117 protein-coding genes, 1 tRNA gene, 2 other RNA genes and 2 pseudogenes (1 of these 122 only partly in view) are annotated in these 115,343 nt (G+C 38.8%); 51 read left to right on the forward strand and 71 right to left on the reverse strand.

What is annotated here, in order from left to right; translation table 11 throughout:
* Positions 1-289, reverse strand: a pseudogene (locus HMPREF3020_RS02305) (helix-hairpin-helix domain-containing protein); the annotation flags it as partial.
* Positions 290-413: 124 nt separating this feature from the next.
* Complete coding sequence (locus tag HMPREF3020_RS02310) at positions 414-1,076, reverse strand: Bax inhibitor-1/YccA family protein (RefSeq protein ID WP_005699490.1); 663 nt, start codon at positions 1,074-1,076, stop codon at positions 414-416.
* A gap of 170 nt (positions 1,077-1,246) precedes the next feature.
* Between HMPREF3020_RS02310 and HMPREF3020_RS02315 the strand changes: the two are divergent.
* A pseudogene (locus HMPREF3020_RS02315) lies at positions 1,247-1,501 on the forward strand (transposase); the annotation flags it as partial.
* Between the two features lie 26 nt (positions 1,502-1,527).
* On the opposite strand, the gene HMPREF3020_RS02320 reads toward HMPREF3020_RS02315, so the two are convergent.
* From HMPREF3020_RS02320 to msrAB, 3 genes are read right to left on the reverse strand one after another with little or no spacing between them, the layout of a single operon-like run.
* Positions 1,528-1,998, reverse strand: coding sequence for a redoxin family protein (locus tag HMPREF3020_RS02320; RefSeq protein WP_054419358.1), 471 nt, complete (start codon positions 1,996-1,998; stop codon positions 1,528-1,530).
* 42 nt (positions 1,999-2,040) lie between these two features.
* Positions 2,041-2,682 carry a cytochrome c biogenesis protein CcdA gene (locus tag HMPREF3020_RS02325; protein WP_005628783.1) on the reverse strand — a complete coding sequence of 214 codons (642 nt, stop codon included), beginning with the start codon at positions 2,680-2,682 and terminating at the stop codon, positions 2,041-2,043.
* A gap of 11 nt (positions 2,683-2,693) precedes the next feature.
* Positions 2,694-3,755: a bifunctional peptide-methionine (S)-S-oxide reductase MsrA/peptide-methionine (R)-S-oxide reductase MsrB gene (gene msrAB / locus HMPREF3020_RS02330; RefSeq protein WP_005636030.1), complete on the reverse strand. Its 1,062-nt coding sequence runs from the start codon at positions 3,753-3,755 to the stop codon at positions 2,694-2,696.
* Positions 3,756-4,074: 319 nt separating this feature from the next.
* Here msrAB and HMPREF3020_RS09560 point away from each other — a divergent pair, with 319 nt between their 5' ends.
* The 6 genes from HMPREF3020_RS09560 (at position 4,075) to HMPREF3020_RS02355 (ending at position 10,168) form a co-directional block, all read left to right on the forward strand.
* Positions 4,075-4,191, forward strand: coding sequence for an IS3 family transposase (locus HMPREF3020_RS09560; protein WP_373897080.1), 117 nt, complete (start codon positions 4,075-4,077; stop codon positions 4,189-4,191).
* A gap of 99 nt (positions 4,192-4,290) precedes the next feature.
* The gene (gene sfsA, locus HMPREF3020_RS02335; protein WP_070775410.1) at positions 4,291-5,007 is read left to right on the forward strand and encodes a DNA/RNA nuclease SfsA; all 717 of its coding nucleotides are present in this window, start codon (positions 4,291-4,293) and stop codon (positions 5,005-5,007) included.
* A 208-nt stretch (positions 5,008-5,215) separates the two neighbouring features.
* Positions 5,216-6,403, forward strand: a complete 1,188-nt coding sequence (tyrS, locus tag HMPREF3020_RS02340) for a tyrosine--tRNA ligase (protein ID WP_070775411.1) — start codon at positions 5,216-5,218, stop codon at positions 6,401-6,403.
* Positions 6,404-6,478: 75 nt separating this feature from the next.
* Positions 6,479-7,405, forward strand: coding sequence for an aminoimidazole riboside kinase (locus HMPREF3020_RS02345; RefSeq protein WP_070775412.1), 927 nt, complete (start codon positions 6,479-6,481; stop codon positions 7,403-7,405).
* Positions 7,406-7,468: 63 nt separating this feature from the next.
* On the forward strand, positions 7,469-8,926 hold the full coding sequence (locus HMPREF3020_RS02350) for a glycoside hydrolase family 32 protein (RefSeq protein WP_070775413.1): 1,458 nt from the start codon (positions 7,469-7,471) through the stop codon (positions 8,924-8,926).
* Positions 8,927-8,995: 69 nt separating this feature from the next.
* Positions 8,996-10,168: an MFS transporter gene (locus HMPREF3020_RS02355; RefSeq protein ID WP_070775414.1), complete on the forward strand. Its 1,173-nt coding sequence runs from the start codon at positions 8,996-8,998 to the stop codon at positions 10,166-10,168.
* A gap of 52 nt (positions 10,169-10,220) precedes the next feature.
* Here the strand turns inward: HMPREF3020_RS02355 and pgi are convergent, their stop codons facing one another.
* The 4 genes from pgi to pyk all read right to left on the reverse strand — a co-directional run bounded on the left by pgi (position 10,221) and on the right by pyk (position 16,024).
* A complete protein-coding gene (gene pgi / locus HMPREF3020_RS02360) occupies positions 10,221-11,870 on the reverse strand; it encodes a glucose-6-phosphate isomerase (RefSeq protein WP_070775415.1) in 1,650 nt (549 codons plus the stop codon).
* Positions 11,871-11,926: 56 nt separating this feature from the next.
* Complete coding sequence (alr, locus tag HMPREF3020_RS02365) at positions 11,927-13,009, reverse strand: alanine racemase (protein WP_070775416.1); 1,083 nt, start codon at positions 13,007-13,009, stop codon at positions 11,927-11,929.
* Between the two features lie 23 nt (positions 13,010-13,032).
* A complete protein-coding gene (locus HMPREF3020_RS02370) occupies positions 13,033-14,439 on the reverse strand; it encodes a replicative DNA helicase (protein ID WP_070775417.1) in 1,407 nt (468 codons plus the stop codon).
* Positions 14,440-14,587: 148 nt separating this feature from the next.
* A complete protein-coding gene (gene pyk, locus HMPREF3020_RS02375; protein WP_070775418.1) occupies positions 14,588-16,024 on the reverse strand; it encodes a pyruvate kinase in 1,437 nt (478 codons plus the stop codon).
* Positions 16,025-16,251: 227 nt separating this feature from the next.
* Between pyk and HMPREF3020_RS02380 the strand changes: the two genes are divergently transcribed.
* Together HMPREF3020_RS02380 and HMPREF3020_RS02385 are read left to right on the forward strand one after the other, a co-directional pair.
* A tRNA-Val gene (locus tag HMPREF3020_RS02380) sits at positions 16,252-16,328 on the forward strand.
* Between the two features lie 191 nt (positions 16,329-16,519).
* Positions 16,520-17,737, forward strand: a complete 1,218-nt coding sequence (locus tag HMPREF3020_RS02385; RefSeq protein ID WP_070775419.1) for a tyrosine-type recombinase/integrase — start codon at positions 16,520-16,522, stop codon at positions 17,735-17,737.
* 160 nt (positions 17,738-17,897) lie between these two features.
* Here HMPREF3020_RS02385 and HMPREF3020_RS02390 read toward each other — a convergent pair whose 3' ends face one another.
* The 19 genes from HMPREF3020_RS02390 to HMPREF3020_RS02475 all read right to left on the reverse strand — a co-directional run bounded on the left by HMPREF3020_RS02390 (position 17,898) and on the right by HMPREF3020_RS02475 (position 30,711).
* Positions 17,898-19,679, reverse strand: coding sequence for a DNA primase family protein (locus HMPREF3020_RS02390; protein WP_070775420.1), 1,782 nt, complete (start codon positions 19,677-19,679; stop codon positions 17,898-17,900).
* Positions 19,663-20,088 (reverse strand): hypothetical protein, encoded by a 426-nt coding sequence (locus HMPREF3020_RS02395; protein ID WP_070775421.1) that lies wholly within the window; start codon positions 20,086-20,088, stop codon positions 19,663-19,665. The genes HMPREF3020_RS02390 and HMPREF3020_RS02395 overlap by 17 nt, the downstream gene beginning before the upstream one ends.
* Before the next feature lie 23 nt (positions 20,089-20,111).
* Positions 20,112-20,684, reverse strand: a complete 573-nt coding sequence (locus tag HMPREF3020_RS02400; protein ID WP_070775422.1) for a hypothetical protein — start codon at positions 20,682-20,684, stop codon at positions 20,112-20,114.
* Positions 20,671-20,874, reverse strand: a complete 204-nt coding sequence (locus HMPREF3020_RS02405) for a hypothetical protein (protein WP_070775423.1) — start codon at positions 20,872-20,874, stop codon at positions 20,671-20,673. Before HMPREF3020_RS02405 ends, HMPREF3020_RS02400 begins: the two co-directional genes overlap by 14 nt.
* A gap of 10 nt (positions 20,875-20,884) precedes the next feature.
* Positions 20,885-21,115: a hypothetical protein gene (locus HMPREF3020_RS02410; protein WP_070775424.1), complete on the reverse strand. Its 231-nt coding sequence runs from the start codon at positions 21,113-21,115 to the stop codon at positions 20,885-20,887.
* On the reverse strand, positions 21,108-21,719 hold the full coding sequence (locus HMPREF3020_RS02415) for a host cell division inhibitor Icd-like protein (protein WP_070775598.1): 612 nt from the start codon (positions 21,717-21,719) through the stop codon (positions 21,108-21,110). The genes HMPREF3020_RS02410 and HMPREF3020_RS02415 overlap by 8 nt, the downstream gene beginning before the upstream one ends.
* Positions 21,720-21,829: 110 nt before the next feature.
* A complete protein-coding gene (locus tag HMPREF3020_RS02420) occupies positions 21,830-22,174 on the reverse strand; it encodes a hypothetical protein (RefSeq protein WP_257281705.1) in 345 nt (114 codons plus the stop codon).
* A gap of 10 nt (positions 22,175-22,184) precedes the next feature.
* Positions 22,185-22,388: a helix-turn-helix transcriptional regulator gene (locus tag HMPREF3020_RS02425; protein ID WP_070775425.1), complete on the reverse strand. Its 204-nt coding sequence runs from the start codon at positions 22,386-22,388 to the stop codon at positions 22,185-22,187.
* 196 nt (positions 22,389-22,584) lie between these two features.
* A complete protein-coding gene (locus tag HMPREF3020_RS02430; RefSeq protein WP_070775426.1) occupies positions 22,585-23,559 on the reverse strand; it encodes a hypothetical protein in 975 nt (324 codons plus the stop codon).
* A gap of 94 nt (positions 23,560-23,653) precedes the next feature.
* Positions 23,654-24,022, reverse strand: a complete 369-nt coding sequence (locus tag HMPREF3020_RS02435; RefSeq protein ID WP_070775427.1) for a hypothetical protein — start codon at positions 24,020-24,022, stop codon at positions 23,654-23,656.
* Positions 24,023-24,115: 93 nt separating this feature from the next.
* The gene (locus HMPREF3020_RS02440; RefSeq protein WP_070775428.1) at positions 24,116-24,400 is read right to left on the reverse strand and encodes a hypothetical protein; all 285 of its coding nucleotides are present in this window, start codon (positions 24,398-24,400) and stop codon (positions 24,116-24,118) included.
* Positions 24,397-26,064 carry a terminase large subunit gene (locus tag HMPREF3020_RS02445; protein WP_070775429.1) on the reverse strand — a complete coding sequence of 556 codons (1,668 nt, stop codon included), beginning with the start codon at positions 26,062-26,064 and terminating at the stop codon, positions 24,397-24,399. The genes HMPREF3020_RS02440 and HMPREF3020_RS02445 overlap by 4 nt, the downstream gene beginning before the upstream one ends.
* A 7-nt stretch (positions 26,065-26,071) precedes the next feature.
* A complete protein-coding gene (locus HMPREF3020_RS02450; protein WP_070775430.1) occupies positions 26,072-26,440 on the reverse strand; it encodes a phage terminase small subunit P27 family in 369 nt (122 codons plus the stop codon).
* 234 nt (positions 26,441-26,674) lie between these two features.
* Positions 26,675-27,031 (reverse strand): HNH endonuclease signature motif containing protein, encoded by a 357-nt coding sequence (locus HMPREF3020_RS09325; RefSeq protein WP_083315420.1) that lies wholly within the window; start codon positions 27,029-27,031, stop codon positions 26,675-26,677.
* A gap of 14 nt (positions 27,032-27,045) precedes the next feature.
* The gene (locus tag HMPREF3020_RS02455) at positions 27,046-27,360 is read right to left on the reverse strand and encodes a head-tail connector protein (RefSeq protein WP_070775431.1); all 315 of its coding nucleotides are present in this window, start codon (positions 27,358-27,360) and stop codon (positions 27,046-27,048) included.
* The gene (locus HMPREF3020_RS02460) at positions 27,347-27,691 is read right to left on the reverse strand and encodes a phage head closure protein (protein ID WP_070775432.1); all 345 of its coding nucleotides are present in this window, start codon (positions 27,689-27,691) and stop codon (positions 27,347-27,349) included. Before HMPREF3020_RS02460 ends, HMPREF3020_RS02455 begins: the two co-directional genes overlap by 14 nt.
* The gene (locus tag HMPREF3020_RS02465; RefSeq protein ID WP_070775433.1) at positions 27,675-28,907 is read right to left on the reverse strand and encodes a phage portal protein; all 1,233 of its coding nucleotides are present in this window, start codon (positions 28,905-28,907) and stop codon (positions 27,675-27,677) included. The genes HMPREF3020_RS02460 and HMPREF3020_RS02465 overlap by 17 nt, the downstream gene beginning before the upstream one ends.
* Position 28,908: 1 nt before the next feature.
* Complete coding sequence (locus HMPREF3020_RS02470) at positions 28,909-29,475, reverse strand: HK97 family phage prohead protease (RefSeq protein ID WP_070775434.1); 567 nt, start codon at positions 29,473-29,475, stop codon at positions 28,909-28,911.
* A gap of 45 nt (positions 29,476-29,520) precedes the next feature.
* A complete protein-coding gene (locus HMPREF3020_RS02475; protein ID WP_070775435.1) occupies positions 29,521-30,711 on the reverse strand; it encodes a phage major capsid protein in 1,191 nt (396 codons plus the stop codon).
* 674 nt (positions 30,712-31,385) lie between these two features.
* On the opposite strand from HMPREF3020_RS02475, the gene HMPREF3020_RS02480 reads away from it, so the two are divergent.
* The 6 genes from HMPREF3020_RS02480 (at position 31,386) to HMPREF3020_RS02505 (ending at position 39,460) form a co-directional block, all read left to right on the forward strand.
* Positions 31,386-33,569 carry a TonB-dependent siderophore receptor gene (locus HMPREF3020_RS02480; protein WP_070775436.1) on the forward strand — a complete coding sequence of 728 codons (2,184 nt, stop codon included), beginning with the start codon at positions 31,386-31,388 and terminating at the stop codon, positions 33,567-33,569.
* Positions 33,570-33,634: 65 nt separating this feature from the next.
* A complete protein-coding gene (locus tag HMPREF3020_RS02485) occupies positions 33,635-35,395 on the forward strand; it encodes an ABC transporter ATP-binding protein/permease (protein WP_070775437.1) in 1,761 nt (586 codons plus the stop codon).
* A 134-nt stretch (positions 35,396-35,529) separates the two neighbouring features.
* Positions 35,530-37,053: a lipopolysaccharide biosynthesis protein gene (locus tag HMPREF3020_RS02490; protein ID WP_070775438.1), complete on the forward strand. Its 1,524-nt coding sequence runs from the start codon at positions 35,530-35,532 to the stop codon at positions 37,051-37,053.
* The gene (locus HMPREF3020_RS02495) at positions 37,050-38,006 is read left to right on the forward strand and encodes a polysaccharide pyruvyl transferase family protein (protein ID WP_049365879.1); all 957 of its coding nucleotides are present in this window, start codon (positions 37,050-37,052) and stop codon (positions 38,004-38,006) included. The genes HMPREF3020_RS02490 and HMPREF3020_RS02495 overlap by 4 nt, the downstream gene beginning before the upstream one ends.
* The gene (locus tag HMPREF3020_RS02500) at positions 38,006-38,749 is read left to right on the forward strand and encodes a YdcF family protein (RefSeq protein ID WP_070775439.1); all 744 of its coding nucleotides are present in this window, start codon (positions 38,006-38,008) and stop codon (positions 38,747-38,749) included. The genes HMPREF3020_RS02495 and HMPREF3020_RS02500 overlap by 1 nt, the downstream gene beginning before the upstream one ends.
* Before the next feature lie 48 nt (positions 38,750-38,797).
* Entirely contained in the window at positions 38,798-39,460 is a 663-nt protein-coding gene (locus HMPREF3020_RS02505) for an NAD(P)H-dependent oxidoreductase (RefSeq protein ID WP_070775440.1), read from the forward strand.
* A gap of 41 nt (positions 39,461-39,501) precedes the next feature.
* On the opposite strand, the gene zevB is transcribed toward HMPREF3020_RS02505, so the two are convergent.
* Positions 39,502-40,479, reverse strand: coding sequence for a zinc transporter permease subunit ZevB (gene zevB / locus HMPREF3020_RS02510; RefSeq protein ID WP_070775600.1), 978 nt, complete (start codon positions 40,477-40,479; stop codon positions 39,502-39,504).
* A gap of 4 nt (positions 40,480-40,483) precedes the next feature.
* On the reverse strand, positions 40,484-41,116 hold the full coding sequence (gene zevA, locus HMPREF3020_RS02515; protein WP_049384921.1) for a zinc transporter binding subunit ZevA: 633 nt from the start codon (positions 41,114-41,116) through the stop codon (positions 40,484-40,486).
* Between the two features lie 347 nt (positions 41,117-41,463).
* Between zevA and ettA the strand changes: the two genes are divergently transcribed.
* Entirely contained in the window at positions 41,464-43,134 is a 1,671-nt protein-coding gene (gene ettA, locus HMPREF3020_RS02520) for an energy-dependent translational throttle protein EttA (protein WP_049369030.1), read from the forward strand.
* Between the two features lie 55 nt (positions 43,135-43,189).
* Positions 43,190-43,546, forward strand: coding sequence for a SirB2 family protein (locus tag HMPREF3020_RS02525; protein ID WP_070775441.1), 357 nt, complete (start codon positions 43,190-43,192; stop codon positions 43,544-43,546).
* 47 nt (positions 43,547-43,593) lie between these two features.
* Here the strand turns inward: HMPREF3020_RS02525 and yciH are convergent, their stop codons facing one another.
* From yciH to dsbC, 11 genes are all read right to left on the reverse strand, one after another.
* Positions 43,594-43,914: a stress response translation initiation inhibitor YciH gene (yciH, locus tag HMPREF3020_RS02530; protein ID WP_070775442.1), complete on the reverse strand. Its 321-nt coding sequence runs from the start codon at positions 43,912-43,914 to the stop codon at positions 43,594-43,596.
* Position 43,915: 1 nt separating this feature from the next.
* Positions 43,916-44,608, reverse strand: coding sequence for an orotidine-5'-phosphate decarboxylase (gene pyrF, locus HMPREF3020_RS02535; protein ID WP_070775443.1), 693 nt, complete (start codon positions 44,606-44,608; stop codon positions 43,916-43,918).
* A gap of 21 nt (positions 44,609-44,629) precedes the next feature.
* Complete coding sequence (lapB, locus tag HMPREF3020_RS02540) at positions 44,630-45,808, reverse strand: lipopolysaccharide assembly protein LapB (RefSeq protein WP_070775444.1); 1,179 nt, start codon at positions 45,806-45,808, stop codon at positions 44,630-44,632.
* Entirely contained in the window at positions 45,808-46,101 is a 294-nt protein-coding gene (locus HMPREF3020_RS02545; RefSeq protein ID WP_049369025.1) for a LapA family protein, read from the reverse strand. Before HMPREF3020_RS02545 ends, lapB begins: the two co-directional genes overlap by 1 nt.
* Positions 46,102-46,193: 92 nt before the next feature.
* Positions 46,194-46,478 carry an integration host factor subunit beta gene (locus HMPREF3020_RS02550; protein WP_005695916.1) on the reverse strand — a complete coding sequence of 95 codons (285 nt, stop codon included), beginning with the start codon at positions 46,476-46,478 and terminating at the stop codon, positions 46,194-46,196.
* A gap of 151 nt (positions 46,479-46,629) precedes the next feature.
* Positions 46,630-48,279, reverse strand: a complete 1,650-nt coding sequence (gene rpsA, locus HMPREF3020_RS02555) for a 30S ribosomal protein S1 (RefSeq protein WP_049384926.1) — start codon at positions 48,277-48,279, stop codon at positions 46,630-46,632.
* 96 nt (positions 48,280-48,375) lie between these two features.
* Positions 48,376-49,053 (reverse strand): (d)CMP kinase, encoded by a 678-nt coding sequence (gene cmk, locus HMPREF3020_RS02560; protein ID WP_070775445.1) that lies wholly within the window; start codon positions 49,051-49,053, stop codon positions 48,376-48,378.
* Positions 49,054-49,063: 10 nt separating this feature from the next.
* A complete protein-coding gene (locus HMPREF3020_RS02565; protein ID WP_070775446.1) occupies positions 49,064-49,753 on the reverse strand; it encodes a 5'-methylthioadenosine/adenosylhomocysteine nucleosidase in 690 nt (229 codons plus the stop codon).
* Complete coding sequence (locus HMPREF3020_RS02570) at positions 49,753-50,424, reverse strand: thiol:disulfide interchange protein DsbA/DsbL (protein WP_144049848.1); 672 nt, start codon at positions 50,422-50,424, stop codon at positions 49,753-49,755. The genes HMPREF3020_RS02565 and HMPREF3020_RS02570 overlap by 1 nt, the downstream gene beginning before the upstream one ends.
* A gap of 38 nt (positions 50,425-50,462) precedes the next feature.
* Positions 50,463-52,190, reverse strand: coding sequence for a single-stranded-DNA-specific exonuclease RecJ (gene recJ, locus HMPREF3020_RS02575; RefSeq protein WP_005698483.1), 1,728 nt, complete (start codon positions 52,188-52,190; stop codon positions 50,463-50,465).
* A gap of 102 nt (positions 52,191-52,292) precedes the next feature.
* Positions 52,293-52,979 carry a bifunctional protein-disulfide isomerase/oxidoreductase DsbC gene (gene dsbC, locus HMPREF3020_RS02580; protein ID WP_005698484.1) on the reverse strand — a complete coding sequence of 229 codons (687 nt, stop codon included), beginning with the start codon at positions 52,977-52,979 and terminating at the stop codon, positions 52,293-52,295.
* 196 nt (positions 52,980-53,175) lie between these two features.
* On the opposite strand from dsbC, the gene HMPREF3020_RS02585 reads away from it, so the two are divergent.
* Both HMPREF3020_RS02585 and prfB read left to right on the forward strand, forming a co-directional pair.
* The gene (locus HMPREF3020_RS02585; RefSeq protein WP_005698570.1) at positions 53,176-53,646 is read left to right on the forward strand and encodes a hypothetical protein; all 471 of its coding nucleotides are present in this window, start codon (positions 53,176-53,178) and stop codon (positions 53,644-53,646) included.
* A 141-nt stretch (positions 53,647-53,787) separates the two neighbouring features.
* A protein-coding gene (gene prfB / locus HMPREF3020_RS09335; RefSeq protein WP_100207855.1) for a peptide chain release factor 2 occupies positions 53,788-54,886 on the forward strand; the annotation gives its coding sequence in 2 pieces (ribosomal slippage) (positions 53,788-53,862 and positions 53,864-54,886; 1,098 coding nt in all).
* Positions 54,887-54,935: 49 nt separating this feature from the next.
* Here the strand turns inward: prfB and HMPREF3020_RS02590 are convergent.
* Positions 54,936-56,003 carry a TIGR01620 family protein gene (locus HMPREF3020_RS02590; protein ID WP_005698523.1) on the reverse strand — a complete coding sequence of 356 codons (1,068 nt, stop codon included), beginning with the start codon at positions 56,001-56,003 and terminating at the stop codon, positions 54,936-54,938.
* 177 nt (positions 56,004-56,180) lie between these two features.
* On the opposite strand from HMPREF3020_RS02590, the gene HMPREF3020_RS02595 reads away from it, so the two are divergent.
* The 3 genes from HMPREF3020_RS02595 to HMPREF3020_RS02605 are packed head-to-tail and all read left to right on the forward strand — an operon-like array spanning position 56,181 to position 57,912.
* Positions 56,181-57,287 (forward strand): transglutaminase-like domain-containing protein, encoded by a 1,107-nt coding sequence (locus HMPREF3020_RS02595; RefSeq protein ID WP_005698549.1) that lies wholly within the window; start codon positions 56,181-56,183, stop codon positions 57,285-57,287.
* Entirely contained in the window at positions 57,262-57,624 is a 363-nt protein-coding gene (locus HMPREF3020_RS02600) for a mercuric transporter MerT family protein (protein ID WP_005698515.1), read from the forward strand. Before HMPREF3020_RS02595 ends, HMPREF3020_RS02600 begins: the two co-directional genes overlap by 26 nt.
* A gap of 9 nt (positions 57,625-57,633) precedes the next feature.
* Positions 57,634-57,912 (forward strand): heavy-metal-associated domain-containing protein, encoded by a 279-nt coding sequence (locus HMPREF3020_RS02605; RefSeq protein WP_005698512.1) that lies wholly within the window; start codon positions 57,634-57,636, stop codon positions 57,910-57,912.
* Positions 57,913-57,974: 62 nt separating this feature from the next.
* On the opposite strand, the gene sodC is transcribed toward HMPREF3020_RS02605, so the two are convergent.
* Both sodC and HMPREF3020_RS02615 read right to left on the reverse strand, forming a co-directional pair.
* Positions 57,975-58,535, reverse strand: a complete 561-nt coding sequence (gene sodC / locus HMPREF3020_RS02610; RefSeq protein ID WP_005695896.1) for a superoxide dismutase family protein — start codon at positions 58,533-58,535, stop codon at positions 57,975-57,977.
* A gap of 109 nt (positions 58,536-58,644) precedes the next feature.
* A complete protein-coding gene (locus HMPREF3020_RS02615; RefSeq protein WP_005698524.1) occupies positions 58,645-60,054 on the reverse strand; it encodes a YcjX family GTP-binding protein in 1,410 nt (469 codons plus the stop codon).
* An 87-nt stretch (positions 60,055-60,141) separates the two neighbouring features.
* On the opposite strand from HMPREF3020_RS02615, the gene HMPREF3020_RS02620 reads away from it, so the two are divergent.
* The 6 genes from HMPREF3020_RS02620 (at position 60,142) to HMPREF3020_RS02645 (ending at position 66,574) form a co-directional block, all read left to right on the forward strand.
* Complete coding sequence (locus HMPREF3020_RS02620; protein ID WP_070775448.1) at positions 60,142-61,842, forward strand: ABC transporter substrate-binding protein; 1,701 nt, start codon at positions 60,142-60,144, stop codon at positions 61,840-61,842.
* The gene (locus HMPREF3020_RS02625; protein ID WP_070775449.1) at positions 61,842-62,807 is read left to right on the forward strand and encodes an ABC transporter permease; all 966 of its coding nucleotides are present in this window, start codon (positions 61,842-61,844) and stop codon (positions 62,805-62,807) included. The genes HMPREF3020_RS02620 and HMPREF3020_RS02625 overlap by 1 nt, the downstream gene beginning before the upstream one ends.
* The gene (locus HMPREF3020_RS02630) at positions 62,797-63,684 is read left to right on the forward strand and encodes an ABC transporter permease subunit (RefSeq protein ID WP_049369009.1); all 888 of its coding nucleotides are present in this window, start codon (positions 62,797-62,799) and stop codon (positions 63,682-63,684) included. Before HMPREF3020_RS02625 ends, HMPREF3020_RS02630 begins: the two co-directional genes overlap by 11 nt.
* Positions 63,685-63,687: 3 nt before the next feature.
* Positions 63,688-64,743, forward strand: a complete 1,056-nt coding sequence (locus HMPREF3020_RS02635; protein WP_049365904.1) for a peptide ABC transporter ATP-binding protein — start codon at positions 63,688-63,690, stop codon at positions 64,741-64,743.
* The gene (locus HMPREF3020_RS02640) at positions 64,743-65,546 is read left to right on the forward strand and encodes a peptide ABC transporter ATP-binding protein (RefSeq protein WP_070775450.1); all 804 of its coding nucleotides are present in this window, start codon (positions 64,743-64,745) and stop codon (positions 65,544-65,546) included. Before HMPREF3020_RS02635 ends, HMPREF3020_RS02640 begins: the two co-directional genes overlap by 1 nt.
* Before the next feature lie 95 nt (positions 65,547-65,641).
* Positions 65,642-66,574 (forward strand): bile acid:sodium symporter family protein, encoded by a 933-nt coding sequence (locus HMPREF3020_RS02645; RefSeq protein ID WP_049365906.1) that lies wholly within the window; start codon positions 65,642-65,644, stop codon positions 66,572-66,574.
* Positions 66,575-66,634: 60 nt separating this feature from the next.
* On the opposite strand, the gene sppA is transcribed toward HMPREF3020_RS02645, so the two are convergent.
* The gene (gene sppA / locus HMPREF3020_RS02650) at positions 66,635-68,497 is read right to left on the reverse strand and encodes a signal peptide peptidase SppA (RefSeq protein ID WP_070775451.1); all 1,863 of its coding nucleotides are present in this window, start codon (positions 68,495-68,497) and stop codon (positions 66,635-66,637) included.
* A gap of 110 nt (positions 68,498-68,607) precedes the next feature.
* On the opposite strand from sppA, the gene HMPREF3020_RS02655 reads away from it, so the two are divergent.
* Entirely contained in the window at positions 68,608-69,162 is a 555-nt protein-coding gene (locus tag HMPREF3020_RS02655; RefSeq protein WP_070775452.1) for a nitroreductase family protein, read from the forward strand.
* A gap of 40 nt (positions 69,163-69,202) precedes the next feature.
* On the opposite strand, the gene HMPREF3020_RS02660 is transcribed toward HMPREF3020_RS02655, so the two are convergent.
* The gene (locus HMPREF3020_RS02660) at positions 69,203-70,288 is read right to left on the reverse strand and encodes a homoserine O-acetyltransferase MetX (RefSeq protein WP_049365909.1); all 1,086 of its coding nucleotides are present in this window, start codon (positions 70,286-70,288) and stop codon (positions 69,203-69,205) included.
* A gap of 157 nt (positions 70,289-70,445) precedes the next feature.
* Between HMPREF3020_RS02660 and HMPREF3020_RS02665 the strand changes: the two genes are divergently transcribed.
* The 9 genes from HMPREF3020_RS02665 (at position 70,446) to yedE (ending at position 81,123) form a co-directional block, all read left to right on the forward strand.
* Complete coding sequence (locus HMPREF3020_RS02665; RefSeq protein ID WP_049365910.1) at positions 70,446-71,144, forward strand: SanA/YdcF family protein; 699 nt, start codon at positions 70,446-70,448, stop codon at positions 71,142-71,144.
* 166 nt (positions 71,145-71,310) lie between these two features.
* On the forward strand, positions 71,311-72,663 hold the full coding sequence (gene lysC, locus HMPREF3020_RS02670) for a lysine-sensitive aspartokinase 3 (protein ID WP_070775453.1): 1,353 nt from the start codon (positions 71,311-71,313) through the stop codon (positions 72,661-72,663).
* 130 nt (positions 72,664-72,793) lie between these two features.
* On the forward strand, positions 72,794-74,092 hold the full coding sequence (gene purA / locus HMPREF3020_RS02675) for an adenylosuccinate synthase (RefSeq protein ID WP_070775454.1): 1,299 nt from the start codon (positions 72,794-72,796) through the stop codon (positions 74,090-74,092).
* A 64-nt stretch (positions 74,093-74,156) separates the two neighbouring features.
* Positions 74,157-74,822, forward strand: a complete 666-nt coding sequence (locus HMPREF3020_RS02680) for a DUF484 family protein (RefSeq protein WP_070775455.1) — start codon at positions 74,157-74,159, stop codon at positions 74,820-74,822.
* 163 nt (positions 74,823-74,985) lie between these two features.
* Positions 74,986-75,981, forward strand: a complete 996-nt coding sequence (locus HMPREF3020_RS02685; protein WP_014065222.1) for an ABC transporter substrate-binding protein — start codon at positions 74,986-74,988, stop codon at positions 75,979-75,981.
* 19 nt (positions 75,982-76,000) lie between these two features.
* The gene (locus HMPREF3020_RS02690) at positions 76,001-77,071 is read left to right on the forward strand and encodes an ABC transporter ATP-binding protein (protein ID WP_070775456.1); all 1,071 of its coding nucleotides are present in this window, start codon (positions 76,001-76,003) and stop codon (positions 77,069-77,071) included.
* Between the two features lie 11 nt (positions 77,072-77,082).
* Entirely contained in the window at positions 77,083-78,777 is a 1,695-nt protein-coding gene (locus HMPREF3020_RS02695; protein WP_014065220.1) for an ABC transporter permease, read from the forward strand.
* Positions 78,778-78,794: 17 nt separating this feature from the next.
* Positions 78,795-79,853, forward strand: coding sequence for an ABC transporter ATP-binding protein (locus HMPREF3020_RS02700; protein ID WP_070775457.1), 1,059 nt, complete (start codon positions 78,795-78,797; stop codon positions 79,851-79,853).
* 208 nt (positions 79,854-80,061) lie between these two features.
* Positions 80,062-81,123: a YedE family putative selenium transporter gene (gene yedE / locus HMPREF3020_RS02705; protein ID WP_049367502.1), complete on the forward strand. Its 1,062-nt coding sequence runs from the start codon at positions 80,062-80,064 to the stop codon at positions 81,121-81,123.
* 93 nt (positions 81,124-81,216) lie between these two features.
* Here yedE and ilvN read toward each other — a convergent pair whose 3' ends face one another.
* From ilvN to fabB, 3 genes are all read right to left on the reverse strand, one after another.
* The gene (gene ilvN, locus HMPREF3020_RS02710; RefSeq protein WP_005695880.1) at positions 81,217-81,708 is read right to left on the reverse strand and encodes an acetolactate synthase small subunit; all 492 of its coding nucleotides are present in this window, start codon (positions 81,706-81,708) and stop codon (positions 81,217-81,219) included.
* Entirely contained in the window at positions 81,708-83,432 is a 1,725-nt protein-coding gene (locus HMPREF3020_RS02715) for an acetolactate synthase 3 large subunit (protein ID WP_049367501.1), read from the reverse strand. The genes ilvN and HMPREF3020_RS02715 overlap by 1 nt, the downstream gene beginning before the upstream one ends.
* 370 nt (positions 83,433-83,802) lie before the next feature.
* Positions 83,803-85,023: a beta-ketoacyl-ACP synthase I gene (fabB, locus tag HMPREF3020_RS02720; RefSeq protein WP_014065214.1), complete on the reverse strand. Its 1,221-nt coding sequence runs from the start codon at positions 85,021-85,023 to the stop codon at positions 83,803-83,805.
* A gap of 182 nt (positions 85,024-85,205) precedes the next feature.
* Here fabB and mnmC point away from each other — a divergent pair, with 182 nt between their 5' ends.
* On the forward strand, positions 85,206-87,215 hold the full coding sequence (mnmC, locus tag HMPREF3020_RS02725; protein WP_070775458.1) for a bifunctional tRNA (5-methylaminomethyl-2-thiouridine)(34)-methyltransferase MnmC2/FAD-dependent 5-carboxymethylaminomethyl-2-thiouridine(34) oxidoreductase MnmC1: 2,010 nt from the start codon (positions 85,206-85,208) through the stop codon (positions 87,213-87,215).
* A gap of 34 nt (positions 87,216-87,249) precedes the next feature.
* On the opposite strand, the gene HMPREF3020_RS02730 is transcribed toward mnmC, so the two are convergent.
* Both HMPREF3020_RS02730 and HMPREF3020_RS02735 read right to left on the reverse strand, forming a co-directional pair.
* Positions 87,250-87,924, reverse strand: coding sequence for a tetratricopeptide repeat protein (locus HMPREF3020_RS02730; RefSeq protein WP_070775459.1), 675 nt, complete (start codon positions 87,922-87,924; stop codon positions 87,250-87,252).
* Between the two features lies 1 nt (position 87,925).
* Complete coding sequence (locus HMPREF3020_RS02735; protein ID WP_070775460.1) at positions 87,926-88,642, reverse strand: YwiC-like family protein; 717 nt, start codon at positions 88,640-88,642, stop codon at positions 87,926-87,928.
* Positions 88,643-88,753: 111 nt separating this feature from the next.
* On the opposite strand from HMPREF3020_RS02735, the gene HMPREF3020_RS02740 reads away from it, so the two are divergent.
* The gene (locus tag HMPREF3020_RS02740) at positions 88,754-89,104 is read left to right on the forward strand and encodes a RidA family protein (protein WP_005698531.1); all 351 of its coding nucleotides are present in this window, start codon (positions 88,754-88,756) and stop codon (positions 89,102-89,104) included.
* A gap of 89 nt (positions 89,105-89,193) precedes the next feature.
* A complete protein-coding gene (locus tag HMPREF3020_RS02745) occupies positions 89,194-89,604 on the forward strand; it encodes a Z-ring associated ZapG family protein (protein WP_070775461.1) in 411 nt (136 codons plus the stop codon).
* Positions 89,605-89,663: 59 nt separating this feature from the next.
* Here the strand turns inward: HMPREF3020_RS02745 and lolE are convergent, their stop codons facing one another.
* The 12 genes from lolE to HMPREF3020_RS02805 form a co-directional block, all read right to left on the reverse strand.
* Positions 89,664-90,914, reverse strand: coding sequence for a lipoprotein-releasing ABC transporter permease subunit LolE (gene lolE / locus HMPREF3020_RS02750; RefSeq protein WP_070775462.1), 1,251 nt, complete (start codon positions 90,912-90,914; stop codon positions 89,664-89,666).
* Positions 90,914-91,597 carry a lipoprotein-releasing ABC transporter ATP-binding protein LolD gene (lolD, locus tag HMPREF3020_RS02755; protein ID WP_070775463.1) on the reverse strand — a complete coding sequence of 228 codons (684 nt, stop codon included), beginning with the start codon at positions 91,595-91,597 and terminating at the stop codon, positions 90,914-90,916. Before lolD ends, lolE begins: the two co-directional genes overlap by 1 nt.
* Before the next feature lie 3 nt (positions 91,598-91,600).
* Positions 91,601-92,782, reverse strand: a complete 1,182-nt coding sequence (locus tag HMPREF3020_RS02760) for a lipoprotein-releasing ABC transporter permease subunit (RefSeq protein ID WP_070775464.1) — start codon at positions 92,780-92,782, stop codon at positions 91,601-91,603.
* Complete coding sequence (locus HMPREF3020_RS02765) at positions 92,782-93,729, reverse strand: 2-hydroxyacid dehydrogenase (RefSeq protein ID WP_070775465.1); 948 nt, start codon at positions 93,727-93,729, stop codon at positions 92,782-92,784. Before HMPREF3020_RS02765 ends, HMPREF3020_RS02760 begins: the two co-directional genes overlap by 1 nt.
* A gap of 66 nt (positions 93,730-93,795) precedes the next feature.
* Positions 93,796-94,650 (reverse strand): 3-deoxy-8-phosphooctulonate synthase, encoded by an 855-nt coding sequence (gene kdsA / locus HMPREF3020_RS02770; protein ID WP_070775466.1) that lies wholly within the window; start codon positions 94,648-94,650, stop codon positions 93,796-93,798.
* Between the two features lie 12 nt (positions 94,651-94,662).
* Positions 94,663-95,466 (reverse strand): SirB1 family protein, encoded by an 804-nt coding sequence (locus HMPREF3020_RS02775; protein ID WP_070775467.1) that lies wholly within the window; start codon positions 95,464-95,466, stop codon positions 94,663-94,665.
* Entirely contained in the window at positions 95,466-96,344 is an 879-nt protein-coding gene (gene prmC, locus HMPREF3020_RS02780; protein ID WP_070775468.1) for a peptide chain release factor N(5)-glutamine methyltransferase, read from the reverse strand. The genes HMPREF3020_RS02775 and prmC overlap by 1 nt, the downstream gene beginning before the upstream one ends.
* A complete protein-coding gene (gene prfA / locus HMPREF3020_RS02785) occupies positions 96,344-97,426 on the reverse strand; it encodes a peptide chain release factor 1 (RefSeq protein ID WP_054419993.1) in 1,083 nt (360 codons plus the stop codon). Before prfA ends, prmC begins: the two co-directional genes overlap by 1 nt.
* A 97-nt stretch (positions 97,427-97,523) precedes the next feature.
* A complete protein-coding gene (locus tag HMPREF3020_RS02790) occupies positions 97,524-98,060 on the reverse strand; it encodes an elongation factor P hydroxylase (RefSeq protein ID WP_070775469.1) in 537 nt (178 codons plus the stop codon).
* A 191-nt stretch (positions 98,061-98,251) separates the two neighbouring features.
* Positions 98,252-98,476 carry an excalibur calcium-binding domain-containing protein gene (locus HMPREF3020_RS02795; RefSeq protein WP_070775470.1) on the reverse strand — a complete coding sequence of 75 codons (225 nt, stop codon included), beginning with the start codon at positions 98,474-98,476 and terminating at the stop codon, positions 98,252-98,254.
* Between the two features lie 3 nt (positions 98,477-98,479).
* Positions 98,480-98,875 (reverse strand): hypothetical protein, encoded by a 396-nt coding sequence (locus HMPREF3020_RS02800; RefSeq protein ID WP_070775471.1) that lies wholly within the window; start codon positions 98,873-98,875, stop codon positions 98,480-98,482.
* Positions 98,876-99,118: 243 nt separating this feature from the next.
* Positions 99,119-100,027, reverse strand: a complete 909-nt coding sequence (locus HMPREF3020_RS02805) for an AraC family transcriptional regulator (protein ID WP_257281732.1) — start codon at positions 100,025-100,027, stop codon at positions 99,119-99,121.
* An 85-nt stretch (positions 100,028-100,112) separates the two neighbouring features.
* Between HMPREF3020_RS02805 and HMPREF3020_RS09410 the strand changes: the two genes are divergently transcribed.
* Positions 100,113-100,331, forward strand: a complete 219-nt coding sequence (locus HMPREF3020_RS09410; protein WP_070775472.1) for an OsmC family protein — start codon at positions 100,113-100,115, stop codon at positions 100,329-100,331.
* Positions 100,332-100,439: 108 nt separating this feature from the next.
* On the opposite strand, the gene HMPREF3020_RS02815 is transcribed toward HMPREF3020_RS09410, so the two are convergent.
* Entirely contained in the window at positions 100,440-101,054 is a 615-nt protein-coding gene (locus tag HMPREF3020_RS02815) for a CadD family cadmium resistance transporter (protein ID WP_003766668.1), read from the reverse strand.
* 207 nt (positions 101,055-101,261) lie between these two features.
* Positions 101,262-101,405, reverse strand: coding sequence for a hypothetical protein (locus HMPREF3020_RS09415; RefSeq protein WP_257281737.1), 144 nt, complete (start codon positions 101,403-101,405; stop codon positions 101,262-101,264).
* An 85-nt stretch (positions 101,406-101,490) separates the two neighbouring features.
* Here HMPREF3020_RS09415 and HMPREF3020_RS02820 point away from each other — a divergent pair, with 85 nt between their 5' ends.
* Together HMPREF3020_RS02820 and HMPREF3020_RS02825 are read left to right on the forward strand one after the other, a co-directional pair.
* Positions 101,491-101,922, forward strand: a complete 432-nt coding sequence (locus HMPREF3020_RS02820) for an organic hydroperoxide resistance protein (RefSeq protein WP_070775473.1) — start codon at positions 101,491-101,493, stop codon at positions 101,920-101,922.
* Positions 101,923-101,973: 51 nt separating this feature from the next.
* Positions 101,974-102,264 carry a DUF1330 domain-containing protein gene (locus HMPREF3020_RS02825; protein WP_049371215.1) on the forward strand — a complete coding sequence of 97 codons (291 nt, stop codon included), beginning with the start codon at positions 101,974-101,976 and terminating at the stop codon, positions 102,262-102,264.
* Positions 102,265-102,378: 114 nt separating this feature from the next.
* On the opposite strand, the gene HMPREF3020_RS02830 is transcribed toward HMPREF3020_RS02825, so the two are convergent.
* Positions 102,379-103,251 (reverse strand): MBL fold metallo-hydrolase, encoded by an 873-nt coding sequence (locus HMPREF3020_RS02830; RefSeq protein ID WP_049367486.1) that lies wholly within the window; start codon positions 103,249-103,251, stop codon positions 102,379-102,381.
* A gap of 142 nt (positions 103,252-103,393) precedes the next feature.
* Between HMPREF3020_RS02830 and HMPREF3020_RS02835 the strand changes: the two genes are divergently transcribed.
* Entirely contained in the window at positions 103,394-104,347 is a 954-nt protein-coding gene (locus HMPREF3020_RS02835) for a GlxA family transcriptional regulator (protein WP_049371217.1), read from the forward strand.
* Between the two features lie 189 nt (positions 104,348-104,536).
* Here the strand turns inward: HMPREF3020_RS02835 and HMPREF3020_RS02840 are convergent, their stop codons facing one another.
* Positions 104,537-105,115 (reverse strand): NAD(P)H-dependent oxidoreductase, encoded by a 579-nt coding sequence (locus tag HMPREF3020_RS02840; RefSeq protein WP_070775474.1) that lies wholly within the window; start codon positions 105,113-105,115, stop codon positions 104,537-104,539.
* A 200-nt stretch (positions 105,116-105,315) separates the two neighbouring features.
* Positions 105,316-105,681: a transfer-messenger RNA gene (gene ssrA, locus HMPREF3020_RS02845) on the reverse strand.
* 107 nt (positions 105,682-105,788) lie between these two features.
* Between ssrA and HMPREF3020_RS02850 the strand changes: the two genes are divergently transcribed.
* Together HMPREF3020_RS02850 and dinB are read left to right on the forward strand one after the other, a co-directional pair.
* Positions 105,789-106,286 carry a hypothetical protein gene (locus tag HMPREF3020_RS02850; RefSeq protein ID WP_070775475.1) on the forward strand — a complete coding sequence of 166 codons (498 nt, stop codon included), beginning with the start codon at positions 105,789-105,791 and terminating at the stop codon, positions 106,284-106,286.
* Between the two features lie 109 nt (positions 106,287-106,395).
* Positions 106,396-107,463, forward strand: a complete 1,068-nt coding sequence (dinB, locus tag HMPREF3020_RS02855; RefSeq protein WP_070775476.1) for a DNA polymerase IV — start codon at positions 106,396-106,398, stop codon at positions 107,461-107,463.
* A gap of 86 nt (positions 107,464-107,549) precedes the next feature.
* Here the strand turns inward: dinB and rnpB are convergent.
* An RNA gene (gene rnpB, locus HMPREF3020_RS02860) (RNase P RNA component class A) lies at positions 107,550-107,926 on the reverse strand.
* 124 nt (positions 107,927-108,050) lie between these two features.
* Between rnpB and HMPREF3020_RS02865 the strand changes: the two genes are divergently transcribed.
* Positions 108,051-108,986: a KpsF/GutQ family sugar isomerase gene (locus HMPREF3020_RS02865; RefSeq protein ID WP_070775477.1), complete on the forward strand. Its 936-nt coding sequence runs from the start codon at positions 108,051-108,053 to the stop codon at positions 108,984-108,986.
* The gene (locus tag HMPREF3020_RS02870) at positions 108,986-109,531 is read left to right on the forward strand and encodes a KdsC family phosphatase (protein WP_070775478.1); all 546 of its coding nucleotides are present in this window, start codon (positions 108,986-108,988) and stop codon (positions 109,529-109,531) included. Before HMPREF3020_RS02865 ends, HMPREF3020_RS02870 begins: the two co-directional genes overlap by 1 nt.
* A gap of 80 nt (positions 109,532-109,611) precedes the next feature.
* On the opposite strand, the gene HMPREF3020_RS02875 is transcribed toward HMPREF3020_RS02870, so the two are convergent.
* Together HMPREF3020_RS02875 and HMPREF3020_RS02880 are read right to left on the reverse strand one after the other, a co-directional pair.
* Positions 109,612-112,269: a PqiB family protein gene (locus HMPREF3020_RS02875; RefSeq protein ID WP_070775479.1), complete on the reverse strand. Its 2,658-nt coding sequence runs from the start codon at positions 112,267-112,269 to the stop codon at positions 109,612-109,614.
* Complete coding sequence (locus HMPREF3020_RS02880) at positions 112,253-113,506, reverse strand: PqiA/YebS family transporter subunit (protein WP_070775480.1); 1,254 nt, start codon at positions 113,504-113,506, stop codon at positions 112,253-112,255. The genes HMPREF3020_RS02875 and HMPREF3020_RS02880 overlap by 17 nt, the downstream gene beginning before the upstream one ends.
* Positions 113,507-113,676: 170 nt before the next feature.
* Between HMPREF3020_RS02880 and proQ the strand changes: the two genes are divergently transcribed.
* Positions 113,677-114,324: an RNA chaperone ProQ gene (proQ, locus tag HMPREF3020_RS02885; protein ID WP_049368979.1), complete on the forward strand. Its 648-nt coding sequence runs from the start codon at positions 113,677-113,679 to the stop codon at positions 114,322-114,324.
* 28 nt (positions 114,325-114,352) lie between these two features.
* Positions 114,353-115,343, forward strand: the 5' portion of a protein-coding gene (gene prc / locus HMPREF3020_RS02890) for a carboxy terminal-processing peptidase (protein ID WP_070775481.1). 1,079 nt of this gene lie beyond the right edge of the window; the window shows 991 of its 2,070 coding nt (coding positions 1-991); its start codon is at positions 114,353-114,355; its stop codon lies off the right edge, out of view.

Genomic DNA, 115,343 nt, shown 5'->3' on the forward strand with positions numbered 1-115,343 from the left:
CAGAAGTCGCTTTATCTTTCATTGCATCTTTCGCAGACGTTGCTTTTTCTTTAGCTTCAGTTACTTTATCTAATGCATTTGATTTCGTTGAACTCGCACTATCAGTCATTGATTTAAGCTTATCATTTGCCGCATTTTTCACGTCAGCTTTTGTACTTTCAACCATTGATTTTGAATTAGTTACGACTGATTCTTTTGTTGGTAATACAGATGTATTCGTTGCCAATGCAGAACCAGATACGGCTAATGCAAGTGATGTTAATGTTAAAAGTGATTTTAAAGATTTCATAAAAACTCCTGTTTTGTTATTAATAGGCTCGACAAGCGAACCTGTATGCTAAGACTTATCTTAAAAAAATTAGTTCAAAACAAAAAACGCCCCTAATCAGGAGCGTCTTTAAATTTAATACTGACTAGTCATCGCTTGAGAAGATAGAAAGTAATCTCAATAAGCTAATGAATAAGTTGTAAATTGATACATAAATACTCACCGTTGCACGAATATAGTTTGTTTCGCCACCGTGAATAATATTGCTGGTTTCATAAAGGATTGTCATTGTTGAGAACACAACAAACAATGCACTGATCCCTACCGCTAGTGCTGGAATTTGGAAGAAGAAACTTGCCACAATTCCTAACAATAACACGATAAATAATGAGAAAATCGCGGTAGAAAGGAAAGACATATCTTTCTTCGTTGTTAGTACATAAGCTGAGCAAGCAAAGAAGACGATAGCGGTACCTGCGAAAGCAAGCATAATCAAATCTTCCATTCCTCTCGCCACATACATATTTAAAATTGGCCCAATGGTATAACCCATAAACCCTGTAAACGCGAATGCAGCCAAAATCCCCCACGCACTATTTGCTAAACGGTTTGTCACAAAAAGTAAACCGTAAAAGCCTACGAGCAATACGATAAGGTTTGGATAAGGCAAGTTCAAGCTCATAGAAATATAAGCAACAACTGCCGAAAATGCCATCGTTAATCCCAATAAGAAATAGGTATTACGTAGTACTTTATGTGTGCTAAGTAGTGATTCTTCCTGTGAATTAACCACAATGCGAGATTGCATAAAAGCTCCTTATTTTACAAAGAATAAATTTGATGAAACATCACTTCGTAAAGTAAGGGCTACAGGTAAAAAAGTCAATGGTAAATCAAGAATTTGTTTTAATTTTTAAATTTAAGAAGGTAAAAGTGATCTACCCCCAAAACCTGGACATCTAATTTGAGATGCAGATTATGTCCTACTCTTATCAATTTCGTTTGAAAATTATCAAACTCGTCACCGAACAGGATTATGGTATCCGTGAGGTGGCTAAACTTCATCAAATTTCCCATGCTCTCGTCATTTATTGGCTAAAAGCATTTCGGGAAAGAGGGCTTGATGGCATAAAATCGCCTTATACAAACCTTCAAACACCGAAAGTAGTGAAGCCAAAGATGAAAAAGAAAGGCATTGAAATTCCAGAAACCACAGACTTTTCACCTAAAGCGGCTTAAAAATAAGCCGCTTGTCATCGTTATTTTTCAGCAAACACTCGAATTTGCTCTGCGCCTAAATGCCCTGGCACAGTTTTCTTCACATTTAAATCAGAATCTAAAAATAGATTAAACGGATAACCTCGAACATGAACACGATCAATAATATCACCATTTTCATCTAGCAAGACTTTAATATTTTTATATTCTAGCCCTTTGTACCATTCAATAAAATCAGCAGGTGATTTTTCACCTTTATGACCTGGCGAAACAATGGTTATGACTTCAAATCCACGATTTTTTTCCGCACTTAAATCATCAATTTCAGCTAAGCCAGCCAAGCAAATTGGACACCAAGATGCCCACATTTTTACATACACAGGTTTGCCTTTATATTGGCTTAAAGTAACTGGCTGATTGTTTAAGTCTTTGAGTTGAACATCCGCCAAATTAGTTTGTGCAAAAGTGTTTAGGCTGAATGCCATTAAAAATATTGATAGTAGTTTTTTCATTGTTTTTTTCCTTTTATAGATTTCTTTTGTTGAGGTTATGTCTTACGAAAAATTATTCGTAATCAATAAAATGCCCATCACGATAATTAAAATTCCGCCACCGATTTTAAATTTGTCTAAGTGTTTATTTAACCCTTTGGCACGTTTTAGCAAGCTATCAGAGAAAAACGAAAACAGCACAAAAGGCGTTGCTAAACCAAGTACATAAACAAACATCATTGATGCACCGTAAAGTGCAGAGCCTTCATCGCCTGATAAAGCTAACACGGAAGCCAAAATCGGGCCAATACAAGGTGTCCAACCAAGACTAAACGTTAAACCAAGCACAAATGCCTCAAGTGCGGTCGATTTTCCTGATGTTTTGATTTCCACTAATTTCGTGCGTTCCAACAAACCAATTTTGAAAATGCCAAGTTGATGAATACCCAAAATAATCACGATAACGCCAGCGATAATGCGGGTAGTGTTACTAAATAAAATATTCCCTAAAAAACCAAAACTAAAGCCTAGACTTACAAATGTAAGGGAAAGCCCTAAAATAAATAAAAAAGTATTTAGGACTTTTTTACCGCCTTTACTCAAAATACCAAAATAAATTGGAATAATCGGGAAAATACAAGGCGAAAGAAAAGAAGCAAGCCCAGCTAAAAATACAGTTCCAATAAGGAGTTGTTGATCTAACATCCTGCATCTCCTTATTTTTTAATTGATTGAATCAAATATCCGTATCCTGCTTTTTCCATTTCAGCTAACGGAATAAATTTAATTGATGCGCTGTTAATGCAATAGCGCAAACCGCCTTTATCTTTCGGGCCGTCATCAAATACGTGACCTAAATGAGCATTGCCCGCACGGCTTAGCACTTCGGTACGTTGCATATTAAAACTATTATCTGTTTGATAATGCACTACCTCTTTTGCTATTGGTTTCGTAAAACTCGGCCAGCCACAACCCGATTCAAATTTATCATTTGAAGAGAAAACAGGCTCGCCCGTGGTGACATCAACATAAATACCCGGTTGGAAGTTATCCCAATATTCGTTACTAAAAGAGCGTTCAGTATGTTTATTTTGAGTAACGGAATATTGCAACGGTGTCAATTTCGCTTTAAGTTCTGCATCACTCGGTTTCGGATAATCTTTCTCGTCAATCATAGGTTCATCTGCTTTGGTAATATCAATATGGCAATAACCATTTGGATTTTTCTTTAAATAATCTTGATGATATTCTTCTGCTACGATGTAATTTTTAAGCGGCTGCACCTCAATTTGCACTGGTTTTTTATATTTGGTTTGAAGCTGGGCGAGTGCTTGTTCGATCACCGCTTTATCTGCCCCATCTTGATAATAAATCCCTGTGCGATATTGTCTGCCACGATCGTTACCTTGTTTGTTTACACTCGTTGGATCAATCACTTTAAAATAATATTGCAATAATTTATCGAGCGAAATTTGATTTGCATCGTAAGTGACTTTTACTGTTTCTGCGTGATCGGTTACGCCAATCATCTGATAACTGGTTTTTTCCGTATTACCATTGGCATAGCCAGAAATCGCATCTTTCACCCCGTGAATGCGCTCCATATATGCTTCCATACCCCAGAAACAGCCACCAGCAAGATAAATTTCTCGAATGTTTTGTGTATTTTCCATTGCCATTTTTTGTTCTCCAGATGATGATGTTGAATTTTGTATTGCTAAAGTTGGTGTAGCACAACAAAGTGCGGTAATAAATAGAAATGTTTTTGATAGTTTCATTGTTTTTCCTTATGATGTGAAAATTAACGTTACATAAGGTTAGACGGCGGATAATCCGATTTCTTACAGATTTTTGTAAAATTTTTAAAGAAATTGACTGAAATCCATTGTTATAACCAATAATAAAGAGCTAAAAAACACTGTTTCGCCCTCTTTTCTAAGGTAAAAAAATCTATATGCAATCATATTCCACTCCTTCGCTTTATCACAAAGCGGTGCAAAGTATGAGCCGCCGAGGAAATTGCTATGATAATGCGGTGATTGAAAGTTTTTTGCGATACTAAAATCAGAGTGTTTTTACTCTCGGACTTATCATTCAATTGCTGGATTACAGGCTAAAATTGAAGAATATTTAGTGTATTACAACCCAAAACGCATTAAACTTGCTTTCAAAGGATTGAGCCCAGTGCAATACCGATCTCAATATTTAAGTTAACTAACCTGTCCAACTTTTGGGGGGCAGATCAAAGAGCGATTAATTTCATCATTAAATTTGACCTCACTTTCTTTTAACAAGGACAATCAAGGAACAATCATGCAACTCCCTACCCTACAATCCGCAAAATTAATTCGCCGCTATAAGCGTTTTTTGACTGATATTGAATTACCAAATGGTGAAGTGATCACGATTCATTGTGCAAATACTGGTGCAATGACTGGCTGTGGTGAAAAAGGTGATACCGTTTGGTACTCTCATTCTGATAGCCAAACTCGCAAATATCCACATAGTTGGGAATTAACGCAATTAGCAAATGGCCAACTTGTTTGCATTAATACTCACAGATCCAATCAGTTAGTCTTTGAAGCCTTGCAAAATAAGCAAATCAAAGAACTCGCTATGTATGATGAAATTTATCCTGAAGTGAAATATGGTGAAGAAAATAGCCGTATCGACTTCTTACTTAAAGGTGAGGGCTTGCCAGATTGTTATGTTGAAGTGAAATCAATCACTTTTGTAAAAGGCACATTAGGGATGTTTCCCGATGCGGTGACTACTCGTGGACAAAAACATGTTCGCGAGCTTTTAGCTATGAAAAAACAAGGATATCGCGCTGTTGTTCTCTTTGCCGGATTACATGATGGCTTCGATCGTTTTAAAATCGCTGAGTTTGTAGATCCTGAATATGATCGTCTTTTAAAGGACGCCAAATCTCAGGGCGTTGAAGCTTATGCTTATACGGGAAAATTTGACATTTCAGATGGCATTCCGACCGCACTTTCTCTCACAGAAAGTGTACCTTACATCGATTAAAAAAATAATTGAGAATTATTTGCATTTTGTTATTGACAAGGTATTTGATAATAGTTATCATCTATCCATTCCAAAAACAAACAGATAATCACTCCAACTTCACGCCTATTTCCCCACAAATAGGCGTTTTTTTTCATCTCAATCTTTTCATTTTAGCCATATTCTCTATAATGTAGCCTTTAATATTAAAATAACATTAGGAAATAGAATGACTGATATTAATACCGTTCTCGCAGAACTAAAACGCGGTACTGATGAGATTCTTTCTGAAGCAGATTTAATCGAAAAACTAAAAGAAAATCGCCCACTTAAAATTAAACTTGGTGCAGATCCTACTGCTCCGGATATTCACTTAGGGCATACCGTGGTATTAAACAAACTCCGTCAATTCCAACAATTAGGCCACGAAGTCTATTTCTTAATCGGTGATTTCACTGGTATGGTCGGTGACCCATCTGGTAAAAACACCACTCGCCCACCGCTTAGCCGTGAAGATGTGCTTCGCAATGCGGAAACCTATAAAGAACAGATTTACAAAATTCTAGACCCACAAAAAACAAAAATCGTATTCAACTCTGAATGGTTGGGTAAATTGGGTACTGAAGGAATGATCCGTTTAGCAAGTAACTACACCGTAGCGCGTATGCTAGAACGTGATGACTTCAAAAAACGTTTTGGTAATAACCAACCTATCGCAATTCACGAATTTATTTATCCTTTACTACAAGGTCATGACTCTGTTGCTTTAGAAGCTGACGTGGAACTTGGTGGTACCGACCAAAAATTCAACTTACTTGTTGGTCGTGAATTACAAAAATCAGCTGGTCAAAAACCACAGGTAGCGATAACACTTCCATTACTTGTTGGTTTAGACGGTGAGAAAAAAATGTCTAAATCATTAGGTAACTACATCGGCGTGACTGATGCACCAAGTGATATGTTCGGTAAAATCATGTCGATCTCGGATGAATTAATGTGGGATTGGTACAACTTACTTTCTTTCCGTCCACTCACTGAAATTGCTGAATTAAAAGCAGAAGTAGCAAATGGCAAAAACCCACGTGATGTGAAAATTTTATTAGCCAAAGAAATCATCGCTCGCTTCCATGATGAAGCAGCTGCAGAGGCGGCTGAACAAGAATTTATTAACCGTTTCCAAAAAGGTGCAATGCCGGATGAAATGCCTGAATTCACCTTTGAAGGCGAAATTGGTTTAGCAACCTTATTAAAAGAAGCAGGACTGGTTCCTTCTACTTCTGAAGCAATTCGCTCAGCGAAACAAGGTGGTGTGAAAATCAATGGCGAAAAAGTCGAAGACATGAAAGACAATGCGCCAAAAGGCACGAATGTTTACCAAGTCGGTAAACGTAAGTTTGCACGCGTAACCATCGCATAAAACACCTATGAAAATGACCGCTCTTTTTAAGTGCGGTTATTTTTTAACTGATATCCACAATAGAAGGAAAATAATATGAGCCAAAAAATCTGGGTAACCGGCGATGCGGTTGTCGATCTTATTCCTGACGGTGAAAATCATTATTTACGTTGTGCCGGTGGGGCCCCTGCAAATGTGGCTGTTGGCGTGGCACGATTAGGCAGCCCGAGTGCCTTTATTGGTCGCGTAGGTAACGATCCGCTTGGTCAATTTATGCAAGACACCTTAAATGCGGAAAATGTGAATACACAACATATGATTTTAGATCCGCAACATCGTACCTCTACGGTTGTGGTCGGCTTAGATAATGGTGAACGCAGCTTTACCTTTATGGTAAACCCAAGTGCGGATCAGTTCTTACAAGCCAGCGATTTACCGCCTTTCCAACAAGGTGAATGGCTACATTGCTGCTCTATCGCGCTAATCAATAATCCATCTCGCGAAGCGACTTTTGAAGCGATTCGTCGTATTAAAGCTGCTGGCGGTTTCTTCTCTTTTGACCCTAATTTACGTGAATCACTTTGGCCTAGCTTAGAAGAAATGAAAACCGTGGTCATGGAAGCGGTTGCGTTGGCTGACGTATTAAAATTCTCTGAAGAAGAATTAACGCTTTTGACTAATACTGACAGCCTTGAAAAAGCTTTTGAAAAAGTGACCGCACTTTATCCTGAAAAATTAATTATTGTGACTTTGGGTAAAGATGGCGCACTCTATCACTTAGAAGGTAAGAAAGATGTAATTTCAGGCAAAGCCTTACAGCCGGTTGATACAACGGGTGCAGGCGATGCCTTCGTTGGTGGTCTGCTTGCTGGACTTTCACAGCATCCAAACTGGAAAGAAAACGATGTGCTAGTGCAAATCATTCGTCAGGCTAATGCCTGCGGCGCCCTTGCTACGACAGCGAAAGGCGCGATGTCAGCCTTACCAAATCAAACACAATTAGCAGCGTTCCTAGCCAATTAAGAATCAAAGGTGCAAATTATTGCACCTTTTACTTACCAATCACATTAACGAGGCACGATCACGATGATTATTTTCAATAATGGCAAATATAAAAGTATTCTAGCCGCAGAAAAAGGCGAGCTCGCAGAAATTGCTGAAACCGTGCAAAAAGACAAAGATTTTCGACCGCACTTTCATATTGCCCCACCAACTGGCTTAATGAACGATCCTAATGGTTTAATCTTTGATGGAGAGAAATACCATCTGTTCTATCAATGGTTTCCATTCGATGCGATCCACGGAATGAAACATTGGAAGCATTTAATCACAAAAGATTTCCAACATTATCAATCAGCAGATGATCTGATTCCTTGCGAGCTTTTTGAATCCCACGGATGCTATTCTGGTGGTGCTTTAAAAGTTGGTGATAAATTAGCCATGTTCTATACTGGCAATACCCGTCGTCCAAGCGATAATCAACGCGTGCCTTATCAAAATTTAGCGATTTTCGATCTTAATGGGAAATTACTCAGCAAACGTCCGTTAATTGAAAATGCGCCTGAAGGCTATACAGAGCATGTTCGCGATCCTAAACCGTATTTTACTGAAGAAGGTAAAATCCGTTTTATCTGCGGCGCACAGCGAGAAAATCTCACGGGAACTGCCATTATTTTTGAAATGGACAATCTTGAAGATACACCTCGTTTATTAGGCGAGCTTTCTTTGCCTGATTTTGACAATAAAAACGTATTTATGTGGGAATGCCCTGACCTATTAAAGCTCGGCGATAAAGATGTTTTTATTTGGTCGCCACAAGGTAAAGATCGAGAAGCACATCAATTCCAAAATAATTATCATGCGACTTATGCTGTGGGTAAATTAACGGATTTAACCTTTGAAGCAGAATATATTAGTGAGTTGGATCAAGGCTTTGATTTCTATGCACCACAAACGTTTGGTGGCTTATCTACTAAAACTCATGCGGTACTTTTCGGTTGGATTGGTTTGCCTGATTTAACTTACCCAACAGACAAATTTAAATGGCATTCGGCTTTAACCTTGCCAAGAGAATTGCGTTTAGAAGGCTCGAAGATTTATCAACGCCCGATTGCTAAAATATACGAAAATCTGACCGCACTTTCATCACTTCAACTTGATGAGAAAGCGGATATTGTCAATTTAGATCGTGCCTATGTCAAATTTGAGGTAAATAACCAAGCCTTTGACTTAACCTTTTTCCAAAATGAAAAAGGACAATCATTACGACTTTCTTATGAAAATGGCTTGGTTTGCTTAGATCGCAGTCAAAGCGAACAAACGGAATTAATGAAGAAATTCGATACCAAACGCTTCTGCGAAGTTGAAAATCTACAAACTGTCGAAATTTTCTTCGATCGTTCAATTATTGAAATTTTCTTTAATCAGGGTGAAAAAGCGATGACATCAAGATTTTTCATTGAGAACAGAGAAAATACAGTAGCCAGCAATCATCCGTTAGATTTAATGATCGGTTATTTACCAGCTATTCAATATGACAAATAATCAACTCAAGTGCGGTTAAAATTAACCGCACTTTTATTTTCAATCATGTTCTTTTATTAAGTAATGACTATGTTTGTTCAACAACAAAACTCAACACCATCTAATCTTGTAGCATTCAATTTTCTATTGATCGCCTTTTTAACGGGAATTGCATCTGCGTTTCAAACGCCGACCTTGAGTTTGTATCTCTCTCAAGAGATTCAAGTTTCACCTTTTTTTGTGGGCTTGTTCTATTCCGTCAATGCCATTATTGGCATTATCTTGAGCCAAATTCTGGCGAAATATTCTGATAAGCAAGATGATCGTCGTAAAGTAATGATTGTATGCTGTTTGATTGCTGTGCTTGGCTGTCTCATTTTTGCTTATAGCCGAAATTATTATGTGTTGATTATTATCGGTACAACGTTATTAGGCTTGGGTTCATCTGCCAATCCACAATCTTTTGCTCTAGCACGAGAATATGCTGAAAGTAGCCATCGTGAAGCAGTGATGTTCACCACAATTATGCGAACTCAAATATCTCTTGCTTGGATTGTAGGGCCACCGCTTTCCTTTTTCATTGCGCTAAACTGGGGATTTGATTATATGTATTTGGTGGCGGGTTCTGCCTTTTTACTGTGTGCAGGTGTCAGCAAATTATTGCCGAAAATTCCTCGTCAAAGTGCGGTCAAAAATCAAGAGATTTTAGACAACACGCCACCAAGAAAAAGTGTGATTTACTTGTTCATCGCTAACCTATTACTTTGGACCTGTAACAGCATGTATCTCATTAATATGCCATTATTTGTAATTAATGAATTACATTTAAACAAAGAACTGGCGGGAACATTAATGGGGACAGCTGCGGGATTGGAAATTCCTGTGATGATTTTTGCGGGCTATCTCACCAAATATTTCAGTAAAAAACGCTTGATGATGATTGCTTTAGTTTCAGGTCTCGCCTTCTATTCAAGTTTATTATTCGCTGAGCAAACTTGGCAGCTTATCGGATTACAGCTGCTTAATGCAATTTTTATCGGTATTACTGCTACGATTGGCATGGTGTATTTCCAAGACTTAATGCCGACTAAAATGGGCACAGCCACTACGCTATTTAGTAATGCAGCAAAAAGTAGCTGGATTATTGGTGGGCCTATTGCCGGTATTATTGCGGAAATTTGGCATTACAACTCTGTTTTTTATGTAGCTGTGGCATTAATTTTTATCAGCGTAGCCTGTATGTGGAAAGTCAAATCAGTTTGATTAAAATAAAAAAGAGCGGTCAATTTTGACCGCTCTTTTGTTTTCCATTATCTTAGCGCCATGCTTTGAATTGGTTAATCAATCCATTGGTTGAGCTATCATGGCTTGAAACTTTCTCTTTGTCTGCCAATTCAGGAAGAATTCGGTTCGCTAATTGTTTACCTAATTCCACGCCCCATTGGTCGAAACTAAAGATATTGAAAATCACACCTTGTGTAAAAATTTTGTGTTCATACATGGCAATTAATGCACCAAGAACAAATGGTGTAATTTTTTGCACTAAAATAGAGTTGGTCGGTTTGTTACCTGTAAAGACTTTGAATGGCACAATGTCTTTTACCTCATCTAAAGATTTACCCGCTTTCACAAACTCTGCTTCGACTTCTTCTTTAGTTTTACCAAATGCAAGCGCTTCAGTTTGCGCAAAAAAGTTGGATAACAATTTGCTGTGGTGATCACCTAATGGATTATGACTTTGTGCCGGCGCGATAAAGTCACAAGGGATTAACATCGTACCTTGGTGAATCAATTGATAGAATGCATGCTGGCCGTTTGTACCCGGTTCTCCCCAAATAATTGGGCCGGTTTGATAATCACGGATAACATTGCCATTACGATCGACATATTTACCGTTTGATTCCATATTACCTTGTTGGAAATAAGCGGCAAAACGGTGTAAATATTGGTCATAAGGTAAAATCGCCTCAGTTTGTGCACCAAGGAAGTTAGTATTCCATAAACCGACTAACGCTAATGTCGCTGGAATATTTTTTTCTAATGGCGCGGTACGGAAATGTTTATCCATTTCATGCGCACCACTTAATAACGCTTCAAAATTATCAAAGCCGATTGAAAGTGCGATAGAAAGACCGATTGCAGACCATAAAGAATAACGGCCACCAACCCAATCCCAGAACTCAAACATATTATTGGTATCAATACCAAATTCTGCTACCGCTTTACCATTGGTCGAAAGCGCTGCGAAGTGTTTTGCCACCGCGCTATTATCTTTCGCTGCCGCTAATAACCAATCACGTGCAGAATTCGCATTGGTCATGGTTTCTTGTGTGGTAAAGGTTTTAGACGCCACTAAGAAAAGTGTCGTTTCAGGATTTACTTTTTTCAACGTTTCAGCGATATGTGTACCATCTACGTTTGAAACAAAGTGCATGTTTAAGTGGTTTTTATAAGGACGAAGCGCTTCGGTCACCATATAAGGGCCTAAGTCCGAACCACCGATACCAATATTCACCACATCAGTAATCGCTTTTCCCGTATAACCTTTCCATTCACCTGAAATCACTCGATTACAAAATGCACTCATTTTCGCTAATACGGCATTCACTTCTGGCATCACATCTTTGCCATCAACATAGACAGGTGTATTTGAACGGTTACGAAGTGCGGTATGTAATACAGCTCGATTTTCTGTACGATTAATTTTTTCGCCTGCAAACATGGCATTAATCGCTTCATCTAATGCAGACTCTTTGGCTAATTGACGAAGTAATTTGAGGGTTTCTTGATTAATTTTATTTTTTGAAAAATCCACTAAGATTTGATTTTCAAAATTTAAAGAATAATCGTTAAAACGATTTTGTTCTTGTTTGAACAAATCAGCAATCGTGGTATTAGCCAGCTGAGATTGATGAGCTTCAAGTGCTTTCCAAGCTTGTGTATTGGTTGGGTTGATGTTTTTCATGAATATTTCCTTTTAAAAATTGAATTCTTTACATTTTTGCTTTCTTGCAAAAACAATTAATCGACATATTCTGTTATAACACGAGGGGTCAATTTTGTAATCAATTCATAGCTTAAAATACCACTGTATTTAGCTACCGTTTCAATTGGTAATTCCTTACCCCATAAGATCACTTCATCACCGACTTTATCTTGGCTATCTGCACCTAAATCCACCGTCAGCATATCCATTGAGACGCGACCGACAATAGGAACAATTCGACCATTTAGATAAACTGGCGTACCTTCTGGCACATCACGCGGATAGCCATCACCGTATCCAATAGCGACAACACCAATTTTGGTATCTTTAGGACTGGTCCAAATGCCACCATAGCCAACAGGTTCACCTTTTTTCTGTTCACGAACAGCAAGCAAAGATGACGTTAAATTCATCACAGGAGTTAAACCAAATTCAGCCCCAACAGTATCCGTTGGTGAAATACCATACATGATAATCCCTGGGCGAATACAATCTAAATGCGCTTCTGGCCAGAATAGAATCCCACCGGATGCAGCAATGGTTCGTTCTCCTGCTTTATCTTTTGTCGCTTGAAGGAAACGATCGAGCTGAACTTGAGTGTAATCAGAATCTAATTCATCTGCTCGACTAAAATGACTCACAAAACCTAAGTGCGGTTGAATTTGAGGAAGTTTTTTTAACTCTTGATAAAAATAATCCACTTCATCAAGTGATACACCTAAACGGTGCATACCGGTATCAATTTTTAACCAGACTTTAATTGGACTTGGTACTACGGCCCGTTTTAATGCTTCAAGCTGTTCGCGGTTATGTACCACCGTTTCAATGTTATTTACCGCAATAATAGGCAGATCTTTTTCATCAAAAAAGCCTTCTAGCAATAAGATCGGTTTAATAATACCATTGGAGCGTAAAGATAATGCTTCTTCTAAACGTGCCACAGCAAAGCAATCCACCATACTTTCTAAAGCGGATGAGACGAATACTACACCGTGACCATATGCGTTTGCTTTTACCACGGCAATAATTTTACTGTGGGGCGCTTTTTCTTTAATAACTTGTAAATTATGTTTTAAGGCAAGCGAACTGATTTTCGCTGTTGCCGGTTTTACGTTCATTTTTCTAATCCGTTATCTCTTGCCTAATAATCATCTCTGTATTCACGCTGTTCGGCAAGGTTATCAAAGCGTGAGAATTGACCGTTAAATGCTAAACGTACACGACCAATCGGACCGTTACGTTGTTTACCAATAATGATTTCAGCCACCCCTTTATCTTCGGAATTATCGTTATACACTTCGTCACGATAAATGAACATAATCAAGTCAGCATCCTGCTCAATAGAGCCTGATTCACGTAAGTCTGAGTTTACCGGACGTTTATCCGCACGTTGTTCCAAAGTACGGTTGAGCTGAGAAAGTGCAATGACCGGGACTTCTAATTCTTTTGCTAATGCTTTTAAAGAACGGGAAATCTCTGCGATTTCTAAAGTACGGTTATCTGAAAATGCAGGTGCACGCATTAACTGAAGGTAGTCCACCATAATCATGCTCAAGCCACCATTTTCGCGATAAACACGACGTGCTCGAGAACGTAACTCCGTTGGGGTTAAGCCAGAAGAATCATCAATATAAAGGTTGTTTTTTTGCTTAAACATCCCAAACACGCTGGCAATCTTGCTCCATTCCGTTTCATCCAAGTTTTGGCCAGTACGAATTTTGGTTTGATCCACGCGAGCAAGAGAGGCAATCATACGCATCATGATTTGTTCCGCAGGCATCTCTAAACTGAATACCAACACAGGCTTATCACTTGCCATGGCGGCATTTTCACAAAGGTTCATCGCAAACGTGGTTTTACCCATAGAAGGACGAGCTGCGACAATGATGAGATCGGAAGGCTGTAAACCTGCAGTTTTCTTATCTAAGTCGACAAAGCCCGTTGTGACCCCTGTCACACCGCTATGATTTTCAAGCTTGCTTAAGGTATCAATTCGAGCAATAGTACTTTCCAACACGCTGATCACATTTTGTGGCCCTTCAGTTGAAGAACTGCGTTTTTCAGCAATAGCAAACACTTCTCTTTCAGCCTCATCCAACACCATTTTGATGTCTTTGCCTTTCGGAGAATAGCTGTTTTCTGCGATACGATTTCCCACAGCAATAAGCTCACGCAAAATCGCTTTTTCACGTACGATTTCAGCATAAGCCAAAATATTAATGGCATTTGGCGTGTTATTAGAAAGATCCGCTAAATAAGCAAAACCGCCTACAGAATCGCTAATACCTTTCGCTTTAAGGGCTTGATCAAGGGTGATTAAATCAATCGGGCTTTGATTACGCATTAATTCTTCCATGGTTTGGAAGATTGCTTTATGCGCAAAAGTATAAAAATCCTCAGCAATCACTCTTTCTGCAACACCATCCCAATGTTGATTACTCAACATAATGCCGCCAAGTACGGCTTGTTCAGCTTCAGTGGAATGAGGCGGGATGCTAACTTGTTCAGTTTTCTGATCTGGAGATTGGATTTGTCTTTGTGAGGCCATAAGGATTTCAATTTAAACTAAAAACTGTGCTTATGATACCGCAAATACGAGGTGGTTTTAAGAAAAAAGTGCGGTCAATATTTTCAATATTTTAGATATAAAAAAACGGTGGAAAAATCCACCGCTCTTTTTTATTCATGAATGTTGATTATTCAACAGTTAAAGTACGACAAACGTTAGTTGTACCTTCTGACTCATCACCTTGTGTTAATAAAACAACATCACCAGAAACTAAATAACCTTTTTCTTTTAATAGGTTAATCGCTGCTTTTGCACCCGCAGAGCTACGAGATTCACCATCAAAATGAACTGGTGTCACACCGCGGTATAATGCGCAACGGTTTAATGTTTCTTGAACACGAGAAAGTGCAAAGATTGGTAAACCTGAGCTGATACGTGACATTAATAATGGTGTACGACCAGAGTGGCTTAAGGTAATGATTGCTGCAATACCGCTTAAGTGGTTTGCAGCGTACATTGCAGACATCGCTACAGATTCTTCAATATCTCTGAACTCACGATCTAAACGGTGTTTAGAAATATTGATGCTTGGCATTTTTTCTGCACCTAAACATACTCGAGCCATTGTCGCCACAGTCTCAGCTGGATATTGCCCTGCAGCAGTTTCTGCTGAAAGCATTACCGCGTCAGTACCATCCAATACCGCATTTGCCACATCCATCACTTCTGCACGAGTAGGCATTGGGTTGCTGATCATTGACTCCATCATTTGAGTTGCAGTAATAACCGCACGGTTTAATTGACGTGAACGACGAATTAATTTTTTCTGTACACCAACTAATTCTGGGTCACCAATCTCAACACCTAAGTCGCCACGTGCAACCATGATGACATCAGAAGCTAAGATGATATCATCCATTGCTGCTTCATCAACAACAGTTTCAGCACGTTCAACTTTAGCAACGATTTTCACGTCTAAACCTGCTTGTTTTGCTAATTCACGCGCATAGTTTAAATCTGCGCTTGAACGAGGGAACGATACAGCTAAGTAATCTACACCGATACGTGCAGCTGTGATGATATCTGCTTTATCTTTTTCAGTTAATGCATCTGCAGATAAACCACCACCTAATTTGTTGATCCCTTTATTGTTTGACAATGGACCACCAACTGTCACTTCAGTAAATACTTTTGCACCGTCAGTAGAAAGGACTTTTAATTGAACACGGCCATCATCTAATAAAAGAATATCGCCAGGAACAACGTCTTGTGGAAGAGTTTTATAGTCTAAACCAACAGCTTCTTGATTACCCTCACCTTTTGGTAATTCCGCATCAAGAATAAATTTATCGCCAACATTTAAGAAAATTTTGCCGTCTTTAAAAGTAGAAACACGAATTTTAGGGCCTTGTAAGTCACCTAAAATTGCCACGGTTTTACCTAATTTTTTCGCGATCGCACGAACACGCTCAGCACGCTCAATATGATCATCTGGTGTACCGTGAGAAAAGTTCATACGTACAACATTAGCGCCTGCTGCGATAATTTTTTCAAGATTGTTATCGCGGTCTGTTGCTGGACCCATTGTACATACAATCTTCGTTCTTCTTAATTTTCTAGACATTATCTAAACTCCACAAATAGTTACAATTCACTAAAGCTTTTTTAAATTTCGGCTCATCCGAGATAAAAAACGCTGGGCATTATACGCTTAAACCTGCATAAAATCAAAATAACTACTGAGACTTTTTAAATCAATTTTTGGTTATTTTTTTAGCAGCTAAATTTAACTTAAAACAAATTCTCTTGTTTTCATCCTCAAAACTGTTTATCATCTGCCACATCTTTTACGCGACTATAGCTCAGTTGGTTAGAGCACCACCTTGACATGGTGGGGGTCACTGGTTCGAGTCCAGCTAGTCGCACCATTTATCCTAAACAAAACCCCGCGAAACTACTCGCGGGGTTTTGTTTTTCCCAGTGTTTTCAAGGCTTTTCAGCCCTTTTACTTATCGCCACTAATCAGATTTAATTGTCTTTAACCGCATTTTTTAGTAACAAGTTTAGTAACAAGGTGATAAACTTCGAAAAATCTTGTTACTAAAACTAAGGAAAAATGATGCCTCGTGTTACTAAGCCGCTCACAAATACCGAAGTAGATAAAGCGAAAACAAAGGATAAAGAATACAATCTAAGTGATGGTAACGGTCTTTTTTTACGCATTAAGCCTACCGGTGCTAAGGCTTGGATTTTTAATTATTATCACCCAGTAACAAATAAACGCACATCTTTTACTATTGGAACTTATCCAGCTATAACACTTGCGCAAGCTCGCCAAAAACGCGAAGAATATCGCGCCCTACTCGCTCAAAGTATCGATCCGCAAGAATACATCAAAGAACAAGAACTAATTAAAAACGGTCAGAACGAAAATACTTTCTATAAAGTCGCTTTACTTTGGAAAGAAAAAAGAAGTAAAGAAATTGAGCCTATGACAATGGAAAAGAATTGGGCAAGATTAGAAAATTATCTATTCCCTACCCTTGGGAATTACCCTATCGATCAGATTACTTCCCCTTTATTGATTAAAACTGTTCGGACATTAAATGAAAAAGGTTTCAATGATACGCTGCACCGTTTATTAAACCTCGCTAATCAGATTTTAAATTATGCGGTAACAATAGGATTAATTTCGTTTAATTCTTGCTTGAAAGCATCAGATGCTTACCATAAAGAGCCTCAAAAACATCACCCAGCAATCAAACCGGAAGAACTACCGAAACTATTACAAGACTTCAAAAATTCAAACAGGGATTATCTGACAAAGGTTTTATTTCGCTGGCAATTACTTTCTATGGTTCGTCCAGCTGAGGCTGTTTCTGTTGAATGGTCTGAAATTGATTTCGATAAGAAAATATGGACAATCCCAGCAGAAAAAATGAAAAAAACAAGACAAGGGGCATTTCCGCATATTGTTCCGCTCTCGTCTTTAATGCTTAAGATTTTAGAAGAATTGAAACCTATAACAGGCGATGACAAATTCGTATTTTCTCACTATCACAAACCTAACCAATCAGCTAGTAAAGAGCTAATAGCTAACGCATTGAGAAAAATAGGTTACAAAGGGATTCAAGATGCTCACGGATTGAGATCGATAGCTAGAACGTTTTTAGAAGATCAGCAAATTGATTTCCGTATTGCTGAAAGTTGTCTTGCTCATAGCATTGGGAATAAAACAAGTCAGGCGTATAACCGTTACGATTATGTAGAACTCCGCCGCCCTGTGATGCAATTATGGAGTAATTTTGTGGAGCAATGCGAAAAAGAAAATGCGTAGAGAGAAAGATTAAAAGTTTTCTAAAGGGTGTTCACTCTGTTCACTTCTTCATTTTTATTTTAAAATCAATTATTTAACCAGTGAACAGAATTTCCAAACCGTTCACTTTTTTAGTGAACATATAAAAAGGGGCTTTCGCCCCTTAACTCATTTTATTACATTATTTATCACAGCCGAATTCTCTCTTAAATTCTTCCGCATTTTTGAAAATAACGTTTGTAATATATCCGCTATTAGTCTTTTTTCTGCGGTATTCGTTGACATTGTTATGCTGCGCTAATCCTTGCTTAACAGAATCCCGAAAAGAACTTAAGGATAATGGGTATTTAATTTTGCTAGCCTCTACAAAATCTAGATAAGCTTTATATAAATGCGTTCTCCAACTTCCAGTCATTGCATTACCAACATATAAGCCGCGGCATTCTTCTATTGTTTTGAAGTATCCGCAAAATTCAGTAATAGGATCTGACTTAGATTTAATCGCGATAGATTCTTCACTTTTCATTTGTCGAATCAGTGCTTTTTTTGCTAAATCAGGATTTTCAAACTTATGAATTAGCTTATATATAATCCCGCTAACTTCTGCTTTTAGCTTACTAAAGAATAATGGGTCTCGCTCATTTTGCGGCACAACTCTGTTGAAAGCAAAACTAACTCGACGTCTTTCTATGCCTCCAGCTCGATCTGTGAAACTTGTCGGGTCATTATTAACTATCAAGACAATAGCTTTAATTACTGCCGTGTAAGCATTGCTATATAAAGTTCTAACGCTTACTTTATCACCGCCGCTAATACTCTTTAATCCGCTACCATCGCCACCGTAACGAGATTGCTCTGGGCATATAATCAACGTTTTAAATACAAAACGACCGCGCCCCAGCTCATCATCTAACTTAGCTAGCTCCCCTGTTTCGGTGTTACCTTCACCCGCTAAAAGTTCAGCAAGTTTAGCAAATACCGATTTTCCACTTCCTCCTTCGCCGGTGATTTCAAAAAACATTTGCCAGTCATGACGATTGGTTAAAATCGCATAAAGAGCGGCTAAAATGCTATCGGCTTTATCTTTATCCCCATTACAGACAAAATCCAGCCAGTTATCAAAGCAAGGTGTGCTTTCCTGTTGATTTCTATAATCATGCGGAATAAGCGTAGTTAGCCAGTTTTCCTTAACGTGTGGCGTAAATTCCAAAGTAGTGCGATTTAATACTCCATTTTGAAAAGCCAGTAACTCATTTTTTTGCTCACCAAATCTTTGCGTTTGAGCCTTCATAGTTTCAATTAAAGAATTAAGAGAATTAGCACTATAAGAAATGTTGAACTCGTCAAACAACTTAGTCGCACTCTCAAATAAATCATCATCATCTAACGGCTCCCATACTGCACCATTATAATGACGGAATTTTTTGTCTTGTCGTCCAACCGTAAGATCTAAATTCAACCATTTGGCAAAGGCTCTAGCTTTCTTATTCGTTGCATCGCCATTTGATATTAAAGGCTCTGTTTTATCAATAAGTTCCCCATGATAGCTTTCACCTTGTCTAATGCGTTTAATATAGCGACTTACATCACTTATCAATCGACCGCTTTCATCGCAATAAATAACACTCTCCGCTACGGTATTTTGCGCAATATTTACGTAAACTTTCTCTAACAGTTCATAATTAATATCCTGTGCGTTATTGGCGCGAATTAAGCGAATGTATCTACTGTTCTTCGGAGCAATAAGAAAATTTTCTACCTTGCTTAAGTCTTCTACTACAACGCAAGGATATTTCCCATCCGCTTGAATAATTGAGTTTAAGATTTGCTCATCTCCGCTTAGCGTGCTTTCTTCGATATGTTTTGCTATATCCCACGCTTGAACACCTAAGCAGATGATTACTTCACTTTCCCCAGATTGATCTTGTTTTTTAAAATTTGGGGCTTTAATTAAGTTTGTCATCCTTTCCCCCTACATCTACATACTTATAACCATTCGGCATTGATTCAGCTAACCGGGCGTCTGCCGCATTTTGTAAAGTTAAGAGAATTTCAAACAGTCCGTCCATAGCAGCCAAAGATAATCCTTTACTTACAGCATCTTCATCACTCATAGCACTTACTGGCGGCTGATATACCGATGCTTTAGATATCATTTCATCAAGATAAATACGAAGGAATAAGAGTTCATTTCTTACCCGCATCAATGCCGCACACTGTTCTGGGGTGAAAGTTCTGAAAATATCAGCTAATTCAGCAACGCAAGCCATAGTGTAAGGAATAGTGCTTACTTCTTCCCCTTGTCGTTGTCTTACTCTAGAGGTAATTGCGGTGAATTCTGTTTCGTTTAAGCGATTAATATCGATTTTCATGTTATTTGCTCCCTTTTTGTAATTCAATTTTTTTCAATCTGTAACTGCTCAATCTGCTCTATCACTTCAACAAACTTATGGATTAAGTAGTTATTTGCTTGATTAAATCCCTTTAGCGCTCCGTACTTATCTTTAATTTCCACGCCTTGCGACTTAGCCATTTCATTAAGTAACTTTGAGCCAGCTTTTAACTTCCCTACTAAATCAGCTAGTTCATTACGGAATTTCACTTTGTGATGAAACTCGTCTGGATAAACTTCAAGGCATTTCCGGTTGCTGTCATGAATTAGCTTAAATTGGCGAGAAATCTGAGTATATTCAAACACTAACGGATTGAATGATAGTTTGCCTTGGTATTTGGCTTTAGGTGCGCTGTGCTCGTTTCCTTGCGTATTTTCTACAGAATGTAAATTTGCATTCTGGTTTTTCTCAAATTTGAGTTTAACCGCACTTTTAACCGGCTCAATATTGAGCTTGTTACCTTTAACCAATCCAATTTTGGATTGGTTCATTTCATTCACAAACTGATTTATTTTTGCTTGCTCATTGTTTTTCTTCCATTGTTCAAGCTGTGCCATTGGGTTAGTTGGTTTCATTTCTTGCCACCTTTCTAATTGTTGCTGCTTTCTTAATTTGTTCGATTGATGCTGCTAGTCCTTTATAGTGTCCTGTGTGTAGATAATCTTCAGCGAAAGCTAAGAATTGTTTAATACGTTTACAGGCTTTCTCTAGTTGCTCCGGTGTGTAAGGTGTTTTAAATGCCTTGACCGTTTTTGTTTTTCTCATTTCCTACCCCTTATTTTTTCTCAATAAACTCAATGCGTTCTTCCATATCAATCTTGATATAACTCAATAGGTTTTTGATGCCTTTGATTGTGTTTGCGATATCAAAAGAATCCATCTCATTGAATAAATCAGGGTTAATTGATAATGCTAAGAGCGTGCTTTCTACTTGTCCTAGTCCATCAATATGGAGCTTTAACATTTCAAGCTGACATTGTTCTACTTGGATAATGCGGTTAGTCATGAGCCACCTCCGCGAAAGAGATTGAAGGGAAAGTATTTGCTGATAAAGTGCAGTCTGATTGAAGATTGATTCTTCCAGCAAGCACTAAGACGAACTCACGGGCAAGCTTAGCGCGTGCGTTGCGTTCGCTATCAGCGGTGATACGGATTTTTTGAAGGTGATTTGATAAATCAGTACGGCGAATAGCCGCGAAGATGAATTGATACATTTGCGTAAGTTCCAATGTTATATTTTCAGGAACTACCGCTAGACTTTCCACGGCCGGGCGGTAGAACGTAACAAGGTGGAAAACTGCCAACATTGGAAGACAGCCCGTCATAGACGGCTTATTACGCTCTACCATTGAGAGAATGATTGGATTTATATGTAAAACAAAATCCGCATATTCTTTTGGTGTGCGAATGTCACGAACAAAAAAAGCACGGTTCTGTGGCGTGCTGTCGTTCGCCAATGTTGAATAGTTCAGCTTTCCACGGCTGGCAATCACTTTTTCTGATTGCGTGTTCATGATGCCAAAATTAACTGTGGTTTGTAAAGCTATTTCAATCAAAAACAACTTGAAAAATATTTCATATTGTTTACAATATATATGATTTAAATTCATGGTGATTATTTCCATATTTAGATCCTTGTTAATGGTTTTTAAACTTACCTTTTGAGAGATTCTTAAGGTTGAATACGCCGCTTGGGAGAGCCTTGCGGCGTTTGTCTTTTCTATTGCTTAAAATGCGCATCAATAACTTGATCTATTTGCGCTGGTGAAATGGGATATTCATCAAGAAGTTTCCCTTTAGCTTGTTTTGCTGCTAGTTTTTGGTTGTATAAACTGGCAACTCTTTCCACCTGTTCCGCATTGGCAAGACTATAACGGGTAAACAGTTTCCCAGTCTGGCTAACCTCTCGTTCTCGGTTCAATTCAATCCCTAAAATTCGCTCAATCTCATTGACCTCATTACGAGCATTGAGAAAATGAACGTTGAAATAACTTTCTTTCTCACTAATACCTGTTTTCGGTTTTAAAATAAGTTCTTTAGCGATTGTCATTAATCTTGTCGCCATATTTCCCCCATTAAGCGCGCGCGGCTTTTTGTTCTTCAATCCATTGATTCACTTCTTCTAAATCCCAGCGGACAAAGTTTTGTGAAAAGCGGATCGGTTGTGGGAAATTGCCTTCTTTCACTAGTTTGTTAAGTTTGGTGCGTTGAAAGCCTACGATACGGCAAACACTTTTGCCTGGAATGAGTTTTTGATTTACTTTTTGAGTTTGGTTCATGAGGAATCACCCTTGTTATGTTTAGACTTATGCAGTTTTAAGTAACCGCGTTGAGTTGCGACGTCACGGGGTGAATTATGTTTGTATGGCTTGTACTTTGGGGAAAAATGAACAAATGAACTAGTTCAATGAACAAATGAACTATTTTTTATGTGTTTTGATCATTTCAAGCAACAAAAAAGCCGGTAAATACCGGCTATTGATTAAGATATTTTTTTATGGTGTTTTTAGCGGGAATACTTCTTTTCCCTCGGTATGTGTGATCCAATTTTGAATATAGCTTGCTATAAGTTGGCAATTTACCATTTTCAAGTAATGTAGGATTTATGATAAGTTCTATAAATTCAGCTAGCTTATCCGCATTAGTTTTTTCAGGTAAATCACCTTCATACTCTAAATGCTGTTTTAGCCTTTCCTCTTTCAAAGGTTCTGACTCATTATCCTTGAAGAATCCAAAACATTTAGCTAAATCATCATGTAAGATAAAAATATCATCTAAAGAAATTTTTAAATCGGGGTAACCATACCTATAAATCATTTTCTCTTTCTTTGGCTCTAACTTAAAGGATAGCTTAGTTCCATTTTCCACTATACTTTCAAATAGTGACATAAAATCTTTAATTATAAATCCATCATCAATTATTTTTTCTCTATCCCCATAATATAAGCTATTTTCAATTTTAAAATATCCAAGAAAGCTAAACCCTTCAACATTATCCAATAATTCTCGTTCCGAATAGCTTTTAATTAGTGTTATCTTCTCATAAGGATACCGAGACATTGTTCGGTTAGACTTTACTATTTGCTGAAAATATACATTAAGAAGCTGACTATTGCCTACCTCGCACTCTTTCACTTCTTTATGATGAAGTGGGTTTTTAACCTCACTTATTTCTATTTCGTCATAAATCACTTCAACACTTTCGTTTTTTATGTAATAAACACTATCAAGCTGCTTGTTATTGAGTGTGAATAATTTAGCTCTACAGTTATTTTCACTCGTTTCAAAATCTCTACCACCTGTCAAAAATATAACAGTTCTCAATTTTCCTTCATAAGCAAAATCTAATAAATCTTTAATGGTCAATCCATGATTGCCACCTATTCTAGATAGATATTCTAAAGACTCTTTTAATGAATACACATTTTTGGATGGTATCTTGATTTCCATAAACGCCCCTTTCGCATTTACCCTCATGATAGGAACGCACCAACAAGATAAGGTTTCTTGCTTTCGGGGATCAGCCTAGGTGCGCTTTATTCGGTTACTTGTTTTTTATATCAATACTAATATCTATTAAAGTGGTTTCTTTGCCGGTGCTGCCGTCTATCCAGTTTATCGTGCCGGTAATAAGTGGCTTATTTTCTTTCTGCTTCTGTAAAGTCTTTTGAATAATCGGACGATTAATTTCATGTTCTACCCAACTATTCTTTCTTTTTTCTCGCTCGTCCACCAACCGTTTATTTTCTTTCCGGCGCTTATATTCATCGTAAATAAGCCAACCGATAGTAAATGAAAGCCCGCCGGCTAAACCAAAGGCCACAATAAACCACCAGTCTTGAAAGGTAACTATTGCTAATACGACAAAAAAAGCAGCAACCATACACTTTATTGCAACTAGTATCAGACCCATAGTTCCCCCTTATTTTTACTGGTTATTATAGCAAATAACATAGTAACAAAGGGGGGAAAATTCAATAGTATAAGGAAAATATTTTATTATTCATCACTTACCGGCATTGATTCTTTTTTGCTGTTTTAGCATGGCATCAAGTTGTTTCTTGGCAATAAAGTAAATCGTTTCTAACGCGTCCATATTCGGGCTATTTGGTCGGCTGTCTATTTCTCGCTTGGCCGCATTACATTTACATTTTAATGCGTGAATAACTTCACTTATTGGATAGGGTTCTTCATCATCGTAAAGGCTGACAAAGGTAAAAAGTGCGGTCGATTTTTTATAGTGATTCACCGCTGAAAGAAGTAAGTTTTGTTTTGCCTGTTTACATCTCATAAATCAATCCCATTAAATTGTTCCAATGCCTGTTTGTGTTCTTCTGATAACTCAAAAATCAGATCGCCATATTCAAGTTGATAGGTGCCGAATGACATCAAGAAAGCTACTGCCGGATCGATTTTGTTTGCGGCCTTCTTCTTGTTTGGCTTTATGTTGGCGTTGGCATCGGTTTCCATCACCACATTGGATAACGCCCAGGTAAGCACCGGATCGCCGTTGTGTTCTATCATCTGTCTGTTTATTAAAACTTCCGCACTTTTTGCCACTGGGCTAAATCGTTGGTATGTTTGCGGGAATGGCTCTACTTCAAGCCCCGCCGCTTGTAATTGTGTTCGTAAATGGGTTGCGTTCCATACATCAAAGCCTGTCATTTTGATATTGAAACGTTCAGCATCTTTCAGAATATCGTCTCTGATTTTGTCGTAGTCGATGCAATCCCCTTCCGTTGCTATTAGCCAACCACTGCGCACCCAGTTTCGATACATTGCGCGGTTTTTATTTGCCACGTTGTTAAGTTGGAATTCGGGAATGTAGTGCCGTGTAAGCAAGCGCACTTTGTTTCCGTGTGGGAATGTATAACAAAGGCTTGTTAAGTCGTTGGTACTTGATAAATCTAGCCCTAAATAGCAATCTTGATGAAGTAAATCGCTTTCAGTGTACTTCCGTTCACATTGCGCCCAGTTTCCATCACCTAGCCACGGCGTAGAGCCTTGACACCATACATTAAAGCGCTTAGTTAGCATTTCTACCCATTCGGACGGAATACCCCTAGCCTTCTTGATAGTGTTCTCAAAATCAAGGTAAGGAATGGATTTACCTATATTCGGATTTGCTTTTATCCAGTTCTCTTGATTGTCGATTTCGTTTTCTTCGTCTAACTCAAAAATCAACACAAATAGGCTTTCATTCTGATCATTTCCTTCAAGGATTTGAGCGCAATAATCATAATGCTGTTTACAGGCTGAAATAACGTTACTTCCGGCTGTTGTAATAGCAAAGAGTAAACCTTCAGGGCGTGCGCCTTGCCCTAGCTCTAACGCGCTATATACGCTGTTGTCTGCGTGTAGGTGATATTCATCTACAATAGCTAAACTAGGGTTAGTTCCCTCAATCGTTGAGGATTTAGCGGCAAGCGGTCGCATAATGCTATTGTTCTTCGGATTGATTAGCTTGTGTTGTTGAATGTTAAGGCGTTTTTTCAATGGAGCTGAAAGTAAGCACATTTGACGAGCATCATCAAAAACAATCCTTGCTTGATCTCGACTAACGGCTGCGGTGTATATATCCTGCTGTCCGCCTTCCATCACTAGAAACCAGTTAGCTAAAACGGCTGCTATCGTTGATTTAGCGTTCTTTCTTGCTACTTGAACGTAAGCGGAGCGATATTTTCTTAATCCTGTGTCTTTACGCTTAAAGCCTAGAATATTGGCAAAGAGAAAGACTTGCCAATCTGAAAGGATAATAGGCTGTCCGCGTAAGTGTCCTTTAACGTGTGGGCATAGTTTCGAGAAAGCTAAAAACTTATTAACTGCTCCATCATCAAAGAAATAATCGGGATTGTTTAAATCGTTAAAATAACGCTCTACGGCTTGTTTTATCTTCTTACAAGCCACTAACTCACCCGATTTGATTTTCTCTGCGTATGCTTGCCATATTTCCATATTTCGCCTACATAGTTAGGATTTCATCTATCGCATCTTCTTCATCTACTTCAATAGGATTTTTTCTGCGGCTGACAGGGTCGAAACCTAGCAAAGATGACATCTTAATCATCACTTTTTCGGCATCTGCTTTCGCTGATAAGGCTGGATTTCTTGATTGAGTGCCTTGACTATTCACAATAATGAAGCCATTTTTGGCTAAATCTGCTACGGAATGACGCCAAATTGCGTAGTTTTCGCAATAAATTTCAAGGTTCGTTAAATCTTCTGCTTTAATATCGCCACGCTCTGAAAGTTGTTTAATTCGGCTTTTCCATTTGGTTTTAGCGATACCATCTAAAAAATCAGGGGTTTTATAGTTTCTTCTCTTACTCATACATTTCCTTATTTTCAAAAAAATTGCCTTGCGTAAAAATTGAGTTGGGAGGGCGGTTCCGTAGGATTGAGCCTTTCTTTTTGAAATTGCCCCCACCCAGTCAAATTCTGTTTAACCATTTGATTCTAAAACAAAACGCAAAATTGCTTTCTGTATAAGGTTAAACGTAACGCATTGATTCTGTTAAATAGACGGATTTCCGTCTTTCCCTCGCATTGTCATCATGACAACACCTCATTTCTTCGCACCAAATCCGCGTTGGTCTATCACTCGTGTTTTATAGCTGTGACAATCACGGCATAAAGGCTGATGATTGCTTGCTACCCAAAACAACGGATCGGCTTGTCCGTTCTCTACCGGCTTGATATGGTCTATCACTGTTGCCGGAGTATATTTGCCTTGCTCTAAGCACATCACACAAAGGGGATGATGCTTTAAGTATTGTTCGCGGTATTTGCTCCACTTGTGGTCGTAACCGCGTGCGCTACTGTTTGGGCGGTTGTCCTTAGGTTTATGCTCCTCACATCTACCGGACTTTACTTTGTTTCTACATCCGGGATAGCTACAACGTCTTAACGGTTGGTATGGCATCGGTTACTAAATCCTTAGTAAGCGCACGGTTCTCTATACACTTCCCACAATGCGGAAATCGTCATAGGTGCCGGTTTAAGGTTGGCTAAGTCTGTGACGGCTTCTCGGTTCGTGTAGAGATAGGCGATATACATTAAGCAACCAATCTTAATAGCCGGGGTAAAAAGTATGGTCTTTTCCGTTTCTTCTTCCCCAAAGGTTTTGCCAATATGTTTTTGGCATACTTCTAATGTGGCCACCTTATAGGCTTCCAGTAACTCATCATCTAAATCGTGATCAAGATTTAAGTGCGCTTTGATTTCATCAATCGTTAAATTAATTTCCACCATTGCCGGTCAACTCCTTACAGATAAGCTGCAGTTCTTTGTGCGCTTCTTTACTATCAATAATGTTCATTATCTCTAGCGAACGGCTCCCATATTTCACGCGCATAGTGTTATCAACATTAGTTCCGTAACGTATGCGAATGCGCACCGTATTTTCATTTAATGGCACCGCACCGGAGAAGAACTCTCTACCTTGTAATGGTTCAACCGCCGCCCGGATATTGGCAACGGTTTTCCATTTACTCACAATACCGCCGTAGTCGTTCTGTTCGTTCACTTGCTTTTGTAGGCTAATCACCTTGTTATACTTTCCGGCCTTAATCATGATTGCCATCGCTTACCCCTGATTCTTGCTCATCACCGCGTTTTACTTCTACGGTTTGTTTCCATGCTTGGCTGAATTCATCACCTCCAGCATAAGGCGGTAAGCCTTCACGTCTGCGTACTTCGTTAGGTGACATTACGCCCGCTTTAATCGCTACATCATAGCTATTGAAACGTTCGTTTTGACTGGTGCGGAGTAAGTCGCTTGTGTCAAATTCGATTAAGTGCCGTTTCTTGCTACTGCTCGTTAAGTCAATCATTAAGGCATCTTTAAGCTGTTGTTCAAAGTTAGTTAGCCATGGGCGCAAGGTTTGTGATAAGAACGCTCTACTAGCCTCACTGAAGTTCGCATAACTACTATTGGAATAATCTTGTAGGAAAATCGGGCTTATGTTGTAGATTCGGGCTATATCGGAAATTGTGAAGGTTCGACTTTGTAACCATTCGGCATCTTGGTTTGTCATGCCTAATTGTTTGTATTCCATTGAGCCTTCAAGGATTGGTGTTTTCCCCGCGTTCTTCGCGCCTTTGTAACGCTCTAAGGCTTTCACTGCCTTCTGTGCTTTCGCATCGTCTAACCATTCAGCCGTTGAGATTAGTCCGCTTGCCATCAATCCGTTTTTCATGATTGCTGCGCCGTGTCGTTGTTGTGCTAAACCTAGTCCAATCGTTTCACGGCAAACTGTCACAGGTGAACGCCCCATAAATCCATCAAAGGAACTATGGCGTAGGTGTAACATTTCATCTTGAAGGTAGTTTCTAGTTACTCCGTTTAAGTCCGTTACTTGGTAAATATGCTCGCCTGTTACTTTACGGAAGATATTTACTTCGCTCGGCTGATAAGGTGTAAGGCTTACAGGTTCGCCCTTGTTATTCCACTCAATCACTGCGTAAGCATTACCAGTTAGCAAGCAATGGCGCATCATCGTATATTTGAACTGGTAAGGCGTTTGATTTCGGTTAGGCATTTCATTTAAAAGATATTCAACCGGATGACGGTAGATTCTTTCTCGCCCATCTTCTTTCAGTGCGTAAAGATAACAAGGCATAGATGCTACCGCCTCGGCAATCACTGTGACGGCGTTCATAACCGCTGGTAGAGCCTCTGCCGTTTGTGGGCTGACATATTCGCCCGCGCCTGTATTATTTACGCCCATGTAAGAGATGAATTCATCAATAGTGATTGGTTCGCTGCGTTGCTCTTTTCGTCTAAAAGGATTCCACATATTACGCCCCCATTACATCAACCCACTTGCTTAAAAGTGCGGTAGATTTATCTTGCGTTTTTTCTTTAACGGCCACCATCGAACGCTTAGCGATTTCAACACTGCTTTCCGGATAAGCTGGAATACTTGTTACGGTAACTTCAAATAGATCCGCTTTAATCACAGTTCTTTGATAAGGCTCTACATCAAAATTCCATTCTTCTTCCATCGCTCTGAATCCGAAAGACATCCCTGTAATATCACCGCGAGAAACACTAACTAATAAATCTTTTCCGATTGTTGTATCGGGCGGAGTTAGTTCAAAGCGTAAGCCGGTTGAATCTTCTTCTAGCTTTAATGTTCCCGCACTTGTTCGACCTAGTAACTTGGTGTAGTCATGTTCAAAGAGTGCGCGCACATCTTCGCCACTCGCTAGGCTGTCACTGAAAGCTTTAGGCGCAAAGGATTCCACAAAATCACAGTAAAGCACTTGTGAAGGGCTATTCCATTTCACCGCATAACCGACTAGCTTTTGATTTTCTTCATCGGCTGAAAGTGTTGCGGAGCGGATTTCAAATTCTTTATTCATATTTCACCTATTAAGCAAAAAAAGGGGCTTTCGCCCCTCTATGATTTATGCTGTTGTCTCAATCACTTTGATAGCGTTTGAATCTACTACGCCACCACCTAAATATTTATCGGTGTGTACTTTATAGAATCCCGGTTCGGTTAAGTTGTCCGGACGGGTTCGCACGCCTGTTTCGTGATCTACGATGAAATATCCGCGTTTGAAGTCACCGAAGGCAATTACTGCTTTGTTTGCTCCGCCTGTCGGCATTGTTTCTAAGAAGTGGACTGGACGACCTAATAATGTTGCTGGGGCATCGGCTGTTAAACCATCGCGCCAGATATAATCGCCGTTTTTGTTTTTAAGTTTTTGTAATGCTGCTGCAATCGTTGATGACATCACCCAAACCGCATTTTTACGGTATTTGCTATGAAGTGTATAGAACGCATCGATTAAAGTATCTGCATCAATCTTCGCTACACCTGCTACTTCAATTTTTTGAAGTTTGCCGAATTGTCGAGTTTTGTCATCTTCGGTTGTGCGTTGGTAGGTTAAGAAGCCTTTTGATTTCTTGTTACCATCACCGGAAGTTAAATCAGTTTCTTCTGTTTCTGTGAAGGTTTCAGAAATTTCATCAGTTAGCCAACCTAAAACATCAATGCTTGAGAAGTCTAAGATTTCTTGTGTAGTCTTAGGATAAGCATAGATTGAATTTAAAGCGATTGTTACTTCATGAAGTTTCGGGCTTGCTGTGCCGTTTCGTGCTGTGCCTTCTGTTCCGTGTTCTACTGCTGCGCCGCCAGCCGATACTAATTTTTTGTATTCTTTCGCTCCAACCGGTAAGCGTACTACGTTACAAAGTTGGCGCATTACGCTATCGTCTGTTAAGCGTTTCATTACATCTTTGTCTAACTGTGGGATAACTGAATATCCGCCATCTTCACCGTTAGCCGTAGTTAAATTGCGAAGTTCACCAGTTTTCACATAATGGCGTAACTCATCATTTGAAAGTTGTTTCATGTTGCGTTGTTCTACCTGTTTAGTTTGAGCATCTAGGCTACGTTCTTCATCTACTACGGTTTCATACTTGCTGATTTCATCAGTCATCTGTTTGACTAAATCTTTCAGCTTTTCAAAATCTACTGATTCAGTTTCATTCAATGAACGATTCTCTTTTTCTGCTTTTTCAAGCATTGAGCGCATTTCTGCGACTTTTTCCGCCTTTTGTTGGCGTAACTCAATTAGTTTTTTAAACATATTCATTTATTCCTTATGAAATTTCTTAGTCTAAATTTAGACGACTTTTATTAAGTCAAAATATAATATATAGCGTTTAGATTATTAATTAAACACATTATTTTTCAATAGTTTAGTTACGTTTAGATACGGTAAGTTAGAATTGTTTGATTGCTTAAATTTTGAACAGCTATAGACTAAATATTCTGTATTGAGATATCTTTTTTTTGATTGGTGAACAAAGGTGAACAATGGTGAACAGTTGGTGAACAATAGAAAAGAATATAACTATATAATAAATAAAGAGTTTTAAGGATTGGTGAACAAGGTGAACAGTTTTTCTATAAAATTTTTAACGCACGGCTTATTAGTGGTATTATGGCATCAGAAACTATCATAAATTTCTAGTAAATTTGATTTTTAGTAACAAGCTTAGTAACAAGATTTTTGCCTTTGAAAAATAAACATTTAAAATCAATACAATACAAGCTAATTCGGGTTCAGCTAGTGCACCATGTTGCAATCCCAAGCTTTTTAGCTTGGGATTTTTTCTTTTTATCCCCCTCTTAATTTGAAGAAAAGCTTTCTAAACAACTATTACTCAAATGAAAATAATTTTCATTGATCGACGAAAACGTTTTCGCTATACTTGCGCCTCTTTTATTATCTATCGGGTTATATATCGGAACACAATTATGAAATTTAAATTAAGTCTTATTTCAACTGCACTTTTGGCGAGTTTCTCCGCGTCTACTTTTGCGGAAACTGAACAAGCCGCAAATACAAACACCGAAGTACTTGAGCAAATCAATGTTCAAGATACGGGTATCAAACAAAATGGTTATCAAACAACCGGGACATCCGTTGTATCAAAAGCTGAAGTGCCTGTATTCGACACACCAAACACAGTAAATATTCTTTCAACTAAACTATTGGAAGATCGCAAGCCTGAATCACTCATTGATGCACTTTATAACGTTAGTGGTGTGAGCCAAGCCAACACCTTAGGTGGTATGTTTGACTCTATTCAGAAACGTGGTTTTGGTGGAAACCGTGACAACTCAATTATGCGTAACGGTTTACAAGCTGGCCCAGCTAAAAACTTTAGCGCGACAACTGAAACCGTTGAAGTTTTAAAAGGGCCTGCATCTGTGCTTTATGGTATTCAAGATCCAGGTGGCGTGGTTAATATCATTACTAAAAAACCACAACAAACACCACGCTATGTTATCGGTGGAACTTTAGGTAATCATAGCCTATGGGGAACCCAATTAGATTTCACTGGTGGTTTAGGAAATGGTTTTGCTTACCGCTTTATCTATGACAAACAAGAAAAAGACTACTGGCGTAATTTTGGCAAAGTGAAAAATACGACTTACGCGCCATCACTTTCTTGGGAAAATGATAAAACTAAAGTACTTCTTTCTTATGAACACAAAGATATTCTTGAGCCATTTGATCGTGGCACAAACCTTTTAACGGCGACGAATGCCTTACCGGACATTCCTGTATCGCGTCGTTTAGATGAACCAAATAATGAAACAACCGCAAAAACCGATAACATTGATTTCAAAATCGAACACAAATTGAGTGACGGTTGGAAATTAAATGCTGGTTATAGCTATGCTCGTTACAAATATTTCTACAATCAAGCTCGTATTACAAATATTAACGTGAAAACTCGTACAGCCCGCCGTGCGATTGAACAGCAACAAGGCGATCAACGTGTTCATAGCGGTACATTAAACATCGTTGGTGAATTTGGTATTGGTGATATTGCTAACCGTTTTGTAGCTGGTGTAGATGTCATGCGTAATATCCGCGATATTGGACCTATTTATAACCAAGGCATCATGAATTCTGATATCAATATTGATAATCCAAACTATACCAGCCCTGTTGCAGCACATAAAAATGGTAATGGCAACGCCTACCAATATAACTATCTCAAAACCGTTGGTGTTTATATTCAAGACACCGCCTACTTTACAGATAACTTTATCATGACGGGTGGTTTACGTTATGAGTACTTTGATCAATTTGCAGGACGTCACTGCTTAAATGCAGCAAACTGTAAAAAAGGTCAAAATCTAACCAAAACCGGAAATACCGATCAACACGATGGTAAATTATTGTATCAATTAGGCGCTGTATATAAATTTACGCCACATATTGCGACATTTGCTAACTACGCTGAGTCTTTCCGTCCACAAATGAGTGTGGCAACACCTGTTAGCGGCGATTTAAAACCAGAACAAGGTAAATCTTTTGAAATTGGTGCAAAATACGAAAACTCTGGCTTCAACGCGACACTTGCATTATTCAATATCACCAAACGTAATGTGGCAGAAGCAGTTGGTTCGGGTTCAAATGCACAATTAAATATCGTCGGCAAACAACGTTCTCGCGGTGTGGAATTCGATCTTAATGGTCAAATTACGGATAGTCTAAGCGTAGCGGCTAACTATACCTACACCAAAGTAAAATCACTTGAAAATGAGCTTTATCCTGATGCGGTAAATCAACAACTTTCAGGTGTACCAAAACATCAAGCTTCTCTATTCTTAGCTTATAACGTAGGTGAATTTGATTTTGGTAACATCCGTGTTGGTGGGGGTGCTCGTTATTTAGGCTCTTGGCATGCTTATAACAGTGATTACACAAAAGCATACAAATTACCTCATGCCGTGGTATATGATGCCTTTATTGCTTACGATACCAAAATCTCTGGCAAGAAAGTGTCTTTCCAAATTAACGGTAAAAACTTAACAGATAAAACTTACTATCCATCTACCTCTGGTAACGCAACAAACACGTTAATCCCTGTTGCATTAGGTTATGGACGTGAATTTATCTTCAACACGAAAGTTGAGTTTTAATTGAGCGCACAAGACGAGGGCGAATCATTTCGCCCTTTTTTCGTTTTTTACTTTATGGATAATCAATGAATTGGCAAACTGAACTTAACTCAAGTTTAAGCTGGATTTTGACCGCACTTTTCTGGGTAGTTTTATGCTTTAGCATGGTGATGATAGCACTAAAACAAACCACATTTGGTCAAAAGTTTTGGCATATTGCATCCCCTTCGATTAATCGCCGTAACAGCATCAAAATCATCGTTATGCTACTGGTGTTGTTTACCATGATTTTATTAGAAGTGCGCTTCAGCGTACTCAACTCTTTTTTCTATAATGGGCTTTATAGCTCAATGCAGGAATTAGATGCGAATAAGTTTTGGTTCTTTGCAAAACTGAATGCCCTCTTAGTATTGGTACAAGTTATCCACTCCATCGCCGATTATTTCTTGCAACAAGTATTTGAAATCCGTTGGTTGGAAAGCTTAAATAAAGTCCTTGTTAAACGATGGTTAGAAAATAAAAAATACTATCGTCTTAAATACGAAAAAGAGCTACCCGATAATATTGATCAACGTATTGAGCAAGATGCACGTGAATTTATCAGCAGCACTGTTACTATTGTACGTGGCATGATTAATTCTGTTCTGACCACCATTGAATTTACTATCATCCTTTGGTCTCTCTCAGGCGTATTAAGTCTTTTTGGCTTGAATATCGAAAAAGGCGTCGTTTTCTTTATTTATGCTTTTATTATCCTCGCAACACTGATGTCTGTTTGGATTGGTCATCCGTTGATCAAACTGAACTTCAATAAAGAAAAACTCAATGGTGACTACCGTTATTCTTTAATTCGAGTGCGAGATAATGCGGAAAGTATCGCGTTCTATCAAGGTGAACAGCAAGAACAGCATTTACTGAAAAACAAATTCGCCGAAATCATTCATAACCGTTGGGCAATTGTGTTGAGAATGTTGGGATTAGATGGCTTTAATGGAAGTGTCACGCGTGTTGCAAAACTTTTACCGTTAATGCTGCAAGCGCCTCGTTTTTTCACTGGACAAATCAAACTGGGTGATATGCACCAAACTGTGCAAGCATTTAACCGATTAATGACCGCACTTTCTTTCTTCCGTTTGTTCTATGAAGAATTTACGCTCTACCAAGCGCGCTTAAATCGTCTTTATGGTTTTATGACTAAATTGGATGAATTAGATCATTTAGAGGTTCATCAACCCATGAAATGTTCTAACCGTGTAGCGTTATCAAATTTTGGTATTAAAGATGACCAAGGCAGATTGTTGCTTAATAACTTAAATATTGAGTTAAAAAATGGTGATGCTTTATTAATTCAAGGTCCATCTGGCACAGGGAAAACATCGCTATTAAAAGCGATGGCGGGGATTTATCCTTTTGAGACTGTTGGTCTGGTGGAACATCCTTGTGTGACCAGTTTATTCTTACCGCAGCGGCCTTATATGCCACAAGGTACGCTACGTGAAGCGATTTGCTATCCGGATATCGACCCTTATCATCCTGAATTGGAAAAAACACTGGCAGATTGTTGTTTGGATAAATATCTTCATAGCTTAGATGTAGATAACGATTGGCAAGCGATTTTGTCACCGGGTGAATTACAGCGTGTGGCATTTATTCGGATTTTACTGACGAAGCCTGAAGTGGTCTTTTTAGATGAAACCACATCAGCACTTGATGAGCCAACAGAGTATCTCCTTTATAAAACGATTAAAGAGCGCTTACCAAATATGATCATTCTAAGTGTCGGCCATCGTGGTACATTACATCAATTCCATAACAAGCAATTAGATCTGGCAGTCTGCATCGTATAAATAACAAAAGGCTAAATTATATTTAGCCTTTTCTCTTTATAAGGCCTATACGGCTACCTAGAACTTGCACAATGCTTGCTACACACACCAATCCCCCCTATAATTCCCCCAATTTTTCTAATTTCATTTTCACAATGTCAAATAAAACCATTGCAAAAAATACGCTATTTCTTTACATCCGCATGCTCTTCAACATGGGAGCCATGCTGTATATCTCTCGTGTGGTATTACAGGTATTGGGTGTAGAAGATTTTGGTATCTACAACATTGTGATGGGGGTTGTGGTCTTATTTTCCTTTTTTAATGGCACAATGACCGCCACCACTCAGCGTTTTATTAACGTAGAAAAAGCCTCGAATGATATTCAACGCGTCAATAAAGTCTTTAATATTAGCATCTTAAATCACCTACTCATTATTTTTATCGTATTCGTGTTAGCCGAAACCGTCGGTTTATGGTTTTTAAATCACAAATTGGTGATCCCCGCTGAACGCTTGCAAGCCGCAAATATCGTTTACCAATTAGCATTAATTATTGCCCTTGTTGAAATCATCAAGGTGCCATTCAATGCCATGATTGTTGCACACGAGAAAATGGGATTCTATGCTTGGTTGGGATTAGGTGAAACTATCTTAAAACTGACTTCTGTCTTTATCTTAAGCCACATCACACATTACGATAAGTTGATTACTTATGGCTGCTTATTGCTTTCAGTCAGCTTAATTGTGCTCTCTCTTTATGTGTTATTCACTAAATATTATTTCAAAGAAGCTGCACGTTTCCGTTTATATAAAGATTTAAGCAAAACCAAAGAAATGGTGAGTTTTTCAGGTTGGATGCTTATGGGGCAAGTTGCCTATGTAGGTTCGACCCAAGGCTTAAATATGGTGTCTAACTTATTCTTTGGTGTAGCAGTCAACGCAGCTGTTGCCATTGCAACACAAGTAGAAGGTGCTGTTTATAGCTTTGTGAATAATTTCCAAATGGCGGCTAATCCGCAGTTGGTTCAGTCTTATGCAGCAAAAGATTACGATCGCAATCGCCAATTAATTCTTGGTATTTCAAAATATTCACTTTATTTAATGGCGATTCTCTCTGCCCCTGTATTGTATTTCACCCATACCTTACTGACATTTTGGCTAGGCGATCATCTTCCACAATATACTGAGCAACTCGTACAAGCTATTATTGCTTGCTTATTAATCAGTGCAATGGCTGGGGCATTTTGGATGAGTGCATTAGCCATTGGCACATCCACCGTAAAACAATACAATATCATCGTCGCGTTAATCGATCTTTGTACGGTGCCTTTGGCTTATTATTTGTTCACACTAGGTTATAATCCAGTATTTGCCTTTGTGGGTAAATTTAGTACGATGGTCATCTCACAAATCTATCGATTATATTTTATTAATAAAAAAATTAAATTTAACCAAAAAGAATTTGTCTCATATTTAATGAATGTTGGCGTGGTGTTTGGTCTGCTATTAGGTATCATCTATATATCCGATACTACCCGCAGTTATTCTTTATTGGAATTTGTTGGACAATCCATCATTTTAGAAATGGTATTAATCTGTGTCATTTTAATCTTCGGATTAAACACAGCTGAAAAAAATTTCTTGTTTAGCTATTTAAAGAAAAGAGTAAAAAAATGAATCAACTCCTTATTGATTTAAAAAACAAACTGAATCCTATTGTCGAACTGATCAAAGATAAAAACGACGTATTTTATTTCGACTACCCGCTTCATTTGAACGTGGGCGATTTGCTGATTTATCACGGAACCGAGCAATTTTTTAAAGATCACCATATTAATGTGACCTTAAAACGTTGCGAATATGATTTAGATCTTGAAGAAGTTAAAGCGAAAATTACACCAAACACCACCATCCTTTTACATGGTGGCGGTAATTTTGGCGATCTTTATCCGCAGCATCAAAAAATCCGTGAAGAAATGGTGACGCATTTCCCGAATAATCGCATTATTGTGCTGCCACAAACTGCTTATTTTAAACACGAAGAAAATCTGCAAAAATCAGCCGCACTTTTCCGTAGCCACAGTGATTGTCATTTACTGGCTCGTGACGAAAGAACCGCGAATCTATTTGCTCAATTTTCTGATCATGTTTATTTATCACCGGACATGGCTCATCAGCTTTATGGCACCATGGAAACGAAACAAGGCAAAACTGGTGAGCAACTTTACTTCCTACGTAAAGATATTGAAGCAAGTGATATCGAGAAAAATATCCTTGCTCAACTGCCTGCTAACAGCAATGTAAAAGACTGGGAAGATATTCTTTCAACAGAAGACGATGTTGTTTTAGCAGTAAGCTGGCGAATGAGTAAAATAGCCAATAAATTTGGTCTGGGTTGGCTGAAAGATCTTTGCCATCAGTTTTGGTATGCCTATACTCAACGCATTGTAAAACGTGTTGCACAAGTATTCTTAGCGAATGATAAAGTCACCACAACTCGCTTACATGGTCATATTTTCTCTTGCTTGTTAGAAATTCCAAATCGTGTTTGCGATAACTCTTATGGCAAAAATAGTAGCTATGCCAAATTATGGACCAAAGAATTAGATTTTGTTGAATTGGATAAATAATGTTTGAATTGAAAAAACTGATTACAACCATGATTCTTCCCCCATTTAATATTTTAATTTTATGGGGACTTTCACTTATTCTAGCTAAATTCAATTTCAAAAAATTAAGCCGAATTTCGACCGCACTTGGTTTCTCTCTACTCTATCTTTTAAGCATTCCTTACACTGCACAAGTACTTAAAGACAGTCTCATTACTGAAGATCATTTAACTCTGCAAGATTATCAACAAGCGCAAGCGATCGTTTTACTTGGCGGTGGTTTACGTGATAACAAAGAGCTTTATGCACCATTAGCTTCAACAGGTATTCAACTTGAACGCTTACGCTATGCCGCATTCTTGCAAAAAGAAACGCACTTGCCATTATTAATTACAGGGGCGAGTCCAACTGGCGCCATTGAAGCAAAAATCGCTGCGGAAGAACTCAAAAACTTCTTTAATGTGCCCACTAAATGGATTGAACCTAAAGCTCTTACTACCAAAGAAAATGCCCTTTTCACCAAACAAATGTTGGAAAAAGAAGGTATTCACAAAATTATTTTAGTCACCAATGAATGGCATATGCAACGTGCAAAATTATTGTTCCAACAACAAGGTTTTGATGTGTTACCTGCAAGTGTAGGTGAAGGCATTACGCCTGACAGTTATGGACTCAATATGATGCATTTTATTCCACAAGGTGGCGCGATTACGAAAAATATGCAATTACTCAAAGAGTGGATTGGATATTGGAAAGAGCGCTAAAGTGCGGTCGAAAGATCACAAATTAGATAATGTTAAGAGGAAGAAAACATGAGTCAAATTACACGCGAACAAATGCTTCAGGTATTCGAAAATCGCTGCTCCACACGTTATTACGATCCGAATAAAAAAATTAGCCAAGAAGATTTCGCGGCAATTTTAGAATTTGCTCGTTTATCACCAAGCTCTGTCGGCTCTGAGCCATGGAAGTTCTTAGTGATTCAAAATAAAGCATTACGCGATAAACTCAAACCTTTTAGCTGGGGTATGCAATATCAATTAGATGATTGTAGCCATTTAGTGATCATTCTTGCGAAGAAAAATGCACGCTATGACACGCCTTTCTTCCGTGATGTAGCGGTGCGTAGAGGTTTACAAGGTGAGCAGTTAGAAAAAGCCTTGGCAAAATATAAAGGCTTACAAGAAGTTGAAATGAAAACCGCAGAAAGCGAGCGTGCATTATTTGACTGGACAAGCAAACAAACCTACATTGCATTAGCCAATATGCTCACTGGTGCCGCCGCTATCGGTGTAGATTCTTGCCCTATTGAAGGCTTTAACTACGATAAAATGAATGAAACTTTAACCGCTGAAGGTCTCTTTGATCCAAATGAATGGGGCGTATCTGTGGCAGCAACATTTGGTTATCGTGCGAGAGACATTACTAAAAAATCACGTAGACCAATTGAAGAAATCGTTACTTGGGTTGAATAATCTATTTTCAAATAAATGGGCAGCAAACGCTGCCCTTTTCTTTACCCACCAAACAAGGCAGCGCCACCTGTTACAGCCTCCATCGTGCCATATAACAAGCTTAGTGCAAAAAAGATCATAATTGCGCCCGCAATACATTTGATCATTGCCTCGCCTTTTTGATTAGAACCAGTTAAACCGTACCAATGGCCTAATCGCGTTGCGACATTTCTCGCATAGCGCACTAACGCAGCAAAAAGTGAAAGCATTAATCCTGTGCCCAGAGACATGGCAAACGTAGCTACAATTCCCCACCAATAAAGATCCAGCATATAAGCGAGAAAGAGCACAAAAATAGCGCCACTACACGGTCGCATACCAATAGTCAAAATCACTAAGAGCTGAGATTTTAAATCACCTGATTGCTTAAGCTGTTGATTATTCGGTAGATGTTGATGCCCACAGCTACACTGTGTTTGGCTTACTTTTCCTTGCTCATATCGAAAAGGCGAAGCTGTTCCAATCTGTTTTGGTAATGATTGAATAGATGTGATACGAAAAGATTGTTTTTTCTTCAAGCTTTTTAAACCTTGAGCAATCCAATAAAGCCCTAACAACAATAATAAAATGAGTGCGCTACGTTCCAGCCACAACTGACTAAGTTTAAAATATTTTGAGGAAAGATTAAGTATCACCACCACAATGGAGGTTGCTGCAACTGCGACAAGACCTTGCATGAGAGAGGAAAGTAAACTTAAGCGTATGCTGGTTTTAAGTTGGCTTTCATGAGTAGAAAGATAACCAGCGATAATAAATTTCCCATGCCCAGGCCCTAATGCATGTAATACACCATAAGAAAAGGCGGCGAAAATCAACCATAATCCTGCTGTAGATGAATGTGCTTGAATCTGATGTAGATTTTCAGAAATCAGCTGATTAAAGGCTTTTTGCCAATCGGCTACTTGCACAAAAAGCCAAGGTAGCAAGGCGAAAATAATCGCTAATAAGCCGATAAAGAGTGCGGTCAATTTTAACTTCATTTTTTTATTCACATTTAATTTTTACTTTCTGCGCAAACAATACACCAAGAGAATCATCTTCATTTTTTTGCGATTTATCCAATGATGAAGCGTAGGATTTAATTTTTTCATCCACATTAGGTTCGAGCACTTCCCCTTTGCAGTTTGCAGGAAGTGCTGAAAAATCAACCGCTCTTTTACCTATTTCAGCATAACGCATTGCCACATAATAGGTGCTGTCATAAGTCATTAGCGTAAATTCATTATTTTGCAAAGTCTGTGGCTGAGCTAAAAGAAAATCAAAATAATACTCCACCTCATTTCCTTTAACACGCATGCCATAATTTTCAGGCTGTTTTTTATATTTAATTTTGTGATTTTCTTTATCAAAGACATAACTAAAGTAATGTTCATTCACAACGTTTGCCATTACTTCATCAACTAATTTCTGTTGGGCGGTCTTATCTCCTTTTGCCTGCTTCACATCATACAAGACAGCTGAAGAACTGGCTTCATCCAGTAACCACTGCGTCGAGAAACCAATTAATTGATTATCTTTTACTAATGGTTTGGTTTGCATATCAATAAAGGCATGAGGATGTGCGAGAACCGAAAAAGGAGAAATTAGCGATAATCCTAGGAGTAATTTTTTAAACATAAATAAGAATAAAGTGGGCTAAATAATTGAATAGACAGATTTTATCACAAGCAGTTCCTAATCAAAATCGAATAAAAATCGATCTAAACGTAAAAAATCCTGTGATTTTCTTGATTTGTATCAACAAATTATTCATTCACATTTCCCTTGTAACTGAAATTTATGTACTATTTGTCTCGTCAAGTGATTGCTTGATATTCATAAAGTTCCTAAATAAAATAATCATAAATATAGCTAAACTACTTTCCTACCACCCTATATGGGTGGTTTTTTTTGCCTTTCAAATAGCTTATTCCCTAAACATCAAGTAAAATAACCGCACTTTTATTCATAACATCGAGAAAATTATGTCAACGCAATTTGTATATACGATGCACCGTGTCGGCAAAGTGGTGCCACCGAAGCGTCATATTTTGAAAGATATTTCTTTAAGCTTCTTCCCTGGCGCAAAAATCGGGGTGCTCGGCTTAAATGGTGCGGGTAAATCAACCCTCTTACGCATTATGGCGGGCGTGGATAAAGAGTTCGAAGGTGAAGCTCGTCCACAACCAGGTATTAAGATTGGTTATCTTCCACAAGAACCAAAACTGGATCCGCAACAAACTGTACGTGAAGCGGTAGAAGAAGCGGTTTCTGAAGTAAAAAATGCACTGACTCGTTTAGATGAAGTCTATGCGCTTTATGCTGATCCTGATGCGGATTTCGATAAACTCGCGGCTGAACAAGCAAACCTTGAAGCCATTATTCAAGCACATGATGGGCATAATTTAGATAACCAATTAGAACGTGCAGCAGATGCATTACGTTTACCGGATTGGGATGCAAAAATCGAACATTTATCTGGTGGTGAACGTCGTCGTGTCGCACTTTGTCGCTTATTACTCGAAAAACCAGACATGCTCTTATTAGACGAGCCAACCAACCACTTAGATGCAGAATCGGTAGCATGGTTAGAGCGTTTCTTACATGACTACGAAGGTACCGTTGTGGCGATTACCCACGACCGTTACTTCTTAGATAATGTAGCAGGTTGGATCTTAGAGCTTGACCGTGGTGAAGGTATTCCTTGGGAAGGCAACTACTCTTCTTGGTTAGAGCAAAAAGAGAAACGTTTAGAACAAGAACAAGCAACTGAAAATGCGCGTCAAAAATCAATTGCGAAAGAGTTAGAATGGGTTCGTCAAAATCCGAAAGGCCGCCAAGCGAAAAGCAAAGCACGTATGGCTCGCTTTGATGAATTGAACTCTGGCGAATATCAAAAACGTAACGAGACTAACGAACTCTTTATTCCACCTGGTCCACGTTTAGGTGATAAAGTGATTGAGGTAGAACACCTCACTAAATCTTACGGCGATCGCACTTTAATTGATGATTTATCATTCAGCATTCCAAAAGGTGCTATCGTGGGTATTATCGGAGCGAATGGTGCGGGTAAATCTACCCTATTCCGTATGCTTTCAGGTCAAGAACAACCGGATAGCGGCTCAATTACGATGGGTGAAACTGTGGTTCTTGCCTCTGTCGATCAGTTCCGTGATTCAATGGATGATAAGAAAACCGTATGGGAAGAAGTGTCTAACGGACAAGATATTCTCACTATTGGTAACTTTGAAATTCCAAGCCGTGCCTATGTGGGACGCTTTAACTTCAAAGGCGTAGATCAACAAAAACGTGTGGGCGAATTATCTGGTGGTGAGCGTGGTCGTTTACACTTAGCTAAACTTTTACAACGTGGTGGTAACGTACTGTTATTGGATGAACCGACCAATGACTTAGACGTTGAAACCTTACGTGCGTTAGAAAATGCGATCTTAGAATTCCCTGGTTGTGCAATGGTGATTTCCCATGACCGTTGGTTCTTAGACCGTATTGCAACTCATATTTTAGATTACGGTGATGAAGGTAAAGTGACGTTCTACGAAGGTAACTTCTCAGACTACGAAGAGTGGAAAAAGAAAACCTTAGGTGAAGCCGCAACACAACCACATCGTATTAAATATAAGCGTATTGCAAAATAAGAAATTAAAGTGCGGTCACTTTTGACCGCACTTTCCTTTTACATCTGGAGTGATTATGTTAGTTTATTTGCACATTGTTTGTGCATTTTTAAGTTTAGGATTATTAATTATCCGTGGGGGAATGCAATTAAGTGGGAAAGATTGGCGAGCAATTAAACTGCTAAAAATTTTACCGCACTTAGTTGACACACTTTTAATTGCGAGTGGCTTAACGATTTTCTTCTTGGTCGGTTATCAGTTACAAAGCTGGCTCATCATGAAAATCATCATGCTTGTGCTTTATATTTTCTTCTCGGCTAAATATTTTAGTCGCAAAGCTACAAATCCAAATAATGTATTTCTGGTATTTGCTGTATTAAGTTTCTTGGGGGCCATTTTCTTTGCTTACCAACCAGACTTCATGGAAAGTTAATCATAAAAAAATCCATCTTCAATTGAAGATGGATTTTTTGTTTTATCTTAGCCACCGGCTAATTTTACTTTAAACCCTTTTTGTTCTAAAAGCTGTTTCAGTAAATCGCGTTTTTCGCCTTGAATCTCAATATTGCCATCTTTAACTGAACCACCACAACCACACCGCTTTTTAAGTTCAGCCGCTAACTTTTTCAATTCATCATCGGCTAAATCTAGCCCAGTAATCACTGAAACGCCTGCGCCTTTTCGACCACTGGTTTGTTTTTGGATGCGAACCACACCATCACCTTTAGGGCGTTGTACTGGCTGCTTTTGCTCTTTAATTCTACCTACTTCGGTAGAATAAACTAAAGTACTCTCTGTCATATTACAAAAGTGATGAATTAATTGAACGAAGCACTTCTGCTGGATTTTCAGCTTGAGTAATTGGGCGACCAATCACCAAATAATCAGAACCAGAACTAATAGCCGCAGCGGGAGTCATGACGCGACGTTGATCACCAAAATCACTTCCAATTGGACGAATCCCCGGTGTGACTAATTTAAAATCAGGGCCACAAGTACTACGTAAAATCTCCACTTCTTGTGGTGAACAAACGACTCCATCTAATCCCGCACGCAGGGTTAAATGCGCAAGACGTAATACATGTTCAAGTGGTGAAGAATTAATACCGATTTGTAATAAATCCAAATCTTCCATACTTGTCAATACGGTTACTGCAATTAATAAAGGCGCATCTTTTCCATAAGGCTCGAGAATTTTCTTCGCCTCTTCCATCATTTTCAGACCACCGCTAGCATGGACATCAACCATCCATACCCCTAAATCAGCCGCAGAACGCACTGCTCTTGCCACAGTATTAGGAATATCATGAAATTTAAGATCGAGGAAAACATCAAATTGACGCTCGTGTAATTGCTTAACGAAATTTGTTCCTAGTGTGGTAAACATTTCTTTACCCACTTTTAAACGGCATAAGCTTGGATCAATTTGATCCACGAGGGATAGCGCTTGTGCTTCCGTTTCGTAATCCAATGCAACGATTACTTTGCTATTCATAATTTTACCTCACTGTGTCAATTAATTATGTTCTGGTTTGATGGATTCCCACTGTTTACAAGAAGGACAATTCCACATTAATTTATGGGTTTGATAACCGCAATTTGAGCAACGATAACCAAAGCCTTGCTTAATTCTCTCACCGACCATTTTATGTAGCAAAATTAAGCTTTCTTTACCTCGCCCCTCCTCTGCATCATCAATTTGAAATTGAATAAAACGGTGGAAAATAGACGTACTCGGATGTTTTGTTAACTGCTGATAAAGTTTCGATTGTGCGGCACTCTTACCATCTTTCTCTTCAATCACGCTTGCTAACATTAAATCGACTTTCGTATTGTTAACCTGCTGGCTAGCTCGAATCAAGAATAACTCAAAGTTATCTCTCTCTCCTAATTCATCATAACAATATTTGAGCGTTTTCAGCACTTCACCAATATAAATTGGGTTTTGATCAAGAATATTCTCTAAAAAGTGAATGGCTTGACGATAGTTTTTATTAGCCATTTCTAAATCAGCAAGCAGCATTGATGCTCTCACACTGGTTGGAGATACATTCAGCGCTTTTTGTAAAATACTGCGTTTTTCGACCGCACTTTCAAGTTCACCGCTTAAGGCATATTCACAATAACATTGTGCTAATTCCACATTATTTTCTTTAGATGAGATCTTGGCAAGCTTCTCTGCGATATTAACGGCTTTTTTCCATTCTTTTGTTTTTTGATAAATCACCAAAAGCTGTTGCAGTGCATTTTCTGCAAATTCTGGTTCATCCACCATAATGATGTAAAGCGCTTCAGCACGGTCATAAAAACCGACTGCCATGAAATCTTTGGCAAGTTGCTGTTTAGCTAATAATTTTTGTTCGAAAGAATAATTGGGACTGCGATCAAGTGCTTGATGGATCCGCAAAGCACGGTCCACTTCGCCTCGAGAACGGAAAAGATTACCGAGCGTTAGCTCAGCTTCAAATTGTGAGTTGCTTTCAATTTCATTTTCTGTTTCTTGTTTTTGCAACATATCAAGAAACAAATCAACGGCTTTATCCGTTTGATTGGAAAGCAAAAAATTGACCCCCGTGACATAATCACGAGAGAGTTTATTACTAATATCTTCCTGATCTTTCTTAGCACTCCGATGCCCCATATACCAACCGTAAGCGGCGGCTATTGGCAGAAGCAGAAAGAGTAATTCAAGCATTATACTGCCTTATCACGAGTAGTCGTTAATTCGTTAATTTGTAATGTTTGACGTTTAACTTGACGCGCTAACGACATATTTTTGAATTTTAATTTTAAGTAGAAGAATCCAGTAATTAACCAACCTAAAATTAATCCAAAACCAAATAAAATCGCGACTAGCGTTGAAAGTTGGAATTGGCTTTCAGCAACAATGTAGTTAAAGGTGATTACTTGATCATTATTCGCCCCTATAGTTACCGCAACGATTACGATAGCTAGCACAATAATGAGTCCGAGAATATATTTAATCATCACAATCTCCTTGTTAAGAATAGATTCATTATGCCAAAATTTGTAATAAAAAACGACACCTAAGTGTCGTTTTATTGATATCGATTGAATGTTTAAGCAAAAACATTTACACGATCTTTTAATTCTTTACCCGCTTTAAAGTGAGGTACAGATTTAGCATCTAATTTTACAGAATCACCGGTTTTAGGATTACGGCCAACTCTCGGCTGACGATGGTGTAAAGAGAAGCTACCAAAACCACGTACTTCAATACGATTCCCCTCTTCTAAAGATTGTGCAATGAGTTCAAGAATATCCTTTACAATACCTTCTACTTCTTTTGCGGATAAAGTTGGGTGCTTTGTTGATAGATTTTCAATTAGTTCAGATTTAGTCATCGTCAACTCTCCTTTAAACTTATACTTAAACTTGTTATTAAGACTTACAGGTAATGCATTAGTTCATAATAAATTACCGCTAAATCCTTGTTAATTATAGCTGGTAGTAATAAGGCTGAGTCAATGACCCAGCCTTATTTATGTGAATTAATTATTCACCTTTAGCTGCTTTGAAAGCTTCAGCCATTGCGTTTGGAATAGCAACATCTTCTTGTTTGGTATTCACGTTTGCAACTGCAGCGGCTTCTTCAGCTTGATCTTTCGCTTTTACAGATAAGTGAACGATACGAGCTTTACGATCAACACCTGTGTATTTCGCTTCAACTACATCACCTGCTGCAACTTCGTTTGTTAAGTCTGCTGCACGGATATAACCTTCAACGCCACCTGCTAATTCAACTTTAGCACCTTTAGCGTCAGCTTCAACAACAGTTGCAGAAATTACTGCACCTTTTTTGTTGATTGCTACGAAGTTGTTGAATGGATCATCTTCAAGTTGTTTGATACCTAAAGAAATACGTTCTTTCACTGCATCTACTGCTAATACTACTGCAGAAACTTCGTCACCTTTTTTGTAGTTACGAACTGCTTCTTCACCTGCAACATTCCAAGAAATGTCAGATAAGTGAACTAAACCGTCGATACCACCTTCAAGACCGATGAAGATACCGAAATCAGTGATTGATTTGATTTTACCAGTAACTTTGTCGCCTTTGTTGTGAGTTTCAGCAAATTGAGTCCATGGGTTAGGTTTGCATTGTTTTAAACCTAAAGAAATACGACGACGTTCTTCGTCAACTTCTAACACCATTACTTCAACTGTATCGCCTAAGCTTACAACTTTAGATGGGTGGATGTTTTTGTTAGTCCAATCCATTTCAGAAACGTGAACTAAACCTTCAACACCATCTAAGATTTCAACGAAACAGCCGTAGTCAGTTAAGTTAGTTACTTTACCAGTTAATTTGCTGTTTACTGGGTGGTTTTCAGCGATAGCAACCCAAGGATCTTGACCTAATTGTTTTAAGCCTAAAGATACGCGAGTACGATCTTTGTCAAATTTTAATACTTTAACAGTCACTTCGTCGCCTACATTCACAATTTCGCTTGGGTGTTTAACACGTTTCCAAGCCATATCAGTGATGTGTAATAAACCGTCAACGCCACCTAAATCTACGAATGCACCGTAGTCAGTTAAGTTTTTAACGATACCTTTAACTTCTGAACCTTCAGCTAGGTTCTCAAGGATCTGTTCACGTTCTTGGCTGTTTTCAGATTCGATCACTGCACGACGAGAAACAACAACGTTGTTACGTTTTTGATCTAATTTGATTACTTTGAATTCTAATTCTTTACCAAGTAGGTGATCAGCTTCACGTGCAGGACGTGTATCAACTAATGAACCTGGTAAGAATGCACGAACACCGTTTAACTCAACTGTGAAACCGCCTTTCACTTTACCGTTGATTAAACCGATAACGGTCGCTTTATCTTCGTAAGCTTTTTCTAATTCAATCCAAGATTCATGACGAACAGCTTTCTCACGAGAAAGTTTAGTTTCGCCGTAACCATCTTCAACTGCATCTAAAGCTACGTTTACTGTGTCACCAACTTTAACTTCAAGTTCACCTTGAGCGTTTTGGAATTCAGCAACAGGAATTGCAGATTCAGATTTTAAGCCTGCATCAACAAGTACAAAGCCTTTTTGAATAGCAACAACAGTACCGCTAACGATTGAACCTTGACGGGTTTCAAGGCCTTTTAATGATTCTTCAAAGAGTTGAGCAAAAGATTCTGACATATAAATAATCTTCTTAATTTAAGTTAATAACATCCACATTAAGATCCATAAAATGCGGGGTTGAGGATAAATGTCTATTCTTCCTTGAATAAACAGTTAAATCGAAATTGACACTTTTTGTTGAATATAATCCAACGCTTGAGCAATGACCTCATCAATACTCAATGTTGTGCTATCTAACAATAAAGCATCGTCAGCCGGTTTCAATGGCGCAACCTCACGATTTCTATCGCGAAAATCGCGTTCTTGTATCTCGGCTAAAATCTGTGCAAAGTTACCATTAATTCCCTTATTTTGCAACTGTTTATAGCGTCTTTTTGCACGTTCTTCCGCACTTGCATCTAAAAACAGTTTAACTTGTGCATTTGGGAAAACCACGGTTCCCATATCTCGCCCATCCGCAATCAGGCCATCATTTTTGCCAAAATCCTGCTGAAGTTGCAGTAAAGCTGACCGCACTTTTGGGAAAACTGCCACTTTTGAGGCGGCTTCCGCCACTTCTTGCGTGCGGATCAAATGGCTCACATCCATTCCACCTAAAAGCACATTGACTTCTCCATTCTTTGGAATGAACTGAATATCTAAATGACGTGCTAACTCCGCTAATCCTTCTTCATCGGTTAAGTCTGCATGGCGTTTCAGTGCAGCCAATGCCGTCACGCGATAAATCGCACCACTATCTAATAAGGTAAAACCTAACTTTTCTGCCAATGCGTAACAAAGAGTTCCCTTTCCTGCCCCACTTGGGCCATCAACGGTGATAATCATACCCATACATTACCTCTTATAATCTTTCTATCATGCCCAATACTAATGCCGAGGATTGTTTTGCTGCAAGTGGGAGAAATTCTTCAAATGACATACTTGCTTCGCCATCGCCTGCATCTGAAATGGCTCGAACGACCACAAAAGGTACGTTAAAGGCATGACAAACTTGTGCAATTGCTGTAGCTTCCATTTCTACGGCTGTCACATTGGGAAAATCGGCTTTAATTTGAGCAATTTTTTCTTCGCTATTAATAAAACTATCACCAGAGCAAATTAAACCGCGTTTTACATTTTGTCCTTGTGATTGGGCAATTTCATCGGCTAAATCTGCTAATTGTTTATCTGAAAGAAAAGCAGCTGGATTTGCAGGTAATTGACCTTTTTCATAGCCAAAAGCTGTCACATCGGCATCGTGATATCGGGCTTCATCTGAAATAACGATATCCCCCACTTTTAAGCCTTTCGCAACACCACCCGCTGAGCCCGTATTTAAAACCACATCCGGTTTAGCCAATTGTAATAAAGCTGTGGTACCAATAGCTGCCGCGACTTTACCAATCCCAGATTGCAATAACGCGATCTCTTTGCCATTAATTTTGCCTTCAAAAATGACCGCACTTGCAACTTTTGTCTCTTTTTTATCTGTCATTAATTGGGATAAAATCTCCACTTCTTGTGCCATTGCACCAACAATCCCGATTTTCATTAATTTTTCCTTTCTTGTTCGAGTTTATTCACTAAGAAATCTAATACCGCAACGCCATAATCATCGTTATACAATGTACTCGCGGTGAGAACATATTTTCCGCCCACAACCACATAAGGGAACGTAAATACGCCATATTCTTCTGTTAAATTAATGGCATTATTCACATCTTCTTTTACTTCAGCAGAATGCACGATTTTATTAAATTCAGCTTTACTGATCCCTTGCGAGGCTATCCATTCTCGCATCTTATCTAATGACGATAATTCGGTATAACGTGCCTTTTCAGAGGTTTCAAATAACAGCGTATCTGACAACTCGCCTACTTTTAAACGCTGTAAGGTATAAAATATTGTCGCTGAAAATTTTGCTTCGTTCGTAGCAACCGGGTATTCATCTAATGCCACTTTATTTGGGCGAATTTGGCTATAAAGTTGCAAGATATCTTGAGCTGAAGAACAAACCCGACAGTCGTAATCAAAGAAAAATTGGATAGGAATTCTACTATCACTTCTTCTAATCTGCTCAATAGGTTCTTGATATGAAAAATAATCTCTACCGTCTTCAAACTGTGTCACATTTGCAGGCGGTAAGTGTGGTGAATTTTTGGCGGAAAAATCCTTCGCATTGACTTCACCGGATGCGACATTTGTCACGCTCAGCAACATCATTGCAAATGATCCTTTAAATGTATTCTGCCAAAATTTTTTCATAAACTAACTGGCTCAATATAATCGACTAATAATTGGACGTTTCGATTTCCTCGAAACTCATTAATTTCTAATTTATAAGCAAATTTTGCCTGTTTAATAGACAAATCGGGATAATACCGAGTATCAATATTAAACGCAATGGCATCTAATAATGGACCGCCATTTCTAGGCTCAACAAGCATTTTTAAATGATTTTGATTTTGCCCAATAGTACGTTGCTCAAAAATTTTAAATTCACCATCAAAAACAGGCTCAGGAAAAGCTTGACCCCAAGGTCCACCAGATTTTATCACTTCTGCCGTTTCAATACTAAATTCATTTGCTTGAAGTTCGCCATCCGTCCAAATCACTCCTTGTAATTGATCTTCATTTAACCAATCTTGTACCGTTTGATTAAAAATCTTTTGAAAATCAGGGAAAAAGCTTTCTTTAATGCTTAATCCTGCTGCCATAGCATGACCACCAAATTTTAAAATCATATCCGGATGTTGAGAATGGATGCGTTCTAATACATCGCGCATATGCAAGCCTTCAATTGAACGTGCAGAACCTTTTATAATACCTTCTTGATCTTGTGCAAAAGCAATGACTGGTCGATGGTATTGCTCTTTAATACGAGAAGCTACAATGCCTAATACACCTTGATGCCAATCTTTCTGAAATAAGGTTATTCCCACCGGTAATTCATCGGAAAGTGCGGTGAGATTGCGGCAAATTTCTAAAGCCTCGAGCTTCATGCCTTGTTCAATTTCTTTTCTAGCCTGATTTAAGCTGTCCAAATCCAAAGCTTGTTCTCTTGCCTCTTGCATGCTTTCTGCAAGTAATAACTCCACACCAACAGACATATTATCTAATCGCCCTGCAGCATTTAAACGGGGTGCTATCGCAAAGCCCAAATCAGCCGAACTAAGTTTTTCGACTTCTCGATTAGCCACTTCAGCGAGAGCAATAATTCCTGGTCGACAACGCTTTGCACGAATTCGCATCAACCCTTGATGGGCTAAAATACGGTTATTTTGATCAAGGGGAACAACATCCGCAATTGTGCCGAGCGCGACTAAATCCAGTAATTCAGTAAAATTAGGCTGTGTTTCAGCCGTAAAGATACCTAACTCGCGAAATTTGGCTCGTAAAGCGAGCATTAAATAAAACGCCACGCCCACACCGGCTAAACATTTTGAGGGGAAATCACATTGTTGCAAATTTGGATTAACAATAGCATCAGCATTCGGCAGTATTTCTGGTGGCAAGTGGTGATCGGTAATCAGCACCTTCACGCCCTGCTCTTTTAAATATGCTACGCCCTCAAAGGATGATACCCCGTTATCTACTGTCATCAATAACTGCACGCCTTTTTCCATTGCCATTTCAGCAACAGGCATACTCAAACCATAGCCTTGCTCAAAACGATTCGGCACAAGATATTCCACATCAGTAAAGCCAAGCATACGCAAAGCTAATACTGAAAGTGCCGTACTCGTTGCCCCATCAGCATCAAAATCACCTACTATAACAATCTTTTGTTGCTGTTGATAAGCATCAACCAATAAATCCACGGCTTGTTGAATACCATATAATTGATTGGGATTCAGCATTGATTGCAAAGTTCGGTCTAATTCTTGGCTGTTTTTAATATGGCGAGAACGATAGAGACGATCGAGTAATGCATTATCTGAAACAGGATTTCCGGCTGGAATTTCACGACGTTTGATGAGTTTTTTCACGGTATTTCGTTATTTTAAATGACCACTAAAGGAACATTCGATATGCGCTTTCATGATATGAATATTTTAAGGGCGTATATCATACGCCCTCACTACTAACAATTATTGTGCTGATTCTTGTAATACAGCTAATAAATCTTGAGGTTTTAAATATCCACCAAGCATTTCACCTGTTGATGTCACAATACTTGGCGTACCTTTCACACCAAGTTGTACACCTAAATCATAATGTTTTTTCATAATGTTAGGTGTTTTCAATTCTTTCGGTAAGTTACCTTTTTCTGCTTCGTTCAATGCAAATACAGGATCTTTTGCCGTCCAAATTGCTTCCATTTGGCGAGCAGTTTCATTCATTCCTGCTCGAGGAAATGCCAAATAACGAATAGTAATACCTAAATCATTATACTCTTTTATTTGTTGATGGAGTAAATGACAATAATGGCAAGTGATATCCATGAATACTGTCACAACATGTTTTTCATTTTTTGCCGGATAAACAATCATTTCATTTTTTAATGCGTTCACTTTATCCGCTAGAAATTTACTCGCTACATCAACAGGACCTTTATTCGTTAATTCATACATTTTACCTTGCAAAACATATTGACCATTTTCACTCACATATAAAATACCTTGATCTGTCACAGCAGTTTTAAGGCCTTTTACAGGCGAATCTTTTACTTCTATATTTTTCGCACCTAATGCCTGCAATTTTGATTTAATCGTAGCATTATCTGCCATTGCGTTAACCGAAACCATAACTAAAAGTGCGGTCAGTAATTTATTCATACTCGTTGTTCCTAATTTATTATGAAAATGAGCCTGAATTATAAAGTAATTGATGATTTATGCAAAACTGTTATTTTTTCTAAATAGCATACCAAAAAGATCAACTAAATACTTGATCAAATAACTATACTTTATTACAATACCAAATGTACCCATTCTGGTACAATTTTTAATTCTACTCAAAGAGGATATCTCAATGAAAAACTTATTGAAAATCACAGCTATTGCAGCATTAACCTTCAGCTCTATTAATGCATTTGCTGCATCTCAACAAGCTGAAGAAGTGAAAAAATTTAAAGCGTGGGAAGAAACAGCTGGCCAAAAACTTGAAGCAAGTTTTGATGCAATTGCTACAGCCTCTTCAAGTAGCAATGTGGCCGCAACTGAAACTGCTGTTGCAGAATTTGATAAAAAAGCAGCAGAACATGTAGCCGAATTAGAAGCATTAGGCATTAAAAGTGAAGAAGTTTCACCACTTGTTTCTATGTATAAAGAATATGTAGATGCTGAAAAAGAAGTGGCTCAACTAATTTTATCTCAAGTCAAATCACCATCTGCTGACAATGCAGGTAAAGTTCCTGAAGCTGTCGCAAAAGCAAACGCAAAAGACGATGCTATTGACAAATTAGCAGATCAATTAGAAGAAAAATTCCCTGCAGAGGAATAATTTCATCCTTTTTAATTATATTAAGAACCTTATTTATTCTAAAAATAAATAAGGTTTTTTATTGCTCAATAATCTACCCAATCCTCTGTAGTTCCTTTATAATTTCATTTTTAATTTAACTTAAAAGCTCAATTAGTCATTATGTTTGAAATTAATCCAATCAAAAACAAAATTGCCGACCTTTCCGAGCGCACCTCCGTGCTTCGGGGGTATCTTTGACTTCGATGCCAAAGTTGAGCGTTTAGAAGAAGTCAATGCCGAATTAGAACAACCTGATGTATGGAACGAACCTGAAAAAGCCCAAGCGCTTGGTAAAGAACGCGTTTCACTTGAACAAGTAGTTGATACCATCAAAAACTTAGAACAAGGTTTAGAGGATGTTGAAGGTCTTCTTGAATTAGCCGTTGAGGCGGAAGATGAAGAAACCTTCAGTGAAGCCGTTGCTGAATTAGACGAACTTGAACAACAACTTGCCAAATTAGAATTCCGACGCATGTTTAGTGGTGAACATGATGCATGCGATTGTTATGTCGATTTACAAGCGGGATCAGGCGGTACAGAAGCACAAGACTGGACGGAAATGTTACTTCGTATGTACCTTCGCTGGGCTGAAAGCAAAGGCTTTAAAACAGAATTAATGGAAGTCTCTGATGGCGATGTGGCGGGTTTAAAATCAGCGACAATTCGTGTCAGTGGAGAATATGCTTTCGGTTGGTTACGCACAGAAACCGGTATTCATCGTTTAGTGCGCAAAAGTCCATTCGACTCCAATAACCGTCGTCATACATCATTTGCAGCAGCTTTTGTTTATCCTGAAATTGATGACGATATTGATATTGAAATCAATCCGGCTGATTTACGTATTGACGTTTATCGAGCATCAGGTGCGGGTGGTCAGCACGTCAATAAAACTGAAAGTGCGGTGCGTATTACTCACATGCCAAGTGGAATTGTTGTGCAATGTCAAAACGATCGTTCTCAACACAAAAATAAAGATCAAGCCATGAAGCAGTTAAAAGCAAAATTGTATGAGCTTGAGTTACAAAAGAAAAATGCGGACAAACAAGCGATGGAGGATAATAAATCTGATATCGGCTGGGGTAGCCAAATTCGTTCTTATGTGTTAGATGATGCACGTATTAAGGATCTCCGCACAGGCGTTGAAAATCGTAATACACAAGCTGTACTGGATGGCGATCTTGATCGATTTATTGAAGCAAGCTTGAAGGCAGGACTTTAATCATATCTTGATACAAAAAAGTGCGGTCAATTTTAACCGCACTTTTTTATTACACCTCTTCTTTTTCTTTCAGTTTATTCTTGCCTAGCACTGTATCCTTCATCACTGTCAGCAATTCTTTTTGAATATGAGAAAGCTTTGGTTTTTCTGCTTTATCAAACGCCAGTGGGCGACAAAACTCCATAGCTTTAATGCCCAATCTAGCCGTCAACAATCCCACGCCAATCCCCTGCGCTGCTCGTGCAGAAAGTTTCGCGGTAATATCTTGCGAAAGCCAATCCATCCCTAAATCTTGCACGATTTCAGTTGCACCCGCAAAAGCAAGATTCACCAATACCATTCTGAGCAAACGAAGACGGGTAAAATACCCAAGCTCAATCCCATAAATCGCTACAATTTTATTGATTAAACGAATATTGCGCCACGCAATAAAAAACATATCAATCACAGCTAAAGGACTAATTGCCACAATCACCGCGGATTCTGCCGACATTTTCGTAATCAGTTTTTTCGCTTTTTTATCAAAAGACTGTAACACAGTTTTACTAAACAAATGGGTGACTTCACGAGCAGAATAACTTTCATTCAGCTGTTTTTCCCATTGAACAATAGAGGGATGTTGAGAATCCAATTTTAAGGTATCAGCAATCGATAAACACAAGGCTTTTCCTTTCTCGCTATCCTGTTCAGAAAAAACTTGATGATTTTTAACCGCACTTTCACCAATTAATCGCTGACTTTGTTCTTGTAAATTCAAACGCTTTTTGAGTTTCACCAAACGTCGCCATTCTGCGATGATTTCAGATAAACCAAACAGCACTACCACAAAACTTACCAAGGCAAAAGCAAGGTAAATCCATTGTTGGTTTTGATAACTGTCCCAAATCCATTGAACAGATTGCGCAACCGTCGCACCTAAAAATAAAAGTGCGGTCAATTTCAACGCTGTTTTCCAACCACTGGATTTAGGCTTCACAATTTGCTCAAATTGCTCGTCCAACAACTCCCCTTCTAAAGGTTCATTATCGATAGTTGTTTCAACATTATAAAATTCCTGCTTAGGCAGAATTTCTTCCTCTTCGGGTTGTTGAGATTGTGTGAAAATTTGTTTTGTCATTATTCTTTCCAATAAAAATAGAAACGGTATTTTACTTCAAATTTCTTTAGCAAATCTTAAATGGCTGAAATAAAAAAGCAATATTGACTAGAAAATAAAATGAGCTACTATAGTCATGTCCACAATTAGTTTATCTAATGTGTTAAGTTTTAACTGTTAACTAAGAAGGATCTTTTCATGAAGAAATTTATCGCCACTGCGGTGCTCTCCGCATGTTCTATGGCTTATGCCAATACCGACATTCCAAACTACAATACCGATTCTCATCTGTATGAATTCACTCAAACTTATGATTTAGTTGCGCCAAAAGGTTCGCAAGGACAAGCGAATCTGTGGGTGCCTTTACCGTTTAATGGCGAGTATCAACAGGTAAAATCTATCCATTTTGAAGGTAACTATTTGGATGCCTATGTGACAGAAAACAACAAATATGGTGCGAAAACGCTCTTTGCGACTTGGGATAAAGATGCACAAAAACGCGATTTAAAAATCACAATGGTGATCGAAACCAAAGATCGTGAGCCAATGGTTAAAGGTGCATTAACGAATTACAAGCCACCAAAAGATGTTCAGTATTCTGTTGATGTACAAGAATATTTAAAACCGACTCAACATATTAAAACTGATGGTATAGTGAAACAGTTCGCTGATAAAATTGTGGGTACTGAAACTAATCCATTGAAAAAAGCTGAGTTGATTCACCAATGGATTGTCAATAATATGGAACGTGACAATTCTGTTTTAGGCTGTGGCGATGGTAATGTAGAAAAAATTCTAACCACGGGTGTGTTAAAAGGTAAATGTACTGATATTAACTCCGTTTTCGTTGCACTTGCTCGTGCCAGCGGTATTCCTGCTCGTGAAATTTTCGGTATTCGTTTAGGTGCGGCAGATAAAATGGGCAAATATTCCAAAGGTGCATTCGGTAGTGCGGACGAACATGGCGTAGCAAACGTAAGCGGTGGTCAGCATTGTCGTGCTGAATTCTATCTTGCTGGATTCGGCTGGGTGCCTGTTGATTCTGCCGACGTGGCAAAAATGCGTTTAGCGGAGAAAAAATCTGTTGATGATCAGGATACACAAGCTGTTGCCAAATACTTATTCGGTAACTGGGAAGCAAACTGGGTTGGCTTTAACCATGCGCGTGACTTCGATTTATATCCGCAACCAGAACTTGCTCCACTCAATAACTTTGGCTATCCGTATGCCGAAGTCGGTGGTGACCCGTTAAATTCCTTTGACCCGAAAGAATTTAAATATGACTACATCTCTAAAAAGCTCTAATAAATCTTTTTGGGTTGCGATTGCCACCGCGCTAAGTGCTGCGGTGGCTTCAACATTGTGTTGTATTGCGCCTTTAATCTATTTAGTATTTGGCGTGTCATCCACATGGTTGATTGGCTTGGGTCAATATGATTATTTACGCATTCCGATGCTTATCGTTTCATTATGCGCCTTTGCCTACGGTTTTTGGTTGTTAATGTTTTCCAAAAAAATCATTTGCAGCAAATACATTTCCCGTAAAAAGCTCATTGTTTTGTATTGGATTGTATTTATCGTCATGCTCTTTTTCTTAACTTATCCAACCATTTTACCGTGGATTTTAGAACTGGCTAACTAGGAACAAAAAATGAAGAAATTAACGACCGCACTTTTACTTTCATTATTCACCTTCTCTATCGCTCAGGCGGAAGAAACAAAGCAAGTTGTGCTAAAAGTGAATGAAATGAACTGCCAGCTTTGTGCTTATTTAGTAAATAAAGAGTTACGCAATATTGATGGCGTGATTTCCACTAAAGCCTCCATTAAAGATAGAACTGTGAGTGTTGTGGAAGATCCAAAAGTTTCTGATGAGCAATTGATTAATGCGATTCATAAATTGGAATATACGGCGGAAGTGATTAAGTAACGTGATAAAAAATAAAAATGCGGTCAATTTTGACCGCACTTTTTTATCTTTCGATAATCGACTTATTTAATCACGCCACATGCCATACGTGGGCCGCCACCGCCAAGTGGAGCTGGATGATCTGAGTGGTTATCGCCACCTGCGTGAATCATAATAGAATGGCCACGAACTTCATCTAATTTTTTAAGACGTGGCGCTAAAACAGGGTTAGTTGCTGTACCATCATGTAATACAGTTAAAGCCGGTAAGTCACCTAAGTGAGCATCATCTTGCCATGGGTAACCATGTTGTTTTGCGCCTTTAGGATCCCAGTGACCGCCAGCTGCTAAACCTGCTGTTAATTTACCGTCTTTTTCTTTTGGATCACAGCTTGGATTTTCATGAATGTGGAAACCATGTAAACCTTCAGCTAAACCTTGTAGATTTGGTGTAAACACTAAACCATAATTTGATTCAGTAATAGTTACAGTCCCTACATCTTTGTTACCATTTGCAGGATCTAATTGTTGTACTTTTACTTCGATAGAAGGACCTGCTGGTTTTGCCATATGGTCATGTGCATTTGCCACGCCAGCAGCACAAATTCCGCTGATTGCTAATGCTAAGAGAGTTTTCATTTTCATCATAAGCTCCTTTACTTTAGAAAGACTCAAATTGATTCTACCTAAATACCAATAAAAAAATAGTGGTTTATATTAAGTATTTGACAATTAAATTGATTTGATTTTTCTATCAATCAAACCTATCCGCCAATAAAAACTGTAAGACGGCATCCATTCTTAAATGCGGGATACTTTCACCTTGTTGTAAAACTTGAGGTTCAAAGGAATCAAAATCAAAAGATTGTTTTGACCAGAACTCTGCATTAGGTAGTTTACTTGGTACAGACCCTGGATAAAGCGTAATAAGTTGCTTATCTAAAGAACGCACACCTTGAATAGCTTTGATTTGTTTACCGTTTTGATTAACTAAAACCTGTTTAGTCGCACGAATAGCAGCAATTGCCGTGTATTCTGTATCAATCCCTTCAAATTCCACATGACGACCACCCTCTTGCACCAATTGACGCATCAGGCTGATTAAGTTTTGAATTTGATCTGTCGTAATATGATCGGCTTTTGTTGCCACAAACATGAGCTTATCAATATTCGGGGAAAACAAGCGATTAAGCAAATTACGTTTGCCATAATGGAAATTTTTGAAAAGCTGATTAAGCCCTATTTGCATATCAATAAAAGCTTGTTGACTATGATTCAGTGGCGTTAAGCAATCGGCTAAAATCACTTGACGATCAAAAGTCGAAAAATAATTTTCATAAAAACCTTTCACCACTTTATTGCGATAATAATCATATCGCTTATTTAGTACCGCAAAATAGCTATTGGATTTTGTTTCTCTTTTCAGTTTTTGCCATTGCTCTTCCGACAAATGCAATAACGGGAAAAATTGCAATACAGGCGCACCTTCTAATTCGCCTGGTAAGACAAATCGGCCTGGTTGGATAAACTGCATTCCTTCAGATTTGCAGGAAAGCAAATAATCAGTATAAGATTTTGCAATCTGCGCTAAAACATCTTCATTGATGACCGCACTTAGGTCGAGTTTTTTTAGTTTCTCCAACCAATCTTGCGCAAACTGTTGACGAATACCCGATGTAATTTTGGCTTGTTCAAGTGACCATTGTTGAAAGTCTAAATTCAGCAAAGGTAAATCCAATAGCCATTCACCGGGATAATCAAAAATATCTAAATATAATGTGCCACGCTCTTTAAAATGACGAAGTAAACCTGATTGGCGTTCAAAACGGATAGCAAGGCGTGTTTCACTTACCCCTCGAGTAGATTGGCACCATTGTGGAGGATTATTCATTAAATCATTGAGATTCGCTTCATAATCAAAACGTGGAATACTTAAATCCTGCTGAGGTACACGTTTCACGGCCAAAATAGATTGATTTCGGGCAGCCTCAAATAAAGGGAGATGAACATTTTCCTCTTGATTAATATGTAACAATTGATTAATCAAACTTGTAATAAAGGCTGTTTTACCGCTTCGACTTAGCCCTGTCACAGCCAAACGCAAAGTGCGGTCAAATCCACGATTAATTATTTGATTAATTTCCCGATTAATTGATTTAAACATATCCTAAAATCCAATAACTAGCCATTTTTGCCAAGATATTTTACAATTCACTCAATTTATCACAAAACGGTCTTTAATAATAAAGCTATGTTACGTCGAAATGTCACTTTTTGTTTTTTATTGTGTGGGTTGAGCCAAATTAATCTGGCACAAGCCGCGCCAAGCATACCCAAAATGCTGACAGAAAATGGCTTAACATACTGCACGAATGCATCAGGCTTTTCCTTTAATCCGCAAACTGCCGATGCGGGCACCAGTATGAATGTGGTGACGGAGCAAATTTATAACAAATTGTTTGATATTAAAGACCACAGTGCAGCACTTGTTCCTGTGTTAGCGCAATCCTATTCTATTTCATCTGATGGAAAACAAATTCTTATTAATCTTCGTAAAGGGGTGAAATTCCATCATACCTCTTGGTTTACACCAACACGAGACTTTAATGCAGAAGATGTCGTCTTTTCGATTAATCGTGTTTTAGGGCATGATACTTATCTGCCTACACTTTCAGATGATGTGGTCACCTACAAAAATCCGCAATATAAAATTTTCCACGAGCAAGCCAAAAAGGTTCACTTTCCGTATTTCGAAAGTATTAAGCTCAATCAAAAAATTAAAAGCATCACGGCAACGAATCCTTATCAGGTCAAAATTGACCTGTTTGAACCCGATGCCTCAATTCTGTCGCATCTTGCCAGTCAATACTCTATTATTTTCTCGCAAGAATATGCGTATCAATTAAGTGCCGATGATAATCTCACCCAATTGGACACCCACCCTGTTGGCACAGGCCCTTATCAAGTGAAAGATTACGTTTATAACCAATATGTTCGCTTGGTACGCAATGAGGATTATTGGAAAAAAGAAGCCAAAATTAAAAATATTATTGTAGATCTTTCGGCGGATCGTACGGGACGTTTAATTAAATTCTTTAATAATGAATGTCAAATCGCGTCTTATCCTGAAGTTAGCCAACTCGGTTTGTTAAGCGAAAAGGACGACCGTTATTATCTGCAATCTACGGATGGAATGAACTTGGCCTATTTGGCTTTCAATTTCCAAAAGCCATTAATGCAGGATAAAACCATTCGCCAAGCCATTTCACAAAGCTTAAACCGTTTTAGAATTGTGCGAAATATTTACCACAACACGGCAACGGTGGCGAATAACATTATTCCTGAAATTTCTTGGGCTTCGGCAATTAATACGCCCGATTTTCCTTATGATTATCAGCCTGCAGAAGCAGAGAAAACATTACGCGATAAAAAACTCACGTTAAATATGTGGGTGATGAATGAAGAGCAAGTGTATAACCCAGCCCCAATTAAAATGGCGGAGCTCATTAAATGGGATTTAGCCAAAGCCGGCGTGGATGTTAAAGTGCGGTCAGTCACACGTACATATTTAATCGAACAATTACGCAAAGGCACAGAAGATTACGATTTAATCTTAACGGGTTGGCTTGCTGGAAACCTTGATCCTGACGGTTTTATGCGTCCGATTTTAAGTTGTGATACGCAAAATGAAATCACGAATTTATCAAATTGGTGTAATCCTGAATTTGATAAGATGATGAATCGTGCGCTGGCGACCAATCATTTATATGAGCGCTCTAAAGCATATAACAATGCACAAGACCTCATCTTGAACGAATTGCCTATTGTGCCAATTGCAAACGTCAAACGACTTTTGGTCGCTCGCGGCAATGTTAAAGGAATCGAGATGACCCCATTTGGTAGCATCAATTTTTCTACCTTGTATTTCATGAAAAATAAGGAGAATAAATAATGCTCGTTTCAGCGATCCGTCATGTGATTTGGGTAAGCATTTTATTATTGATTTTATCCGTATTAAGTTTTGTGATTTTAATGCGAGATCCGCTCAACACCGATCTTGTCACAAATAACATTTATAGTGCTTATTATCATTACCTTACATCATTGTTACAGGGCGATTTAGGGATTACCTATAACGGCGGAGAATCCTTAAAAGATTTAATTTTTACGGTATTGCCACCCACATTAGAACTCTGTTTTACTGCGCTCTTATTAGCTTGTATCTTAGGTATTCCTCTCGGTGTATTAAGTGCGGTCTATAATCAACGTGTTTTTTCACGTACATTGCAGAGTATATCCAATGTTGGTTTGTCTATTCCGATTTTCTGGTTTGCCCCAATTTTGCTTTATGTAGCAGCGATTCAAAGCTGGGAGATCGCAGCCATTGGGCAATATAATTTACTCTATGAAATCAAACCTATCACGGGTTTCCCTATTATTGATGTGTGTTTTGTAGATGTGCCTTACCGAACTAAAATCGTACAAAATGTTTTACAACATCTAGCCTTGCCTACATTAGTGCTTTGTATTCTGCCGAGCATGGAATTTATCCGCATCATTCAGCAACGGGCAGATTATTTACTTCAACAAGAATATGCTAAAGCGGCAGCAACACGTGGCTGGTCAAAATGGACGATTTTAAGACGTTATGTTTTCCGCAATACTTTTCCATTATTGATTCCACAACTTACGCGTGTATTTACCTTAGTGTTAACGCAATGTATGTTGGTTGAGACGGTATTAGGCTGGCCAGGAATTGGACGTTGGCTCATTGATGCCGTAACCCAACAAGATTACAACAGTATTTCTGCCGGTGTCGTGGTAATTGGTATTTGTATCATTATTATTGATACCTTCGCCAAGTTGCTCATGTTTGTATTAGATCCATTGAATAAGAAGGGCTGGTATGCAAGATAGAGAACCTGATGAATTTCGCGAAAGCACCTCCTTCTTTCAGATTTGGTTGCTTTTCCGTCAGAATCGCGTGGCATTATTCTGTTTCTATTTATTTTGTCTTCTGATTTTGACCGCACTTTTTCCTAAACTCATTATGCCTTATAGCGAAAGCATGGAGTTTGTAGGAGAAGAACTCATGCCGCCATCTTGGGTAGAAAAAGGTCGTATTGCTTTTTTCTTTGGTACCGATGATCTTGGGCGTGATGTACTCAGTCGATTAATTATGGGCACACAATATACTCTCGGTTCCTCTCTTTTAGTGGTCATTGCTGTGGCAATTATTGGTGGCGCATTAGGTATTCTTGCCGGTATGTCAGAAGGGATTAAATCTCGTTTCTTAGGCCATATTTTTGATGCGTTTTTGTCTATCCCCATTTTGTTGATTGCTATTATTATTTCTACGTTAATGGAACCGAGCTTAATAAATGCCATGTTTGCCACTATGTTGGCTATTTTGCCGTATTTTGTCCATGCGATTTATCAAGCGATTCAACAAGAACTAAAGAAAGACTATGTACTCTTACTGAAATTAGATGGTATTTCAAACTGGGAATTATTAAAAACTACAATCTTGCCAAATATTAGTGTCGTCTATACGCAAGAAATTTCTCGAGCATTTGTGGTCGCTATTTTAGATATTACAGCTCTCAGCTTTATTTCTCTAGGTGCACAACGTCCAATGCCAGAATGGGGCGCAATGATTAAAGATTCATTAGAATTAATTTATCTTGCACCATGGACAGTTTTATTACCGGGCTTTGCTATTATTTTCACCATTTTATTAAGCATTATTTTTACTAACGGATTGTGTAAAGCAATCAATAAATACTACGAGTAACCCATGGCGCTGTTAGATATTCGCAATCTTAATATTGAAATTCAAACACCAAACGGTCGCATGAAAATTGTGGACGGCGTCAATCTTTCGCTTAATGAAGGGGAAATTCTAGGGCTCGTCGGTGAATCAGGTTCAGGTAAAAGTTTAATCGCTAAAGTAATCAGTAATTCCATTAAAGATAACTGGATTGTCACCGCTGACCGTTTTCGTTTTAATGATGTTGAATTGCTTAAACTGACGCCGAATCAACGTCGAAAAATCGTTGGAAAAGAAATTTCAATGATCTTCCAAAACCCATTAAGTTGCCTTGATCCAAGCCGAAAAATTGGTAAACAGCTTATCCAAAGTATTCCAAACTGGACCTTTAAAGGCCGTTGGTGGCAGTGGTTTGGTTGGAAAAAACGTCGTGCGATTGAGTTACTGCACCGTGTAGGGATTAAAGATCACCAAGATATTATGGCGAGTTATCCAAATGAACTCACTGAAGGTGAAGGCCAAAAAGTGATGATTGCCGTAGCAGTGGCGAATCAACCTCGATTATTAATTGCGGATGAACCCACTAATTCTTTAGAGTCCATTACGGCATTGCAAATTTTCCGTTTGCTTTCAAGTATGAACCAAAACCAAGGTACAACAATTTTATTAGCCAGTAACGATCTTAAAAGTATCAGTGAATGGTGTGATAGCATTTCCGTTCTTTATTGTGGGCAAAATACAGAGTCTGGGCCGACCGACCAAATATTAGAAATGCCTCATCATCCTTATACACAAGCATTACTTTACTCTGTTCCCGATTTTAGTCGCCCTTTAGGTTTTAAAAGCAAATTAGGGACATTAGAAGGAACTGTGCCGATTTTGGAACAAATGCCGATTGGCTGTCGTTTAGGACCTCGCTGCCCTTTTGCTCAGCGTGAATGTATTCAAAAGCCAAGCCGATATCGCATTAAACAGCATGAGTTTTCCTGCCATCATCCGATTAATCTTCGAGAACGGCAGTTTAAAGATAAAATTGCAACTTCACCGCTTACGCTAAATACCGAATCAAAAGGAAACGAATAATGCCATTATTACAAGTGGAAAATCTCAGTAAAACCTTTGATGAACCCGCAAAACTTTTTGGTTTCGAGCAATTTTATGCGGTAAAAGACGTCAGCTTTACGCTTAACCGTAAAGAAACGCTTGCGATTATCGGTAAAAATGGTTCGGGTAAATCGACCTTAGTAAAAATGATCGCAGGGATAACTCCCCCTGCTTCAGGAAAAATCTTATTTAATGATTTACCATTACAATTCGAAGATTTTCACTATCGCGCACAGCATATTCGAATGGTTTTCCAAGATGCGAATTCAGCGTTTAACCCGCGTTTAAATATTGGACAAGCCTTAGATGCACCACTACGATTAATTACCGATTGGGATGAAGAGACTCGCAATGAAAAGATCTTTGAAACGCTCTCATTGGTAGGGCTTTATCCTGATTATACGAATCTGAAAATTAAACACCTTTCGGTCAGTCAAAAACAGCGTATCGCCTTAGCTCGTGCGCTGATTCTTCAACCTGAGATCATTATTATTGATGATGCATTGAGTACATTAGATGCCTCTGTGCGTATTCAATTGCTTAATCTGATTTTAGATTTACAAGAACATTTAGGCATTTCCTATATTTATGTTGGACAAAATTTAGGCATTATCAAACATATAGCAGATCAAGTTTTAGTAATGGATGAAGGTGAGATTATCGAGTCTGGCACTCCGAGAGAGATCTTTACCAATCCTCAAAATAATATTACTCGCCTACTTGTAGAAAGTCATTTTGGTCAATTGCTTGATGAAAATGCTTGGCAAACAACTACTTCCTAATTCTCTGTCAAACAAGTTAGGCATAGACATCTCAAAAAAACGTCTTTAAAATTGACCGCTCTTTTCATTCTTTTTAACAAAATAGGAAAGCAACTATGCAAGCGTTATTAAAACTCACTAACTTTGTGAGCAAAACTTTCGCATTATGGGCGATTGTTTTTGCTCTTCTCGCCTTTCTCTTCCCTGAGCAATTCAAAATTTTTGCACCCTACATTCCTTACCTTTTAGGTTTGGTGATGTTTGGCATGGGGATTACCTTAACTTTCGCTGATTTCAGTGAAGTGGCTAAACATCCTAAATCAGTATTCATTGGTGTAGCGGGTCAATTTATCATTATGCCGGCTATTGCCTTTGGATTAGCAAAAGCCTTTGATTTGCCAGCTGATTTAGCGGTTGGTGTCATTCTTGTGGGTTCTTGCCCTGGTGGTACTTCATCAAACGTAATGACTTATTTAGCGAAAGGTAACACTGCGCTTTCTGTTGCTTGTACCACAATCTCAACCTTGCTTTCACCAGTATTAACCCCTGCTATTTTCTATGTATTAGCAAGTCAATGGTTAGATATTGATGCCGGTGCAATGTTTATGTCTGTATTAAAAATGGTATTGTTCCCAATTTTCTTAGGGTTAGTCGTTCGTGCGCTCTTCAAAAAACAGGTGGAGCAAGCAAGCCAAACTATGCCATTAGTGTCTGTTATTTCTATCGTCTTAATCTTGGCAGCCGTTGTAGCAGTAAGTAAAGATAAGATCGTAGAATCTGGCCTATTAATTTTCAGTGTAGTGGTTTTACATAACTGCTTAGGCTATTTAATTGGTTACTTTGCAGCGAAATTATTTAAACTTAATACTGCAGATAGCAAAGCGGTGGCAATTGAAGTGGGTATGCAAAACTCAGGTTTAGGTGCTGCACTGGCAGCTGCTCATTTCAACCCAATTGCCGCGGTACCAAGTGCTTTATTTAGTTTCTGGCACAATGTATCAGGTCCAATTTTGGCAAATATTTTCTCCAATATCAAAAATGAAAAATAAACTAATTGGATAAAAAATAAGGGCGGAAATTACATTCCGCCCTTTTTTATACTTTATGAATTACTTCACTGAACCACAATTTAAACAATATAAATACTGCCCTTTTGGATCATTAAATTGGCTTAACACATTCAGTTGTTTTTTCACTTGGTGCACTTCCTGTGGCAGTCCCAACCAATTTGTCAGTAACGCTTGACCTTTTTGTTTAAGCTTGCGATCTAATTTAGCAAAGAAACTATTATCTTCATCCACCAACCATTGCACACTAAAATTATCCATGTATTTATCGGGATGTTGATTGACTAGTGCGACCACTTTATCAATGGCTACATCAATATCACCTAATTCATCCACTAAGCCATTTTTCTGTGCATCTTGCCCTAACCACACTTGGCCCTGAGCAATTTTATCCACTTTATCTTTTGATAATTGACGACCACGGCTTACCATATCTAAGAAACGCTCATAACCATTTTCGATGCTAAGTTGATAAATATCCTGTGTATTTTTACCTAATGGACTTAAAGCTGACGTTTCCGCGAGATCCGTTGTCGCTACGCTATCAGTACTCATTCCCATTTTTTTGATTGTATTTTCAAAGGTTGGGAATAATGCAAAAATCCCGATTGACCCCGTAATCGTATTTTTATCTGCCACGATATAGTCGGCAGTTGAAGAAATCCAATAACCACCAGAGGCTGCCATGCCCCCCATGGATACCACAACAGGTTTGCCTGCTTTTTGAAGATTTTCAGTTTCCTGGCGAATAATTTCTGATGCAAATGCACTGCCGCCTGGTGAGTTAACACGGAGAACAACCGCCTTCACTTTCTCGTTATCGTGGGCTTGTCTCAATAACTTCGCAATGGTATCGCCGCCAGCTGATTCTTCATCGCTTTCACCATCAATAATTGTCCCTTCGACATTCACTACCGCAACGATATTTTTTTCATTTGGATCAACAGAGAAACGATCGCCTAAATCAGATAAATAATCTTCAAAATCCACTAATTTGGCTTTGCCTTCTTCACCTTGACCAAAAAGTGCGGTCAATTTTTTATCTAAATCCAATCTTGTCGCAAACTGTGTCACTAACTGACGTTTTTTCACATAAGCCGTTTCATCACCTTTTAATGCTTTTAAATCACTAATATATTTTTGTGCATTCGGTAATACATCATTGGCGGTAATATGACGATTAACCATTAGTGTTTGCATATAGTTTTGCCACATGCCACCAAGCCATTTTTGCATATTCGCTTTTGCTTCTGACGACATATCATCACGTAAGAAAGGTTCTACCGCTGACTTATATGTCCCTACACGGAAAATATGTGGTGTAATTTCAAGTTTTTCGAGCATGGATTTAAAGTAAAGGTTTTCCTGACGCAAACCTTGAATACCGACTTGCCCAATTGGATTGAGATAAATGTCATCCGCAAAACTCGCGAGAAAATACTGTGCCTGCGTGTAATTATCAGCATAAGCAATAACCGGCTTTTCTGACTCTTTGAAGCTTTGAATCGCTTTTCCTACATATTCTAATGAGGGAAGATCGCCCCCTTCAAAGTCATTTAAATTCAGCACTAAACCACGAATTCGTTCATCATCTTTCGCAGATAAAATACTTTGCACCACATCAAACGTAGAATATTTATACGAGACCTTTTCATTATTTAAACGTTGAAACTCCTCTTGCCAACTCAACATATCCTCTGTGTTATCTGCAAGATAGCCTGTTAAATTTAAATATAATGCACCTTGATCGCCTGATAAAACTTGGTTTTTCTTACCATCACTAAAAAGGCTGACAAGCACAATCAACGCTAAAACAAACAGTAAGAACACAAAATTCATCACAAGATTTCGGATAAAATTGAGCGCTTTACAACAAAATTTCAATACGCTTAAGATGACATTCATGCGAAATTAAACCTTTAAAACAGAAATAAAAATTGTGCGTAGCCTATCATAAAGTCCCGTGAAAAACTATGCTATAATCAACCGCACTTAACTAGAATAAGGAAAATACTATGGATGCATTAACCCTTTTAACACAACGTAAATCGAATAAAAAATTAACCGCACCAGTCCCTAGCCAAGTGCAATTAGAACAAATGTTTCAAGCCGCTTTACATACACCTGATCATGGTAAACTTGAGCCTTATCATTTCGTGGTAATCCAAGGCACAGGTTTAAGTAAATTGGAAAGCTTGCTCAAAGCGGCGGTGACTGAATTTGATTTAGGTGAAGAACGATTAAAAAAAGCAGAGAATTTTGCACGCCGTGCGCCGATGGTCATTGCGGTGATTGCTAAAATTAATCATGAAGTGAAAAAAGTACCAGGTTGGGAACAAATGCTTACTGCAGGTGCAGCAACTTATGCGATTCAACTTGCGGGCAATGCATTGGGTTTTGAAAGTTTTTGGGCAACTGGTCCTCTCGTTGAGGGACGTGAATTACGTGAAGCATTTGGTTGTGACAAAAATGATAAGATCGTTGCCTTATTACAAATTGGTACCGCAGCTGAAAAATTAGAAAGAGACTGTAAACCAAAAGATTTATCACGTTTTGTGAGCCATCTATAAAGATCAAAAAAGGCGGAGATTTCCGCCTTTTCTATTCATGTTATTCAAACTCGCCTTCTAATCCACTTCGGATTTTATTTTCAAACGCTGTATAGTCCACTAAAAACGCATCGTGACCATAATCCGATGGGAATTCGTAGAATCTTAAATCCACGCCTGCTTGCTCTAAAAGCTGTTTACTTTTATGCAAATCAATGGATTTAAATAGTTGATCTGTTGTCACTGAAACCAATGTATAGCAGGCTTTAATTCGAGATAAGGCTTCTTTGACATCCGTATACCCTACGCTAGGATCATACAGATCAAGAGCACGCAATAAATGCAAATAGGTGTTAGCATCAAAACGCTCTAAGAATTTTTTACCTTGATAACTCAAATAGGATTCCACTTGAAAGTGATCACCCCAAAATTGTCCTTCAGATTTAGTCGCTCGTCCAAATGCCTTGGCTAACTGTACATCTGTCCGATAAGTTAACATTCCCAACATACGAGCAATAGAAAGACCTTGATTAGGCGGTGTCCCTTCATAATAATCACCATTATTAAAATTCGGATCATTAATGACAGCCTGACGCATCACATGATTAAACCCAATAGCTTCTGCACTGAAGAAAATCGAAGAGCAAAGATTCACAATATTATCCATAAAATCCGGATAATCAATTGCCCATTGTGTAGCTTGCATACCGCCAAAAGAGCCGCCCACTATCGCTTTTAGATGTGTTATACCGAGATAGTCAAGTAACGCTTTTTGTACTTTGATAATATCTTGAACAATAATATTGGGGAACTGACTACCATAAGGTTTTCCCGTAGTGGGATTAATTGAGCTTGGTCCCGTTGTTCCTTTACAACCGCCTAATACATTTGAACAAATGAAAAAATATTTAGATGTGTCAAATGCGAGGCCATCCCCCATAAAATTTTGCCACCAACCATCTTTATTCGGTTCATCAAAATAAGGTTCTGCATCTCCCGTTAAGGCATGACAAATCAATACAGCATTGCTTTTATCTGCATTTAAAGTCCCGTAAGTTTGATACGCGACATTGATAGGCGAAAGCTGCCCACCCAATGTTAATTGGAGGGGATTGTCTTGAAAAAGCACGACATTTTGCACAGCCATTAAAATGATAACCTTTTACGTTGATGATTTAACAATTATCAACAGCTCATGTTTTTTGTCAAGAAATTTTAGACGTTTAGACGTCTAAATATTTCCTTATCAATTTGGTAGACAAATTACACTTGAAATTATTTTGATTTTTCAGTATGTTAGCCATATGCAACTATCCAAAATGCGGTTAAAAATGACCGCACTTTCATGGCTCTCTCGCCTTCCGCTGAAAAAACTCCTCGGCTACGCTTTGGGGTTAGGTTTACTCGTCTTGATTGGTTGCTTCACCATTGATCGTGCTATTAGTTTCTATGTACAAGATCGCGTTTATGAAGACGTTGAAACGCTCCCACATCGCCACTATGCATTAGTATTGGGCACATCCAAATATGTCGCCAAAGGTAAAACCAACAAATATTACGACTACCGTTTGGAAGCATCAAAATACTTAATCGATCAAAATAAAGTTGATTATTTACTGCTAAGTGGTGATAACCGCACGCTTCAATATAACGAGCCGCGTACCATGTTTTTGGATCTACGTAAAATGGGCGTGTCTGAAAGCGTCATGTTTAAAGATTTTGCAGGCTTCCGCACCTTAGACTCTGTTGTGCGAGCAAATAAAGTTTTCCAAGTGCCCTCTTTTACTATTATCAGTCAAAAATTCCATTGTGAACGTGCTCTGCTTATTGCGAAACATTACGATATTGACGCAATTTGTTTCACCGCAAAACAGCCAGAAGTTTATTTTGGAACACGTGTCCGCGAAATGTTTGCTCGCGTGAAAGCCGTATTAGACTTAATTATCGGGGTAAAACCTTATTTTCTTGGCACGCCAGAGCCACTGCCAATGCCTGCTGAATAGTTAATGATTCTTTAATTTTTCCCCTGTTTAATCAAAAAAGATCTAAATAAAAAGATTTTTATACGATTTTTTATCATATTTATTTGACAATTTTTACTTAAATCGCTATTTCTAATAGCCATCATAAAACACAACATCTTACTTTTTCATTTTAGAGGATTATCTTATGTCTCATTTATCGGTAGCAAAATTTGGTGGTACATCCGTCGCGAACTATTCCGCTATGCAAGCTTGTGCCAAAATCGTCATTGCAGATCCTAATACTCGCGTTGTCGTGCTTTCTGCATCAGCTGGTGTAACAAACTTATTAGTTGCCTTAGCCAATGGTGTCGAAGCTGAAGAGCGCGCAAAATTAATTGGTGAAGTCCGCCAAATTCAAGAAAACATTTTAAATGAATTAAAAGATGACAGTCGCATTCGTCCTATCATTGAAAAATACTTAGAAAATATTACCGCACTTTCTGAAGCGGCTAGCCTTGCGACATCACTTGCTTTAACTGATGAACTCATTAGTCATGGTGAAATGATGTCAACGCAAATTTTCATTGAAGTATTAAGAGAATTACAAACTTCTGCCACTTGGGTTGATGTACGTACTTTAGTGGCAACTAATGATAACTTTGGTAAAGCCGCACCAGATGATGCACAAACTCAAGCGAACTGTGATAATTTATTAAAACCATTAATTGACCGTGGTGAATTAGTCATCACTCAAGGCTTTATCGGTCGTGAACCAGGCGGTAAAACCACAACGTTAGGGCGTGGTGGTAGCGACTACTCTGCTGCACTTTTAGCAGAAGTATTAAACGCAAAAGACGTCTTAATTTGGACTGATGTGGCCGGTATTTATACGACTGACCCACGTATCGTACCAAATGCACAACGCATTAATACCATGAGCTTTGCTGAAGCGGCTGAAATGGCAACCTTTGGGGCGAAAGTATTACACCCTGCGACATTACTTCCTGCTGTGCGCAGTAATATCCCTGTTTATGTGGGTTCAAGTAAAGCACCAGAGGCTGGTGGTACTTGGGTAACTCGTGATCCTCAACCTCGTCCAACATTCCGTGCAATTGCATTACGTCGCGATCAAACCCTATTAACACTTTCAAGTCTCAGTATGCTACATGCACAAGGCTTCCTAGCGAATGTATTCACTATCTTAGCGAAACATAAAATTTCAGTGGATACGATCACAACCTCTGAAGTAAGCATTGCATTAACCTTAGATAAAACTGGCTCAGCTTCATCTGGTGTAGAATTACTTTCACCAGAATTATTAGAAGAATTAAGCCAATACTGCACCGTGAAAGTTGATACAGGACTATCACTTGTTGCATTAATTGGAAATGACTTACACCTCGCTTCTGGTGTAGCAAAACGTATTTTCGACACACTCGAAGGCTATAACATTCGCATGATTAGCTATGGCGCAAGCACGAATAACATTTGTATGCTAGCGCATAGTGACAAAGCGGATGACGTAGTACGTTCATTACATAAATCGTTGTTTGAATAATAAATTTAGAGAAAGTGCGGTTAAAAATAACCGCACTTTTTTACGTTTTGAATTTGAGATTAAGGCAAAAAAAGAGTAAAGTAATCGTTTGTCTGATTTATAAACTTACGCAAAACTTAAGGCGGAAATTATGGGAAAAAGTGTTGTTGTTCTTGGCGCTCAATGGGGCGATGAAGGGAAAGGCAAGATCGTTGATTTATTAACGGATCGAGTCAAATATGTGGTGCGTTACCAAGGTGGTCACAACGCAGGTCACACGTTAATTATTAATGGTGAAAAAACTGTATTACGCTTAATTCCATCTGGTATTTTACGTGATAACGTGACCTGTTTAATCGGTAACGGTGTGGTACTTTCTCCTGCTGCATTAATGCAAGAAATGGGCGAATTAGAAAACCGTGGCGTAAAAGTACGTGAACGTTTATTAATTTCAGAAGCTTGTCCATTAATCCTACCTTATCACGTTGCAATGGATCACGCGCGTGAAGCCGCGTTAGGCAAAAAAGCCATCGGTACAACCGGTCGTGGTATCGGCCCCGCTTATGAAGATAAAGTGGCTCGTCGTGGTTTACGTGTGGGCGATTTATTCAATCGTGAAGCCTTTGCTGAAAAATTAAAAAATATCCTTGAATACTATAATTTCCAATTGGTGAACTACTACAAAGTAGAACCTGTTGATTATCAAAAAACATTAGACGATGTGTTCGCGGTAGCTGATATTATTACTGGTATGGTGGCAGATATCACAACTATCTTAGATACTGCTCGCAAAAATGGAGACAACATTTTATTCGAAGGTGCACAAGGTACCATGCTTGATATCGACCACGGCACCTATCCGTATGTAACCAGTTCTAACACTACAGCAGGCGGTGTAGCGACTGGTTCTGGGTTTGGCCCTCGTAACCTTGATTATGTGTTAGGTATCATCAAAGCATACTGTACACGTGTTGGTGGCGGTCCATTCACCACAGAATTATTAGATGAAACTGGTGCTGAAATTGCTCGTAAAGGTAATGAATTTGGTGCGGTAACTGGTCGTCCTCGTCGTTGTGGTTGGTTTGATGCCGTGGCCATTCGTCGTGCAATTCAACTGAACTCGATTTCTGGCTTCTGTATGACCAAATTAGACGTATTAGATGGTTTCGATGAAGTGAAAATCTGTACGGCTTACAAAATGCCAAATGGCGAAATCGTTGAATATGCTCCATTAGCAGCGAAAGATTGGGAAGGCGTAGAGCCAATTTACGAAACCTTACCAGGCTGGAAAGAAAACACCTTCGGTGTAACTGATGTAAATAAATTACCGCAAACTTGCCGTGATTACATCAAACGTATCGAAGAAGTCACTGGTGTACCGGTAGCTATCCTTTCAACGGGTCCAGATCGTGTTCAAACAATGATTTTACGCGATCCATTTGCAGCATAAAATGGCATAAAAATAAACCGCACTTTGGCACAGCCAAGTGCGGTTATTTTTTAAGGAGTTTTTGATGACTGAACAAGATATTGCTGACTACCTAAAAAATCACCCTGATTTTTTTACCCATCGTCCAGAACTACTTCAACAGCTTAGTATTCCGCATAGCCATGAAGAAGGGACGATTTCGTTAGTCGAAGCGCAGCTTGCTCAGCAACGAGAACAGATCAAAACGCTTACTCAACTCCTCGAAAAATTTCATCAACTTGCTCATCAAGAAGCAGATATCTTCTTTGCTCTTTTGCCTTTGCAGAAAAGGCTATTTCAAACAGAAGACTTTATCGTCATCAATGAAAAGTTAGATGACTGGGCAAAAGGTTATGAGCTAGAAGGTGCCAAAATCTTACTTTTCACTGACAGCTGGCAAAAAAAGGACACTATTTCTGAACAACATTGGTTAGACCGAAAAGCCTTTGAACTCATTCGCCTAGAGCGCATGGGTTTACGCCAATTCTATTTAGGCGATCTATCCAATAAAGAAAAAGCCCTCATGTTCCTTCCAGAAGAGCTCCCTATCGGTTCTGTGGCGATTTGCCGTTTAGGTGGAACACCTCAAAAACCAACCGCACTTTTACTCTTCAAATCTCGAGACACAGACCGTTTCCACAACGACCAAGACACAACATTTCTTCGACATTTAGTCGATATTGTGGAATTGCATTTGGGAAGATGGCTTTAAACGTTATTAAGTGATCTCTATCACAAATCTGAAAATTATTTAAATTTAGACTTTTATATTCAAATATTTAAGCGTATTTTGTAGGTTAGATGTTTTGGTATAAATGTCGATCGTAGTTTGATCTCATTTACTGATTTTATCCCTATCTCAGTGAGGTTTCATTATGAATAAAAAAATGTCTTTAACATTGATTGCCATTGGACTAGGTATGTCACTTAGTAATATGGCTGCGGCACAAGAAAAATTAATTGTGTACACATCAATGAAAGAATCATTAATTGGTGCATTAAAAGCAAAATTTACTGAAAAACATCCAGATGTTGAAATGGATTATCAGTCTGCCGGCGCCGGAAAATTGATGGCTAAAATTGCAACGGAAAAAGAATCCGGGAAAATTATGGCCGATGTGATTTGGACAAGTGAAGTACCTGACTTCTTCCAAATGAAAAAAAACGGCATGCTTGAAGCTTATGTTTCTCCTGAAACTGCCAATATTGTTAATCCTATCCCTAACTTTGATGGTTCTTTTACTCCAATCCGCCTCGGTACACTAGCAATCGCCTACAATACCCGCTTCGTTAAAGATAACCCACCTGCTGAATGGGCTGATATCTTAAAACCTGAATATAAAGGTGCGTTTGGTATTGCAAACCCTGCATTATCGGGTACGTCATATATGAGTGTATCTTTATTAAAAGATAAATTTGGTTGGGAATTCTTTGAAAAATTAAAAGCAAATAAAGCTAAAGTGGGTAAAGGTGCAGGACAAGTTATCGATGATACCGCATCTGGTGATTTATTAGCCTCTCTCGCTGTTGACTATATTACCAACGATAAAATCAAAAAAGGCGCGCAATTAAAATTGGTTTATCCAAAAGAAACGCTCGTCATCCCGAGCCCTGCAGCGATCTTAAAAGGCACTGAACACCTTGCTGCTTCACAAAAATTTATTGACTTCTTACTTTCTGAAGATGGGCAAAAAATCATTGCAAATGAAGGAACATTACCAGTTAGAAAAGGTATTGAACTTGATGCTAAATTTGGTATGCCATCTCTAGAAGATGCCGTATCAAGAGCGATTCCTATTGACTATGAAAAATTAATGTCAGAAAAAGAAGAAACAATTAAACATTTCACTCAAATTCTTCAAGGTCGTTAATCAGTAAGGAGTAGTGATTATGGCAACAATTACATTTGAAAATGTATCCAAAAAATTCGGTTCAAATGAAGTGTTAAAAAATCTGTCCTTAGTTGTACAAGATGGAGAATGTTTTACGCTTCTTGGCCCATCCGGCTGTGGGAAAACTGTCTTATTACGCCTGCTTGCAGGATTTGATGTGCCTGATAGTGGCCGTATTTTAATTGATGATGTGGTTGTTGCCGATCCCGCTACAAACACGGATATTCCGCCAGATCAACGCGGTCTAGGTGTGGTCTTCCAAGATTATGCTGTTTGGCCGCATATGACTGTCTTTGACAATATCGCCTACCCTCTTAAATTAAAGAATATTGAAAAACAAGCTCTCCATAAACAAGTGATGGAAGTTGTCGAATTAGTCAATTTAACTGGCTTAGAAGAACGTTTACCTTCTCAATTATCAGGAGGACAACAACAGCGTGTTGCTCTCGCAAGGGCATTAGTTGCTAAACCATCTTTAATGCTCTTAGACGAACCTCTCAATAATCTAGATGCCAATCTTCGAGAGGAAATGCGTTTCGAAATTAAAGAGTTACAGAAAAAGCTCGGTATTACTATTCTGTACGTAACACATGACCAAGAAATTGCCCTCGCAATATCAGACCGTTTGGCCATTATGAATGAGCATGGCGATATCCAACAAATTGGCACACCATGGGACATTTACGAACGTTCAGAAAATGAGATGGTGTTTAAATTTATGGGGCTCGCAAATTTCATTCCAGTGAGATTCCAAAATAATCATCATTATATTGGAGAAGGTAATCAAATTTTAAACTGGAAAAACTTGCCACCTAATTCAGGGAAATTAGGATGTCGACCTTCCGATATCATACTAAGCAAAAATAATGAAGGTTTACTAGGAAAAGTATCAAGAGCCAGCTTTCTTGGTGCGGTAATGGATTATATGGTAGAGATTGATGGTGTAACACTACGAACAGAAATCCCAACTAATAAAGCATTACGTAATAATTTAATGTTCAATGAAGGTGAAAATTGCTTTATCAGTTTTCATGATTTGCTTTGGTTTGATTCTGCTAAAGAAATCTAGAGGGGTTTATTATGGCTACAACTATTCAAAATAATCATCCATTCAATATTGCTAACGTTATTCTAGCCTTATCTATCGGTATCTTAGTGATCGTTGTTGCGGTTCCTGTTTTACTTATTTTCCTCAATTCTTTTTGGGTTGATGGACAATTTAATATCACCGATGTGGTGAATATTCTTAAGCAAGAAGAAACCTATGAAGCATTACTCAATTCACTTTTCATCGCATCTGGTGTAACTGTGATGAGTACGATTATTGGTACATTTTTTGCTTGGTTAGTGACTCGAACAGATCTACCTTATAAAGGTTTTATGAAAGTGATGTTCCTTGTGCCTTTTATGCTTCCTTCTTTCATTGGAGCCTTAGCTTGGAAAATGTTACTTTCACCACGTTCTGGTTATATTAACCAATTCTTCATGGATTTAGGATTTGATGGACCTATTTTTAATATCTATAGCTACGCCGGTATTATGGCTGTAGAAACGATGTATCTTTTCCCATTCGTCTTTATCCAAGTCTGTGGTGCATTAGAGCGCATGGACCCTACATTAGAAGAATCAGCGAGAATCTCAGGCGCAAGCCTCTTTACCATTACACGTAAAATTACCATTCCACTCGTCATGCCAAGTATTCTTTCTGGGGCATTACTCATTATGCTCTATTCTATGGCTCACTTTGGTACTGTTGCCGTACTAGGCGTAGAAAATGGTATTTTTAACATTCCAACCCTCATTTATGAACGTATTCACCAAAGTGCGGGTAGTTTTGAAGCCATTCGCACCGGTACTGTACTTGCAACTGTTTTAGTATTCACTGCGGCACTGATTATTTGGTTACAAAATAAAATCTTAAATAAAGGTCGATTCCAAATTATTGCAGGTAAAAGCTTTAGACCTATCGAAGTAAAACTTCGAGGTTTAAGAAAACCGTTGCTTGTTATTTGCTTACTCTACATCGCCTTTACAATCGTATTGCCTACAGTCACGATTTTCCTTGTTGGTGGATTAAAAACCTATGGATTACCAATTACATGGGAAAATCTCACATTAGATAACTATAAATTCATCTTATTTGAATGGCAGTTAACAAAAGATGCAATTCGCAATAGCGTGACTCTCGGTCTCGCTGCAGCATTGATTACCATGTTTGCAGGGGTAATGATTTCTTATGTTATCGTTAAAATGCGTGTTCGTGGAAAAGGCATTCTTGAGTTCTTAGGGATGTTGCCATTCTCCGTACCTGGCTCTGTAATTGCTCTTGGGGTGATCCTTGCCTGGAGTGGTAAATTTGGCATCAATCTCTACAACACTGTTTGGATTATTTTAATTGCTTACATTGCACGTTATATGGCTTTCTCACTCAAAGCTAACTCTGCAGCACTTGAGCAAGTTCATGATTCATTAGTTGAAGCTTCTCGAGCATGTGGAGCAAGTATGTGGCAATCCTTAAAAGATATTGTTATCCCACTCGTAAGACCAGGGATGATTGCTGCTTTCTTCCTGATTTTCCTTCCAGCCCTACGTGAATTGACCGTTTCTGTTATGTTATATGGTCCTTCTACACGAACCATCGGGGTAGCGATTTATACCCTAAATGAAGACGGTGAAACCGTTTATTCTGCGGCATTAGCAGGTATCGCCCTAATAATCATTGTATTAGGTCAAACTGTTATTAAACGTTATGCTGAAAAGAAAACTCAAAAATAGAAGGTTAGGAGTAAAAGATGAGCTATATTCAATTAAATCATGTCATGAAAAAATTTGGTGATGTTATTGCCATTGAAGATCTTAACCTTTCTATCGAAAAAGGTGAATGTTTCTCTATGCTAGGGCCATCAGGTTGTGGAAAAACAACAACCTTACGAATGATCGCAGGCTTTGAAGACTTAGACGGAGGAGAAATTAAAGTCGGTGATAAATTACTATCATCGAAGAAAAACAATTTCTATCTCCCGCCTGAGAAACGCAATTTCGGTATGGTATTTCAGGCCTTTGCGGTATGGCCACATATGACGGTATATGACAACGTTGCCTTTCCGTTAAAACTCAAAAATATTTCAGCCCAAGAAATTGAAAAACGAACAACTGATGCGTTAAGACACACTAATTTACTTAGTGTTGCCAAGAAAAGCCCTGATGATTTATCTGGTGGTGGAAAACAACGTGTGGCTCTTGCTAGAGCATTAGCAATCAACCCAGATGTCATGTTACTAGACGAACCATTATCAAGCTTAGACCCACATCTTCGCGAAGAAATGCGGTTTGAAATTAAGGCATTACAGAAAAAATTTGGGTTCTCAATTATTTATGTGACTCATGACCAATCTGAAGCGATGGCACTTTCAGATCGTATTATGGTTATGAAGAAAGGGGCGGTACAACAAATTGATACCCCATTAAATATTTATAACAACCCAGCTAACAAGTTTGTCTTCAATTTTATCGGGTTATCAAATCAATTAAATGTAAACCTGTCATCACAAGGTATTCATATTGATAAAATTGATGGTATTTTTAATCTTCCAGAAATGCCGAATAATGACTTACTTTCACAAGGGAAAGCAATATTGGCAAGCCGTCCATCTGACATTGAATTTGTTCAACAAGGTGGAATTCCTGGTGTCGTAAAACGTCGTTCCTATCTTGGTGAAGTGACGGATTATAATATCCAAGTTGGAGATCAAGATATTCGTGTTCAAATTGGACGACGAGATTCTGGCCCGAAAGAAGGGGAAACATGTCAGATAGCCTTTGAACATTTGCATTGGTACCCTGCTGAATAACATATCTTAAGTGCGGTTAAATTTAACCGCACTTTTATTTTTTATGATAATTAAACAAGCTTTTCTCATTATCAACTAATCTTTGATCCCGCTCACAATTTCAAAAAAATAAACTTTCTTTATTTTTCAACTCTTTCTACAATACCCTTGTTTTTATTATTAAAAACACACAATTCAATTTAACTTCAGATATCACAAGGGTCTAATTATGAAAATTTTAACTTGGCCTGTGGTTGCAGGTGCTGCACTTGGTATCGTTGCGCCACTTCTCACTTACAATGGCAATCCTGGTAATATGGGATTTTGTGCGGCTTGTTTCTTACGCGATACAGCCGGCTCGCTTGGATTACACCACGCCGCCCCATTGCAATACCTTCGCCCAGAACTCATTGGATTAGTTTTAGGAGCACTCGCCAGTGCATTCTTATCTAAGGAATTTAAACCTCGTGGTGGCTCTGCCCCACTCGCTCGTATTAGCTTAGGCTTTTTTGCGATGCTTGGTGCACTCATTTTCTTAGGTTGTCCATGGCGTGCTTATTTACGATTAGGTGGCGGTGATCTCACTGCAATTGCAGGTATCGTAGGATTGTTTGCCGGTGTATTAGGCGGCATTTTCTTCGCTAATCGAGGATTCTCATTAGGTAAATCTAAGGAACAAAGCCAATCTTCAGGTTTAATTGGTCCAATCTTTGCCGTAATTTTGCTTGTTTTAGCCTTAACCCAATTTAAATTTGGTGAAAATCTAGCAATTTACACCTCTGAAAAAGGCCCTGGTGCACAACATGCGGCTATTTGGATGTCACTTGCTGGCGGATTACTTCTCGGTGTGCTGATGCAAAAATCACGTTTTTGCACAATTGGGGCATTCCGAAACTTTGTCCTCTTCCGTGATGCACATTTATTAAATGGTGTGATTGCACTGATAGTCTTTGCAGCAATAACTAATGCCTTATTAGGTCAATTCCATTTAGGCTTTGAAAAACAACCTATCGCGCATAATGACTATCTCTACAATTTCCTTTCTATGGCGCTTTGCGGACTTTGCTTTGCATTAGGCGGTGGTTGCCCAGGCAAACAATTAGTCAATATTGGTGAAGGAAATAATGACTCAGCATTATTTGTGCTCGGTATGCTACTGGGTGCAGCAGCGGCACATAACTTTGGTTTCGCAGCCGCTCCTACTGGCGTTCCAACCTTTACGCCTTATGTTTTACTTGCCGGTTTTGTAGTTTGTTTATATATCGCATTAACCAATAAATCGGAAGCTTAACATTCATTCAGAATAAACAAAAAGGAAGTCAATTATGACTTCCTTTTTTCGTTTTCAAAAGTGCGGTCATTTTTAACCGCACTTTCCACATCATTAGAGAATATTTTTCTCACCACGGGAAAGGCTAATTAAGCCTGAACGAACAATCTCAAGTAATGTACTTTCTTCCTTCACAGCCTCAACAAAAGCATCTAATTTGTCTTTTGTACCCGTTAATTGAATCGTGTAGGATTTTGTTGTTACATCCACAATCTGACCACGGAATATATCGGCTAAACGTTTTAACTCATCACGTGATGAACCCGTTGCACGTACTTTCACTAACAACACTTCACGCTCAACGTGCTCATGTTCACTCAAGTTAATAACTTTAAACACATCCACTAATTTGTGAAGTTGTTTTTCGATTTGTTCGAGCACTTGCTCATCACCCACCGCTTCAATCGTCATACGAGAAAGCGTTGGATCATCGGTTGGTGCCACAGTTAAGCTTTCAATGTTAAATGCACGTTGGGAAAATAAGCCGACCACACGAGATAATGCACCGGATTCATTTTCTAATAAAACAGATAAAATTCTACGCATTATTCTTTCTCCTCTTGTGGTTTGCTTAAAATCATCTCATTCATTGCCCCGCCGCGAACTTGCATTGGGTAAACGTGTTCGGTTTCATCAACGTTAATATCAACAAAGACCAATTTATTTTTAATACTGAAGGCTTCTTTTAATTTGCTTTCTAATTCATCTGGTGTCGAAATTTGAATTCCCACATGACCATAAGATTCGGCTAACTTCACGAAATCCGGTAAAGAATTCATATAAGTTTGAGAATGGCGGCCAGAGTAAATCAAATCCTGCCATTGTTTTACCATTCCTAAGAAGTGGTTGTTCAAACAAATTACCACAACAGGAATACCATATTGCGTTGCTGTTGAAAGCTCTTGAATATTCATTTGAATACTGCCATCGCCCGTTACACAAACCACGGTTGCTTCAGGATGCGCAAGTTTTACCCCTAATGCAGCTGGTAAACCAAAGCCCATGGTACCTGCACCACCTGAATTGATCCAACGACGTGGTAAATCAAACGGATAATGTAATGCGGCAAACATTTGGTGTTGCCCTACATCCGATGCCACATAAGCTTGGCCTTTTGTGATGCGATATACGGCTTCCATCACTTGCTGTGGTTTGATGACGCCTGAAGTGCGGTCGAAATCCAAGCATTTTTTCGCTTTCCATTCATCAATTTGTTTCCACCAATCTTCTAATTGGTTTTGAGGACGCGAACCAATTTCTTCACCTAATAAGCTTAAGAACTCATCCAATACATTTTTAGCGTTACCTACAATTGGAATCGCAACAGGGACGTTTTTAGAAATAGAGGTTGGATCAATATCAATCTGAATCACTTTTGCATTCGGGCAATATTTATCTAAGTTGTTAGTGGTTCGGTCATCAAAACGAACACCAACACCTAGAATTAAATCACTTTCATGCATGGCTGTATTGGCTTCATAAGTCCCGTGCATCCCAAGCATGCCTAAGAATTGTTTGTCCGTACTTGGATACACACCTAAACCCATTAATGATGAGGTAACCGGTAAATTTAAACGTTGTGCAAATTGCGTTAATTCTTCATGACAGCCTGCTGCAATAGCACCACCACCGACGAATAAAACCGGTTTTTTAGCCACTAATAATGCTTTTAACGCTTTCTTAATTTGACCTTTGTGACCATTTACCGTTGGATTATAAGAACGAAGCTCAACAGATTTTGGATATTCGTAAGGATATTTTAAAGTTGGATTTACGGTATCTTTTGGAATGTCTACGACAACAGGACCTGGACGGCCTGTTGATGCGATATAAAAGGCTTTTTTCAAGATACCTGGAATGTCTTCTGCTTTTTTAACAATAAAGCTGTGCTTAACCACTGGACGAGAAATCCCCACCATATCACATTCTTGGAACGCATCACGGCCGATTAAGCTACTCATTACCTGACCTGAAATGATCACCATTGGTACTGAATCAGTATAAGCGGTCAAAATACCCGTAATCGCATTGGTCGCACCAGGTCCTGATGTTACTAACACACAACCTACTTTACCTGTCGCACGCGCATAACCATCTGCCATATGTACCGCAGCTTGCTCATGACGAACTAAAATATGCTCAATCCCACCAAGGGTATGGATTGCATCATAAATATCCAATACGGCACCGCCCGGATAACCAAATAAATACTCAACGCCTTCGTCACGCAAAGACTGAACCACCATTTCCGCACCGGATAATTTCTTCATATTTTACTCCTAAAACTGACCGCACTTTTATTTGTTACGATTCTTGTCAAAACGATGGAAACATCATACCGAAAGAAAATAACTTGTCTAGCATTGTAAAAGTCTAAAAAAACAAATTTAAAAGCATTAAAATCTATATAAATTAAAGAATAAAGTTTTAAATAAAGATTAAAATCAAAAAACATGGATAATTGAATTTTTATATAGAATTTTATAAAAATAAAAAAATTATATTCTTTTGTTCAAAAATTTGAACTAGATCACATTTTAAATGTTGTTTTCTCTTATGAGCGGGAGGAAAAGAATTGATGATAAGAAAAAACCGCACTTGGAAGATCCAAAGTGCGGTTAGAATTTAAGAGGTTTTTAATTAGCCTTTATAGCGTTTGAACACTAAAGTCGCATTTGTACCACCGAAACCAAAGCTGTTTGACATTACAGTTTGTAAGCCTGCATTTTCTTTTGTTTCAGTCACGATATTGCAGCCTTCTGCCGCTTCGTCTAATTTTTCAATATTAATGCTTGGTGCAATGAAGTCATTGTGTAGCATTAATAAGGTATAGATTGCTTCGTGTGCACCAGCAGCACCTAAAGAGTGACCGGTCATTGATTTGGTTGAAGAAATCGCGGGGATTTTATCACCAAATACATTTTTGATTGCACCTAATTCTTTCACGTCACCAACTGGTGTTGATGTACCGTGTACGTTGATGTAATCAATTGGGGTATCTACCGTTGCCATTGCTTGTTTCATACAACGCTCTGCACCTTCACCACTTGGCGCTACCATGTCGTAACCATCAGAGGTTGCACCGTAACCCACGATTTCTGCGTAGATTTTTGCTCCACGTGCTAATGCGTGTTCTAATTCTTCAACCACCACAACTGCACCACCACCTGCGATAACGAAACCATCACGGTCTGCATCATAAGCACGAGACGCTTTTTCTGGGGTATCATTGTATTTAGTTGAAACCGCACCCATTGCATCGAATTCAGTTGCACATTCCCAAGATAATTCTTCCGCACCACCAGCGAAAACCACATCTTGTTTACCTAATTGGATTAATTCAACTGCGTGACCGATACAGTGTGCAGACGTTGCACAAGCAGAGCTGATTGAGTAGTTCACACCGCGGATTTTGTAAGGGGTTGCTAAACAAGCTGACACACTTGAAGCCATGGTTTTAGTTACTGCATAAGGACCAATTGCTTTCACACCGCGTGGACCACGCACTGCATCACAAGCCACTAATTGGTTGTGAGCTGAACCAGTACCTGCACCGATTACAAGACCTGTACGGTCATTTGAAACTTGATCTTCTGTTAAACCTGAATCTTCAATCGCTTCACGCATAGAAAGGTATGCATAAGCTGCCGCATCACCCATAAAACGATACACTTTACGATCGATGTGCTCGCTTGGATCAAGTTTGATTGTGCCGGCAACATGGCTACGCATTTTCATTTCAATAAACTCAGGCACGACTTCAATACCAGATTTACCTGCTTTTAATGAAGCCAAAACTTCTTCTTTGTTGTTACCGATACTTGAAATAATACCAAAACCAGTAATTACAGCTCTTTTCATTCTTTATTCCTTATGAGTTAGGGGAAATTTAATTCAACTTACAGTTGTTAGCTGAACGCAATTTACTATGAAATGAAAATATTGCAAGCAATAATTCATTTGTTCGACCAGTTAAGTTTTAACCGACTCAAAATTTCCGTGCTATTATAAAAGAATTTGATAAGGCAAAAAAGGGCTAACACATGTTCACCATTCAGCACGCAAAAATCCATTTTAACCAAGAGAATACGCCTGTTTCGGATACATTTGATGATGTGTATTTTTCTAATCAAGATGGTTTAGCGGAAACCCATTATGTATTTTTAGAAGGTAATCTGTTGTGGGAACGTTGGGTTAATTATCAAGAAGCTCATTTTGTTATTGCTGAAACGGGGTTTGGAACAGGATTAAATTTCTTTGCAGTGACCACACTATTCCGTGAATTTCGTCAAAAATACCCAGATTCGCCTTTAAAACGCCTTTATTTTATCTCTTTTGAAAAATACCCTTTACCACTTGATGCATTACAACAAGCCCATTTAGCCTATCCGCAATTTGCTCACCTAGCTGAACATCTACAACAGCATTGGCTTAATCCTATTCAAGGTTGCTATCGTTTTCATTTTGATGAAACTACGTTAGATCTTTGGTTTGGTGATGTGGCTGAAAATCTGCCACAGCTTGGCGATTATATGAATGATAAAATTGATGCGTGGTTTTTAGATGGTTTTGCGCCAAGTAAAAATCCAGACATGTGGAACGAGCAGCTTTATCAGCAAATGTTTCGTTTTACCAAGCCACAAGGCACCTTTGCGACCTTTACTGCAGCAAGTGCGGTCAGAAAAGGCTTAGAAAATTCAGGCTTTGATATTACGAAGCGCAAAGGATTTGGTAAAAAACGGGAATGTCTTTCTGGTCAAAAAACGTATGAAAAAATGACCGCACTTTCGGCACCTTGGTTTCATAGTCAGCCAGCCAATCTAAACGAGCAAGATATTGCCATTATTGGTGGCGGGATAGCCTCGCTTTGCACCGCCATTTCATTGGTTAAACGTGGAGCTAAAATCACAATTTATTGCGAAGATGAGCAAGCTGCCCTAAATGCCTCTGGCAACAAACAAGGCGCATTTTATCCGCAACTGAGCGATGATAACGAGCGTAATATTCGTTTTTATATTCATGCTTTTGCCTATGGCCATCAATTCCTACAATGGGCAATTCAACAAAAAATCGAATTTGAACATGAGTTCTGTGGTGTCGCGCTTTGTGCTTACAGCAACAAAACAGAAAATAAATTAAATAAAATCGCTGAGCTGAATTTGCCTTCTGATTTATATCAGTCACTAAGCCAAACTGAATTAAGCAAAAAAGTGGGCTTACCGTTACCTTTTGGGGGCGGTTTTATTCCTCAAGGCGCTTGGCTTGCACCACGTCAGTTAGTTCAAGATGCTTTTGCCTTTTTGGAGAAACAAAGCATCCAAATTAAAACATCACAAAAAGTAACCGCACTTTCTCAAACAGAACACGGCTGGCAAATCAAAACTGCTGAAAATGAAACTTTCAACCATGAAGTAATTGTTTTGGCAAACGGGCATAAACTCACTGAGTTTGAACAAACACGAAAACTCCCACTCTACCCTGTTCGCGGGCAAGTGAGCCAAATTCCAACATCCGCAAATTTGCTTAAACTCAAAACTGTGTTGTGCTATGACGGCTACCTGACCCCAGTCGATCAAGCGAAAACCAGTCATTGTATTGGCGCAAGTCATGTTCGTGATAATGCAACTCGTGAATTTAGCCTAACTGAACAACAAGAAAACCAACAGAAAATTCAGCAAAATATACCTGAAGAGTGGACAAAAGAAGTGGATACATCGGGTAATCTTGCTCGAGTCGGTGTACGTTGTTCGATACGTGATCTCACGCCAATGATGGGCGCTGTTCCTCATTTTTCTACTCAGCAAACACAATATCAGAATTTGTTTAATTTACGCCGCCGTAAACAGCCAATAGAACAAGCTGAAAACTACCCTAATCTCTATTTAATCGGCGCATTAGGCTCACGAGGATTAACCTCTGCACCGTTTTTAGGAGAAACACTGGCTTCCTTAATTTATGGTGAACCCTTACCGATGAGTGAAGATCTGATTCATAACTTAATGCCAAACCGCAGTTGGGTCAGACGCTGGTTGAAAGGTGCAGAGGTGAAATAAAAAAAGTGCCGGTTAAAATCAACCGCACTTTTTCTTAATACAAGCTTAAACGTTGTAATCGCTGTCTGGCGATTTCTTTGATTTCATCCTTTTTCGCCGTATTCATAATTTCCAAATAAAGCAATTTGGCCAAACCAATATTGACTTGAGTCCCAATCCCTTCTTCATACAAACGAGCTAAGCGGAATCGTCCCTCATTGCTGCCCGCATTCGCGGCTTTTTGAAACCATTCAAAGGCTTTGGTAAATTCCTTCTGATTGGTATAAATTTCCCCTAATGTAAGCATGGCATCAGGATCTTTTGTTGCACTGGCTTCAAATAATTTAATCGCTTGAGCGGTATTTTGTTTCACATAGTTGTTGCCGTTGAAATACATCACTGCCAAATTATTAATAGCTTTAATACTGCCTCGCTCAGCAGCTTCGCTAAACCACCAATAAGCCAACTCTTTATTTTCATCCACTCCACGGCCTAAATTATAAAGCATCCCTAAATTGCTTTGCGCTTGTAAATTACCTTCCAACGCAAGAGGATACATAATTTCAAAAACGGCTTTCCAATCTTGTTTCTCAGCCAGTTTTTGCGCTAGATCCATTTTTTGCTGATCCGTCATTTGCGCTTTATCAACCAAATCAATGGTTTTCATCGCAAATGCTGAACTATTTAAGGTAAGTGTGGCGAGGAGTAAAAGTTTGGCTAATGTCTTCATCTTATAATGTCGCTATTAATAAAATAATCAAAAAAATGGCGGATGTTCCGAATTCTATTAGACCGACTTGTTTCACTGAAAGTTTCTTGGTGGGTAAATAAATGGCACGAATTAACGCCGGCACGAAAGCAAGTGATAAGACATATTGTTGGGTAAACAAGCAACCGAGTACACAAAGCACGTGGAAAATAATGGAGGCTTTGAGATAAAGCGGATTTTTGCGTTCACGCATCATTGATTTGACGTAAAGCGTCGTGCCAATAAAAAATAAGCTTGGATACAATGCTACCCACCAGATTTTTTCGTCAAAAGTGCGGTTAGAAAAATAATAGGATCCCATACCTGCAAGGGCAAAAATTGCAATACCCGCTAAATCATTGAGAAGATTGCGTTCATCTTTTTTCTTGGTGTAATAGATACTCACCAATACAAAAGGAAACATGGCGGCAATAAAGAAAAGAATTTGCCAGTTATAAAAAATGGTAGGAAGCGCAAACAAAAAAGCCGCAACCCCATAGATGATGGTCCACTTTTTATATTCCGCCATATTTTTGCCTTTAAAGAGACTAAGCATTGGGTAACTCAGCAAATACATGGTGAACCAAGCTAACAGCAAAAAGAAATGCGCCCAAACAGGTGAGGCTAATAACATACCGTAAACAAAAGGCAATAATGCCATGACAATGGCGCCATATTGATTCGAGATCAGGAGTTTCATAGTTTTCTTTAGTTGATAAAAATTCTCAGTTATTTTATCCCACAATTTCTTGATTTACAAAGTCTAAAACCGCCTTTAGAATGGAATTATCTTCATCAAAAAGGAGCCATTATGTCGATTCAACGTATTCAACCAAGCAAACGCTTTTCTGAAGTGGTCATTCATAACAATACTGCCTATTTTGCTGGCCAAGTACCAGAAAAAACCGTTAAGCAAAATGCTTACGAGCAAACCAAAGAAGTCCTTTCTCTGATCGATAAATTATTGGCTGAAATTGGTTCTGAAAAAAGTAAAATTCTTACCACGCAAATCTTCCTTGCTGATATGGCAGATTATGCTCAACTCAACCAAGCATGGGATGAATGGGTCGATAGCCAAAATCCACCAAGCCGAGCAACGGTAGAAGCGAAACTTGCGGATCCTGATTGGAAAGTTGAGATCGTTATTATTGCGGCTGTATAAACAAGATTTTTCAAAATGTGATCAACCGCAAAGAACGTTTTTCGGTTTTCCTTTACACTAAACACTGAATTCAAAAGAAGGAGTAATGTATGCAATCATGGATACCAGAAATATGGCAAGCCGCTGTGATTGGGCTTGTAGTTGGCGTAATCTTAGGCTATTTGCTGTTACGTTTAACAAAAGGTTCTGTTAAAAAACAAGTTCAAACCGAAGCTGAACTAAAAGAAGTCAAAACACAATTAAGCGATAAACAAGCACAACTTGAAAAACATTTCGCAGAAAGTGCCGAATTATTTAAAACCTTAATTGGTGATTATCAAAAACTCTATCGTCACTATGCCGCTTCATCTGAAGTCTTGCTTGGTAGTAAACCCGCAGAAAAAGGTTTATTTACCCAGCAATTAGTGACAGCCTCATCAGAAAGCAAATCTGAAGAGCCTCCTCGTGATTATTCTGAAGGCTCATCTGGCTTATTAAAAACAGATAAAGAAAACCAATAATAATTAACGGTTGAACAATAAAAAAATCAGGGATTAAATGCTTAATCCCTGATTTTTTATTAGTGATTACTCAATACTTGAGCTGGCTGTAATTTTGCCGCTCGACTAGCTGGATAAAGACTGGCGAGTAAACTCAATACCAATGCCGCCACGAGAACTAATACAACATCGAACCAATGTAATTCGCTTGGTAAGAAATCAACGAAATAGATGCCATCTGATAACAGTTTTTTACCGAGTAATGTCTCGATGCCTTGAATAATCGGTGTGAGATTAAGAGCAAGTACGACGCCTAACACGATACCAATCAAACACCCTTTCATTCCTGCAAGCAAGCCATACCAAATAAAGATCTGTTTAATAAAACCATTATTCGCACCGAGGGTCCGCATAATCGCGATATCACCTTGCTTGTCTTTTACCGCCATAATTAAGGTAGAAACAATATTAAAACACGCTACCCCAATTACAAGCACCATCGCAATATACATCACAGTACGGATAAGCTGAATATCACGATACATATAGCCAAATTTTGCCACCCAGTTTTGAATATAAAGCAGTTGCGGATAATCATTCAGCATCGAATAATCCATGTCTTGTACTTTAAATGGATCATCCACTTTCAATTCAACACCGGTAATTTGATCTTCGCGATACCCCATTAATTCTTGCGCTTGAGGTAATGCCAGTAAGGCATAACTGTGGTCTAACTGACCATCTAAACGTAAAATAGCGGTCACTTGAACACGTTCACGGTTAGGTTGAGCCATTTGATCTTCGCCATTCGGTTGAGAAATCAATAACGACACCCAATCGCCAGCTTTAACATCTAAGTCTTTGGCAATACCAGAGCCTAACACCAATCCGCCTTCTTCTGCAAATTTTTGCCAGCCATCACCTTCCACAAACTTACCAAGAGAACTCACTTGATCTTCAGCTTGTTTATCGACCCCTTTTACTTGAACAACTTTGAGTTTATTGCCATTTTCGACTAAGGCAGTGAAACTCACAAAAGGTGAAAGTGCGGTAATTTTTTTGTTTGTTTTTAGGCGTTCGGCTAACTTCTGCCAATGATTTAATGTGGCTTCATTACCTTGTGGATTTACCGTGATTTCAGCATGTGGCACGACAGCCAAAATGCGCGAGTTTAATTCACGCTCAAAGCCATTCATGGCACTTAACCCTACAATCAACACTGCTACGCCAAGGGCGATACCGATAGCAGAGAATTTTGAAATTAACGCGACCAACGGATTCTTTTGTTTACCTCGTTGATAACGCCAACTAATGAAAAAAGGCGTATTCATTATGCACCTTCCTTCAAAATGCCGTCTTGCATAGTTAAGCAACGAGACAGTTTTTGCGCCAATGACATATCATGTGTCACCAATAAAAACGCAATATTTTGTTCCACATTCAAGGTTTGAATCAACTCAAAAATACTTTCTGTGGTTTTATGATCCAAGTTACCGGTTGGTTCATCGGCCAAGACAAGAGCGGGATTATTCACTAATGCACGAGCAATTGCCACACGTTGACGTTCACCACCCGAAAGTGCAGATGGACGATGGGTAATGCGATGACTTAAGCCTACTGAGCCTAATATTTTTTCAGCACGATCTTTTGCTTCTGTTTTATTTTGACGACCAATTAACATCGGCATCATCACATTTTCTAACGCAGTAAAATCTGCCATTAAATGGTGAAATTGATACACAAAACCTAGATTTTGGTTACGTAATTTAGCCAATTCACTTTCAGACGCCTTTTGCAAAGATTGCCCTTTAATAAACACTTCCCCACTACTTGGCTGATCTAAACCACCCAAAGTGTGCAATAAAGTACTTTTTCCTGAACCAGAACTCCCCACAATCGCCACTAATTCTTGTGGTTTCATGGCAAAGCTTACGCCTTTTAATACTTGGGTTTGGTTCTCGCCTTCTTGGTAAAATTTATTAATATTTTGGCATTCTAATAAGTAGTTATTCATATTTTACTCATAACGTAATGCTTCCGCCGGCTCAGTTTTTGCCGCACGATAAGCTGGATAAATGGTTGATAATAAAGATAACAATAAAGAAAAGGCTATCACAATAATGACTTGCACAGGCTCAATGGATGTTGGCAAGAAAACACCGTTAGGATTGACCGCACTTAAAATTGCCCCAAGGTTTAAGGTAATTAATACGCCCAGTACGGCACCAATCAACGTGCCCACTAGTCCCACCAATAAACCTTGATAAATAAAGATCGAACGCACTTGTGATTTAGTCACACCTTGCGTTTGCAAAATGGCGATTTCCCCTTGTTTATCCACCACCATTAAACTTAATGAGGTCACAATATTGGAAATCGCAACAACAATAATTAAACTAATCAACAAGCCCATCATATTTTTTTCCATACGAACGGCTTGGAAAAACTCCCCTTTTTGGACACGCCAATCGCTGATATGACTCTCTTTAAAATAACTCGGCAATTCTGTGATTTGGAAAGGATCATCCAGGAATAAACGATAGCCTTGAGCCTCACCTGGTTGAATACGCATTAGGCGACCAATATCCGCTAAATTAGCAAAAACTTCATAACCTGACGCTTCACCATAATCATAGTAAATCTCACTCACGGTAAATAAACGCTGCATCGGCACACGACCAAATGGGGTGTATTGGCTGTTTTCCGTAATCATTAAGCGAACTTTATCGCCCACCGCTAAACCTAATTTTTGAGCCAGATTATCGCCAATAATTAGCTTGAACTCACCTTGCGGTAAAAGTTGATTAAATTGGCTAGGATCGAAACCTTCCAGTAAAGGATCATCTAAAAAAGACTGAATACCAATTACTTGTCCGGCACTCACGCCTTTTGCTGTTTGAAACACAACATTTGTCGTATTAATTGGCACGGCTTTTTGCACAAAGTGCGGTGTATTTTCAAGCGGTTTTGCTGCCGAAATAGGCGCTTCTTGGCTAACAATCGCGTGAGGAATGCTCGAAAGCACCTGTTGTTTTTGATAGCCTTCTAAGCCATTCATGACAGAAAGCACAATAATCAATGCCATCACACCCAGTACGATGCCAAAGCTTGCCAAATTAGCAACAAGTCGCCCAAAACGATCGGCGCTTTTTGCACGCCAGTATCTCAGGGCGATGTATAAAGAAATAGGTAAATTCATTATTTTTGATTTAATTGTTGAACGAAATCTTCGATATTTTGCATCACTTTTTTCGTTAGCGTAGTTACCGCACTATCACTCGCCCAAGCAATATGAGGTGTGATAATTAAATTCGGCATCGTTTTCGCTAATTCAATCAGTGGATTGTTTTTCTCAGGTGGTTCTTTCACTAACACATCTAATGCGGCACCACCTAATTGTCCTGATTTTAATGCGTCACAAACCGCTTGCTCGTCAATCAATGGACCACGACCAGTATTGATTAAATACGCACCTTTCTTACAAAGTGACAAGGTTTCTTGATTGATTAAATTTTTAGTTGTTTCAGTCAATGCACAATGCAATGTCAGAATATCGGCCTGTTTTAGCACCTCTTCAAAAGGCGTGTAACCTTCACGACAAGTTGTCGCATTTCGATGTTCAGCATACAGGACTTTCATGCCTAAAAGCTCTGCTAAACGCCCTACTTCTGTACCTAAACAGCCTTTTCCAAACACGCCTAATGTTGAACCTTTAACATCTGTAATGGGATAATCAAAGTAGCAGAACTGTTTACTCTCAGTCCATTTTCCAGTGATTTGATCACGCTGCCAACCAGCCAAGCTGTGTTTTAACGCAAAAATCATCCCCAATACGTGCTCAGGTACAGTCGTGACAGAATAACCCGTCACATTTTTAACCGTCACACCCAATTCTTTTGCTGCGTCTAAATCCACGTTATTGGTGCCTGTTGCGGTGAGAGCAATCAATTTTAATTTAGGTAGTTGTTGCAACACCTCGCGGCTTAAAATCACTTTACTGGTGATAATAATATCCGCGTCTTTTGCTCGCTCAATAGTTTGCTTCGCAGAAGTATATTCATACTCTACCCAGTTATGCGGAAAGCTTGGGCGAGGAATAGGAATATGTTTCGGAATTGCGGTGCTATCTAAAAATACGATATTCATTGTTATCTCCTTTTACAGAACAAAAGTGCGGTCAAAAACAACGCTGTTTTCAACCGCACTTCTCAATTAGATAGACGTATCTAATTCAGGGAAAGATTTCACTAAATCATCAATGGCTTTCATCTGTGAGACAAAACCTTCTAATGCCGAAAGTGGCAATGCAGAAGGGCCATCACATTTTGCTTGATTTGGATTTGGATGCGCTTCTAAGAATAAGCCTGCAATGCCTATTGCTAAGCCAGAACGGGCTAATTCGGTCACTTGTTCACGACGACCACCTGAAGCGGCACCAAACGGATCACGGCATTGTAATGAATGGGTCACGTCAAAAATAACTGGGCTACCTTTCGACACTTTTTTCATTACGCCGAAACCTAACATATCCACCACTAAATTATCGTAGCCAAAGTTCGAACCACGATCACAAAGGATGATTTTATCGTTACCACATTCTTCAAATTTATTCACGATATTACCCATTTGACCTGGACTTAAGAATTGTGGTTTTTTCACGTTAATCACCGCACCGGTTTTTGCCATGGCTTCGACTAAATCAGTTTGACGAGCCAAGAATGCCGGTAACTGAATCACGTCCACCACATCAGCAACAGGCTGACATTGATAGATTTCGTGGACATCGGTAATCACTTTCACGCCAAAGGTTTCTTTTATCTCTTGGAAAATTTTTAAACCTTCTTCCATGCCTGGACCACGGTAAGAATGAATTGAAGAACGGTTAGCTTTATCGAAAGATGCCTTAAAAACATAAGGCACACCCACCTTTTCAGTCACTTTCACGTAAGCTTCACAAACTTGCATCGCCATATCGCGACTTTCAAGCACGTTCATCCCGCCGAAAAGCACAAAGGGTTTGTCATTTGCGACATCAATATTGCCAATTTTTACAATTTTATTTTGCATAATATTTCCTTTTTAATGGATGGCATTGGCATCTTTCAATGCTTCGCCTTTCAGTTCTAAAAGTTGAGTTTTTAACAGAGAAGAAGTGGGATCATTTGGACATTGATCCACAAAATATTCCAAATCCTCAATGGCTGAAGGATAAGCGCCCATTTGCGCCAACACTAAGCCACGATCGCGAATATCGTAAGGATCTTTTCTTCCCGCTAACAAGAATTGGATATAATTAAAAGCCAAATCATTTTGTTCTTCACGAATTAAGGCATTCTTGGCGAGCTGACGGAAACGTACGGTAAGCATCGGAATATCTGCTCGAGCTAAATCCTCAGGTTGAATTTGAGCCCCAAAACCAAAGGCGCCTTCATAGAGTTTTTTCAATTCATCCACTGAAATATATTTTCCGCTCCAAGGATCTATAAACGCTACTTCACCCTCTACTTCTGCACGTAAAATCAGTTGCGTCGGGAAATTCACGGGATAAATCGGCAATTTTAAACTTGCTGCCAAATAAAGGATTAAGGCGCCAAGGCTCACTGGCATACCTTCACGTTCTTCTAAAATATACGGAAGGTATAAATTGCGAGCATAGAAATAATTATCCGCATCGCAATGAAAGCCCCAATCGCCATAAAATAGCTGCAAGAGTTGATGAATTTTAGCTTTATCATCCCATTCTTCTGGAATAGCTTGGCGAGCTTTGCGCACCAAGCTTCCAACAAGCCCTCTTATACGAGGCTCATCAAGTTGCTCTTTCTCACAAATGCTCAGATAAAAATGAGTCAGTTCAGCATATAAGGCTTTTTGATCGTATTTCATTACCGATTCCAATATCCCAACGTTACGCGCTCATTGTCGCCATAATCCCGTATGGTTGCAACCCCTTGCCAATGATTTTGCCAGAAAATTGACCGCACTTCTTCGCCCTGTTTCCAGCCGTGCTCTAACAATAAATAACCGTTATCTTTTAAATGTACTGGAGCTCGCTCAATAAGATGACGTAAATCAGCTAAACCGCTTTCACCCGCTACCAACGCCGAACGAGGTTCGAAACGCACATCACCTTGGAAAAGATGCTCATCGGTTTCATCAATATAAGGCGGATTACTGATGATAATATCAAACTGCCCTTCAACATTTTCAAACCAACTACTCTGCAAAAATTGCACCTTGAGCTGATTTTTTTCTGCATTGGATTGCGCTAATTTGACGACTTCAGGCATTAAATCAATACCAATAACATCCAATTGAATATGCTTTTTTTGACAAATAGGAGAAAGCTCAGAAGCCAACGCCAACGCAATGGCGCCAGTGCCGGTTCCGAGATCGAGAATACGAAAGTGCGGTGGATTTTCTTCCAGTTTTTCTAACGCAATGTGTAATGCTTTTTCTACAAGAATTTCAGTATCGGGGCGAGGAATTAATGTTCCTTCCGACACATTTAAAGGTAAGGACCAGAATTCTTTTTCACCGAGGATATAAGCGATAGGCTCGCCTTTTAAACGACGATCTAAAAGTGCGGTCAATTTTAACCGCACTTTTTCATCAATTTCCGTTTCATCGAAAGCTAAAATTTGCGTTCTTGATTTGCCCGTTGCGTGTTGCAATAGCACTAACGCATCAACTTTGCTATTCTCTGTCGGATTTATCTGATTTAAGGCTTGCACAGCATCGGCAAGCCATTGTTGATAGGTCATTAATTACTCTCAGATAACGCCGCTAATTGATCTGCCTGATATTCAGTAATAATCGGTTGAATAAGCTCGTCAATTTTGCCGTTCATCACTTCATCTAAGCGATAGAGCGTTAAGTTGATACGGTGATCTGTTACACGACCTTGTGGGTAGTTATAAGTACGAATTTTATCAGAACGGTCGCCTGAACCTAATAAGTTACGGCGGGTATCTGCTTGCTCTGCGGCTTGACGTTCTTGCTCCGCTTGAACAATACGTGAAGCCAATACAGACATCGCTTTAGCTTTATTTTTATGTTGTGAACGCTCATCCTGACATTCCACCACAATACCTGTTGGAATGTGGGTAATACGTACTGCAGAGTCTGTTGTATTAACGTGCTGACCACCTGCACCAGATGAACGGTAGGTATCAATACGTAAATCTGCTGGATTGATTTCCGGCATTTCAGATTCTGGCAATTCAGGCATAACCGCAACAGTACAAGCGGAGGTATGAATACGGCCTTGACTTTCTGTTTTTGGTACACGTTGTACACGGTGGCCGCCTGATTCAAATTTTAACTGTCCATACACGCCATCACCGCTTACTTTGACGATGACTTCTTTATAACCGCCCTGCTCGCTTTCATTTGCGCTGAGCATTTCAACACGCCAGCGTTTACTTTCTGCATAACGGCTGTACATACGGAATAAATCGCCGGCAAATATACCCGCTTCATCCCCACCAGTACCCGCACGAATTTCTAAATAGCAGTTATATTCATCATTTGGATCTTTGGGTAATAAAAGAATTTGAAGTTGTTGTTCCACGTCTTCAATTTCGGCTTTGGATTCTTCAATTTCCATTTCTGCCATTTCTTTCATTTCAGGATCATCTAACATCAATTCTGCTTCAGCAATGTTAGAATTAAGCTGATTCCAACGATTAAAACATTTCACCACATCTTCAAGTTGTGAATATTCTTTAGAATACGCACGGAATTTATCCTGATCCGAAATAACCGACGCATCGCCTAGCAATGCCTCTAATTCTTCATAACGTTCTTTTAAACTTTCAAGTTTTGCAATAATAGAATCTTTCATATCTTTCTAAAGTTAAATCCAAAAATAAAATCGGCCTATTTTAGCCGATTTTAAGGAAAATTGACAGACGCAAAATCTGCCTAAAAATGACCGCACTTTAGATGCGAGTCACATCAAATTTCGCTAAATCAATTCGATCTTCTGTACCATAAAATTGAGCCAACGCATGACGCAAGGTTTCTGCGCGTTTTGGTAAGCCTTTTTCTGCATAGGTTTTCACTTGCTCATACACCGCTTGCTTAAATGGTTGGGTATCCCCTGGATTGCCATTCAAATTATCCGCACTGGCAAAATAACGAAAACCCACCGCTGTGGCTAAAATCCATTCCAATGCTTGAGGTTTCACTTCGACCTTTTCAAAATCACGTTGACGTGCTTCAGAACGACCATCCGGCTCATACCAATAGCCAAAATCTTCTAATTTACGGCGCTCTTTCCCCGCCACTAACCAATGGGCAATTTCATGTAATGCACTGCTATAAAAGCCTCTCGCAAAGTAAATGGCGTTATAAGGCTCCTCATCATTTGCAGGAATGTAAATCGGCTCATCCCCACCTTTAACCAATCGCGTATTATATTCTTCTTCAAAACATTGATTAAAAATCGCAATGATATCCTCAAGTTTGTGTTCCATGCTTTCTCCAAATATTTTTATAAATAACGCCTCTTAAAAGATCTGAGAATTATCTCATTTTTAATGTTTTTCACAAAATCTTGGGTAAATATTGGCATTTTCTCTACTATGCAGTGATGCAATAAGCCTAGCTTTAGGAGTTAAGCGGAAAGGGAAAAATAAAGCGGTCCATTGACCGCTTATATCATATATTACCGTCTACAAACATTTTCACAGGGTACTCCATCACCATCTCGATCTAAACGACCTTCACCACATTCGTTTAAATGATATTTAGCTTCTGCACATGAACTCATTTCCTTACAATATTTTCTTTCAGCACAACTAAACTGTTCAGTATTAGCTTTTTTACTTTTTGCTAATACAGGGGATGAAATAATAAAAAATGAAGAAAGGATCAAAATAAATAATTTCATTTTTTAATTCTCCGATACATACCGATCAAATGGAAACTGTGCTTTTTGTTGCTCATCATTTAGTTTACTTATGTTATTGCAATACTGCTTAACATCCGTTTCAAAATTAAAACTATGCGTATAATGCTTATTAGCTATCATTACACGCTTTAGATCTAATTTTTTTGCAAACTTTTTATCTAAATACATTTGATAGCAAATATTAGTGATAACACTTTCAAGCATGATTTTTCCGATTTTATCACGATTAAATGTTACAGAAAGAAAATCGCCTTGTAATTCTGCTCCAACGATATCAAGATCGCTCAATGCTTGTTTATATGCTACGGGAAGATTATTAGCATAAGAAAAAGATGATACTGATAAGAAAGTAGTTAAAATTAACAGTGATTTTTTCATTTGGGTTTCCTTAGATTTAGTTTTATTAAAATCAAAAATTACTGAAAAATATTATAAATATTGGAAAAATATTTAAATTCAACATTTGCCTGAAAAAGGCTTGAGTATTATCTCACTTTTAATTATCTTTCACAAAACCTTGAGTAAATAAAAAACCGTCTGAATGATCGTTTCAAACGGTTTTTTAAATAATAAAGTGCGGTCAAATTTTTAGGTGTTTTTAAACCTATCTTTAAGCCTCATCTATTTAATATCCCCCTTGGGCGCATGCCCGAAATACCGTTTGTATTCACGGCTGAATTGGCTAGGTGACTCGTAGCCGACTTGGTAAGCGGTTTCGGTAATGCCTCGCTCTTCTTGTGCGATCAGTCGTCTGGCTTCCATCAGACGTAAGGATTTTTGATATTGCAGTGGTGAAAGGCTGGTTATCTTCTTAAAATGACTATGAAAGCCAGACAGCGACATACCACATAGATTTGCCAAGGTTTCCACGGTGATGGTTTCACTAAAATGTTGTTGCAGATAGTAGGTGGCTTGGGCGATTTTTTTGGTATGCGATCCATTGCTTACCATGGCTTTAAATTTGCCACCTTGTTCGCCTGTAAGGAGTCGATAATATATTTCTTGTTGGATAAGGGGTGCAAGAAACTCAATATCTTTTAGATTTTCGTGCAAGAGTAATAAGCGTTCAACGGCATTTTTGAGAGATTCATCCAAATGCCATTGTGCAAAACCTTCGTCGCCCTGTTGAACATCATCTGCAAGGTTTGGATTTGCTAATAAAATCTTGCTAACGCTTTCAATATCAATTTTCATCGACATCACTAAAAACGGCTTTTGCGGCTCTGCATATTTAATCTCGCCACGCATCGGTATGTTTACTGGGCAAAACATAAAATGTTGATTATCAAATCGGTAGCATTGTTCGCCTAGCTGCACTTCACGTTCCCCACTTAACACGATGCAAATGCTCGGTTCTTGAATAATACCCTCATAGCAAAACGGCTGATCGGCATGGCGAATCACCAAGCCTTTAATTGGAGATGAATAGGTTTCGTTATGTGGAATAACTTTTAATAAGCGTTCTATCGTTTCAGTTGAGAACATAGTTTTGTAGGAATAGGCAAGTAATTTGGATAAATCATATAACACTTCATATTGCCGTTCAATATAATGAACTCACTTTCAACGGCAGTACGCCAAAACATTTAACCAATATTGAATTGAGGACAATATCATGAAAATTTTCTACAAAACATCAGCAACAGCAACCGGCGGACGTGATGGTCGTACCCAAGTGGACGATGGTTCAATCAGCTTTGATTTGGTTTCATTTCAAAATGACGGCACCGGAGCTGATGAAAAACACCAACGCACCGAGTATGGCAAGCACCGCCGCACCGACGAAAAACGGCCGCATGGGGTGGGTGAAAAACTTATTCATGGTTTGGCTTAATTCTGCATGAAGATGCTTTCGGATATGGATTTATTGGGCGGACAGGGTTGTATCTTGTATTGAAGAAGCAAGCCGAAGGTTTGTCAGATACTCAAATGCCCGTATCATTCATATTATTGATATTATTGTTTGAATTGTATTATTTTCAATAATAATAAATAACCCTAAACCAATATAAATAACAGCCATTATCCAACGACTAAACTTCTCTACAATTTCACCAACACCTGAAATATTAGCCAATCTTTGTGCTGTATATACTAAAACAAAAATCAATATTAAAAATACAAGAAGAGTAACTAATAAGTCGACAAGATCTAAAGTCACAAAGTAAGGAACAAAAAGTCCAATATTATCTGCACCACAACTAGCAACTGTAACCAAAGCAACAATACCGACTAATTTTGACAACCCTTTTTCATCCAATTCTTTTTTAGCTCTTTTTTCGCCCTCACAATCGTCGTAAATAGCAACTTTAATACCTAAGTAAATCGGTATTAAACCTAATAAACCCAACACCCATTTTTCCGGAACATAATTCAAAACAAAAGCTAGAAATAAACTAACTAATATTAAAATTACAGAACCTAAATATTGTCCGATATAAATATCTCGATATTCTTTTCTAGTATTTGCTCTAGCAAAAAATATTAATAGTATTACCAACAAATCTACTGCTGTAGCAATATATAAAACAGCAGCAGTAATCACAGTCGAAAACATAAAGCACCTCATAATGAATCCCCTGCCCCCTTGGCACCACGGCTTTTTCAAAAACCGAATCGCGTTCGGATAACAGATTCGTATCTTTCGCTAAAGAGGCAAGCCTGCGGCTTGCTTACCCTCTCCCTAGCCCTCTCCCACGGGGAGAGGGAATTGGGCTGTCGAGCCTGAACATTTTCAGGTTTACCTGACATCTGATTCCCAATTCTACGGCTCTCTGATCACCAAGCCTTTAATTGGAGATGAATAGGCTTCGTTATGTGGAATAACTTTTAATAAGCGTTCTATCGTTTCAGTTGAGAACATAGTTTTGTAGGAATAGGCAAGTAATTTGGATAAATCATATAACACTTCATATTGCCGTTCAATATAATGAACTCACTTTCAACGGCAGTACGCCAAAACATTTAACCAATATTGAATTGAGGACAATATCATGAAAATTTTCTACAAAACATCAGCAACAGCAACCGGCGGACGTGATGGTCGTACTCAAGTGGACGATGGTTCAATCGGCTTTGATTTGGTTTCATTTCAAAATGAAAGCGGCAAACACGGTACAACCCCTGAGCAGCTTTTTGCCATGGGCTATGCGGCCTGCTTTGATAGCGCAATGAACCATGTAGCACCGACACTCGGCTTGAAACCCACAACATCTTCTACCACTGTCGGCGTGGGCATCGGTCAAAAACCTGATGGTGCATTCGGTTTGGATTTGGATATTACGATTACCGTAGCAGGTTTGACTGAAGATGAGGCGCGCAAATTGATTACTCGTGCTCATGAAGTTTGCCCTTACTCTAACGCTACTCGTGGCAATGTCGATGTACGCTTACATGTGAATGTTATTCAATCGTTTGATTTGTAAAACAACGGCTGTTTTAATACATCAACCCATTATTTTGAAAAGGAAAATATTATGACTGCTTACGTTATCTTTATTCGTGATGAAATGAAAGACCAATCCGCTTATGACCACTATTTACAACTTGGCGTGCCAACTCTTACGCCTTTTGGTGGAGAGATTTTAGTAGCAAATGGTGAACATGAAGCTTTTGAAGGTGCAGATTTTGATGGCTCCGTAGTATTGCGTTTCCCAGATATGCCATCCGCACGAGCATGGTACAACAGCCCAGAGTATGAACAATTCAAATCCATCCGTTTAGGCGCAACAACAGGCCGCGCAATTTTAGTGGAAGGGATTAATTAACATTATTTCTTAGAAAAAGGCCGTCTGAAAATTCAGACGGCTTTTTTATAACAAAGTGCGGTCAAATTTTTAGGTGTTTTTTGTAAATTATTCTAAGAACTCAACCGCTTGTTTTTAAAACTTCACTGTTTCACCATCTTCTGGAATTGCTACATTTTCAAGCTTGTTTGCTTGGACAAATTGGCGTAAATCCTTACGGTAAACAGACATATGGTTTACTGCATCCATGTGCACTGTGATGAGTTTTGTATTTGGTAGCATTTGGCGAGCATGGGCAACATCTTGTAACCCCATAATAATACCGTCATTCGGAAAAGCTAAAGTACGTGCATCACCGGTGTTCATAATCATTACATCAGGTTTATAACGATTAATGGCTTTGTTTACTTCGGCAGTCCAAACTGTGTCACCAACCAAGTACACCGTTGGATGACCTTTCGCTTGGAATGTTACTCCCATCGCCTCATCTAAAATCTCAGCTAATTGTGGTACAGCGTACATTTCCGTTGTGCCGTGAGAACCGCCGGTTTTATTTAAAATAATACCTTCGAACTCCACCGGTTTTTCTAGCGATAAACTGGTTATGTTAGTAAAACCTTGCGCTTTGAGTAAGTCGCCATCCCGTTCATGTTGCACAAAAATTTTGATGGATTTAGGTAAAATTTTTTGTGCAACCTCATCCCAATGATCTTCATGTGTATGAGTCAAAATAATGGCATCAACATCTTTGAAAGTATCTTCTGCTTTCATCGGTAATTCCACAAGTGGATTACGCAAATGGCTATTTAATGTCCCTTCAAAGCCTGCATAACGTCCTTTTTCAGCAAGCATCGGGTCAATTAAAAAAGTTTTCCCTGCATAGTTTAGGCGACCAGTAGCATTGCGGATATGTTGGTAGCTATCAGTGTTTTTAGAGGCAAGATCTACAACGAAAGTATTTGCACTAATAGCCAATGCTGTAGTGCTAATTAAGGTTTTTAAGTTCATTGTTTTTCCTTTTCTAATACGTTATTGAATGAATAAACATATTATAGTGAGAACAAAATTGCGCAAAAATAGACGAAAAATCAATAAACGTAATAATCAGGTCATTTTTGTGCTATGCTCATATCAAAGTAGGAGAAATAAAATGAATAAACCCACAGTTGCTTTGATTGTGTATGAACAAATGATGCCCATTCATTTTGCGATGGCATATTCCGTTTTTTCTATGTCGGATTTAAACGGCAAGCCGTTATTTGAGTGTAAAATCGTTAGCGATTCGGACAACCTGACAAACTCGCTATTTCACATACATTTAGATGGAGGTTTAGAGTGGTTGGAGAATGCCGATATTGTTGTGATGACTGGATGGCATGATACTCAAGTAATGCCGAGTGAGGCTTTATTAACAGCATTACGGCAAGCGTATCAACGTGGTGCGACAGTAGTGGGGTTATGTTATGGCGCCTATGTGTTAGCGTGCAGTGGCCTACTTAACGGCAAAAAAGCAACCACACATTGGTTGGGAGATAGTGATTTTACTCGTCGCTTTCCGCAGGTGAAATGGGATTTAAATCCTATTTATTTGGAACAAGATCGACTGATTACCTCCGCAGGAACGGCAGCTTCCATGGATTGTTGTCTTTCTATTGTCCGTAAATTATATGGTGTGAAAATTGCCAATCATATTGCCCGAATACTGGTTATCCCCCCTCATCGTGAAGGCGGACAAGCACAATTTATCGAACGCCCTATTTCTCGTTCCACACCTAATCATAATATCAATGCGTTGCTTGCTTATTTAAATGAAAATCTGACCGCACTTCATTCGACTGATAGCCTTGCCGAACGTTTGTCAATGAGCCGTAGCACTTTCACCCGACATTTTCGCAAAGCAACCGGAATGTCATTAAATCAATGGTTAATTGAAGCAAGGCTACAACGAGCAAGAGAGCTTTTGGAAAGCACAGATTTATCTATTACTGATATTGCAGAACAAAGTGGATTTCATAGCGATACCGCCTTGCGTCAGCACTTCTTAAAAAAACATAAGATTTCACCGAATCGCTGGCGTAAGCAGTTTCAAATTGAGGATGTTTAGATCTTTTTATTTTAAAGTGCGGTCAGATTTTTAGGTGTTTTTGCAAATTCAATTCAAAATTAGACCGCTTGTGTGATCTAAACTCAGTCTATTCATCTTCCCTCTCTCCGTTAGGAAGTTTGATTAGAGAAAAATAAAAAAGGTGAGCCAAAATGCTCACCTTCTAAACGAATATTTCTCAATTATCAATTAACCGAATACTTTTTCCAAATGTGCTTGGTAATCAGTTAAGTATTGTTCTACTTGTGGATTTTTAATTACATCGTTACATAAGAATGTCGGCAGACGAGTCAAGCCGATAAATTCGTTGAGTTTGTGGAAGTGCATGTATAACGCATCCACACCTTTGCCTTCGAAGAAGTCGCCTTCACGAGTGAACGCTTCAATCGGCGCATTCCAAGTAAGCGAAAGCATGTGTTTTTTGCCTTGCAATAAACCACCTGTGCCATAGCCTTCAGTTGGATTTACACGATGGCGGCCATCACTGTGGTAAAGCTTGCCGTGTCCCGCGGTTAATACTTCGTCTATGTATTTTTTCACTGTCCAAGGTTCGTGCATCCACCAACCTGGCATCTGCCAAATCACGGCATCCATCCACAAGAATTTTTCGATTTCTGCTTCAACATCATAGCCAACATCAATTACAGTTTCTTTTACATTGTGTCCAAGTGCGGTCAAAACTTCTTTCGCTTTTTTGTGAAGTGTGTGGTTTAACTCACCATGTGAATGTCCGAAATCTTTACCACCGTCTAATAATAAAATATTCATCTTTGCTCCTTTAGCTGATAATTTACCGATTACTAAGCACTTTAGTAATACAACAATTTAACCAATCAATAAGCGCCAACTATTAAACGTACTACTCAAATTCGAGAGTTTGATAGAAGTTAAAAGCGCAATAAAAAAGCCTTGAAGTCATTATTTTCAAGGCTTTAAAGTCTTTCATAAGACTTGATAGGTTTATTTTGTGGTGGAGCTGGCGGGAGTTGAACCCGCGTCCGAAATTACTCTACCTTCAGTACTACACGTTTAGTCTCGTCTTTAATTTCACTTAAGCATGCGGACAGACACGCTAAACTTAAGCTAGTTTGATTCAATTTAGTGCTTCGATCCTCAAACAGCGGCTTCCACACGATCTCGTTTTAGTTTGACTCCGCTTTATCCCCGTCTTACGAGCGGAAGCTGGGGAGCGAAGGCTATGAGCAGGTTATTAAGCTGCTAAAGCGTATTGTTCGTCGTTTGCGACTATTTTTTTGCGGTTTATTTACGAGGCCTACCGCACCTCGACGTGCACCTTGGGCTTCGCTAATCCCGTCGAATCCAGAATCAGCCCCAAAATCGTTCGGCAGTTTATCAAAAAATCCAAGAAAGGAAAAGAAGCTATTTATTAACCTGATAAGTTAGGGTAAAATTTTGCCACTTTTTTATAAGGAATCGAATAATGAAAACATTAAAATCTCTGACCGCACTTTCATTAGGTGCATTATGTTTAGCATTTAACACACAAGTTATTGCAAAAGAAGCAACACCCGCAAAAGCAACACAAACCCAACAACAAGCGGTAAAAGCGAGTGATAACATCGACAAATACCTTGCCATCAATATTGGTAATCGTGAAATGGTGGTTGATGAAAATGGCCAAGCATTAAGTGCATTCAAACATGAAATCATTAATATTGGTCAAAAACCAATCAAAAACATTCAATGGGTGGGTGTGTATGTGAATAACCGCAAAGTTATTTACAGCCAAGATATGCAAATCAATTTAGAAACCCCATTACAACCGGGTAAATCCATCAATATTAATTTACAAATTCCATTTGTTCAATTGGCTGAAGATGCACGCAAAGTCTTTATGAACCAACAAGAAAAAATTGATGTTTATCCTATTGAACGCGTTATCCAGCTTGGTGATAAAACCGTTCTCTCAGATCGTTAATTCTCTTCTCTAGCCCACGTAATGTGGGCTCTTTAATAACTGTATACTTGAACAGCTATTTTCTTTTCGATATACTAAAAACACGCCTAATTTTGACCGCACTTACAGCATGAACTCCACCCGAAAAATCATTCACATTGATATGGATTGCTTTTATGCCTCTGTTGAAATCCGTGAAAATCCAACGCTACAGGGAAAACCTGTTGCGGTGGGTGGAAGTTCTCGACAACGTGGCGTACTTACCACCTGTAATTATGAAGCTCGAAAATTTGGACTACACAGTGCGATGCCTACTGCACAAGCCATCAAAAAATGCCCTAACCTGATTTTAGTGCCAGTCAATATGCCGCTTTATAAACAGGTATCCGCACAAATTCATCAAATCTTTCAACGCTATACGTCTATTATTGAGCCACTTTCCTTAGATGAAGCCTATTTAGATGTCACGGATTGTACACAATGTTCAGGATCTGCCACGTGGATCGCTCAAGAAATTCGCCAAGCGATTTTTGATGAGTTAAAACTGACCGCCTCTGCCGGTGTGGCGCCCCTTAAATTTCTTGCCAAAATTGCCTCCGATATGAATAAACCGAATGGGCAATTTGTGATTCAGCCTCATGAAGTTGAACAGTTTGTAAAAACACTGCCATTGAAGAAAATCCCTGGCGTGGGCAAAGTCACCTCTGAACGTTTATTGAAAATGGGGCTAGAAACTTGTGAAGATGTGCAAAAACTCGATCAATCTATTTTGTTAAATATCTTCGGTAAAATGGGCAAGCGAATTTGGGATTTTAGCCATGGCATTGATGATCGTGAAATTCAAGCTCATCGAGAACGAAAATCTATCGGCGTAGAACGCACTTTATCTGAAAATATTCATCATCTCGAACAAGGTATAGCGTTGCTAGATAATCTCTATGCCGAGCTTATTCGCCGTATTGAACGAAGCGCGCCGAATGTTCCCTTAACGGCTTTTCGCAAAATTGGGGTGAAATTAAAATTTGAAGATTTTCAAGTGACAACCTTAGAAAAAACTGGCTTAACTTTATCGTTAGAAAGCTTTCAGCAATTACTGGAACAAATTTGGCAGCGTAGCCATGGGAAGTCTATTCGTCTTGTAGGATTACACGTGACTTTGCCGGAAGAAAGCCATTTAGAACAAATGAGCTTGTGGTAAAACACAAAAGAAAATGACCGCACTTTTATTCATTCCATCCCGAGTAGGATAACGAAAAAACAAAAGTGCGGTCATTTTTTATGAATTTGTTGAGTTGGTCGATAAGCCGAGTTCTGTCGTGGACAATCATTCCTCTAGGCGACAAATTACTCTGCCGCTCAAGCAACCTACCCGAACTCTGGACGGGCCACCCATTGAGTTCCTATTTGGTCTTGCTACGAGTGGAGTTTACCTTGCTGCACGTTGTTACCAACGGCACGGTGTGCTCTTACCACACCCTTTCACCCTTACCGTTTTCACGGCGGTCTGCTCTCTGTTGCACTGGTCGTCGGCTCACGCCGCCCGGACGTTATCCGGCACTCTGCCCTTTGTAGCTCGGACTTTCCTCTCGTTTACTTGTCCCACTAGGTCGTGCGAACACGGTTAAGGGCTTCAATAAACCAGCGATTGTCTAACCAACTCGCGGCGTAGTATAGGGGGAATTCAAAGGGCGGTCAAATTTTCATTCTTATTTTTAATAACTTCCGTTAGAATAGCCCCATAAAACACGGTTATTTTCAACCGCACTTCTATCATAAGGATCTCCTATGAATTATTTACAAATCGCACGAGAAACCCTTTCTGTTGAAAGCCAAGCGCTCGCACAACTAAGCCAACGCTTGGATGATGAGTTTTCTCAAGTTGTGGATCTTATTCTTGCTTGCGAAGGTCGTTTAGTCATTGGTGGTATTGGTAAATCAGGGCTAATTGGCAAAAAAATGGTGGCGACTTTTGCCTCAACGGGAACCCCAAGTTTCTTCCTGCACCCGACTGAAGCCTTTCATGGCGATTTAGGTATGTTAAAACCGATCGATATTGTGATGCTGATTTCTTATAGTGGTGAAACCGATGATGTAAATAAACTGATTCCAAGTTTGAAAAACTTTGGTAATAAAATTATTGCCTTAACCAGCAATAAAAACTCGACACTTGCTCGTCATGCGGATTATGTTTTAGATATCACTGTCGAACGCGAAGTCTGTCCAAACAATCTCGCACCAACCACTTCAGCTTTAGTGACTTTAGCCTTAGGCGATGCTCTTGCGGTTTCATTAATTACGGCACGTCATTTCCAACCTGCTGATTTTGCGAAATTCCATCCGGGTGGAAGTCTTGGTCGTCGTTTGTTATGCAAAGTAAAAGATCAAATGCAAACTCGCCTACCAATTACGACACCAGAAACCAGCTTCACTGATTGTTTAAGCATTATGAATGAAGGTCGCATGGGTGTGGCATTAGTGATGGAAAATCAACAACTTAAAGGCATTATTACCGATGGTGATGTGCGCCGAGCATTAACCGCTAATGGTGCGGACACGCTTAATAAAACCGCGAAAGAATTAATGACCTCTTCACCGAAAACCATTCATGAAAATGAATTCTTAGCGAAAGCGGAAGACTTGATGAAAGAGAAGAAAATCCACTCTCTTGTTGTGGTCAATGATGAAAATAATGTTGTGGGTTTAGTGGAGTTCTCAAGCTAATGATTAACGAAAAATTAAAGAAAATTAAATTGGTCATCACCGATGTTGATGGCGTATTAACTGATGGCCTACTCCATTATGATGCAAATGGCGAAGCCATTAAAAGCTTCCATGTGCGTGATGGACTTGGTGTCAAAATGTTGATGGATGCAAGTATTCAAGTCGCCGTATTATCGGGCAGAGATTCTGCGATTCTGCGTAAGCGAATTAGTGATCTCGGAATTAAATTGTTCTTTTTAGGTAAGCTTGAAAAAGAAAGTGCTTGTTTAGATCTCATGAAACAAGCAGGTGTTACCGCAGAACAAACTGCCTATATTGGTGATGACAGCGTCGATCTCCCTGCTTTTGCAACCTGTGGCCTTTCTTTTGCTGTGGCAGACTCTGCGCCTTATGTGCAAAATGCTGTGGATTATATACTTTCACTTGGCGGCGGGAAGGGTGCATTCCGTGAAATGTCCGATATGATTTTACATGCTCAGGGAAAAGATGAAGTCTATACTTCAGCCAAAGGCTTTTTAAAATCAGTCAAAAATATGGGACAATAACACCTATAACACTATTCAAAATACCTAAAAAAATAACCGCACTTTGATGATTCAAAAGTGCGGTTATTTCTTTATATATTTTATTGATTTGCCGGTAAAGCACCCGAATTCCAAGTTGGTGCTTCAGCTGGTTTCTTCACTTGCAACATAAAGCGCTGATTTGCCGTTGCTTGCGGTTGAACGATCGTACCCGACGGAGTCGAGAACGAAATGCCCCCTTTCAACAATTGCTGTACACTACCGGTATTAAATTCAGCCCCTTTCCAACCAAGGTTGAAATCATAGCCTGATGAAACCCAGAACTCTGAATTTTTACGTACTAAATGTTGATATTTCGGTGTAATCGCAATATGTACCAACACACGATCGCCTAAAGAATTCAATTCAAACTTACGAACGGTTCCCACTTCAACACCTCGATAAAGCACAGGTGATCCTTCCGTTAAATTCATCGCATCACTGGTTTCCAAAATAAATGGCACGCCATTACTGTATTTATTTCGAGGTTGTGCGGTTTGCGCTAAATTAAACTGTGTTTTTGATGGACCTTTACCTAATTCAATATCAATGTAAGGCTGTAAAAGGCTATCTAAATTTTCAATTCCACCCGCTGAGATTTGTGGGGAAATCACTTTAAATACCGTACCTTCTTTTGCAATCATCCCCATATAACTTGGGTTAATTAATGCTTTTGCTGTGATACGATTTGTTTTTTGATCAAGGGCAATCTGCTCAACTTCACCAACATTCATACCAAGATAACGCAAACTCATTCCTTTACTTAAAGCCGTTGCATCATCTGTTATTAACGTAATCACTTGCCCCGCTGATTTAGCTCTCAATTCACTTGGATAAAGTGTTTTATTTTTGCCTGAACCCGTATTATCAAAACTAATTGCGCCTTTTAATGATCGCGCAACCGGTGAAGCCTGGATACTAATGCCTTTCGGCGTAATATCAATCTGTGCCGCACTTTCAACCCAGAATACGCTTTTATCTGTCAGAAGATCTTGATAAGCCGGATAAATATACACATCAATATCAAAATTATTGGCTTTCGGTCTTACATTAATAATTTTACCCACTTCAAACTGACGATAAAGCACGACAGAACCTTTGCTAATACTTGGCAAATTAGTGGAATGTAGCACAATACTTGGATTCACTAAGTTGCCTGTAACGCCTGTTTCTGCACTGCTAATATCCTTATAAAGTGGATAAGTGGAATGTGGTGCACCACTTCCTTTCTTCGCTAATACACGAACGCCACCTTGCAGCCATTTTGATGGTGTCGCAGATTCAAAACGTAAGCCATCAATCCCCAAACTCACATCAAAATTAGAGGCAGCCACAAATTGTGTATTTTCATGAATAAGATTGCGATACTCTGACGCAATCGCCACTTCAAATTTTACCCCATCAACATTTAAGTGCTGCTTCACAATTTGACCAATGGCAATATTGTTATAAAACACGGATTGCCCTTCTGCAATCCCATAAGTCTCTGGCGCTGTTAAAGTTAAAACCAACGTATTTGGTGCCTTGAGCAATAACTCATTTTCTCGAATGACTTCGAATTGCGTTTTGCTTTCTCCACTTCCTGGAATAATTTCGAAATAATCACCACGGAAGAATTTCTGAGGATTAGCAATATCGCCTAAATCTAACTTACGATTTTTTAACACAATACGAGTATTCGTTTTTAAGAGGTTAGCTTGGTTTGGATCGATTAATAATGTGCCTTTTAAAATTTCTTCATTATTTTCGTCCGCACTTAAAGATGAAAGAAGGCCCACTTGCTCATCACCATAATAAACAGTGGTTTGCCCTGCATCTAAACCTGCAGTCACAGGAATAGTCACCTCAACTTCAATCCCGCGTTTAGCTGCTTGCAAGTTAGAATAAAGTGTATAGTGGCTATTGGTCACAGCTTGTGGGCTATTTGGCGGTGAATCAAATGATACCGCACCTTGGACCACTGAATTTAAACTATCAACCTCTACATTCACACCTGATGCATTAATATTGGCGTTGATACCACTGATATTCCAAAAACGTGAATCTTTCTTCACAAAACGAGCAAAGGCTTTATCAATCACTACATCAATTTCAACTTTATTCTCTTTATTGAAGCGATAATCATAAATTTTCCCGACTGGCATTTTTTTGAAATACACAGAAGCACCAATCGAAATTGATCCTAAATCATCTGAAATTAAATGAATTAATAAATCCCCAGGATTGACTTGTGCAATAGGGCCTTGCTCTTCTGCAATAAATTCATCTTCTGAATCACCATCACCTGGTTGTAGGGTAATATAATTTCCTGAAACCAAAGAATCTAAGCCTGAAATACCTGCAAGAGACACACTTGGCTGAACAAGCCAGAACTTGGTATTCTCTTTTAACACTTCTGTTGCTTCAGAATAAATATTTGCCTCAACTTTCACTTTTTGCATATTGTCGGTAAAGTTAACCTTCTTCACGACACCAATTTGCAAACCTTGATAGCGAATAGGGGTTTTATCTGCAACCAACCCTGCCCCATTAGAGAACGTGATCGTAATAGTCTTTCCTCGTTCTTGTACAATTTGGAAAAATAAAATGGCACCAATACATAATGCGATAAAAGGTAACAACCAAAACGGTGAGATGCGTTTATTCTTACGTAATAACGCTTCTACATTGTTAGATTGCTCATCAATAGATTGAGATTCTGGTTTATTGTTTTCTGTCATAAATTTTCCAAATTAATCGACTATCAAACTGAGAAGTTGAAATCATAGTTAAAAACACTGCTGCACCGAAATAAAATGCCGCAGGGCCTACGGTAAAATTAATAATCTGTCCACGTGTCACTAAAGACATCATCAAGGCTAACACAAAAAGATCCAGCATTGACCAACGTCCTACAAAGTGAATGATATGTAATAGCCGCATTTGCCATTTAATTGAATGTCTCCATTTAAAATGCACGCTTGCCAGTAAATACAACATAATCAGGATTTTGCTTACGGGCACAAAAATACTGGCGAAGAATACCACGAAAGCAACAAAATAGCTGCCCATGCTTATAAATGACATTACACCCGACATCAAGGTATCTTGTGACAAACTTCCTGTCAAATAAACGCCAGATATTGGGAGCAAGTTTGCAGGGAAAAGCATGATAATCCCCGCCACTAATGTTGCCCAAACACGTTGTAATTTTACACTCTCTGGTATTTCAATAAGCGATGCACAACGTGGGCAAATGGCTCGATGACGGTGATCGTATTGTTGATCTTCTTTTAAAAAAGTGTAATCGCAAGCGGTACAAAGCTCTAACGGTTTATCACTTTTGGTAACCGGTTTCTGATCGGGATAAAAATCATGCCATAAATCATCTAAATTAATTTTAATGAATAATAACGTGGTTAAAAGTGCAGTAAAAACAAAAGCAATTAAATACACATCTACTTCTAATGTGGCATATTCACGCACTTTAAACATGGTAACACCCAGTGCAACTAAATAGACGTCAAACATGACCCAAGGCTTAATATATCCTACAAATAATAAAACATTACGAGGCTTAATTTTGAGTAATTTAGAAAGCTGCAACATAATGACTAAAATCGCAAAAGATACAGGCATTAAAACAGCACAGATAAAAATCATAAATGCAGTATAGGAATATCCCTCTACTGCCATTTTCCAAATCCCTTTCCAAACAGAAGCATCAATTTTAGTACCTAGTAAATCTAAGCTTAATAAAGGATAGCCTAAAGCAAATGGCATTAAAATTAAGATAGAAAGGGCGATTAATGAACAACGTTTAAGTGACCAACGACTTCCTGATTGCAATTTATGATGGCAACGCGGACATTGCGCGTGTTCCCCTTCTTGCGGACGACGAACAGACACTGTTGCATCGCATCCTATGCAACGCACTAGTCTATAAGTGGCATGAGTAAAATCAGGTGTTTTTGTCATTATGTTTTCAGAAATTATAAAAGTGGATTATTTTAGCCTGAATTAAGGGGATTTGTGAAGTTATTCATTAGAATTAGAAACGGAATTATTCTGTCCAACCATTGTCAATCCTTATAAAAGTGCGGTAAACTGTGCAAGTTTTTATTTTTTTATCCTAGGAAAACTCAGAAATGACAGATTCTCAAGTTGAAGCCCAAGTTGAAAATAATGCTGAAGGCGTTCAAAAATTAACTGATACAAAAGCGATCATTGCATATCTTGTGGAAAAATTCCCACTTTGCTTTATTGCAGAAGGTGAAGCTAAACCATTAAAAATTGGTCTTTTCCAAGATCTTGCTGAAGCATTAAAAGATGATGAACGTGTCAGCAAAACTCAATTACGTCAGGCTTTACGTCAATACACCTCCAACTGGCGCTATTTACATGGCTGTCGCGAAGGTGCTGAGCGTGTGGATTTATACGGCAACCCTGCTGGTGTATTAGACGCAGAACATGTTTCTCATGCGACTCAACAATTAGCAGATGCAAAAGCTAAATTTGCAGAAAAACGCAAAGCAGAATTAGCAGCCAAAAAAGCACAACAAAAACGACCTGCTCGTAAACCAAATTCAAATCAAGCAACTCGCAAACCAAAAGCCCCGCAAGTAAAACTAAGTGCGGTTGATTTCACAACACTTTCTGCAGGTAGCAAAGTGAAAGTGAAAGTAGCAGAACAAGCGAAAAATGCGACCGTATTAAATGTGGAAAAAGATGGCGCACGCGTAGAACTTGAAAATGGTTTAGTGATGACAGTCACCGCAGATCGTTTATTTGCCTAATAATTTATTTCTTATCGGGAAAGGTTAAATGAAATTACATACAACCAAAAGTCTTATTGCGACAGCAATTTTAGGTGCGTTATTTCTTCATTCGTCTGACACATTTGCCGTGCAGCCGAAATTAAAGCAAAGCGATATTACGACTCCTTCGGCAACTGATGCAAATCAGTTAGCAACAAAGCGTGCAACAACACGTTTAACCCAATCACATTATCGTAAATTTCAGCTTGATGACGCCTTTTCCGAAAAGATTTTTGATCGTTATATTAAAAGTTTAGATTACAGCCATAACACCTTTTTAAAATCAGATATTGATGATTTACGTGCTAAATATGGTTCTAAATTAGATGATCAACTTAATGAAGGCGATCTTTCTGCGGCATTTGCTATTTACGATCTGATGATGAAACGCCGTTATGAGCGTTATGCTTATGCATTATCTTTATTAGATCAAGAACCTGATTTAAAAGGTAATGATCAAATTGAGATCGATCGTGAAAAAGCTGCGTTCCCAGCAACGGAAGAAGAAGCGAATAAGCTTTGGGAAGAACGCGTCAAAAATGATGTAATCAGCCTGAAATTAAAAGATAAAAAATGGCCTGAAATTAAAGAAAAACTCACTAAACGTTACAATTTAGCGATTCGTCGATTAACTCAAACTAAAGCAGATGATATTGTTCAGATTTATATTAATGCCTTTGCTCGAGAAATAGACCCACATACAAGCTACCTTGCGCCACGTACTGCAAAAAGCTTTAATGAAAGCATGAACCTTTCTTTAGAAGGGATTGGTGCAACATTACAATCTGAAGATGACGAAACCAGTATTAAGTCTTTAGTACCAGGTGCACCGGCTGAACGCAGTAAGAAATTGCAAGCGGGCGATAAAATCATTGGTGTGGGCCAAGAAAAAGGCGAAATCGAAGATATTATCGGTTGGCGTTTAGAAGATATCGTTGACAAAATCAAAGGTAAAAAAGGAACAAAAGTTCGTCTTGAAATTGAACCTGCAAAAGGTG

The sequence above is a fragment of the Haemophilus sp. HMSC068C11 genome, from assembly GCF_001815355.1.
In the GTDB taxonomy this organism is placed as follows: domain Bacteria; phylum Pseudomonadota; class Gammaproteobacteria; order Enterobacterales; family Pasteurellaceae; genus Haemophilus_D.

Bases quoted from the DNA above. Each gene is read 5' to 3' on its own strand.
- HMPREF3020_RS02310 (WP_005699490.1), bottom strand. From the start codon at position 1,076: ATGCAATCTCGCATTGTGGTTAATTCACAGGAAGAATCACTACTTAGC.
- HMPREF3020_RS02320 (WP_054419358.1), bottom strand. From the start codon at position 1,998: ATGAAAAAACTACTATCAATATTTTTAATGGCATTCAGCCTAAACACT.
- HMPREF3020_RS02325 (WP_005628783.1), bottom strand. From the start codon at position 2,682: ATGTTAGATCAACAACTCCTTATTGGAACTGTATTTTTAGCTGGGCTT.
- msrAB (WP_005636030.1), bottom strand. From the start codon at position 3,755: ATGAAACTATCAAAAACATTTCTATTTATTACCGCACTTTGTTGTGCT.
- sfsA (WP_070775410.1), top strand. From the start codon at position 4,291: ATGCAACTCCCTACCCTACAATCCGCAAAATTAATTCGCCGCTATAAG.
- tyrS (WP_070775411.1), top strand. From the start codon at position 5,216: ATGACTGATATTAATACCGTTCTCGCAGAACTAAAACGCGGTACTGAT.
- HMPREF3020_RS02345 (WP_070775412.1), top strand. From the start codon at position 6,479: ATGAGCCAAAAAATCTGGGTAACCGGCGATGCGGTTGTCGATCTTATT.
- HMPREF3020_RS02350 (WP_070775413.1), top strand. From the start codon at position 7,469: ATGATTATTTTCAATAATGGCAAATATAAAAGTATTCTAGCCGCAGAA.
- HMPREF3020_RS02355 (WP_070775414.1), top strand. From the start codon at position 8,996: ATGTTTGTTCAACAACAAAACTCAACACCATCTAATCTTGTAGCATTC.
- pgi (WP_070775415.1), bottom strand. From the start codon at position 11,870: ATGAAAAACATCAACCCAACCAATACACAAGCTTGGAAAGCACTTGAA.
- alr (WP_070775416.1), bottom strand. From the start codon at position 13,009: ATGAACGTAAAACCGGCAACAGCGAAAATCAGTTCGCTTGCCTTAAAA.
- HMPREF3020_RS02370 (WP_070775417.1), bottom strand. From the start codon at position 14,439: ATGGCCTCACAAAGACAAATCCAATCTCCAGATCAGAAAACTGAACAA.
- pyk (WP_070775418.1), bottom strand. From the start codon at position 16,024: ATGTCTAGAAAATTAAGAAGAACGAAGATTGTATGTACAATGGGTCCA.
- HMPREF3020_RS02385 (WP_070775419.1), top strand. From the start codon at position 16,520: ATGCCTCGTGTTACTAAGCCGCTCACAAATACCGAAGTAGATAAAGCG.
- HMPREF3020_RS02390 (WP_070775420.1), bottom strand. From the start codon at position 19,679: ATGACAAACTTAATTAAAGCCCCAAATTTTAAAAAACAAGATCAATCT.
- HMPREF3020_RS02395 (WP_070775421.1), bottom strand. From the start codon at position 20,088: ATGAAAATCGATATTAATCGCTTAAACGAAACAGAATTCACCGCAATT.
- HMPREF3020_RS02400 (WP_070775422.1), bottom strand. From the start codon at position 20,684: ATGAAACCAACTAACCCAATGGCACAGCTTGAACAATGGAAGAAAAAC.
- HMPREF3020_RS02405 (WP_070775423.1), bottom strand. From the start codon at position 20,874: ATGAGAAAAACAAAAACGGTCAAGGCATTTAAAACACCTTACACACCG.
- HMPREF3020_RS02410 (WP_070775424.1), bottom strand. From the start codon at position 21,115: ATGACTAACCGCATTATCCAAGTAGAACAATGTCAGCTTGAAATGTTA.
- HMPREF3020_RS02415 (WP_070775598.1), bottom strand. From the start codon at position 21,719: ATGAATTTAAATCATATATATTGTAAACAATATGAAATATTTTTCAAG.
- HMPREF3020_RS02420 (WP_257281705.1), bottom strand. From the start codon at position 22,174: ATGGCGACAAGATTAATGACAATCGCTAAAGAACTTATTTTAAAACCG.
- HMPREF3020_RS02425 (WP_070775425.1), bottom strand. From the start codon at position 22,388: ATGAACCAAACTCAAAAAGTAAATCAAAAACTCATTCCAGGCAAAAGT.
- HMPREF3020_RS02430 (WP_070775426.1), bottom strand. From the start codon at position 23,559: ATGGAAATCAAGATACCATCCAAAAATGTGTATTCATTAAAAGAGTCT.
- HMPREF3020_RS02435 (WP_070775427.1), bottom strand. From the start codon at position 24,022: ATGGGTCTGATACTAGTTGCAATAAAGTGTATGGTTGCTGCTTTTTTT.
- HMPREF3020_RS02440 (WP_070775428.1), bottom strand. From the start codon at position 24,400: ATGAGATGTAAACAGGCAAAACAAAACTTACTTCTTTCAGCGGTGAAT.
- HMPREF3020_RS02445 (WP_070775429.1), bottom strand. From the start codon at position 26,064: ATGGAAATATGGCAAGCATACGCAGAGAAAATCAAATCGGGTGAGTTA.
- HMPREF3020_RS02450 (WP_070775430.1), bottom strand. From the start codon at position 26,440: ATGAGTAAGAGAAGAAACTATAAAACCCCTGATTTTTTAGATGGTATC.
- HMPREF3020_RS09325 (WP_083315420.1), bottom strand. From the start codon at position 27,031: ATGCCATACCAACCGTTAAGACGTTGTAGCTATCCCGGATGTAGAAAC.
- HMPREF3020_RS02455 (WP_070775431.1), bottom strand. From the start codon at position 27,360: ATGGTGGAAATTAATTTAACGATTGATGAAATCAAAGCGCACTTAAAT.
- HMPREF3020_RS02460 (WP_070775432.1), bottom strand. From the start codon at position 27,691: ATGGCAATCATGATTAAGGCCGGAAAGTATAACAAGGTGATTAGCCTA.
- HMPREF3020_RS02465 (WP_070775433.1), bottom strand. From the start codon at position 28,907: ATGTGGAATCCTTTTAGACGAAAAGAGCAACGCAGCGAACCAATCACT.
- HMPREF3020_RS02470 (WP_070775434.1), bottom strand. From the start codon at position 29,475: ATGAATAAAGAATTTGAAATCCGCTCCGCAACACTTTCAGCCGATGAA.
- HMPREF3020_RS02475 (WP_070775435.1), bottom strand. From the start codon at position 30,711: ATGTTTAAAAAACTAATTGAGTTACGCCAACAAAAGGCGGAAAAAGTC.
- HMPREF3020_RS02480 (WP_070775436.1), top strand. From the start codon at position 31,386: ATGAAATTTAAATTAAGTCTTATTTCAACTGCACTTTTGGCGAGTTTC.
- HMPREF3020_RS02485 (WP_070775437.1), top strand. From the start codon at position 33,635: ATGAATTGGCAAACTGAACTTAACTCAAGTTTAAGCTGGATTTTGACC.
- HMPREF3020_RS02490 (WP_070775438.1), top strand. From the start codon at position 35,530: ATGTCAAATAAAACCATTGCAAAAAATACGCTATTTCTTTACATCCGC.
- HMPREF3020_RS02495 (WP_049365879.1), top strand. From the start codon at position 37,050: ATGAATCAACTCCTTATTGATTTAAAAAACAAACTGAATCCTATTGTC.
- HMPREF3020_RS02500 (WP_070775439.1), top strand. From the start codon at position 38,006: ATGTTTGAATTGAAAAAACTGATTACAACCATGATTCTTCCCCCATTT.
- HMPREF3020_RS02505 (WP_070775440.1), top strand. From the start codon at position 38,798: ATGAGTCAAATTACACGCGAACAAATGCTTCAGGTATTCGAAAATCGC.
- zevB (WP_070775600.1), bottom strand. From the start codon at position 40,479: ATGAAGTTAAAATTGACCGCACTCTTTATCGGCTTATTAGCGATTATT.
- zevA (WP_049384921.1), bottom strand. From the start codon at position 41,116: ATGTTTAAAAAATTACTCCTAGGATTATCGCTAATTTCTCCTTTTTCG.
- ettA (WP_049369030.1), top strand. From the start codon at position 41,464: ATGTCAACGCAATTTGTATATACGATGCACCGTGTCGGCAAAGTGGTG.
- HMPREF3020_RS02525 (WP_070775441.1), top strand. From the start codon at position 43,190: ATGTTAGTTTATTTGCACATTGTTTGTGCATTTTTAAGTTTAGGATTA.
- yciH (WP_070775442.1), bottom strand. From the start codon at position 43,914: ATGACAGAGAGTACTTTAGTTTATTCTACCGAAGTAGGTAGAATTAAA.
- pyrF (WP_070775443.1), bottom strand. From the start codon at position 44,608: ATGAATAGCAAAGTAATCGTTGCATTGGATTACGAAACGGAAGCACAA.
- lapB (WP_070775444.1), bottom strand. From the start codon at position 45,808: ATGCTTGAATTACTCTTTCTGCTTCTGCCAATAGCCGCCGCTTACGGT.
- HMPREF3020_RS02545 (WP_049369025.1), bottom strand. From the start codon at position 46,101: ATGATTAAATATATTCTCGGACTCATTATTGTGCTAGCTATCGTAATC.
- HMPREF3020_RS02550 (WP_005695916.1), bottom strand. From the start codon at position 46,478: ATGACTAAATCTGAACTAATTGAAAATCTATCAACAAAGCACCCAACT.
- rpsA (WP_049384926.1), bottom strand. From the start codon at position 48,279: ATGTCAGAATCTTTTGCTCAACTCTTTGAAGAATCATTAAAAGGCCTT.
- cmk (WP_070775445.1), bottom strand. From the start codon at position 49,053: ATGGGTATGATTATCACCGTTGATGGCCCAAGTGGGGCAGGAAAGGGA.
- HMPREF3020_RS02565 (WP_070775446.1), bottom strand. From the start codon at position 49,753: ATGAAAATCGGGATTGTTGGTGCAATGGCACAAGAAGTGGAGATTTTA.
- HMPREF3020_RS02570 (WP_144049848.1), bottom strand. From the start codon at position 50,424: ATGATGTTGCTGAGCGTGACAAATGTCGCATCCGGTGAAGTCAATGCG.
- dsbC (WP_005698484.1), bottom strand. From the start codon at position 52,979: ATGAATAAATTACTGACCGCACTTTTAGTTATGGTTTCGGTTAACGCA.
- HMPREF3020_RS02585 (WP_005698570.1), top strand. From the start codon at position 53,176: ATGAAAAACTTATTGAAAATCACAGCTATTGCAGCATTAACCTTCAGC.
- HMPREF3020_RS02590 (WP_005698523.1), bottom strand. From the start codon at position 56,003: ATGACAAAACAAATTTTCACACAATCTCAACAACCCGAAGAGGAAGAA.
- HMPREF3020_RS02595 (WP_005698549.1), top strand. From the start codon at position 56,181: ATGAAGAAATTTATCGCCACTGCGGTGCTCTCCGCATGTTCTATGGCT.
- HMPREF3020_RS02600 (WP_005698515.1), top strand. From the start codon at position 57,262: ATGACTACATCTCTAAAAAGCTCTAATAAATCTTTTTGGGTTGCGATT.
- HMPREF3020_RS02605 (WP_005698512.1), top strand. From the start codon at position 57,634: ATGAAGAAATTAACGACCGCACTTTTACTTTCATTATTCACCTTCTCT.
- sodC (WP_005695896.1), bottom strand. From the start codon at position 58,535: ATGAAAATGAAAACTCTCTTAGCATTAGCAATCAGCGGAATTTGTGCT.
- HMPREF3020_RS02615 (WP_005698524.1), bottom strand. From the start codon at position 60,054: ATGTTTAAATCAATTAATCGGGAAATTAATCAAATAATTAATCGTGGA.
- HMPREF3020_RS02620 (WP_070775448.1), top strand. From the start codon at position 60,142: ATGTTACGTCGAAATGTCACTTTTTGTTTTTTATTGTGTGGGTTGAGC.
- HMPREF3020_RS02625 (WP_070775449.1), top strand. From the start codon at position 61,842: ATGCTCGTTTCAGCGATCCGTCATGTGATTTGGGTAAGCATTTTATTA.
- HMPREF3020_RS02630 (WP_049369009.1), top strand. From the start codon at position 62,797: ATGCAAGATAGAGAACCTGATGAATTTCGCGAAAGCACCTCCTTCTTT.
- HMPREF3020_RS02635 (WP_049365904.1), top strand. From the start codon at position 63,688: ATGGCGCTGTTAGATATTCGCAATCTTAATATTGAAATTCAAACACCA.
- HMPREF3020_RS02640 (WP_070775450.1), top strand. From the start codon at position 64,743: ATGCCATTATTACAAGTGGAAAATCTCAGTAAAACCTTTGATGAACCC.
- HMPREF3020_RS02645 (WP_049365906.1), top strand. From the start codon at position 65,642: ATGCAAGCGTTATTAAAACTCACTAACTTTGTGAGCAAAACTTTCGCA.
- sppA (WP_070775451.1), bottom strand. From the start codon at position 68,497: ATGAATGTCATCTTAAGCGTATTGAAATTTTGTTGTAAAGCGCTCAAT.
- HMPREF3020_RS02655 (WP_070775452.1), top strand. From the start codon at position 68,608: ATGGATGCATTAACCCTTTTAACACAACGTAAATCGAATAAAAAATTA.
- HMPREF3020_RS02660 (WP_049365909.1), bottom strand. From the start codon at position 70,288: ATGGCTGTGCAAAATGTCGTGCTTTTTCAAGACAATCCCCTCCAATTA.
- HMPREF3020_RS02665 (WP_049365910.1), top strand. From the start codon at position 70,446: ATGCAACTATCCAAAATGCGGTTAAAAATGACCGCACTTTCATGGCTC.
- lysC (WP_070775453.1), top strand. From the start codon at position 71,311: ATGTCTCATTTATCGGTAGCAAAATTTGGTGGTACATCCGTCGCGAAC.
- purA (WP_070775454.1), top strand. From the start codon at position 72,794: ATGGGAAAAAGTGTTGTTGTTCTTGGCGCTCAATGGGGCGATGAAGGG.
- HMPREF3020_RS02680 (WP_070775455.1), top strand. From the start codon at position 74,157: ATGACTGAACAAGATATTGCTGACTACCTAAAAAATCACCCTGATTTT.
- HMPREF3020_RS02685 (WP_014065222.1), top strand. From the start codon at position 74,986: ATGAATAAAAAAATGTCTTTAACATTGATTGCCATTGGACTAGGTATG.
- HMPREF3020_RS02690 (WP_070775456.1), top strand. From the start codon at position 76,001: ATGGCAACAATTACATTTGAAAATGTATCCAAAAAATTCGGTTCAAAT.
- HMPREF3020_RS02695 (WP_014065220.1), top strand. From the start codon at position 77,083: ATGGCTACAACTATTCAAAATAATCATCCATTCAATATTGCTAACGTT.
- HMPREF3020_RS02700 (WP_070775457.1), top strand. From the start codon at position 78,795: ATGAGCTATATTCAATTAAATCATGTCATGAAAAAATTTGGTGATGTT.
- yedE (WP_049367502.1), top strand. From the start codon at position 80,062: ATGAAAATTTTAACTTGGCCTGTGGTTGCAGGTGCTGCACTTGGTATC.
- ilvN (WP_005695880.1), bottom strand. From the start codon at position 81,708: ATGCGTAGAATTTTATCTGTTTTATTAGAAAATGAATCCGGTGCATTA.
- HMPREF3020_RS02715 (WP_049367501.1), bottom strand. From the start codon at position 83,432: ATGAAGAAATTATCCGGTGCGGAAATGGTGGTTCAGTCTTTGCGTGAC.
- fabB (WP_014065214.1), bottom strand. From the start codon at position 85,023: ATGAAAAGAGCTGTAATTACTGGTTTTGGTATTATTTCAAGTATCGGT.
- mnmC (WP_070775458.1), top strand. From the start codon at position 85,206: ATGTTCACCATTCAGCACGCAAAAATCCATTTTAACCAAGAGAATACG.
- HMPREF3020_RS02730 (WP_070775459.1), bottom strand. From the start codon at position 87,924: ATGAAGACATTAGCCAAACTTTTACTCCTCGCCACACTTACCTTAAAT.
- HMPREF3020_RS02735 (WP_070775460.1), bottom strand. From the start codon at position 88,642: ATGAAACTCCTGATCTCGAATCAATATGGCGCCATTGTCATGGCATTA.
- HMPREF3020_RS02740 (WP_005698531.1), top strand. From the start codon at position 88,754: ATGTCGATTCAACGTATTCAACCAAGCAAACGCTTTTCTGAAGTGGTC.
- HMPREF3020_RS02745 (WP_070775461.1), top strand. From the start codon at position 89,194: ATGCAATCATGGATACCAGAAATATGGCAAGCCGCTGTGATTGGGCTT.
- lolE (WP_070775462.1), bottom strand. From the start codon at position 90,914: ATGAATACGCCTTTTTTCATTAGTTGGCGTTATCAACGAGGTAAACAA.
- lolD (WP_070775463.1), bottom strand. From the start codon at position 91,597: ATGAATAACTACTTATTAGAATGCCAAAATATTAATAAATTTTACCAA.
- HMPREF3020_RS02760 (WP_070775464.1), bottom strand. From the start codon at position 92,782: ATGAATTTACCTATTTCTTTATACATCGCCCTGAGATACTGGCGTGCA.
- HMPREF3020_RS02765 (WP_070775465.1), bottom strand. From the start codon at position 93,729: ATGAATATCGTATTTTTAGATAGCACCGCAATTCCGAAACATATTCCT.
- kdsA (WP_070775466.1), bottom strand. From the start codon at position 94,650: ATGCAAAATAAAATTGTAAAAATTGGCAATATTGATGTCGCAAATGAC.
- HMPREF3020_RS02775 (WP_070775467.1), bottom strand. From the start codon at position 95,466: ATGAAATACGATCAAAAAGCCTTATATGCTGAACTGACTCATTTTTAT.
- prmC (WP_070775468.1), bottom strand. From the start codon at position 96,344: ATGACCTATCAACAATGGCTTGCCGATGCTGTGCAAGCCTTAAATCAG.
- prfA (WP_054419993.1), bottom strand. From the start codon at position 97,426: ATGAAAGATTCTATTATTGCAAAACTTGAAAGTTTAAAAGAACGTTAT.
- HMPREF3020_RS02790 (WP_070775469.1), bottom strand. From the start codon at position 98,060: ATGGAACACAAACTTGAGGATATCATTGCGATTTTTAATCAATGTTTT.
- HMPREF3020_RS02795 (WP_070775470.1), bottom strand. From the start codon at position 98,476: ATGAAATTATTTATTTTGATCCTTTCTTCATTTTTTATTATTTCATCC.
- HMPREF3020_RS02800 (WP_070775471.1), bottom strand. From the start codon at position 98,875: ATGAAAAAATCACTGTTAATTTTAACTACTTTCTTATCAGTATCATCT.
- HMPREF3020_RS09410 (WP_070775472.1), top strand. From the start codon at position 100,113: ATGAAAATTTTCTACAAAACATCAGCAACAGCAACCGGCGGACGTGAT.
- HMPREF3020_RS02815 (WP_003766668.1), bottom strand. From the start codon at position 101,054: ATGTTTTCGACTGTGATTACTGCTGCTGTTTTATATATTGCTACAGCA.
- HMPREF3020_RS02820 (WP_070775473.1), top strand. From the start codon at position 101,491: ATGAAAATTTTCTACAAAACATCAGCAACAGCAACCGGCGGACGTGAT.
- HMPREF3020_RS02825 (WP_049371215.1), top strand. From the start codon at position 101,974: ATGACTGCTTACGTTATCTTTATTCGTGATGAAATGAAAGACCAATCC.
- HMPREF3020_RS02830 (WP_049367486.1), bottom strand. From the start codon at position 103,251: ATGAACTTAAAAACCTTAATTAGCACTACAGCATTGGCTATTAGTGCA.
- HMPREF3020_RS02835 (WP_049371217.1), top strand. From the start codon at position 103,394: ATGAATAAACCCACAGTTGCTTTGATTGTGTATGAACAAATGATGCCC.
- HMPREF3020_RS02840 (WP_070775474.1), bottom strand. From the start codon at position 105,115: ATGAATATTTTATTATTAGACGGTGGTAAAGATTTCGGACATTCACAT.
- HMPREF3020_RS02850 (WP_070775475.1), top strand. From the start codon at position 105,789: ATGAAAACATTAAAATCTCTGACCGCACTTTCATTAGGTGCATTATGT.
- dinB (WP_070775476.1), top strand. From the start codon at position 106,396: ATGAACTCCACCCGAAAAATCATTCACATTGATATGGATTGCTTTTAT.
- HMPREF3020_RS02865 (WP_070775477.1), top strand. From the start codon at position 108,051: ATGAATTATTTACAAATCGCACGAGAAACCCTTTCTGTTGAAAGCCAA.
- HMPREF3020_RS02870 (WP_070775478.1), top strand. From the start codon at position 108,986: ATGATTAACGAAAAATTAAAGAAAATTAAATTGGTCATCACCGATGTT.
- HMPREF3020_RS02875 (WP_070775479.1), bottom strand. From the start codon at position 112,269: ATGACAGAAAACAATAAACCAGAATCTCAATCTATTGATGAGCAATCT.
- HMPREF3020_RS02880 (WP_070775480.1), bottom strand. From the start codon at position 113,506: ATGACAAAAACACCTGATTTTACTCATGCCACTTATAGACTAGTGCGT.
- proQ (WP_049368979.1), top strand. From the start codon at position 113,677: ATGACAGATTCTCAAGTTGAAGCCCAAGTTGAAAATAATGCTGAAGGC.